The organism is Sphingomonas sp. Leaf208 (assembly GCF_001421415.1).
Taxonomy (GTDB): domain Bacteria; phylum Pseudomonadota; class Alphaproteobacteria; order Sphingomonadales; family Sphingomonadaceae; genus Sphingomonas.
The window spans coordinates 345,433-458,203 of sequence record NZ_LMKH01000001.1; the positions used below are offsets into that span (position 1 = coordinate 345,433).

The 112,771-nt window shown below is 65.6% G+C and carries 106 protein-coding genes, 1 tRNA gene, 1 riboswitch and 1 other annotated feature (2 of these 109 running past the window's edge); of the genes, 48 read left to right on the forward strand and 59 right to left on the reverse strand.

Annotation, left to right across the window (positions count from 1 at the left end; genetic code table 11):
- The 4 genes in view from ASE69_RS01360 to dusB are tightly spaced (at most 52 nt apart) and all read right to left on the reverse strand, a layout consistent with a single transcriptional unit that may run on beyond the window.
- Positions 1-2,057, reverse strand: partial view of an ATP-binding protein gene (locus ASE69_RS01360; RefSeq protein WP_156362082.1) — the 5' portion only. It extends 181 nt beyond the left edge of the window; only the first 2,057 of its 2,238 coding nucleotides appear in the window; the start codon lies at positions 2,055-2,057; the stop codon falls past the left edge of the window.
- Positions 2,058-2,109: 52 nt separating this feature from the next.
- Positions 2,110-3,567, reverse strand: coding sequence for a nitrogen regulation protein NR(I) (gene ntrC, locus ASE69_RS01365; RefSeq protein WP_056481865.1), 1,458 nt, complete (start codon positions 3,565-3,567; stop codon positions 2,110-2,112).
- A complete protein-coding gene (locus ASE69_RS01370) occupies positions 3,564-4,628 on the reverse strand; it encodes a two-component system sensor histidine kinase NtrB (RefSeq protein WP_056481869.1) in 1,065 nt (354 codons plus the stop codon). Before ASE69_RS01370 ends, ntrC begins: the two co-directional genes overlap by 4 nt.
- Positions 4,615-5,613, reverse strand: coding sequence for a tRNA dihydrouridine synthase DusB (gene dusB / locus ASE69_RS01375; protein ID WP_056481872.1), 999 nt, complete (start codon positions 5,611-5,613; stop codon positions 4,615-4,617). Before dusB ends, ASE69_RS01370 begins: the two co-directional genes overlap by 14 nt.
- A gap of 91 nt (positions 5,614-5,704) precedes the next feature.
- On the opposite strand from dusB, the gene ASE69_RS01380 reads away from it, so the two are divergent.
- Genes ASE69_RS01380 through ASE69_RS01390 form a run of 3 tightly spaced genes read left to right on the forward strand, consistent with a single transcriptional unit; the run spans position 5,705 to position 7,889 of the window.
- Positions 5,705-6,853: a bifunctional 2-C-methyl-D-erythritol 4-phosphate cytidylyltransferase/2-C-methyl-D-erythritol 2,4-cyclodiphosphate synthase gene (locus ASE69_RS01380; protein ID WP_056481875.1), complete on the forward strand. Its 1,149-nt coding sequence runs from the start codon at positions 5,705-5,707 to the stop codon at positions 6,851-6,853.
- Positions 6,850-7,374, forward strand: coding sequence for a hypothetical protein (locus ASE69_RS01385; RefSeq protein WP_200924086.1), 525 nt, complete (start codon positions 6,850-6,852; stop codon positions 7,372-7,374). The genes ASE69_RS01380 and ASE69_RS01385 overlap by 4 nt, the downstream gene beginning before the upstream one ends.
- On the forward strand, positions 7,374-7,889 hold the full coding sequence (locus ASE69_RS01390; RefSeq protein ID WP_056048893.1) for a CinA family protein: 516 nt from the start codon (positions 7,374-7,376) through the stop codon (positions 7,887-7,889). Before ASE69_RS01385 ends, ASE69_RS01390 begins: the two co-directional genes overlap by 1 nt.
- Here ASE69_RS01390 and ASE69_RS01395 read toward each other — a convergent pair.
- The gene (locus ASE69_RS01395; protein WP_056481878.1) at positions 7,835-8,308 is read right to left on the reverse strand and encodes a type II toxin-antitoxin system RatA family toxin; all 474 of its coding nucleotides are present in this window, start codon (positions 8,306-8,308) and stop codon (positions 7,835-7,837) included. The two genes, ASE69_RS01390 and ASE69_RS01395, sit on opposite strands and share 55 nt — an antisense overlap.
- The gene (gene lipA, locus ASE69_RS01400; RefSeq protein WP_056481881.1) at positions 8,308-9,234 is read right to left on the reverse strand and encodes a lipoyl synthase; all 927 of its coding nucleotides are present in this window, start codon (positions 9,232-9,234) and stop codon (positions 8,308-8,310) included. Before lipA ends, ASE69_RS01395 begins: the two co-directional genes overlap by 1 nt.
- Positions 9,235-9,408: 174 nt before the next feature.
- Here lipA and ASE69_RS01405 point away from each other — a divergent pair, with 174 nt between their 5' ends.
- Positions 9,409-10,050 (forward strand): carbonic anhydrase, encoded by a 642-nt coding sequence (locus tag ASE69_RS01405; RefSeq protein WP_056481883.1) that lies wholly within the window; start codon positions 9,409-9,411, stop codon positions 10,048-10,050.
- A gap of 4 nt (positions 10,051-10,054) precedes the next feature.
- Here ASE69_RS01405 and ASE69_RS01410 read toward each other — a convergent pair whose 3' ends face one another.
- The 3 genes from ASE69_RS01410 to aspS all read right to left on the reverse strand — a co-directional run bounded on the left by ASE69_RS01410 (position 10,055) and on the right by aspS (position 14,268).
- A complete protein-coding gene (locus ASE69_RS01410) occupies positions 10,055-10,831 on the reverse strand; it encodes a polyphosphate kinase 2 family protein (protein WP_056481886.1) in 777 nt (258 codons plus the stop codon).
- A complete protein-coding gene (locus ASE69_RS01415; protein WP_082452762.1) occupies positions 10,828-12,228 on the reverse strand; it encodes an APC family permease in 1,401 nt (466 codons plus the stop codon). The genes ASE69_RS01410 and ASE69_RS01415 overlap by 4 nt, the downstream gene beginning before the upstream one ends.
- A gap of 216 nt (positions 12,229-12,444) precedes the next feature.
- Positions 12,445-14,268 carry an aspartate--tRNA ligase gene (gene aspS / locus ASE69_RS01420; RefSeq protein WP_200924087.1) on the reverse strand — a complete coding sequence of 608 codons (1,824 nt, stop codon included), beginning with the start codon at positions 14,266-14,268 and terminating at the stop codon, positions 12,445-12,447.
- Between the two features lie 91 nt (positions 14,269-14,359).
- Here aspS and rnd point away from each other — a divergent pair, with 91 nt between their 5' ends.
- Together rnd and ASE69_RS01430 are read left to right on the forward strand one after the other, a co-directional pair.
- Positions 14,360-15,535 carry a ribonuclease D gene (gene rnd / locus ASE69_RS01425; RefSeq protein ID WP_056048878.1) on the forward strand — a complete coding sequence of 392 codons (1,176 nt, stop codon included), beginning with the start codon at positions 14,360-14,362 and terminating at the stop codon, positions 15,533-15,535.
- Positions 15,532-15,828: an I78 family peptidase inhibitor gene (locus tag ASE69_RS01430; RefSeq protein ID WP_082452763.1), complete on the forward strand. Its 297-nt coding sequence runs from the start codon at positions 15,532-15,534 to the stop codon at positions 15,826-15,828. Before rnd ends, ASE69_RS01430 begins: the two co-directional genes overlap by 4 nt.
- 31 nt (positions 15,829-15,859) lie before the next feature.
- Here ASE69_RS01430 and ASE69_RS01435 read toward each other — a convergent pair whose 3' ends face one another.
- The 4 genes from ASE69_RS01435 to ASE69_RS01450 are packed head-to-tail and all read right to left on the reverse strand — an operon-like array spanning position 15,860 to position 21,450.
- On the reverse strand, positions 15,860-17,371 hold the full coding sequence (locus tag ASE69_RS01435) for a Ppx/GppA family phosphatase (RefSeq protein WP_056481889.1): 1,512 nt from the start codon (positions 17,369-17,371) through the stop codon (positions 15,860-15,862).
- Positions 17,368-19,533 (reverse strand): RNA degradosome polyphosphate kinase, encoded by a 2,166-nt coding sequence (locus ASE69_RS01440; protein ID WP_056481892.1) that lies wholly within the window; start codon positions 19,531-19,533, stop codon positions 17,368-17,370. Before ASE69_RS01440 ends, ASE69_RS01435 begins: the two co-directional genes overlap by 4 nt.
- Before the next feature lie 16 nt (positions 19,534-19,549).
- Positions 19,550-20,194 carry an HdaA/DnaA family protein gene (locus ASE69_RS01445; RefSeq protein WP_056482954.1) on the reverse strand — a complete coding sequence of 215 codons (645 nt, stop codon included), beginning with the start codon at positions 20,192-20,194 and terminating at the stop codon, positions 19,550-19,552.
- Positions 20,195-20,205: 11 nt separating this feature from the next.
- Complete coding sequence (locus tag ASE69_RS01450; RefSeq protein ID WP_056481895.1) at positions 20,206-21,450, reverse strand: heavy-metal-associated domain-containing protein; 1,245 nt, start codon at positions 21,448-21,450, stop codon at positions 20,206-20,208.
- 64 nt (positions 21,451-21,514) lie between these two features.
- On the opposite strand from ASE69_RS01450, the gene purM reads away from it, so the two are divergent.
- From purM to ASE69_RS01470, 4 genes are read left to right on the forward strand one after another with little or no spacing between them, the layout of a single operon-like run.
- Positions 21,515-22,630, forward strand: a complete 1,116-nt coding sequence (gene purM / locus ASE69_RS01455; RefSeq protein ID WP_056482957.1) for a phosphoribosylformylglycinamidine cyclo-ligase — start codon at positions 21,515-21,517, stop codon at positions 22,628-22,630.
- Positions 22,623-23,195, forward strand: coding sequence for a phosphoribosylglycinamide formyltransferase (purN, locus tag ASE69_RS01460; protein ID WP_056481898.1), 573 nt, complete (start codon positions 22,623-22,625; stop codon positions 23,193-23,195). The genes purM and purN overlap by 8 nt, the downstream gene beginning before the upstream one ends.
- Entirely contained in the window at positions 23,192-23,557 is a 366-nt protein-coding gene (locus ASE69_RS01465; RefSeq protein ID WP_056481901.1) for an MmcQ/YjbR family DNA-binding protein, read from the forward strand. The genes purN and ASE69_RS01465 overlap by 4 nt, the downstream gene beginning before the upstream one ends.
- On the forward strand, positions 23,554-24,159 hold the full coding sequence (locus ASE69_RS01470; protein ID WP_056481904.1) for a hypothetical protein: 606 nt from the start codon (positions 23,554-23,556) through the stop codon (positions 24,157-24,159). Before ASE69_RS01465 ends, ASE69_RS01470 begins: the two co-directional genes overlap by 4 nt.
- 102 nt (positions 24,160-24,261) lie before the next feature.
- Here ASE69_RS01470 and ASE69_RS01475 read toward each other — a convergent pair whose 3' ends face one another.
- The 4 genes from ASE69_RS01475 to ASE69_RS01490 all read right to left on the reverse strand — a co-directional run bounded on the left by ASE69_RS01475 (position 24,262) and on the right by ASE69_RS01490 (position 27,313).
- Positions 24,262-24,780, reverse strand: coding sequence for a GNAT family N-acetyltransferase (locus ASE69_RS01475; RefSeq protein ID WP_056481907.1), 519 nt, complete (start codon positions 24,778-24,780; stop codon positions 24,262-24,264).
- Entirely contained in the window at positions 24,780-25,202 is a 423-nt protein-coding gene (gene ndk, locus ASE69_RS01480; RefSeq protein ID WP_056058698.1) for a nucleoside-diphosphate kinase, read from the reverse strand. The genes ASE69_RS01475 and ndk overlap by 1 nt, the downstream gene beginning before the upstream one ends.
- Before the next feature lie 72 nt (positions 25,203-25,274).
- Positions 25,275-25,721 (reverse strand): DNA polymerase III subunit chi, encoded by a 447-nt coding sequence (locus tag ASE69_RS01485; protein ID WP_056481910.1) that lies wholly within the window; start codon positions 25,719-25,721, stop codon positions 25,275-25,277.
- 116 nt (positions 25,722-25,837) lie between these two features.
- A complete protein-coding gene (locus tag ASE69_RS01490) occupies positions 25,838-27,313 on the reverse strand; it encodes a leucyl aminopeptidase (RefSeq protein ID WP_056481914.1) in 1,476 nt (491 codons plus the stop codon).
- 183 nt (positions 27,314-27,496) lie between these two features.
- Between ASE69_RS01490 and ASE69_RS01495 the strand changes: the two genes are divergently transcribed.
- The 4 genes from ASE69_RS01495 to rsmA all read left to right on the forward strand — a co-directional run bounded on the left by ASE69_RS01495 (position 27,497) and on the right by rsmA (position 33,176).
- Positions 27,497-29,764: an LPS-assembly protein LptD gene (locus ASE69_RS01495; RefSeq protein ID WP_056482960.1), complete on the forward strand. Its 2,268-nt coding sequence runs from the start codon at positions 27,497-27,499 to the stop codon at positions 29,762-29,764.
- Positions 29,765-29,843: 79 nt separating this feature from the next.
- The gene (locus ASE69_RS01500) at positions 29,844-31,334 is read left to right on the forward strand and encodes a peptidylprolyl isomerase (RefSeq protein ID WP_414882794.1); all 1,491 of its coding nucleotides are present in this window, start codon (positions 29,844-29,846) and stop codon (positions 31,332-31,334) included.
- 7 nt (positions 31,335-31,341) lie between these two features.
- Positions 31,342-32,349: a 4-hydroxythreonine-4-phosphate dehydrogenase PdxA gene (pdxA, locus tag ASE69_RS01505; RefSeq protein ID WP_082452804.1), complete on the forward strand. Its 1,008-nt coding sequence runs from the start codon at positions 31,342-31,344 to the stop codon at positions 32,347-32,349.
- Positions 32,350-32,360: 11 nt separating this feature from the next.
- Complete coding sequence (gene rsmA, locus ASE69_RS01510) at positions 32,361-33,176, forward strand: 16S rRNA (adenine(1518)-N(6)/adenine(1519)-N(6))-dimethyltransferase RsmA (RefSeq protein ID WP_056482966.1); 816 nt, start codon at positions 32,361-32,363, stop codon at positions 33,174-33,176.
- A gap of 118 nt (positions 33,177-33,294) precedes the next feature.
- On the opposite strand, the gene ASE69_RS01515 is transcribed toward rsmA, so the two are convergent.
- The 3 genes from ASE69_RS01515 to guaB all read right to left on the reverse strand — a co-directional run bounded on the left by ASE69_RS01515 (position 33,295) and on the right by guaB (position 36,992).
- Positions 33,295-33,795: a tetratricopeptide repeat protein gene (locus ASE69_RS01515; RefSeq protein ID WP_200924088.1), complete on the reverse strand. Its 501-nt coding sequence runs from the start codon at positions 33,793-33,795 to the stop codon at positions 33,295-33,297.
- Positions 33,796-33,851: 56 nt separating this feature from the next.
- Entirely contained in the window at positions 33,852-35,039 is a 1,188-nt protein-coding gene (locus ASE69_RS01520) for an RsmB/NOP family class I SAM-dependent RNA methyltransferase (protein WP_056481920.1), read from the reverse strand.
- Between the two features lie 495 nt (positions 35,040-35,534).
- Entirely contained in the window at positions 35,535-36,992 is a 1,458-nt protein-coding gene (gene guaB, locus ASE69_RS01525; RefSeq protein WP_056048837.1) for an IMP dehydrogenase, read from the reverse strand.
- 119 nt (positions 36,993-37,111) lie between these two features.
- Between guaB and ASE69_RS01530 the strand changes: the two genes are divergently transcribed.
- Positions 37,112-38,083: an SPFH domain-containing protein gene (locus tag ASE69_RS01530; protein WP_056048835.1), complete on the forward strand. Its 972-nt coding sequence runs from the start codon at positions 37,112-37,114 to the stop codon at positions 38,081-38,083.
- Entirely contained in the window at positions 38,083-38,520 is a 438-nt protein-coding gene (locus ASE69_RS01535) for an NfeD family protein (protein WP_056481923.1), read from the forward strand. Before ASE69_RS01530 ends, ASE69_RS01535 begins: the two co-directional genes overlap by 1 nt.
- Positions 38,521-38,648: 128 nt before the next feature.
- Here ASE69_RS01535 and ASE69_RS01540 read toward each other — a convergent pair whose 3' ends face one another.
- Positions 38,649-40,259, reverse strand: coding sequence for a phosphoenolpyruvate carboxykinase (locus ASE69_RS01540; protein WP_056481926.1), 1,611 nt, complete (start codon positions 40,257-40,259; stop codon positions 38,649-38,651).
- Between the two features lie 180 nt (positions 40,260-40,439).
- Here ASE69_RS01540 and ASE69_RS01545 point away from each other — a divergent pair, with 180 nt between their 5' ends.
- From ASE69_RS01545 to ASE69_RS01585, 9 genes are all read left to right on the forward strand, one after another.
- Positions 40,440-41,147, forward strand: coding sequence for a response regulator transcription factor (locus tag ASE69_RS01545; RefSeq protein ID WP_056058673.1), 708 nt, complete (start codon positions 40,440-40,442; stop codon positions 41,145-41,147).
- Positions 41,116-42,699: a sensor histidine kinase gene (locus ASE69_RS01550; protein WP_056481928.1), complete on the forward strand. Its 1,584-nt coding sequence runs from the start codon at positions 41,116-41,118 to the stop codon at positions 42,697-42,699. Before ASE69_RS01545 ends, ASE69_RS01550 begins: the two co-directional genes overlap by 32 nt.
- A 9-nt stretch (positions 42,700-42,708) precedes the next feature.
- Complete coding sequence (locus ASE69_RS01555) at positions 42,709-43,140, forward strand: HPr kinase/phosphorylase (protein WP_082452764.1); 432 nt, start codon at positions 42,709-42,711, stop codon at positions 43,138-43,140.
- Positions 43,137-44,051: an RNase adapter RapZ gene (rapZ, locus tag ASE69_RS01560; RefSeq protein WP_056481931.1), complete on the forward strand. Its 915-nt coding sequence runs from the start codon at positions 43,137-43,139 to the stop codon at positions 44,049-44,051. Before ASE69_RS01555 ends, rapZ begins: the two co-directional genes overlap by 4 nt.
- Positions 44,052-44,066: 15 nt before the next feature.
- Complete coding sequence (locus tag ASE69_RS01565; RefSeq protein ID WP_056058662.1) at positions 44,067-44,474, forward strand: PTS sugar transporter subunit IIA; 408 nt, start codon at positions 44,067-44,069, stop codon at positions 44,472-44,474.
- Positions 44,471-44,746, forward strand: a complete 276-nt coding sequence (locus ASE69_RS01570; protein ID WP_056481934.1) for an HPr family phosphocarrier protein — start codon at positions 44,471-44,473, stop codon at positions 44,744-44,746. Before ASE69_RS01565 ends, ASE69_RS01570 begins: the two co-directional genes overlap by 4 nt.
- Before the next feature lie 72 nt (positions 44,747-44,818).
- On the forward strand, positions 44,819-45,634 hold the full coding sequence (locus ASE69_RS01575) for a TrmH family RNA methyltransferase (RefSeq protein ID WP_056481937.1): 816 nt from the start codon (positions 44,819-44,821) through the stop codon (positions 45,632-45,634).
- Positions 45,635-45,762: 128 nt separating this feature from the next.
- Positions 45,763-47,226: a L,D-transpeptidase family protein gene (locus tag ASE69_RS01580; RefSeq protein ID WP_056481940.1), complete on the forward strand. Its 1,464-nt coding sequence runs from the start codon at positions 45,763-45,765 to the stop codon at positions 47,224-47,226.
- An 11-nt stretch (positions 47,227-47,237) separates the two neighbouring features.
- Positions 47,238-47,582, forward strand: a complete 345-nt coding sequence (locus ASE69_RS01585; RefSeq protein WP_056481945.1) for a hypothetical protein — start codon at positions 47,238-47,240, stop codon at positions 47,580-47,582.
- Positions 47,583-47,655: 73 nt separating this feature from the next.
- Here ASE69_RS01585 and ASE69_RS01590 read toward each other — a convergent pair whose 3' ends face one another.
- Positions 47,656-49,128, reverse strand: coding sequence for a SulP family inorganic anion transporter (locus ASE69_RS01590; RefSeq protein ID WP_056481948.1), 1,473 nt, complete (start codon positions 49,126-49,128; stop codon positions 47,656-47,658).
- Between the two features lie 71 nt (positions 49,129-49,199).
- Positions 49,200-49,255 (reverse strand) — a sequence feature (sul1 is cis-regulatory element that is thought to sense ions involved in sulfur or methionine metabolism; They are found in Alphaproteobacteria).
- Positions 49,256-49,357: 102 nt separating this feature from the next.
- Positions 49,358-49,801 (reverse strand): DUF488 family protein, encoded by a 444-nt coding sequence (locus ASE69_RS01595; RefSeq protein ID WP_056481951.1) that lies wholly within the window; start codon positions 49,799-49,801, stop codon positions 49,358-49,360.
- 58 nt (positions 49,802-49,859) lie between these two features.
- On the opposite strand from ASE69_RS01595, the gene trmFO reads away from it, so the two are divergent.
- A complete protein-coding gene (gene trmFO, locus ASE69_RS01600) occupies positions 49,860-51,227 on the forward strand; it encodes a methylenetetrahydrofolate--tRNA-(uracil(54)-C(5))-methyltransferase (FADH(2)-oxidizing) TrmFO (RefSeq protein WP_056482974.1) in 1,368 nt (455 codons plus the stop codon).
- Here trmFO and ASE69_RS01605 read toward each other — a convergent pair.
- Positions 51,163-51,633 carry an EF-hand domain-containing protein gene (locus ASE69_RS01605; RefSeq protein WP_056482977.1) on the reverse strand — a complete coding sequence of 157 codons (471 nt, stop codon included), beginning with the start codon at positions 51,631-51,633 and terminating at the stop codon, positions 51,163-51,165. The two genes, trmFO and ASE69_RS01605, sit on opposite strands and share 65 nt — an antisense overlap.
- Positions 51,634-51,698: 65 nt before the next feature.
- Positions 51,699-52,382, reverse strand: a complete 684-nt coding sequence (locus ASE69_RS01610) for a squalene/phytoene synthase family protein (protein ID WP_235517906.1) — start codon at positions 52,380-52,382, stop codon at positions 51,699-51,701.
- Between the two features lie 105 nt (positions 52,383-52,487).
- On the opposite strand from ASE69_RS01610, the gene ASE69_RS01615 reads away from it, so the two are divergent.
- The 3 genes from ASE69_RS01615 to ASE69_RS01625 are packed head-to-tail and all read left to right on the forward strand — an operon-like array spanning position 52,488 to position 55,650.
- Positions 52,488-54,350 carry a TadE/TadG family type IV pilus assembly protein gene (locus ASE69_RS01615; RefSeq protein WP_056481957.1) on the forward strand — a complete coding sequence of 621 codons (1,863 nt, stop codon included), beginning with the start codon at positions 52,488-52,490 and terminating at the stop codon, positions 54,348-54,350.
- Positions 54,347-54,940, forward strand: coding sequence for a TadE/TadG family type IV pilus assembly protein (locus ASE69_RS01620; protein WP_056481960.1), 594 nt, complete (start codon positions 54,347-54,349; stop codon positions 54,938-54,940). The genes ASE69_RS01615 and ASE69_RS01620 overlap by 4 nt, the downstream gene beginning before the upstream one ends.
- Complete coding sequence (locus tag ASE69_RS01625) at positions 54,937-55,650, forward strand: TadE/TadG family type IV pilus assembly protein (RefSeq protein ID WP_056481962.1); 714 nt, start codon at positions 54,937-54,939, stop codon at positions 55,648-55,650. The genes ASE69_RS01620 and ASE69_RS01625 overlap by 4 nt, the downstream gene beginning before the upstream one ends.
- A 45-nt stretch (positions 55,651-55,695) precedes the next feature.
- Here the strand turns inward: ASE69_RS01625 and ASE69_RS01630 are convergent, their stop codons facing one another.
- Together ASE69_RS01630 and pdhA are read right to left on the reverse strand one after the other, a co-directional pair.
- Positions 55,696-57,123, reverse strand: a complete 1,428-nt coding sequence (locus ASE69_RS01630; protein WP_056481965.1) for a pyruvate dehydrogenase complex E1 component subunit beta — start codon at positions 57,121-57,123, stop codon at positions 55,696-55,698.
- Entirely contained in the window at positions 57,123-58,175 is a 1,053-nt protein-coding gene (pdhA, locus tag ASE69_RS01635; RefSeq protein ID WP_056481968.1) for a pyruvate dehydrogenase (acetyl-transferring) E1 component subunit alpha, read from the reverse strand. Before pdhA ends, ASE69_RS01630 begins: the two co-directional genes overlap by 1 nt.
- Before the next feature lie 464 nt (positions 58,176-58,639).
- Between pdhA and ASE69_RS01640 the strand changes: the two genes are divergently transcribed.
- From ASE69_RS01640 to ASE69_RS01650, 3 genes are read left to right on the forward strand one after another with little or no spacing between them, the layout of a single operon-like run.
- Complete coding sequence (locus ASE69_RS01640; RefSeq protein WP_056481971.1) at positions 58,640-59,992, forward strand: MFS transporter; 1,353 nt, start codon at positions 58,640-58,642, stop codon at positions 59,990-59,992.
- Positions 59,989-60,909 (forward strand): cysteine synthase A, encoded by a 921-nt coding sequence (gene cysK, locus ASE69_RS01645; protein ID WP_056481974.1) that lies wholly within the window; start codon positions 59,989-59,991, stop codon positions 60,907-60,909. Before ASE69_RS01640 ends, cysK begins: the two co-directional genes overlap by 4 nt.
- Positions 60,906-62,219 carry a cell wall hydrolase gene (locus ASE69_RS01650; protein ID WP_156362084.1) on the forward strand — a complete coding sequence of 438 codons (1,314 nt, stop codon included), beginning with the start codon at positions 60,906-60,908 and terminating at the stop codon, positions 62,217-62,219. Before cysK ends, ASE69_RS01650 begins: the two co-directional genes overlap by 4 nt.
- A 141-nt stretch (positions 62,220-62,360) precedes the next feature.
- On the opposite strand, the gene ASE69_RS01655 is transcribed toward ASE69_RS01650, so the two are convergent.
- The 4 genes from ASE69_RS01655 to hisI are packed head-to-tail and all read right to left on the reverse strand — an operon-like array spanning position 62,361 to position 65,499.
- On the reverse strand, positions 62,361-64,163 hold the full coding sequence (locus tag ASE69_RS01655) for an acyl-CoA dehydrogenase C-terminal domain-containing protein (protein ID WP_056481977.1): 1,803 nt from the start codon (positions 64,161-64,163) through the stop codon (positions 62,361-62,363).
- A gap of 3 nt (positions 64,164-64,166) precedes the next feature.
- Positions 64,167-64,619 carry a MerR family transcriptional regulator gene (locus ASE69_RS01660; RefSeq protein ID WP_056049049.1) on the reverse strand — a complete coding sequence of 151 codons (453 nt, stop codon included), beginning with the start codon at positions 64,617-64,619 and terminating at the stop codon, positions 64,167-64,169.
- A 32-nt stretch (positions 64,620-64,651) separates the two neighbouring features.
- Positions 64,652-65,140 carry a hypothetical protein gene (locus ASE69_RS01665; protein ID WP_056481980.1) on the reverse strand — a complete coding sequence of 163 codons (489 nt, stop codon included), beginning with the start codon at positions 65,138-65,140 and terminating at the stop codon, positions 64,652-64,654.
- On the reverse strand, positions 65,137-65,499 hold the full coding sequence (hisI, locus tag ASE69_RS01670; protein ID WP_056058610.1) for a phosphoribosyl-AMP cyclohydrolase: 363 nt from the start codon (positions 65,497-65,499) through the stop codon (positions 65,137-65,139). Before hisI ends, ASE69_RS01665 begins: the two co-directional genes overlap by 4 nt.
- A 132-nt stretch (positions 65,500-65,631) precedes the next feature.
- Here hisI and purF point away from each other — a divergent pair, with 132 nt between their 5' ends.
- Entirely contained in the window at positions 65,632-67,089 is a 1,458-nt protein-coding gene (gene purF, locus ASE69_RS01675) for an amidophosphoribosyltransferase (protein WP_056058607.1), read from the forward strand.
- 16 nt (positions 67,090-67,105) lie between these two features.
- Positions 67,106-67,816: an SDR family NAD(P)-dependent oxidoreductase gene (locus ASE69_RS01680; RefSeq protein ID WP_056481982.1), complete on the forward strand. Its 711-nt coding sequence runs from the start codon at positions 67,106-67,108 to the stop codon at positions 67,814-67,816.
- An 81-nt stretch (positions 67,817-67,897) separates the two neighbouring features.
- Here the strand turns inward: ASE69_RS01680 and ASE69_RS01685 are convergent, their stop codons facing one another.
- The 3 genes from ASE69_RS01685 to ASE69_RS01695 all read right to left on the reverse strand — a co-directional run bounded on the left by ASE69_RS01685 (position 67,898) and on the right by ASE69_RS01695 (position 71,558).
- Complete coding sequence (locus ASE69_RS01685; protein ID WP_056481985.1) at positions 67,898-69,142, reverse strand: SAM-dependent methyltransferase; 1,245 nt, start codon at positions 69,140-69,142, stop codon at positions 67,898-67,900.
- 118 nt (positions 69,143-69,260) lie between these two features.
- Positions 69,261-70,622, reverse strand: a complete 1,362-nt coding sequence (locus tag ASE69_RS01690; RefSeq protein WP_056481988.1) for a cryptochrome/photolyase family protein — start codon at positions 70,620-70,622, stop codon at positions 69,261-69,263.
- Positions 70,623-70,655: 33 nt separating this feature from the next.
- Positions 70,656-71,558 carry a histone deacetylase gene (locus ASE69_RS01695; protein ID WP_056481991.1) on the reverse strand — a complete coding sequence of 301 codons (903 nt, stop codon included), beginning with the start codon at positions 71,556-71,558 and terminating at the stop codon, positions 70,656-70,658.
- Between the two features lie 74 nt (positions 71,559-71,632).
- Here ASE69_RS01695 and ASE69_RS01700 point away from each other — a divergent pair, with 74 nt between their 5' ends.
- The 5 genes from ASE69_RS01700 to ASE69_RS01720 all read left to right on the forward strand — a co-directional run bounded on the left by ASE69_RS01700 (position 71,633) and on the right by ASE69_RS01720 (position 75,656).
- Positions 71,633-72,127, forward strand: a complete 495-nt coding sequence (locus ASE69_RS01700; protein ID WP_056481993.1) for an RNA pyrophosphohydrolase — start codon at positions 71,633-71,635, stop codon at positions 72,125-72,127.
- A 39-nt stretch (positions 72,128-72,166) separates the two neighbouring features.
- Positions 72,167-73,069, forward strand: a complete 903-nt coding sequence (locus tag ASE69_RS01705; RefSeq protein ID WP_056481996.1) for a YdiY family protein — start codon at positions 72,167-72,169, stop codon at positions 73,067-73,069.
- 40 nt (positions 73,070-73,109) lie between these two features.
- Positions 73,110-74,315, forward strand: coding sequence for a hydrolase (locus ASE69_RS01710; RefSeq protein ID WP_056481999.1), 1,206 nt, complete (start codon positions 73,110-73,112; stop codon positions 74,313-74,315).
- On the forward strand, positions 74,312-75,328 hold the full coding sequence (locus tag ASE69_RS01715) for an arginine N-succinyltransferase (protein ID WP_056482002.1): 1,017 nt from the start codon (positions 74,312-74,314) through the stop codon (positions 75,326-75,328). The genes ASE69_RS01710 and ASE69_RS01715 overlap by 4 nt, the downstream gene beginning before the upstream one ends.
- 109 nt (positions 75,329-75,437) lie before the next feature.
- On the forward strand, positions 75,438-75,656 hold the full coding sequence (locus ASE69_RS01720; protein ID WP_056058579.1) for a hypothetical protein: 219 nt from the start codon (positions 75,438-75,440) through the stop codon (positions 75,654-75,656).
- 5 nt (positions 75,657-75,661) lie between these two features.
- On the opposite strand, the gene ASE69_RS01725 is transcribed toward ASE69_RS01720, so the two are convergent.
- Both ASE69_RS01725 and cobU read right to left on the reverse strand, forming a co-directional pair.
- On the reverse strand, positions 75,662-76,399 hold the full coding sequence (locus tag ASE69_RS01725) for a Crp/Fnr family transcriptional regulator (RefSeq protein WP_056482005.1): 738 nt from the start codon (positions 76,397-76,399) through the stop codon (positions 75,662-75,664).
- Between the two features lie 324 nt (positions 76,400-76,723).
- Complete coding sequence (cobU, locus tag ASE69_RS01730) at positions 76,724-77,281, reverse strand: bifunctional adenosylcobinamide kinase/adenosylcobinamide-phosphate guanylyltransferase (RefSeq protein ID WP_056482008.1); 558 nt, start codon at positions 77,279-77,281, stop codon at positions 76,724-76,726.
- Between the two features lie 94 nt (positions 77,282-77,375).
- On the opposite strand from cobU, the gene ASE69_RS01735 reads away from it, so the two are divergent.
- The 3 genes from ASE69_RS01735 to ASE69_RS01745 are packed head-to-tail and all read left to right on the forward strand — an operon-like array spanning position 77,376 to position 80,723.
- Positions 77,376-78,350, forward strand: coding sequence for an aminotransferase class I/II-fold pyridoxal phosphate-dependent enzyme (locus tag ASE69_RS01735; protein ID WP_056482011.1), 975 nt, complete (start codon positions 77,376-77,378; stop codon positions 78,348-78,350).
- Positions 78,343-79,281 carry an adenosylcobinamide-phosphate synthase CbiB gene (cbiB, locus tag ASE69_RS01740; RefSeq protein WP_056482014.1) on the forward strand — a complete coding sequence of 313 codons (939 nt, stop codon included), beginning with the start codon at positions 78,343-78,345 and terminating at the stop codon, positions 79,279-79,281. Before ASE69_RS01735 ends, cbiB begins: the two co-directional genes overlap by 8 nt.
- Positions 79,269-80,723 (forward strand): cobyric acid synthase, encoded by a 1,455-nt coding sequence (locus tag ASE69_RS01745; RefSeq protein ID WP_056482017.1) that lies wholly within the window; start codon positions 79,269-79,271, stop codon positions 80,721-80,723. Before cbiB ends, ASE69_RS01745 begins: the two co-directional genes overlap by 13 nt.
- Here the strand turns inward: ASE69_RS01745 and cobS are convergent.
- The 5 genes from cobS to cobO form a co-directional block, all read right to left on the reverse strand.
- Entirely contained in the window at positions 80,703-81,434 is a 732-nt protein-coding gene (gene cobS / locus ASE69_RS01750; RefSeq protein WP_056482020.1) for an adenosylcobinamide-GDP ribazoletransferase, read from the reverse strand. The two genes, ASE69_RS01745 and cobS, sit on opposite strands and share 21 nt — an antisense overlap.
- On the reverse strand, positions 81,431-81,988 hold the full coding sequence (locus ASE69_RS01755; protein ID WP_056482983.1) for a histidine phosphatase family protein: 558 nt from the start codon (positions 81,986-81,988) through the stop codon (positions 81,431-81,433). The genes cobS and ASE69_RS01755 overlap by 4 nt, the downstream gene beginning before the upstream one ends.
- Positions 81,989-81,999: 11 nt before the next feature.
- On the reverse strand, positions 82,000-83,013 hold the full coding sequence (gene cobT, locus ASE69_RS01760; protein WP_056482023.1) for a nicotinate-nucleotide--dimethylbenzimidazole phosphoribosyltransferase: 1,014 nt from the start codon (positions 83,011-83,013) through the stop codon (positions 82,000-82,002).
- Positions 83,010-83,417: a DUF1636 domain-containing protein gene (locus ASE69_RS01765; RefSeq protein ID WP_056482026.1), complete on the reverse strand. Its 408-nt coding sequence runs from the start codon at positions 83,415-83,417 to the stop codon at positions 83,010-83,012. The genes cobT and ASE69_RS01765 overlap by 4 nt, the downstream gene beginning before the upstream one ends.
- Positions 83,418-83,588: 171 nt before the next feature.
- A riboswitch (cobalamin riboswitch) is annotated at positions 83,589-83,782 on the reverse strand.
- Positions 83,783-83,973: 191 nt separating this feature from the next.
- The gene (gene cobO / locus ASE69_RS01770) at positions 83,974-84,579 is read right to left on the reverse strand and encodes a cob(I)yrinic acid a,c-diamide adenosyltransferase (RefSeq protein WP_056482029.1); all 606 of its coding nucleotides are present in this window, start codon (positions 84,577-84,579) and stop codon (positions 83,974-83,976) included.
- Positions 84,580-84,633: 54 nt separating this feature from the next.
- Between cobO and ASE69_RS01775 the strand changes: the two genes are divergently transcribed.
- Positions 84,634-86,250 (forward strand): NAD(P)/FAD-dependent oxidoreductase, encoded by a 1,617-nt coding sequence (locus tag ASE69_RS01775; protein WP_056482032.1) that lies wholly within the window; start codon positions 84,634-84,636, stop codon positions 86,248-86,250.
- A 353-nt stretch (positions 86,251-86,603) separates the two neighbouring features.
- Here the strand turns inward: ASE69_RS01775 and ASE69_RS01780 are convergent, their stop codons facing one another.
- The 7 genes from ASE69_RS01780 to ASE69_RS01810 form a co-directional block, all read right to left on the reverse strand.
- Positions 86,604-87,293: a peptidylprolyl isomerase gene (locus tag ASE69_RS01780; RefSeq protein WP_056482035.1), complete on the reverse strand. Its 690-nt coding sequence runs from the start codon at positions 87,291-87,293 to the stop codon at positions 86,604-86,606.
- Between the two features lie 376 nt (positions 87,294-87,669).
- Positions 87,670-87,975, reverse strand: coding sequence for a UBP-type zinc finger domain-containing protein (locus ASE69_RS01785; protein WP_056482038.1), 306 nt, complete (start codon positions 87,973-87,975; stop codon positions 87,670-87,672).
- The gene (locus ASE69_RS01790; RefSeq protein ID WP_056482041.1) at positions 87,972-89,630 is read right to left on the reverse strand and encodes an FAD-dependent oxidoreductase; all 1,659 of its coding nucleotides are present in this window, start codon (positions 89,628-89,630) and stop codon (positions 87,972-87,974) included. Before ASE69_RS01790 ends, ASE69_RS01785 begins: the two co-directional genes overlap by 4 nt.
- The gene (locus ASE69_RS01795; RefSeq protein WP_200924101.1) at positions 89,627-91,009 is read right to left on the reverse strand and encodes an FAD-containing oxidoreductase; all 1,383 of its coding nucleotides are present in this window, start codon (positions 91,007-91,009) and stop codon (positions 89,627-89,629) included. Before ASE69_RS01795 ends, ASE69_RS01790 begins: the two co-directional genes overlap by 4 nt.
- Positions 91,006-91,485 carry a hypothetical protein gene (locus ASE69_RS01800; RefSeq protein ID WP_056482047.1) on the reverse strand — a complete coding sequence of 160 codons (480 nt, stop codon included), beginning with the start codon at positions 91,483-91,485 and terminating at the stop codon, positions 91,006-91,008. Before ASE69_RS01800 ends, ASE69_RS01795 begins: the two co-directional genes overlap by 4 nt.
- Positions 91,486-91,655: 170 nt before the next feature.
- Entirely contained in the window at positions 91,656-92,183 is a 528-nt protein-coding gene (locus ASE69_RS01805) for a RidA family protein (RefSeq protein ID WP_056482050.1), read from the reverse strand.
- Between the two features lie 133 nt (positions 92,184-92,316).
- Positions 92,317-93,960 (reverse strand): flavin monoamine oxidase family protein, encoded by a 1,644-nt coding sequence (locus tag ASE69_RS01810; protein ID WP_082452809.1) that lies wholly within the window; start codon positions 93,958-93,960, stop codon positions 92,317-92,319.
- 365 nt (positions 93,961-94,325) lie between these two features.
- On the opposite strand from ASE69_RS01810, the gene htpG reads away from it, so the two are divergent.
- Together htpG and ASE69_RS01820 are read left to right on the forward strand one after the other, a co-directional pair.
- Entirely contained in the window at positions 94,326-96,230 is a 1,905-nt protein-coding gene (gene htpG / locus ASE69_RS01815) for a molecular chaperone HtpG (protein WP_056482056.1), read from the forward strand.
- A 78-nt stretch (positions 96,231-96,308) separates the two neighbouring features.
- The gene (locus tag ASE69_RS01820) at positions 96,309-98,540 is read left to right on the forward strand and encodes a glycoside hydrolase family 3 N-terminal domain-containing protein (protein WP_082452766.1); all 2,232 of its coding nucleotides are present in this window, start codon (positions 96,309-96,311) and stop codon (positions 98,538-98,540) included.
- 18 nt (positions 98,541-98,558) lie between these two features.
- On the opposite strand, the gene ASE69_RS01825 is transcribed toward ASE69_RS01820, so the two are convergent.
- The 5 genes from ASE69_RS01825 to ASE69_RS01845 all read right to left on the reverse strand — a co-directional run bounded on the left by ASE69_RS01825 (position 98,559) and on the right by ASE69_RS01845 (position 106,609).
- Complete coding sequence (locus tag ASE69_RS01825; protein ID WP_056482058.1) at positions 98,559-99,158, reverse strand: ATP-binding cassette domain-containing protein; 600 nt, start codon at positions 99,156-99,158, stop codon at positions 98,559-98,561.
- Positions 99,148-99,837 carry a molybdate ABC transporter permease subunit gene (modB, locus tag ASE69_RS01830; RefSeq protein WP_056482061.1) on the reverse strand — a complete coding sequence of 230 codons (690 nt, stop codon included), beginning with the start codon at positions 99,835-99,837 and terminating at the stop codon, positions 99,148-99,150. The genes ASE69_RS01825 and modB overlap by 11 nt, the downstream gene beginning before the upstream one ends.
- Positions 99,837-100,595, reverse strand: coding sequence for a molybdate ABC transporter substrate-binding protein (gene modA, locus ASE69_RS01835; protein WP_056482064.1), 759 nt, complete (start codon positions 100,593-100,595; stop codon positions 99,837-99,839). The genes modB and modA overlap by 1 nt, the downstream gene beginning before the upstream one ends.
- Before the next feature lie 79 nt (positions 100,596-100,674).
- Complete coding sequence (locus tag ASE69_RS01840; RefSeq protein ID WP_056482067.1) at positions 100,675-104,043, reverse strand: polysaccharide deacetylase family protein; 3,369 nt, start codon at positions 104,041-104,043, stop codon at positions 100,675-100,677.
- Between the two features lie 247 nt (positions 104,044-104,290).
- Positions 104,291-106,609 carry a TonB-dependent receptor gene (locus ASE69_RS01845; protein ID WP_156362117.1) on the reverse strand — a complete coding sequence of 773 codons (2,319 nt, stop codon included), beginning with the start codon at positions 106,607-106,609 and terminating at the stop codon, positions 104,291-104,293.
- Positions 106,610-106,903: 294 nt separating this feature from the next.
- Here ASE69_RS01845 and ASE69_RS01850 point away from each other — a divergent pair, with 294 nt between their 5' ends.
- Positions 106,904-107,134, forward strand: a complete 231-nt coding sequence (locus ASE69_RS01850; protein ID WP_056482070.1) for a hypothetical protein — start codon at positions 106,904-106,906, stop codon at positions 107,132-107,134.
- A 332-nt stretch (positions 107,135-107,466) separates the two neighbouring features.
- On the opposite strand, the gene lepA is transcribed toward ASE69_RS01850, so the two are convergent.
- Positions 107,467-109,287: a translation elongation factor 4 gene (gene lepA, locus ASE69_RS01855; protein WP_056049136.1), complete on the reverse strand. Its 1,821-nt coding sequence runs from the start codon at positions 109,285-109,287 to the stop codon at positions 107,467-107,469.
- 108 nt (positions 109,288-109,395) lie between these two features.
- On the opposite strand from lepA, the gene ASE69_RS01860 reads away from it, so the two are divergent.
- Positions 109,396-109,472, forward strand: a tRNA-Pro gene (locus ASE69_RS01860).
- Positions 109,473-109,584: 112 nt separating this feature from the next.
- Here ASE69_RS01860 and ASE69_RS01865 read toward each other — a convergent pair.
- Positions 109,585-110,046, reverse strand: coding sequence for a DUF1465 family protein (locus ASE69_RS01865; RefSeq protein WP_056482074.1), 462 nt, complete (start codon positions 110,044-110,046; stop codon positions 109,585-109,587).
- A 115-nt stretch (positions 110,047-110,161) separates the two neighbouring features.
- On the reverse strand, positions 110,162-110,359 hold the full coding sequence (locus ASE69_RS01870; RefSeq protein WP_056482077.1) for a DUF465 domain-containing protein: 198 nt from the start codon (positions 110,357-110,359) through the stop codon (positions 110,162-110,164).
- A 252-nt stretch (positions 110,360-110,611) separates the two neighbouring features.
- Between ASE69_RS01870 and ASE69_RS20950 the strand changes: the two genes are divergently transcribed.
- Complete coding sequence (locus tag ASE69_RS20950; protein WP_082441033.1) at positions 110,612-110,767, forward strand: YdcH family protein; 156 nt, start codon at positions 110,612-110,614, stop codon at positions 110,765-110,767.
- 50 nt (positions 110,768-110,817) lie between these two features.
- Here the strand turns inward: ASE69_RS20950 and ASE69_RS01875 are convergent, their stop codons facing one another.
- From ASE69_RS01875 to ASE69_RS01885, 3 genes are all read right to left on the reverse strand, one after another.
- Positions 110,818-111,207, reverse strand: a complete 390-nt coding sequence (locus ASE69_RS01875; protein ID WP_056482992.1) for a PilZ domain-containing protein — start codon at positions 111,205-111,207, stop codon at positions 110,818-110,820.
- Positions 111,208-111,266: 59 nt separating this feature from the next.
- A complete protein-coding gene (dksA, locus tag ASE69_RS01880; RefSeq protein ID WP_056058504.1) occupies positions 111,267-111,737 on the reverse strand; it encodes an RNA polymerase-binding protein DksA in 471 nt (156 codons plus the stop codon).
- A 671-nt stretch (positions 111,738-112,408) separates the two neighbouring features.
- On the reverse strand, positions 112,409-112,771 hold the final stretch of the coding sequence (locus tag ASE69_RS01885; protein ID WP_235517907.1) for a hypothetical protein. It continues 369 nt past the right edge of the window; only the last 363 of its 732 coding nucleotides appear in the window; its start codon lies off the right edge, out of view; its stop codon occupies positions 112,409-112,411.

Consider the following 112,771-nt stretch of genomic DNA (forward strand, 5'->3'; position numbering starts at 1 on the left):
ATGGCAAGGCCGAGGCCTGTGCCGCGGGCACGGGTCGTTACATAAGGTTCGACGATCCTGTCCCGCTCCGCGGGTAGCCCGATGCCGGTGTCTGCCACTGCGATGCCGAGCGTGTTGGCATCGCTCGTCAATGTCATCGTCACCGATCCGCCGGGTCCACCACGCGTTTCAATAGCTTCCACCGCGTTCTTGACGATGTTCGTGAGCGCCTGACCGATCTGGCGGCGGTCGCAAACCAGCGTGAGGCCCGGATCGTCCTGCACCAGTTGGAAGCTAATCGCGGGATGCGCAACCTCGTGCAGAAACAGCGCCTGGCGCGCGGCATCGACCAGCGATTCCTCGCGAAATACCGGCTTCGGCATCCGCGCGAACGAGGAGAACTCGTCGACCATGCGACGAAGATCGCCAACCTGGCGGATGATCGTGTCGGTTAATCGCGAGAACGTGCCGTCCTGCGCCTCGATCTTCCCACCATAGCGGCGTTGAAGCCGCTCGGCCGCAAGCTGGATCGGTGTCAGCGGGTTCTTGATCTCATGCGCGATCCGGCGAGCGACGTCCGACCATGCCGCGCGGCGCTGATCGAGCAGCTGCTGCGTGATGTCGTCGAACGTCAGGATCGGGCCAGTAGCTGGTCGGGCGATCCGCACGGCAAGCGTGCGGACCTCGCTCCCCTGGCCAACTTCGACGATCGCTTCCCGGTCGCCACCATCGAGCATCGCGTCGAGCTCGGGCGCGACATCGACCAGGCGCCGTCCGACCAGCCCGCCAGTATCGGTGCCCAGCAACGTCGTCGCCGAATCGTTCGCAATCGTGATCGTCCGCTCGCGTCCGGTTGCGACGACGCCTGCGGAGACCCCCGCCATCACCGCCTCGATCAACGCGCGACGGCTTTCGAGCTGGCCGTTGGCGGTGACGAGTTCGGTGTTTTGCGCCTCCAGCTGCCCGGTCATCTGGTTGAACGCGTTGGCGAGCGTGCCGACCTCATCGCGGCTGCGCGGATCGGGGACACGCGCGGTCAGGTCGCCGGCTGCCACCCGGCGTGCGGCGTCGACGAGCTCGCCAACCGGCCGGACGAGGCGATCCGCAACCGCCAGCGCGATCCACACCGCAATCCCCACGATCAGCAACGAGATCAACAACAGTGCCGCATTGAACTGCAACTGGAGACTGCGTGCCCTGGCCAGAAGTGATCGATAACTCTTGAGCACGTCGTTCGCACGCGTGGTCTGTTCGGAGAGTGATTTCGTATCCTCGACGCGCCCCGCATAGAGAAACAGCTCGTCAGATCCAGGCAGCATCGTGATCGTCTGGATACGATCGCCCGTCACCGCCACGACCGCGCTTTTGCCCGACCGCAACTCGGCGATCGCCGAGGGTGTGACACGGCGCGTAAAGTCGATCTCGTACGGGTTGACGATCGCCAGCGTCTGGATGCCCTGCTGAGGGGACAGCTTGAACAACGCCGCTTCCGAGAGGCTGCGAAAATAGACCTGTTGGAGAAACCAGCCGGAAAAATCTGGGCTCTGCAGCGAGCGCTCTCGGAGATAGGCAGACATGTCGCTCGCCATCGTCACGGTGGCTTCCTGCCATCGGTTGAGCTGGCGTGCGTAGGACGACTGGGCAAGCCCGGTTGCGTTCTCGAGCATCCCCCGCGCCTGATCGGAATACCAGAACTGGACGCCATATTGGAACAGCAGCGATGCGAAGATCGTCACCAGCAGCATCGGCACCGCGGCGACGATCGAGAACAAAGCGACGAGGCGAACGTGGAGGCGACCGCCACCGCCGACCGGCGAACGCGCTGCACGGCGCATGGCCACACGTCGCCCTAGCAACATGAGGAGTGCGATGCCGGGCACGAGGTTCGCGACCAGCAGCAGCGCTACCAGGGGTGGCGGGATCAGGCGCTGCGGTGCGTCGCTGCCGGTAATGATGAAGTAGCTCGTGACGGCGATCGCGATCGCCACGCCGAGCACGACCGCCTCTACCGCAGGCGTCACGGCAAACCGGTGTGCAGGCCCGTCATCGTCCATCGGTAGCGTCGCGGAAGCGATCATCGTTGCCCCGATACAACGTCAACCGTTGCCGTGAAACCACATAATGACAGAATTACCGCCGTTCCGGTTCGTCTACGCGAGGCGCGTCGCCGCCGATCGCACCGCCGATATCGATGCCGAGCGTATCGAGGCGTTTGCGAAGCGTATTGCGGTTGATCCCCATCGCGCGCGCGGCCCGAAGCTGGTTCTGACCATGCCGCGCCAGCATCGCCTCGATCAGCGGCCGTTCGACTTCGCCGATCACGCGGTCATAGAGCGTGCCGTCATCGAGTGCGGCTGGATCGTCATGAGCGATGCGCTCGATCATCGCGCGGACCGCTTGTCCGATATCGAGGTCGACCGGGTCGGTGAGCGTGGCGTGGCGGCCGATCATGATACGGATCGCGTCCGCGTCGATGACTTCGTCGCGCGACAAGACTGCCAGCCGCCGCATGAGATTTTCGAGTTCGCGAACGTTGCCCGGCCAGTCATGCCCGCCAAGCGCGACCAGGGCGTCACTGGCAAGCTTACGCCGCGGGAGGCCCTGTGCAGCCGCGTGATCTAGAAAATGCCGTGCGAGCAGCGCGATGTCCTGACGTCGTTCGCGCAGGGGCGGCAACGTGATCGGGACAACATTGAGCCGGTAGAACAGGTCTTCGCGGAACTGCCCCGTCGCGACCTGTGACGCGAGATCGCGGTTGGTAGCGGCGACGATGCGAACGTCGACGCGGATCGTCCGTGCGCCACCGACGCTGGTGAACTCGCCCGACTGGAGCACGCGGAGAAGGCGGGTCTGCGCTTCCATCGGCATGTCGCCGATCTCGTCGAGGAACAGCGTGCCGCCCGACGCCTGTTCGAACCGGCCGGCGTTGCGCGTCGCTGCACCGGTGAACGCGCCGCGTTCATGTCCGAACAGTTCGGCTTCGATCAATTCGCGCGGGATCGCAGCCATGTTGATCGCGACGAACGGTGCCGCGCTACGCGGGCCAAGATCATGGATCGCGCGCGCGACGAGTTCCTTGCCGGTCCCCGATTCGCCCGAGATCAGCACGGTCAGGTCGTTCGAGACGACGCGAGCGATGATCCGGTAGACGTCCTGCATCGCCGCCGAGCGCCCGATCAGGGGCAGCGCGCGGTCCGCGTCGTGGAGCGTATCCTCAGATACCATCCCGCCCCGCGCGAGCGCACCGGCGACCGCGCGAGTCAGCACGTCGAGGTCGAACGGCTTGGGTAGATATTCGTACGCGCCAACCTCGGCCGCGCGGACCGCCGTGGTCAGCGTGTTCTGCGCCGAGAGGACAATGATCGGGAGCAGCGGAAACCGCGCGGCAACACTGCGGACATGATCGATACCGTCGCCGTCGGGGAGGATGACGTCGGTGATGAGAACGTCCGGCAGCGACGCCGCGAGCGCGCGTTCGAGTTGCGCGAGGCTGTCCGCAACAGTGACCTCATGCCCGGCGCGACGAAGCGCCTGCGCGACGACGGTCCGGATCGCGGCATCGTCATCGACGACCAGGACTGTGCTCATGACGCGGCTCTCGGCAGCAGGAGGCGAAGGACGGTCATCTCGGGGTTTCCTTCGCGGCCGTATTGGACGATGCCGCCCATGTCTCTGGTCAGCTTGTCGACGAGCGCGAGACCAAGCCCCTGCCCTTCGCGCCGCCCCGATACGAACGGGTCGAACAGGTGATCGGCGATGTCGGCGGGGGCGCCGGGACCGTTGTCAAAGATACAGATCTCGATCGGCAGCGGCAGGCGCGGCTTGCCGGGTGCCGAACTCACGGTGATGCCGTGTCGGTACGCGGTGGTCATCACGATCCGCGGTTCGCGTACGTTGCGAACGGCTTCGCGCGCGTTCTTCAGCAGGTTTATGACGATCTGCAGCAGCGCGTCGCGGTTGATCTGGGCAGGCGGGAGCGAGGGATCGAAGCGTTCCTCGATCGTTATGCCGCGCGCGAAACCGGCGAGTGCGAGCCGGCGGGCGTGACCGAGCAGCGGATAGATGTTCTCGCTGGCGAGCGGCAAGGGGCGGGTGTCGCTGAAGTCCTGCATGCGGTCGATCAGCGCGGCGATGCGATCCACTTCGGTCACGATCAACGTGGTAAGTTCGCCCGCACCGAGCAGTTGCGCCGCGCCGCGGATACCAGATAGCGGATTCTTGATTTCGTGCGCGAGCATCGCCGCGGCACCGACCGCAGCCCTGGCTCCAGCGGCGCGATCCGCCGAGTGTCCAAGCCGCCGCGAGGTGGCGGATGCGTGCAAGGTGATCGCCCGCCAGCCCGGGTAGTCGGCGATCTGCGTCTCGGCGAAATCTGCACGGATCTTGACACCGCGCGCGGTCGAGATTTCGGTGTCGTAGACGGCGAGAGCGTGGCCGGCCCGATTTCGCGGATCGTCTGGCGGCGGGATGATAGCATCGAGCGGTTGTCCGATCATCAACCGTTCCGACAGGTTCAACAGTTGCTCGGCGAGTGCGTTGGCATGAGCGACCTTGTGGTCGGGATCGACGACGACCACGGCCACCGGCAGTGCGGCGAAGAGTTCTGCGAACCCCGGCCGATTGCGCGATGGCGTATCAGGCCGCTTCAAGGTCGCGCCAGGGAGCGTAGAACTCGGCCAGCATCGCCTTGACCTGCTTGGGATCGGGAACCTGGTTGACCTTGTTGCGGAACTCCGCAGAACCGGGGAGGCCCTTGGTGTACCAGCCGATGTGCTTCCGCGCCATGTTGACGCCGGTCTCGATCCCGTAATGTTCGAGCATCGCCTCGTAATGCCCTGCGATCGCGTCATATTGCTCGGTGATCGACGGGTCTTCGATGCGCCGTCCGGTGGCGAACCACTCCATCACCTGGCCGAGCACCCATGGGCGGCCGTAAGACCCGCGACCGATCATCAGGCCATCGGCGCCGGACTGGTCCATTGCGGCTTCGGCATCGGCGATCGTGCAGATGTCGCCGTTGACGATCACCGGCACGCTCACCGCGTCCTTGACCTTGCGAACGAAGCCCCAGTCGGCGCTGCCCTTGTACATCTGGTTGCGTGTGCGGCCGTGGACGGTGATCAGCTTGATGCCGAGGTCTTCCGCGATGCGCGCGAGATCGGGCGCGTTCAGGCTGTCGTGGCACCAGCCCATCCGCATCTTCAGCGTCACCGGGACGTCGACCGCCTTGACGGTTGCCTCGATGATCGCGCTGGCGAGCTTGGTGTCGCGCATCAGCGCCGAGCCTGCGTCGCCATTGACGACTTTGCGCACCGGGCAGCCCATGTTGATGTCGATGATCGCCGCGCCGCGATCCTGGCTGAGCTTGGCGGCCTCACCCATCTCGTAGGGGGTGCAACCGATCAGCTGCATCGACACCGGCTCTTCGAGCCGATCCCATGCCGCCTTCTGCAACGACTGCCGCGTCTCGCGGATCGCCGCCTGGCTGGCGACCATCTCGGTGACGTTGAGGCCCGAGCCATAGCGTCGCACCAGAGTGCGGAACGGCATGTCGGTGACGCCGGTCATCGGCGCGAGCACGACGGGGCTTTCGATCCGGACAGGACCGATCTGGATAGGAGCAAGGTTACGCATGGATGTGCCTGAAAAAGAGGCATCCCCCTACCTCAACCTGCCGTTTCAGGCAAGGCTGGCGAGGGCCGGAGCGAAGCGCTAGGTCGCGAGGATGACACAGGCACAGCGTATCGTCGCGATCATCGTCGCGGCCGGAACCGGCGTGCGCGCCGGGGGATCGGTTCCCAAGCAGTTCGCGCTGATCGCCGGCAGGCCGATGATCGCCTATTCCCATGAGGCGTTCGCGACGCATCCGGCGATCGCCGAAACGATCGTCGTCGTCGCCGAGGGCCAGCAAGGCTTGGCGACCGCAGCATTGGGGGACGTGTCGATCGTCGTTGGCGGGACGACGCGCCGCGAGTCGGTCACCAACGGCCTCGCGACGGTCGGCGAAGCGACGCACGTATTGATCCACGACGCCGCCCGCCCCTTCCTTTCGCATGCGGTCATCGATTCGCTCGCCGCCGCTTTGAAGACCAGGGACGCGGCCATTCCGGTGCTGCCGGTGACCGATACGCTGGCGCGCGGCAGTGTCCTGTTGGGCGATATCGTGCCACGCGCGGACCTCAACCGGGTGCAGACCCCGCAGGCGTTTGCCGTGGAGGCACTGCGTGCCGCCCATGCCGTCTGGCCGGCGGACGAGGAGGCGACCGACGACGCGCAGATGGTGCGACGGCTTGGCGTCGGCGTCGCGTTGGTGCAGGGCTCGGCGATGCTCGAGAAAGTCACGCACCCAGAAGATTTCGCGGCCGCCGAAGCGCGTGTTGCCTACGAGACCCGCACCGCGATGGGCTTCGACGTCCACCGCCTCGAAACCGGCGAGGAACTGTGGCTCGGCGGCGTGCTGATCCCGCATGACAAGGGCTTGTCGGGGCATAGCGACGCCGACGTCGCGCTCCACGCGCTGACCGATGCGCTGCTCGGGACGATCGCCGCGGGCGATATCGGCACGCATTTCCCGCCGAGCGACCCACAGTGGAAGGGTGCCGACTCCGCACAGTTCCTCCAGCATGCCGCCAAGCTGATCGCCGACAAGCGCGGTCGCATCGATTTCGTCGACCTGACGATCATGTGCGAGGCGCCGAAGATCGGGCCGCACCGTACGGCGATGACCGCGCGGATCGCCGACCTGCTCGGGCTTACGCTCGACCGGGTCAGCGTCAAGGCGACGACGACCGAACGCCTCGGCTTCACCGGGCGCGGTGAGGGTATCGCCGCGCAGGCCGTTGCGACCATTCGCTTGCCCGGATCTCCGCTGTGAAGATCGTCGGCGCACTTGCCGCGATCGCACTCCTTACCAGCCCGGCGGTCGCCCAACAGCGTTGCATCACCGGGCCCGAGGCCGAATCGCTGACGCTCGTCGCGATGCCCGACATTCTCCGCGAAACCGGTCGCGTCTGTGCGGCGCAGCTTCCCGCCAGAAGTCTCATCCGATCGCAGTCGAGTGCGTTGATCGACCGGTATCAGGTCGAGTCCGACCGGGCTTGGCCAGCGGCCCGCGCGGCGATCGTCAAGCTCAGCGATCCTGCCGTGGACGCGATGCTCGATTCGGAGTTTGCGCGACCGCTGCTGACGACGTTGCTGGTGCCGCAGATCGTCGGGCGGATCGCTACGCGCGATTGCGGGACGATCGACCGGATGGTGACGCTGCTCCAGCCCTTGCCACCGCGCAACACGGCGGGCATCGTCGTCGAGACGTTGCGGTACCTCAAATCCCAGAAGTCGCGCAGCGGTGATATCGCCGCGGTGGCGATGCTGCTCTGCCCGGTGGAGACTCGCTGATGGATACGATCCTTCCCGCCGAACTGGTCGACGCCGCCCGCAAGGTGGTCGAGCAGAACCGTGCGATTGGTCGCCGCGTCGCGGTCGCCGAGAGCTGCACCGGCGGGCTCGTCGCGGCTGCCCTGACCGAGATCCCCGGCTCGTCTGACGTATTCGAGGTCGGCTTCGTCACCTATTCGAACGCCGCCAAGCTCGGCGTGCTGAAGATCAGTTCGGACGTGCTCGAAACGTTCGGCGCGGTCTCGATCGCGGTGGCGTGGAGCATGGCGCAGGCCGCGCTCAAGCAGTCGGGCGCCGACATCGCGGTGGCGATAACAGGTGTGGCGGGCCCCGGTGGCGGATCGCTCAAGAAGCCAGTCGGTACCGTCGTGTTCGGTCGCGCCGAGAAGGGTCGCGACCCGTCCGACGTTCACGCCGATCGCAAGGACTTCGGTGATCTCGGTCGTGGCGGGATCCGGCTTCAGGCCGCGTTGTGCGCGCTCGAACTCTTGTTGCCGGACGCTTCGGCGCCATAAAGCTCGGCGGCGCGGGTCTCGAACGCGCCGATCATCTTCCGCAATGCCACGCCGAAGACCTGGCCGGCGATCATCTCGAACATCCGGTTCTTGAACGCGAAGTCGACGGTAAAATCGACTGCGCAGCCCTGCGGCTCTGGCCGGAAATGCCATTCGTTGCGCAGATACTTGAGCGGGCCATCGACGTAATCGACGTTGAGTTCGCTCGGCCGGACCTTCTGCACGCGCGACGTGAACGTCTCGCGCAGGCCCTTAAAGCCGACGATCATGTCGGCGAGCGTCTCCGTCTCGCTGTTCGAGCGCACGCGCATCGCGCTGACCCACGGCAGAAACTCGGCATAGCGACCGACATCGGCGACCAGGTCGAACATCTGCTCAGGCGTGTAGGGCAAGTGGCGCGTTTCCGAATGCTTCGGCATCAGATGCGCGCGACGCCCAGCTTGGCGTCACGGTTCGCGCGCAACCGCTCGAAGTCATCCCCCGCGTGATAGCTCGACCGCGTCAGCGGCGACGATGCGACCAACAGGAAGCCCTTCGCGCGGGCAATCGAGGCATAGGCATCGAACGCCTTAGGCGGCACGAACTCGGCGACCTTGGCATGGCGCGGCGTGGGCTGGAGATACTGCCCCATCGTCAGGAAATCGATGTCGGCGCAGCGCATGTCGTCCATCACCTGATGGATCTCTAGCCGCTCTTCGCCGAGCCCGAGCATAACGCCCGACTTGGTAAAGATCGACGGATCGTGCTTCTTGACGCTCTCCAGCAGCCGCAACGACGCGTAGTAGCGCGCACCTGGGCGGATCGTCGGATACAGCCGCGGCACCGTCTCGAGATTATGGTTGTAAACGTCGGGACGCGCCTCGACGATCGACTCGATCGCGGCTTGGGCCTTGTTACGGAAGTCTGGGGTCAGGATCTCGATCGTCGTCGTCGGGTTCGACGCACGGATCGCCTGGATCACCTTGACGAATTGCGACGCACCGCCATCGGGCAGATCATCACGATCAACCGAGGTGATGACGATGTGGTTCAGCCCCATCTGCGCGGCTGCATCGGCGACGTTCTGCGGCTCCATCCGATCGACCGCGCGCGGCATGCCGGTCTTGACGTTGCAGAAGGCGCACGCCCGCGTGCATGTGTCGCCGAGGATCATGACCGTCGCATGCTTCTTCGACCAGCATTCGCCAATGTTTGGACACGCCGCCTCTTCGCACACGGTGGTGAGGCTTTTCGAGCGCATGAGTTCGCGGGTTTTTGCGAAGCCAGCGGAGGTCGGCGCCTTGACGCGGATCCAGTCGGGCTTGCGCGCACGGACCGGTGCAACCATCGGGGTCATGTCGTTCATGCACGCCAGATAGCCCCGCCCTGCCGCTGAGACAATGGTGGCGGGCCATGTCGACGGGTTGGAACCATCGGACGAACCGGATAAAATCATGGAACCAGTTCCAACATGACAAGTTTGTCATGTTGCATCGCAAACTGATATGGAAGGCTAACCGTGCCAACTCACTTTCCGGAAATGATCGAAGGCTATCACCGCTTCAAGGACGGCCCCTGGGAGGAGCAGCGCGAGCGCTGGAAGGAATTGCAGGACGGCCAGAGCCCCAAGGTGATGATCATCGCGTGCTCCGACAGCCGCGTCGAACCCGCGCAGATTTTCGATACGCTCCCCGGCGAAGTGTTCGTCGTCCGCAACGTCGCCAACCTCGTACCGCCTTTCGAGACGGGTGGTGGTTATCACGGTGTCTCGGCTGCGATCGAGTTCGCGGTTACCCAGCTGAAGGTCGAAGAGATCGTTGTGATGGGCCACGAGAAGTGCGGCGGGTGCAAGGCTGCGCTGACGCAGGCGTTTGCCGATGCCGATCACGGTGCAGGCGGGTTTGTGTCCGACTGGGTCAGCCTGCTCGACGGTGCCCGCGAGAAGGTCATCGCAAAGTACGGTGAGGGCGCCGAGGCCGGCCGCGAGATGGAACTCGAATCCGTCCGCACCTCGATCGCCAATCTGCGGACGTTTCCGTTCGTGGCTGAGGCCGAAGCCGCCGGCAAGCTGGCCCTTCGCGGTGCCTATTTCGGCATCGACAAGGGCCAGATGCTGCTGCTCAACGAGGATGACGAGTTCATCCAGGCAGAGTCGACAGAAGCCAAATCCGCGAAAGCCTAACGGGTCAGCGAAGGCCTAACGCCTTCTCCGCCACCTTCTTGACCTTCGGGTCGAGTGGTGGCGGCACCATCGATACGCCGGCTTCGAGGCGGTCCGCGATCAGCGTCAGCGCTGCGATCCGGGCCGCCTTCTTTTCGTTGCCGTCGATGACGGTCCACGGCGCGGTCGCGGTGTCGGTGCGCGCGAACATCTCGGCCATCGCCTCCAGATAGTCTTCACGCCGCGATCGGTTGTGAAAATCGTCGAGCCCGGTCTTCCAATGCTTCCACGGATCGTCGAGCCGCGCTTCCAAGCGCCGGTCCTGCTCCTTCTGCGTGGTGTGGATGAACAGCTTGATCAGCGTCGTGCCGCTCTCGACCTGCTGCGCCTCGAACGCGTTGATCTCGTCGTAACCGTGGCGCCATTCGGTCTCGCTGGCGAACCCCTCGACGCGCTCGACGAGGACACGGCCGTACCAGCTGCGGTCGAACACCGCGATGTTGCCATCGGCTGGTAGTCGGTTCCAGAAGCGCCAGAGGAAATGATGCGCCTTCTCGTCCGCGGTCGGCGCCGAGATCGGCCAGACCTTGTAGTTGCGCGGGTCCCATTCGGCCGACAGGCGCTGGATGATGCCGCCCTTGCCCGCCGCGTCCCAGCCTTCGAACATCACGATCGCGCGCGTACCGCCGACGATGTGCGCGACCTGGATATGCTCGAGGCGCTTTTGCAGCGCGGCGAGGTCGTGCTTGTACTTGCCGTCGTATTCGTCGCCGTCTTCGTAGTCGGCCAGGTGTATCGTCATGCATCGCGCTCCGTCGCAAGGGTCGGGATCTGAACGTTCCAGGCGCCCCGTCGGCGCAGGACGAACCAATAATAGGCGATCGACAGCAGGATCTGCGCGGCCGTCATGATCATGCCGGGGCGGCCCTCCTCCAGATCGGACCAGCTCGTCCAGCAGACATAGCCGAGCGCGAGCAGCGTCACCACCGGTGCGAGTGGGTAGAACGGCATCTGGTAGGGGGCGTGGGCGGTCATGCCGGTACGCCTGCCGACCATCGCCGCGACGCAGATGCCCGCGTAGATCGCGACGAGGCCGGTGCCGCTGAGCACGAGCAGCAACTGGAGCGGCAGGAAGCACGCGACGATGCCGAACCCGCCGACCAGCAGCGTGCCGACCCAGGGCGAGCCGAACTTCGGGTGAACCTGTGTCATCCACCGGTCGAGCGGACGGCCCCAGCTTCCGTCGCGCGCGGTGCCGTAGAAGAAGCGTGCGCAGGCGAGGATGCAGGCGATCACCGCGTTGACGATCGCGACGACGACGCCGATCGAGATCCAGTTCGCCGTCGTGGTTCCGCTCCGGAGGGTGACGAGCAGGCCGAACGGATCGCTGGCGGTGAGCGTGGCGTGGAGATTGGGCGTTCCGACGAGGACCGCGACGATCGGGATGCCTTCGAACAGCAACGTCAGCGCGAGCGACGCCATGATCGCGCGCGCGATCAGCCGGGGGGCGTCGAGCATCTCCTCGCCGAAATACACTGCGGCGCCGTAGCCGTTGAGCGCGAAGATCGCGATCGAGGTGGCGAGGCCGATCGAGGCGGCGGACGCGGGGACGAGATTGGCTCCTTGCGGCATTACCGGGTGGAGCAACAGGTCGCCGATCGGGCGAACGGTATCGGCGAACCCGAGCCAGACGACCGCGCCGATCGCCAGCATCTCGACCAACAGGAAGAGCCCGGTGAGCCAGGCGTTGACGCGGATCTGGAGGATCGCGACGAGCGTCGACCCTGCGACCACGGCAATCGCGATGGGGATCTGCGGCAGGCCGGGGACGAGCGTGCCGAGCACCGCGCTGACGCCGAGCCCTGCGACTGGCGGGAAAAGCAGGTTGTTGAAGACGTTGACGCCGAGCATAACGAACCCCGCCATCGGCCCGAGCGTGTGCGCGACCGCAACGTACTCGCCACCCGCGACTGGCCATGCGGAGGATAGCTCGGCGTAGACGAACGCGGTCGCGACGCAGACGAGTCCGGCGATCAGCGTTGCCCACACCGCACCGGTGCCCGCGACCTGAAGCATGCCGGGGACGATGACGAACACCGACGATGCGGGGGTAGCGACGGAGAGGGTGAGGAACAGGACGCCTGTCACGCCGAGGCTGCGGACGAGGCTTGGCGCCGGTGTCATCTGATCGTCGCGCATGCCAACCCCTTATCTTGCAGGGGTATTTGCACGGTTGAGGGGGTTGAGGAAGCGTAGGTCGTCTTTCTCTCGCCCCTTAGGGGAGAGGGAGGGGCCCGCCCGCACTTGCGGGTGGGAGGGTGAGGGGAAGTTGGCGCGCACCAACCGCCCCTCACCCTCCCGTGGCCAAGCGGCTCCTCCTTCCCTCTCCCCGTAGGGGCGAGGGACAGAGAGAAGTTACCCAGCGCTCGGCGCGACCACCTTCGTCGCGTCCTTCGGGCCATCCACCGTCAGGCGGATGTTGAGTTCCTTCAGCTGCTTCGCGCTGACCGGGCTCGGTGCGCCCATCATCAAATCCTCGGCCTTCTGGTTCATCGGGAACAGCACGACCTCACGGATGTTCGGTTCGCCCGCGAGTAGCATCACCATCCGGTCGATCCCCGGCGCCGAGCCGCCATGCGGCGGTGCGCCGACCTTGAACGCGTTGATCATGCCCGCGAAGTTCGTGTCGACGTCGGCCTGCGTGTAGCCGGCGATCTCGAACGCCTTGTACATGATCTCGGGACGATGGTTACGGATCGCGCCCGACGACAGCTCGACGCCGTTGCAGACGATATCGTACTGATACGCCAGGATATCGAGCGGATCCTTGTTCTCCAGCGCGTCCATCTCGCCCTGCGGCATCGAGAATGGGTTGTGGCTGAAATCGACCTTCTTCGCGTCCTCGTCATATTCGAACATCGGGAAGTCGACGATCCAGCAGAACTCGAACCGGTTCTCATCGATGAACCCCAAGTCTGCGCCGATCCGCGCCCGGGCAGCGCCCGCGAGCTTCGATGCGGGCAGTTCCTTGCCGGCGGCGAAGAAGATGCCGTCGTTGGGACCGAGACCCATCTCGGCGATCAGCTTCCGCGTCGCTTCCTCGCCGTGGTTCTTGGCGATCGGGCCGCCGAGCTCACCGTTCTTCTGCGTGATGTAGCCGAGCCCGGCATGACCCTCGGCGCGCGCCCAGTCGTTCATGTCGGTGAAGAATTTGCGGCTCTTGTCGGCGGTGTTCGGCGCGGGGATCGCGCGGACCACGTCACCGCCGGCGACGATCCCCGCGAACAAGCCGAAGCCCGAGTCGACGAAGTGATGGCCGACGTCGTGGATCAGGATCGGGTTGCGCAGGTCGGGCTTGTCGCTGCCGTACTTCAGCATCGATTCGCGGTAGGGGATGCGCTTGAACGGCAATGCCGAGACCTGGCGTCCCTTGCCCTGCCAGTCGGCGAACTCCTCGAACACGCCGTGGAGGACGGGCTCAATCGCCGCGAACACGTCGTCCTGTGTGACGAAGCTCATCTCGAAATCGAGCTGGTAGAACTCGCCCGGCGAGCGATCGGCGCGTGCGTCCTCGTCGCGGAAGCAGGGCGCGATCTGGAAATAGCGATCGAAGCCGGCGACCATCAGCAGCTGCTTGAACATCTGCGGCGCCTGCGGCAGCGCGTAGAACTTGCCCGGATGGACGCGGCTCGGCACGAGGTAATCGCGCGCGCCTTCGGGCGACGACGCGGTCAGGATCGGCGTCTGGAACTCGGTGAACCCCTGCGAATTCATCCGGTTGCGCAGCGACGTGATCACCTGGCTGCGGAGCATGATGTTGGCGTGGAGCCGCTCGCGACGGAGGTCGAGATAGCGATAGCGGAGACGGATATCCTCGGGATACTCGGCCTCGCCCGCGACCGGCATCGGCAGTTCGCCGGCCATCGACTGGACGGTCGCGGCGGTCGCGCGGATCTCGATCCCGCCGGTCGGCAGGTTCGGGTTCACGGCTTCCGGCGCCCTTGCGGTGACCTTGCCGGTGATCGTGACGACGCTTTCGCTCTTCAGACCTTCGATGACCTTGAACACCGGGCCGCTGACGTCGGTGACGATCTGCGTGATGCCGTAGTGATCGCGCAGATCGATGAAGACGAGGTCGCCGTGATCGCGCTTCTTGTGGACCCAGCCGGAGACACGGACCTCTTCGCCGACCTGTTCGGGGCGGAGGGCGGCGCAGTTGTGGGTGCGATAGGCGTGCATGATGGGTCTTCTCGGACGATAAACAGGTGCCTCGCGCTTCCCTTCCCTACCGGGCTTTGTCAACCCGGACGAGGCTCGCTATGGACAGGCGATGCATATCCACCCGCTTATCTCCGACAGTGCCACGCTCGCCAATCTGTGCGCGCGCATGGCCGACGCCGACTATGTGTGCGTCGACACCGAATTCATGCGCGAGAGCACCTATTACCCGGAACTCTGCCTGATCCAGATCGCCGACGACAAGGAAGCCGCCGCGATCGATCCGATGGCACCGGGGATCGACCTGAAGCCGCTGCTCGACCTGCTGGTCGAGAATCACGACGTGCTGAAGGTTGTTCATGCCGGCGGGCAGGACATCGAGATCGTCTATAATCTGACGGGCAAGACGCCTTTCCCGCTGTTCGACACGCAGGTCGCGGCGATGGCGCTCGGCCAGGGCGAGCAGATCGGCTATTCGAACCTAGTCGACAGCTGGCTCGGGATCGCGGTCGACAAGGGCGCGCGGTTCACCGATTGGGCGCGCCGGCCGCTCGACGCGCGGCAGATCGAATACGCGATCGGCGACGTTACGCATCTCTCGAAGATCTTCCCGAAGATGCTGGAGCGGTTGCGCAAGACTGGGCGCGGGGTGTGGCTGGATCAGGAGATGGAGCGGCTCGGCGATACCGCGAATTATGCGAACGATCCCGATCTGGCTTGGAAGCGCGTGCGAATTTCGGGGCGCAAGCCTGATGTGCTGGGGCGGTTGAAGGCGCTCGCGCGCTGGCGGGAGCTGGAGGCGCAGGCGAAGGACCTACCGCGCGGGCGGATCGTCAAGGACGAGACGCTGGGCGACATGGCGGGGCATCCGCCGAAGAAGCAGGCGGACTTAGCGCGGGTGCGTGGGCTTTCGGCGACTTGGGCTGGGAACGACATCGGTGGCCGCTTGATGGCGGCGATCGAGGGCGCGCAACCGCTTGGCGACGATGAACTGCCGCCACGTGACGATCGCAAGCCTGGACTTGGCAAGGAGGGTTCGCTGGTGGCGGACCTCCTCAAGCTGCTGCTGAAGATTCGCTCGCGAGACATTGATGTCGCGTCGAAACTGCTCGCGCGCACCGATGAACTCGAGGCTCTGGCGGCGGGTGTTCGGACCGGGCTGCCTATGCTCGAAGGCTGGCGGTTCGATCAGTTCGGCCGCGATGCCCTTGATCTTGTCGAAGGGCGACTGGCGTTCGCGGTCATCGGCGGGAAGCTCAAGATGACGCGTACGGAGGATGCCGCATGAGGATCATTCTGGTTGCGGCGTTACTCGCCTCGGCGGCGTGTACGCCGGTCGAGATGCGTGGCGAGACGCCTGCCGCTGCTCCGATGGCTGCGGCGTGCAATGCAGACTCGCTGGGCAATCTGGTCGGCAAGCGGGCTAGCGATGCTCGGGCTGACGTGATGCAGACGCGGTCGGGCGCACGCACGCTCCGCTGGATCGCACCGAACACGGCCGTGACGATGGATTTTCGGCCCGATCGGCTGAATGTCTATGTGGACGCCAAGGGCCGGATCGAACGCGTCAGCTGCGCTTGAACCCATTGATCATCCCCTAGAAGGGGAGGATTCAGGAGAGACCCAGTACGGGCTTGCGTCCCAGGGCGGCGGCAAGCGCGTTATGGCGACGTTCCACCGCCTCGCCGTAGAGCCCACGATCATCAGGGCGCAGCGTCAGCGTAAGTGATACCCCGTCATCTGCGAGCCCTGATCGCTTCAAAGGTCCTGCTAAGCCACCACTCATTCGCTGGCCTAGTCGCATAGCGAGGCCCCAAGCAGTCGCGCTTTTCACCGCTGCCGGAGACGCGAGGAGACCCACTGTTTCACCGGCGGAGAGATCGCCACCAAGGCTCGTATAAAGAGCTTGCGCCAGCATCCCCCGGCCGGGCGCGTCAATCGCGACCCAGTTGCCGTGCAACGCGACCTCGACGCCGCGTTCGGCGCGGAACTCGGGGTTGGCGCGCCAGCCAACGTCCGCAAGCAAGCATGCCGTGTGGCGAATGCGCGCCATCGCGGGTGGCTCGGTGGTGAACAGCGGTGCGATCCAGCGGTCGAGGAGATCGCCGTGCTCGGGAAAGCGACCGAGGAGGCGACCCTCCTCGCGGGCGGCGACGATCAGTGGATCGAGCGTTCGGTCGGCCGGCTTCAGGTTTTCGTAGAGAAGGCCTTCGCGCAGGCCATACGCGGACACGATCGTCGTCCGGCTGCCGAGTTGTCGCATCAGTACGCCGAGCAACGCCGCAGCGTCCGCGAGCGTTGCCGTACGGCCCGACGACAGCCCCGGAATTGCTTTCAGGCGCGGCTTGGAAAGCTGCGGGATCGTCCGACTGAGCCGGGTAATCGTCGCCGCGGTCATCGAATATTGGTGGATGATCGGCAACGGATAGTCCGACAGCTCCATGTCGAGCCGTGCCAGCGCGCGCCACGATCCGCCGACCAGATAGAGCGGAAGCCCCTGCCCCTTTGCCGTCCAGCCGGCTTCACGCACCAGGCGTGCCACGTAACGGGCAAGCACCTTGCCGCGCTTGGCGCGGATCGGGCCGATGCGGAGGACGCCGAGCGGGAACGAGACGCGGTCCTCGATCTTGCCGCGACGAACGCGGACGAGTTCGAGACTGCCACCGCCGAGATCACCGACGATGCCATCCGCCTCGGGGATCGCGGACAGCACACCATAGCCTGCCGCGCTGGCTTCCTGTTCGCCCGACAAAGTCTCGACGGTCAGGCCGAGTTGTTCAGCCGCGGCAATAAGTTCGCCGCCGTTCTTCGCATCGCGTACCGCCGCGGTCGCGACCGTGCGGAGCGTCGAGCATTCCATTTCTTTCGCCACCGCCGCGAACCGTGCCAGCGCGACGCGTGCCGTCTTCAGCGCGGATTTCTCGATCGCGCCGGTGGCGGCGAGCCCGCGCCCGAGCCCCGCCAGGACCTTCTCGTTGAACCGGATCGCGGGGAGCCGCGGCGGCCCTTGATACACCACCAGACGGATCGAGTTCGAGCCGATGTCGATGATCCCGGTACGCGGGTGATCGTCGGTCTCGGCCTTGGGCGGGGAATTGCCGAACAGGATATTCGTGACGCTCATCGTTTTCGACGGAGCGACAGCGTCGGTACGGCATTGCTGGTCGCGAGCGAGGCGCCGCGGCCGGAGAGCGAAGGATTCGTCATGAAATACCGATGCAGGTTGAACGGGCGGTCGCCGGGATCGACGCGGCTATATTCGCCGTCGGGGCCTAGCTCCCAACTCTGCTCGTTGTCGATCAGGTTCGCGACCATCACCTGATCGAGGATCTGGTCGTGGACGGTCGGATTGAGGATCGGCAGCATATATTCGACGCGGCGATCGAAGTTACGCGGCATCCAGTCGGCCGACGAGATGAACAGCTTCGCACCGTCGTTGGGGAGCGCCTTGCCGTTGCCGAAGGCCCAGATCCGGCTGTGCTCGAGGAAGCGCCCAATCACCGACTTTACCCGGATCGTCTCGGACAACCCAGGCACGCCGGGTCGCAGGCAGCAGATGCCGCGAATGATGAGGTCGATCTCGACCCCCGCCCCGCTCGCTTCGTAGAGCTTCTCGATCACCGCAGGGTCGACCAGCGAGTTCATCTTTGCCCAGACGCCGGCTGGCTTGCCGGCGCGCGCGTTGGCGATCTCGACGTCGATCAGGTTCATCAGGTTCTGGCGAAGGTCACGCGGGCTTAGGCTGACACGCGCCATGTCGGTCGGTTCGACATAGCCGGTGATGTAGTTGAACATCTGCGCCGCATCGCGCCCGACCGCGGCGTCGGCAGTGAAGAAGCTGAGGTCGGTATATATCTTGGCGGTGACCGGGTGATAATTGCCCGTACCGAAGTGGCAGTAGGTGCGGAACGCCTGCCCTTCGCGGCGGACGACCAGCGAGACCTTCGCGTGCGTCTTCCAGTCGATGAAGCCGTAGACGACCTGCACGCCCGCGCGCTCCAGCGCAGACGCCCAGACCATGTTCTGCTCTTCATCGAACCGCGCCTTCAGCTCGACGACCGCGGTGACGGACTTGCCCGCCTCAGCCGCGGTGATGAGCGCGTTGATGACCGCAGGCTGCTTGCCGGCGCGGTAGAGCGTCTGCTTGATCGCCACCACATCCGGGTCGTTCGCCGCCTGCTTCAGGAAGGCGAGCACCACCTCGAACGTCTCGTACGGGTGGTGGACGACGATGTCCTTCGCCTTGATCGCCGCGAAGCAGTCGCCGCCGAATTCGCGGATTCGCTCGGGAAAGCGTGGCGTGAAGGGCGGAAATTTCAGGTCGGGACGATCCTCGTCGACCAGCCCGTCGAGGTCGACGATGCCAAGCAAATTGCCGCTCTCGGTGATGATCGCGTCGGCGCCGCCGAGCTCATCCTTAAGGACCGCGGCAAGCACGTCGGGGATACCGGTTTCGAGTTCCAGACGGATCACGCGGCCGCGGCGACGACGCTTGATCGCGTTGGCGAAGTAGCGGACGAGATCCTCGGCCTCTTCCTCGATCTCCATGTCGCTGTCGCGTAGGACGCGGAAGCTGGCGGCGGCGAGGACTTCGTAACCGGGGAACAGGACCGGCGCGAACCGCTTCAGGATCGATTCGATCGAGATGTAGCGCGCAGGCTCGCCGGGAAGGCGGACGAAGCGCGTCATCGTGTGTGGAAGCATGACCAGTTCGCGGACCGGCTCGTTATCCGAACGGCGGACGAGGTCGAAGATCACCGACAGCCCGCGGTTCGGGATGAACGGGAACGGGTGTGCGGGGTCAAGCGCCTGCGGGGTCAGGATCGGGAAAATCTGATCGCGGAAATGCGTTTCGAGCCACTCGTCGGCCTCACCCTCGACCGCCTCGCGCCGGAGGACGAACAGTCCGGCTTCGTCGAGCAGCACGCGGAGATCGCCCCACACCGCCTGCTGGCTCGCCATCAGTTCGTCGGCCTCGCGGACGATCGCGGTCAGCTGCTGGCCCGCGGTTAAGCCGTCGGCGGATCGCCGATCGACGTCCTGCGTCTGCTGTCCCTTCAGGCCGGCGACGCGGACCATGAAGAACTCGTCGAGGTTGGAGCCGGATATCGACAGGAAGCGGAGCCGCTCGAGCAGCGGATGCGCGGGGTTGCACGCCTCCTCCAACACCCGGCGGTTGAACGCGAGCCAGGAGAGCTCGCGGTTGAAAAACCGGTCGTTCGGCTCTGCGCCGATGGGATCGTCGTCGTCTTCCGATTGGCGGACGATATGGGCTGGACGGTTCATCGGGCCTCTTGGGGGCTTATGGTGGCGTGAAGAGCGGAAGGTCGAGAGCGAGTTGCGGCCGAAGGATCAGCCCGGCCTCGGTGAGTGTGGTTCGTGCAAGAGGAATGGACAAGCGCTTGCGACGTTCCATCGCCTCCTGATCGAGCGCATCGACGGTTCGCGTTACGGTAATATGACTGCGCTCGATTCTGGTCGCGAGCCAGTCGATCAGATCGGGCCGCGCATCGAGGCTGCGGCGCTCGAACAGATGCGCGAGCAACAGCCGCATGAGCTCGTCGTCGGGCGCGCCGATCGCCGCGATCGGGCTGGCGGCGAGGCGCGAGCGCAGGTCGGGAAGTTTCACCTTCCATTCGGGCGGCGCGGCGTCGGCGACGATCAGCAGCGGCTTGTGCTCCTCCTGCGCGCGGTTCCAGGCGTGGAAGAGCTGCGCTTCGGGCACGCGCTCGGCGTCGTCGATGATCGTCCCGCCGCTCTTCGCCGCGAAGATCCGCGCGAGCAGACTGCGGCCCGATTTGCGCGGGCCGGTGAGGATGGCGGTCATGACCGGCCACGTCGCGGTATGCTCCAGCGTGTGGACGGCCCGCGAGTTGGAGGGGGTAACGAGGAAGGCGTCGTCGCGAGGGTCCGCCGGCCACCCGAGTGGCAGCGCAATTTGAGTCATCTTGGTCGCGCTCACCCTGTCGTCGCATTGTCCGCGGGCAAGTCCGGCGGAAGAAGTTGGGCGACCCGGCGGATGCGGATCGTCTGGCCGGAGCCGAATACCTGATAGCCGCGGGCTTCGAGCGCGGTCTTCAGCGCAGCCGGGTCGCCATCGTACGCGACGCGCATCAGCGAGACGCCGCCGAGTGCTAGGCTGGTCGTTGCAGCCGAGCGGACACCGGGGATCGCGCGGAGTGCGGCTTCGGTCGACGAGACCGCGGTGGCGGCGGGCGTGTCGAACTGGACGATGATCGAGATGCCCGCGCCACCCGTCAGGACGGCGGTGTTGGCGTCCGCGGTCTCGTCGGCGGGCAGGTCGTCGATCACCGCGGCTTCGGGCGGCGGCGGTGGCGACAGGCTGTAGTCGACACGGAGCGAGCCGTTGCGACGCGCCTGCTGGTAGAGGTCGTCGATCCGCTTCACGCCGGTGTCGAGCAATTGAGCGATGCCGTCGGGCGTACCGACTCGCAGCGTGAAGCTGCCGATCAGCTCGTTGTCGGGGCCATGGCGCGCTTCGAACACGCCGATCACCGGGCCGCCGGGCCATTGGCGGTAGAGCTTCACGACCGGGGTGAGCACGTCGCTGGCGCCATATTGATCGAGGATCGTCCGCCACCAGCCGCGGCCGGGGCGCTGGGTCTGGCCGACGTTGAGCAGCAGCGCGTCGGGGCCGGAGCCGGACGGGCGGACATAGTCGATGCTGCTGTTGCCGGTGCGATAGCGCGCCCAGGCCTGCTGCCACTGCGTGCTCTGCTCGAACGCCTGGCCGACGCCTCCTGAATATTGGATTGGGATCGTCAGCATCGGCTGCGAACGATCGGCGTAGGTCGAAATGCCGAGGATCGATCCGGCGCGGCCGCGATCGAACAGCACGCCGAGCTTGGCGATGTAGCGCTGCGGGCCGATCTGTTCGTTCTCGACGACGATTCCCGAGACGAGCGAATCGAGCGTGCCATCGGACACGAGGCCGCCACCACCGCCGAGCCGGTTCGACAATTGGACCCAGGCCTTGCGCTGGGCGAGCCGCCAGCCGCTGTAGCGCGCGGCGTCCGCCGTCTTGCCGGCGACATCGACCGTGACGCCGCTCACCTCGTACGCGCTGCCGCTGTCGACCGGGGCTGCGCCTCGGCTGCCGCCTTCGATCTGCGCGAGCACGGCTCCACCGCTCAGCAGGAGAGCGGCGCCAGCAAGCGCGGTGGGAAGGGTACGGATACGCATCAAGCGGGCCTTTTGGCGAAGCAGACGTGGAAATCCAAGCGCGATGTGGCTAGCAGCACCGATCATGACCGATACGCCAGACTCCGCCGCTCCCGCTTCGGGCCCTTATACCTACGCTCAGGCGGGCGTTTCGATCGCCGCGGGCAATGCGCTGGTGCGGGCGATCGCCCCGCTCGCGCGCTCGACCCGTAGGCCGGGGGCGGATGCCGATCTCGGCGGGTTCGGCGGGATGTTCGACCTCAAGGCGGCAGGGTTCGTCGATCCGTTGCTGGTCGCGGCGAACGACGGCGTGGGCACCAAGCTGAAGCTGGCGATCGATTGGGATCGGCATGAGGGCGTCGGCGTCGACCTCGTCGCGATGTGCGTCAACGATCTGATCGTGCAGGGCGCCGAGCCGCTGTTTTTCCTCGATTATTATGCGAGCGGGAAGCTCGATGCGGCGGTCGCCGAGCGCGTCGTCGCGTCGATTGCGGAAGGCTGCAAGACCGCCGGCTGCGCGCTGATCGGCGGCGAGACCGCCGAGATGCCGGGCATGTATGCCGATGGCGATTACGATCTGGCGGGCTTCTGCGTCGGTGCGGTCGAACGGACCAACGTTCTCACCGGGCGCGAGATCGCAGCGGGCGACGTGATGCTCGGGCTGGCGTCTTCGGGCGTGCATTCGAACGGGTTCTCGCTGGTTCGGCGCCTTGCCGCCGATCGTGGGTGGAAGCTCGCTAGGCCTGCGTTGTTCGATCAGGACAAGTTGCTGATCGATCATCTGATGGCGCCGACTCGCATTTATGTGGCGAGCCTGCTGCCGTTGCTGCGTGAGCGGCGGATCAAGGGGCTGGCGCATATCACCGGTGGCGGCCTGCTCGAGAACATTCCGCGCGTGCTGCCCGAAGGCGTGCATGCGGTGGTTGACGCGGATGCTTGGGAGCAGTCGCGGTTGATGGCGTTCCTGCAGGCGCAAGGCGCGATCGAGCCGGAGGAGATGGCGCGGACGTTCAACTGCGGGATCGGCATGGTCGTGATCGTGAGTGCCCACGAGGCCGAGGCCGTGACCGCGGCGCTGGAGGCGGCGGACGAAACGGTGTGCACGATCGGGCGGATCGAGACTGGCGCGCATGGCTGCACGGTGCGTGGGTCGGCGGGTACGTGGAGCGCGCGCGAGGACTGGACCGCGACGCATGGCTGAGAAAACGCGCGTCGGCGTGCTGATCTCCGGGCGCGGATCGAACATGATGGCGCTGGTCCGTGCGTCGCGCGCTGCGGAGTGTCCGTACGAGATCGCTCTGGTCGCGTCGGACAAGCCGGACGCGGCGGGGCTCGAATGGGCGCGGTCGGAGGGGGTGGCGACGTTCGCGCTCTCGCCAAAGGGTTTGGGGAAGCCGGCCTATGAGGCGGCGATCGATGCAGCGTTGCGCGAGGCTGGTGTCGAGGTCGTTGCACTCGCCGGGTATATGCGACTGTTGTCCGACGGGTTCGTCGCGGCGTGGCGGGATCGGATCGTCAACATCCACCCGTCGCTGCTGCCAAAGTACAAGGGCCTCGACACGCACGCCCGAGCGATTGCGGCGGGTGATGCGGTCGGAGGCTGTTCGGTGCATGTCGTGACCGAGGAACTCGATGGCGGCGTGGTGCTGGGCCAAGCCGAGGTGCCGATCCTTGCCGGCGACGATGCGGATGCGCTTGCGGATCGCGTGCTGGCGGCGGAACATGCTTTGTACCCGAAGACTTTGGCGGAGTTCGTGACGCGATGACCGATCTGTCCCCCCTCGACCGCGTTCGCGCGGCGGCTTTGGCGCTGCCGGAGACCGAGGAGAAGGTGTCACACGGTCAGCCGACGTTCTTCGTGGCCGACAGGCAGTTCGCGCAGTTCCGGGCGGATCATCACGGCGATGGATTGACCATGGTGTGCGTGAAGACCAGCGGCACCGATGAACAGACGACGCTGATCGAGGCTAACCCGGCAATGTATTCGCGGCCAGCGTATCTTGGCGCGACTGGTTGGGTCGGGATGAATGTCGCCGGCGATCCGGACTGGGCGCTGGTCGAGGACCGCATTGCGCGGAGTTGGGAACTGGCGGCGCCTGCCCGCTTGCTGGAAGCTGGCGGACGATGAGCACCGAGACTCCGACCGAACGCCGCGAGGCTGCGGCTACGCGGCGGCGTTGGGTGACGCTAGCCGAGGTCGTGGCGGTCGCGGGCGTGCTGATCGCGGCGCTGACGCTGTGGACCAACTGGTCGGATCACCGTGCGAACGAGGCCGACAAGATCGCCGTGCAGTCGAGTGCGGCGCGCGAGCGGACGAAGATCGATCTGTCGGCGATCGTGCAGGATGGCGGCAACACGCTGTTGCTGAAGGATGCGCGGCATGACCTTCAGGACGTGACGATCATCTTCCCCCGCGCGCTGGGCGTCTCGCCGCAGCGGCCACCGGCGGAACCGATTATTGATGGGGCGTGGTTTTCGGCACCGTTGCTGAAGCTTACCGACGGTGGCTCGGACGATCGTGCGGGGCGGTTGCCGGTGCTGGTCAGCGTGCAGTATTTCGATGGGGATACGACGCGGTCGGCTAGCGGGATCTACGATGTGATCTGGAAGACCGAGGGGCGGATGCTGCGCGGTCGCGCGCTTAAGCTTGAGGGCTTACGGGTTCGTCAGCGCGGTGGCGATCAGGCGAAGCTTGATGCGATCTGGGCGAAAGAGAAGCCGGCGGCGTAAGCTGCACTGCCTGAAAAGTAAGCGTGTTCCCCCGCGAAGGCGGGGGCCCAGTCTGGGCTCCCGCCTTCGCGGGAGAACAAGGAGGTGTGGGCTCCGGCTTCCTCAGACCGCTCGCGCGTAGACCGGGTCGTTGTGGAGGGTGGCGCCGACCGTGAATTGGCGGGCGCCGATTACTTTGAAGCCCTGGCGTTCGTAGAAGGCTCGGGCGCGGGTGTTCTGGTCCCATACGCCTAGCAGGACGCGGGTTCGGCCTGCCGCCGTGGCGTCTTCAAGGGCGCGCGCCATCAGGGCGGCGCCTAGGCCTGTGCCTTGAGCTTGCTTCATTAGGTAGATGCGGCGGAGTTCGATGTCCGCGGGGCCGGGCTCGATCGGGAAGTCCGGCGCGGTCAGCACCGTGTAGCCGATCGGTGCGTGGCCGGGCTCGTATTCGGCGAGCGTCACGATCGTCGTCGGATCGGCCAGCCACGTCTCGAACGTGGCGATGCTGTTCTTCATCGTACAGTGGGCGACGATGTCGACGCCTGACAGCACGGTCGCATAGGTATCGAGGAACGTGGCGGATGCGACGAGCGATAGCGCGGGCGCATCGCCCGGCCCGGCCCGTCGCAGCCGCCAAATCATCAGCCGACGATTTCTTCGGGCTTGAAGAAGTACGCGATCTCGATCTCGGCGTTCTCGTCCGAATCCGAACCGTGGACCGAGTTGGCTTCGATCGACTCGGCGAGTTCCTTGCGGATCGTGCCGGCGTCGGCGTTGGCGGGGTTGGTGGCGCCCATGATGTCGCGGTTGCGCTGCATCGCGTTCTCGCCTTCGAGAACCTGGACGACGACCGGGCCGGAGATCATGAACGAGACGAGCTCGCCGAAGAACGGACGCTCCTTGTGGACCGCGTAGAAGCCTTCGGCCTGCTCGCGGGTCATCTGGATGCGCTTCGAGGCGACGACGCGCAGGCCGGCTTCCTCGAGCATCTTGGTGACCGCACCGGTCAGGTTGCGGCGGGTTGCGTCGGGCTTGATGATCGAAAAGGTACGGTTCGCGGCCATGATGGTCACGGGCTCCTGTGTTGACGGTAATCGGATGCGCGGCGCTTAGGCGGGGCGCGGCGCTAAAGCAACCTATGCGGCCTGTTCCCAGCGGCCGGAGTCGTTCTGTTTCCAGTAGCGGCGCTCGACGTCGTCGCGGTCGGCTAGTGCCTTCCAGGCGAGGCGCGCTTCCTGGATCGCTTCGTCGTCGAAGAGGTGGAAGCCGCGGTCAAAGGTTAGGATAAGGTCACGCCAACGTCCGTCTACCACCGCGACGTTGCGGGCGGCATTTGCCGGGGCGGTTTCTTGTATATCTTGAGCAATTAGAATGGGTTGGGCGGTGTCGTCGTTGCTGCCGGCCTGGGCGTGGGGGAGGAAGCTCTCGGGGGCGTAGGACCAGAGGAGGCGGTCGAGCGCGACGCGTTGTTCTTCGGGTTCGGCTACGATCAGGAGGCGGCCGCCGGTTGCGACTACGCGTTCGGCGATGCGTGGGAGGACGCGGTCGAGGGGGCTGGTTAGGTGGTAGAAATCGACCTGCATGCTTACTCCCCTTCCGCTTGCGGGAGGGGTCGGGGGAGGGCTTTGCCTCGCTCGACGCCGCTCGCGGTTGGCCCCTCCCCTAACCCCTCCCGCAAGCGGGAGGGGAATTCATGGCCTCAGACCTCGAAGTTGTCCGCTACGAACTGGTCGAGCAGGCGGACGCCGTAGCCGGTTGCGCCCTTGTCGTGGTTGGTGCCCGGCTTGTCCGACCAGACCATGCCGGCGATGTCGAGATGCGCCCACTTCACGCCCTCGTCGACGAAGCGCTTGATGAACTGCGCGGCGGTGATCGAGCCGGCGCCGCGCGGGCCGACGTTCTTCATGTCGGCGATCGGCGTGTCGATCAGCTTGTCGTAGGCGGGCGACAGCGGGAAGCGCCACAGCGTGTCGCCGGTCGTCTTGCCGGCCGCGATCAGCTGGTCGGCGAGCGCGTCGTCGTTGGCGAAGATGCCGCCATTCTCGGTGCCGAGCGCGACGATCATCGCACCCGTGAGCGTGGCGAGATCGACGATCGTGGTCGGCTTGTGCGCCTGCTGTACCCAGGTGACGCAATCGCAGAGCACGAGGCGACCCTCGGCGTCGGTGTTGAGCACTTCGATGGTCTGGCCCGACATCGAGGTGATGACGTCGCTCGGACGCAGCGCGGCGCCGTCGGGCATGTTCTCGACCAGGCCCATCACGCCGACGACGTTTGCCTTCGCCTTGCGGCTGGCCAGCGCCTTCATCGCGCCGGCGACGGCGCCTGCGCCGCCCATGTCCCACTTCATGTCTTCCATGCCCGCGCCGGGCTTGATCGAGATGCCGCCCGAATCGAACGTCACGCCCTTGCCGACGAACGCGAGCGTCGGCGCATCAGCCCCTGCCCCGTTCCACTTGAGCGCGAGAATGCGTGCTTCACGGCGTGAACCCTGGCTGACGCCGAGCAGCGAGCCCATGCCAAGCTCGGTCATCTGCGCCTCGTCGAGCACGGTGATCTCGAGCCCGAGACCCTCGACGTCCTTCGTCACCTTCTCTACGAAGCTCTCGGGATAGACGACGTTCGGCGGCGAGGTGACCAGCCAGCGCGTCAGGTCGAGACCGCCGGTGACGGCGGACGCTTCGGCCCAAGCCGCATCGGTGCCGTCGGGCGCGCCGGCGATGGTGATCTCGGTCAGCGTCGGCTTCGATTTCTCGGCGAGCTTGGTGCGGTACGTGTCGTAGCGCCATGCGCGCTGGGCGGCGGCAGCGGCGAAGTGTGCGGCGGCCTTGGCGGTCGGCGTAGTACCAGCCGAGAGGTCGGCGACGACCGAGGTTGCGCCGGAAGTCAGCAGGCGTGCGGTGATCGCACCGCCGGCCTTCTCCCAATCGGCAGTCTCGCCCGCGCCCACTCCGACGAGCAGCACTTGGCGAACCGCACCGTCGACGGGCACGAACAGCTCGACGACCGAACCTGCTTCGCCCGCAAAGCGTGTCGCAGTCGCTGCGCTGGTCGCCACCGCCTCGCCATCACCGCCGATCGCGCTCCACGTGATCTTCGCTAAGCCGTCCTTTGCAACGGGGACGGCGAGGATCGGGGCGTTGGCGGGAACGGTCGGGGCGAAGACGATCTGCATGAAGAAACCTCGGGGAGCTTTTGAACGATAGGATGGGCTTGGCCCTAAGTTGATGCCGCGGGCTTGGCAAAGCAAGGTGGCGGCCTGTCATCTCACGGCGATTGCAGCGAAGCGCCGGTGATGCGATAGGCGGGCGCTATGGCGGCAAACGGCTGCCCAGTGCCAAAGGGGTTGGTTCGGATCGTGTTGCGTATCGACCTTTTGACGGGTTGCGCCCTTTCGCTCGCGTTGGCGACCGGACTAGCGGCTGCTCCTGCCCAGGCCCAGGACTTCCAGAACCGCCCGGTCGCGCCTCCGGTGCAGGACCCGCCCGTCGCCAACGCGTCGACCGCAACGCCGGCCGAAGACCAGGTGCAGTTCAGCTCCACCGCGCTGGAATACAACACCAACACCGATATCGTCACCGCGACGGGCGAAGTCCGCATGTTCAGGCAAGGCAGCCGCCTGCGCGCCGACAAGGTCGTCTGGAACCGCAAGACTGGCAAGGTCGTCGCGACCGGCAACATCGCGGTCACGAATCCCGAAGGCGACATCGCGTACGGGGACGAGATCAACCTGACCGATTCGCTGAAGGACGGCGTGGTCGACAACATGCTCGTCGTGCTCGAACAGGGCGGACGGCTTGCGGCGAAGCAGGGCACGCGCGACGCCGACGGCACGGTCAATTTGAAGACCGCCGCCTACACGCCCTGCAGCGTCACCAACACCGCCGGGTGCCCCAAGGAACCGACGTGGAAGATCACCGCGGTCCGCGTCACCTATCGCCCCGAGCGCAAGCGCATCTTCTACAAGGGCGCGCGGCTGCACTTGTTCGGCTTGCCGAGTCTGCCGCTACCCGAGTTCTCGAACCCGGTCGGTGGCGGCAGCGACAGTGGCCTGCTGTCGCCGAATGGCGGGTATAGCCGCGTCAACGGCGTCGAAGTCAGCGTCCCCTATTACTGGAAGCTCGCCCCGAACCAGGGGCTGGTCATCACGCCGCACATCTACAGCAGCGTGCTGCCGATGGCGCAGGTCGATTATTCCGCGCTCAATTCGAAGGGCGCGTTCAAGGTACGTGCCTACGCGACCGAAAGCCGGCGCAGCGACGACCTGACGACCGCCACCCCGACCGACACCAGCATGGCGTTCCGCGGCTATATCGACGGGATGGCGCGCTATCAGCTAACGCCGAACTGGACCGCGAGCGGGTCGCTCCGCCTGACGACCGACCGCACGTTCCTGCGCCGCTACGACATTTCGCGCGACGACCGGTTGCGCACCACCGCGAGCCTGGAGCGGATCGACGACAGCAGCTATTTCTCGCTGAGCGGCTGGTACGCACAGACGCTGCGCGTCGCGGACAGCCAGGGGCAGCAGCCGATCGCGCTGCCCGAGATCGATTATCGCAAGCGATTCAACGATGGCCTCGTCGGTGGCCGGTTCCAGCTCCAGCTGAACACGGTCGCGCTGACTCGCACCGATGGGCAGGACACGCAGCGCGCGTTCGCGAGCCTGCAATGGGATTTGCGCCGCTTCACGAACTGGGGCCAGGAAGTCACCTTCACCGCGTTCGCGCGGGGCGACCTGTACAACAGCAACGAGATCGATGCGACGATCAACCCGACCTATCGCGGGTTCGGCGGCTTCCGCCAGCGTGCCATCGGTGCGGCCGCAGTGGACGTGAAATGGCCGTTCATCGGCACGTTCCTAGGGGGTACGCAGCGCTTTACGCCGCAGGTGCAGTTCGTCGCAGCACCGAAGGTCGCCAATCTTTCGTTGCCGAACGAGGATTCGCGCGCCGTCGACCTGGACGACACCAACCTGTTCTCGCTCAACCGGTTCGCCGGCTATGATCGGTTCGAGGATTCGTCGCGCGTCACCTATGGTGGCGAATGGGCACTCGACCTGCCGGGGATCGCGTTCACGACCAATGTCGGCCAGAGCTATCGTGTCGACAAGCGGCCGACGATCCTGCCGGACGGTACCGGCCTCAGCGACCGGTTCTCCGACATCGTCGGGCGCAGCGAGCTTCGATTCCGTGACTTCGTCTCGATCGTCCACCGCTACCGGCTCGACAAGGATGGCTTCGCGATCCGCCGCAACGAGCTCGACGCCACGATCGGCTCGCGCGCGACCTATGTGCTGGTCGGGTATCTCAAGCTCAACCGCAACATCGATGCCTCGATCGAGGATCTGCGCGACCGCGAGGAAGTCCGCGTTGCCGGCCGGGTGCAGTTTGCGCGGTTCTGGTCAGCGTTCGGTTCGGGCGTGGTCGATCTGACCAACGCGTCGGAAGATCCTCTGTCCCGCAGCGATGGCTTCACGCCGATCCGCCACCGGCTGGGCGTCCAGTATGAGGACGACTGCCTGCGTCTCGGCGGAACGTGGCGGCGGACGTACAACGACACCGGCGACGCGCGGAAGGGCAACAGCTTCCTGTTGACGCTGGCCTTCACCAACCTCGGCCGCTAAGCCCGCGTTCAGCTAGTTTGAGGCAAACGTCGCCGGATATGCGCCGCCATGGCAATGACGGTGCGGATTACGGCGTGCGATGATGGGATACCGACACTTGAAGCATGATGTTCGACTGGCGGCGCGTGGCGGCCGTGTGATCGGTTCTGTGGTTCTGGCTGCGCTGGCGGCGGGCGCGATCGCTCAGGCGGTGCCTCCCAAGGCCGTGCAGGGCAAACGCGGCGCGCGACCTGCGCCGACCCAGCCGGCTCAGGCCCAGCCGGCCCAGGCCCAGCCGGCGCCCTCGGCTCCGGGGCAGACCGTCCAGGACCAGAGCGTGCCGGACAATACCGGTCTCGACATCCCGACCAACCTCCAGATCTTCGGCAAGGTCGATCCCAACGTCCGCAAGCCGACCGCGATCGTCAACGATACCGTCATTACCGGTACCGACGTCGACCAGCGCGTCGCCCTAGTGGCAATGGCGAACGAGGCGAAGCTATCGCCCGAAGATCGCGAGCGGCTGAAGCTGCAGGTCCTGCGCCAGTTGATCGACGAGACGCTCCAGATCCAGGAAGCGAAGACCGCCGACATCACGATTACCCCTGCCGAGCTGACGCAGAGCTATGACGGCGTATCGAAGCGCTTCAATCGTACGCCGGTCGCGATGCGCGCCTATCTGCGCGAATCGGGATCGTCCGAGCGGTCGCTGAAGCGCCAGATCGAGGGTGAGCTCGCCTGGCAGCGTTATCTGCGTCGCCGCGTCGAGCCGTTCGTCAACGTCGGCGACGAAGAGGTGAAGTCGATCATCGATCGTCTCCAGGCGGCCAAGGGCACCGACGAGTTCAACCTCAAGGAAATCTATCTCGCGGCGACCCCGGCGAACAGCCAGCAGGTCTATGCGAACGCCAAGCAGATCCTGCAGGAGATCCAGAAGGGCGCGCAGCCGTTCGAATATTACGCGCGGCAGTTCTCCGAGGCGTCGACGCGCGCGGTCGGTGGCGATCTTGGCTGGATCCGAGCGGCGACTTTGCCGGGGCAGTTGGCTGAGGCGGCTACGACGATGCAGGTCGGCCAGGTGGCTGGACCTATCGAGGTCTCCGGCGGCTATTCGATCCTGTACCTGACCGACAAACGGCAGGTGCTGACGGCCGATCCGCGTGATGCGAAACTCAGCCTGAAGCAGCTGACGTTGCGTTTCCCGCCGAACACCAACCAGGCACAGGCTTCTGCGCGTGCGCAGGCGTTTGCCAAGGCCACGCAGGAATTGCGTGGCTGTGGTACCGTCGAGAAGGTCGCGGCCGGGATCGGTGCTGACGTGGTCGACAACGACACGGTGCGGATCCGCGATTTGCCGCCGCAGCTTCAGGAAGTGATGCTGAAGCTCCAGGTCGGCGAGTCGAGCCCGCCGTTCGGGTCGGCCGAACAGGGCGTTCGCGCGCTGGTGCTCTGCGGTCGCGACGAGGCGGCTGGCGGTTCGGTGCCGAACTCCGAGCAGATCCAGGGGCAGCTCGAACAGCAGCGCGTCAATTTGCGCGCCCAACAGAAGCTGCGCGATCTGCGGCGTGACGCCGTGGTCGAATATCGGTGATCGGATCGTGAGCCGCACCCCGCCGCTGGCGGTGTCGATGGGCGATCCTGCCGGGATCGGGCCCGAGATCATCGCCAAGGCGTGGGATGCGCGCGAGACTCATGGCCTTCCGCCGTTCGTCGCGGTGGGCGATGCGCGGGCGATCGAGCGGGTCTGGGCCGGGCCGATCGCGAGGATTGCGGATATGGGCGCGGCAGCAGCCGTTTTTAGCGAGGCGTTGCCCGTCCTGACCGTAGGCGACGCGGGCGCGATCGTGCCGGGTGAGCCTGATGCGGACGGCGCGCGGTGTGCGCTGCATTCGCTGGAGTTGGCGGTGGGTCTCGTTCGCACCGGTGCCGCGCGGGCGCTGGTCACCGGACCCGTGTCGAAGTCGCAGCTGTACGCCATCGGCTTCACGCATCCGGGGCAGACCGAGTTCGTCGCCGAGCGCTACGGGGTTGCGGGCGATAATGCTGTGATGATGCTGGCGGGACCGTCGCTGAAGGTGGTGCCGATCACGACCCACGTGCCGTTGAAGGACGTTTCGGCTTTGCTGACGGTCGAACTGATCGTCGCCAAGGCGCGCGCGACTGCTCGGGGATTACTGCGAAACTTCGGGATCGAGAACCCGCGGCTGGCCTTTGCCGGCTTTAATCCGCATGCGGGTGAACAGGGTGCGCTCGGGCGCGAGGAGATCGAGATCATCGCGCCGGCGATTGCGATCCTTCGCGAAGAAGGCATCGATGCGACCGGGCCGTTTGCCGCGGACACGATGTTCCATCCGCGGGCGCGGGCGACCTATGATGTCGTGATGTGCTGCTATCATGATCAAGCGCTGGTGCCGCTCAAGACGATCCATTTCGACGAGGGCGTGAACATGACGCTGGGCCTGCCGATCGTGCGGACCTCGCCCGATCATGGCACGGCGTTCGCGATCGCGGGCAAGAATCTGGCCGAGCCCGGTGCGATGATCGCGGCGATCGCGATGGCGGGTGAAGCGGCGGACCGGCGCGCGCAGACCGCTGCCCAGTGGTGAGCGAGGCTGCATTGACGGAGCTTCCTCCGCTACGCGAGGTGATCGCGCGATATGGACTGAACGCGAGCAAGGCGCTTGGGCAGAATTTTCTGTTCAACGGGCAGTTGTTGAAGCGGATCGCGGCGGTGCCGGGCGACCTTCGGGATGCCGAGGTGCTCGAAGTTGGCCCCGGTCCTGGAGGCCTGACGCGCGCATTGCTCGCGGCGGGAGCGCGGGTGACGGCGATCGAGCGTGACCGGCGGTGCATTCCTGCGCTGGCGGAGCTTGGCGAGGCGTATCCGGGGCGGCTGCGGGTCATCGAGGGCGACGCGATGGAAGTAGACGCGCCGGCGTTGTTCGAGGGCAAGCCGCATATCGTGTCGAACCTGCCGTACAACATCGGCACGGCGTTGCTGGTCGGGTGGCTGTCGACGTCGTGGCTGCCGTGGTGGCAGTCTTGCACGCTGATGTTCCAGAAGGAAGTCGCCGAGCGGATCGTCGCGAAGACCAACGACGACCATTACGGGCGGCTGGCGGTACTGGCGCAGTGGCGCTCGACTGCGCGGATCGCGATGCCGGTTCATCGGTCGGCGTTCACACCGCCGCCGAAGGTTATGTCCGCGGTGGTGCATTTGACGCCGGTGGAGGCACCGGAAGGTGTGAATTTTGCGGTGTTGGAGCGGCTGACGGGCGCGGCCTTTGGGCAGCGGCGGAAGATGTTGCGGCAGAGTTTGAAGGGTGTGCCGGGCGCGCTCGATGCGCTGGAGCGGATCGGGGTGGAGGCTACGCGCCGGGCGGAGACGCTGTCGGTTGCCGACTTCACGGCGCTGGCGAAGGCGGTCGGCTGATCTTCCCCCTCCCTGGAAGGGAGGGGCCGGGGGTGGGTCGGCTTCCGTATGAGGTGACGTCGGCGACACGAGCGGGCCTACCCACCCCCTGCCCCTCCCTTTCAGGGAGGGGAGCGCTTTAGTCCTTGGCGGCGACCGGGGTCTTCTCGACCTGTGCGGTCGCGATCGGCGGGCCCTTGGCGATCACCGCCGCGAGTTGCGTCGCTTCGGGGCAGACACCCTTGCAGAGCGTGCGGATCTTCACGAGGTTGTCCTTCGCGCGGACCACGGCGCCCTTGGCGACTAGCGCCTCGCCCTGCCCCTTGAGCGCCACGACGTCGTTCGGCTCTAGCAGCAAGGCCTCGCGGTACAGGCGGATCGCCTTGCCTGGCAGGTCACGCGTTTCCGCGACGCGGGCGAGCAGCAGGAACGCGGCTCGGTTGCGCGGATCGACTGCGACCGACGTTTCGAGCACATCCGTGGCACCGTCTAGATTGCCAGCGGCGACCAGCGAACGACCCTGCGCCAACAACTGCATCGAGCGCGCGTCGATTTGGGCGTCGGGGCGCTGCCCGCTGAGCGACGTCGACACGCATACGACGGTCAGCGCGGCGGCAAGGGCAACGGACGAAAAACGCATCATCGTCTCCAGGCGGGATACAGGTTTGGCCGTGAGTTGAGCCATAGATCGGCTGGCTAGCACGCAGCCCGGAGGCGCGCGACAAAAAAGCCGTCGGTGCCGTCGCGGCCCGGTTCGAGGCGAACGCCGTGGCCGTGCTTCGCGCCGGCGGGAAGCGACAGGGCTTCCGTGGTCCAGCCGGGGTGTGCGTTCAGGAACCAAGTGACCTGTTCCGTCCCCTCGGCGTCGAGAAGGGAGCAGACGATGTAGACAAGCGCGCCGCCGGGCTTGACCAGCGTGGCGGCGACGGAAAGCACCTGCTGCTGCGTCGATTGCAGCCGCGAGACGCGGTCGGGGGTAAGCCGCCAGCGCGCTTCGGGGTTGCGCCGCCAGGTGCCGGTGCCCGAGCAGGGAGCGTCGACCAGCACGCCGTCGGCGCGACCGGCCCATTCGCTGAGCGCCTCGATCTCGCGCGTCGGGTTGAGCAGGCGGCTTTCGACGATCGTCGCTCCCGCTCGTGTAGCTCTCGGCGCGAGGCGAGAGAGGCGGTTGCGGTCGGTGTCGCAGGCGAGGATCACGCCTTCGTTCTTCATCGTTGCGGCCAACGCGAGCGTCTTGCCGCCGGCACCTGCGCAGAGATCGACGATCCGCTCGCCGGGCTCCGCCTGCATCGCGAGGCCGACGAGCTGGCTGCCTTCGTCCTGCACTTCGAGCGCGCCTTCGTTGAAGAGCGGTAGCGCTTCGACGTTGGTGCCTGTGGGGAGGCGGATGCCGTCTGGGGCGTGGGGGGTGGCTTCTGCTTCGGGGAGCGCGGCGAGGACGGTCGCGCGGTCGGAGATCAACGTGTTGACGCGCAGATCGAGCGTGGCGCGACCGGCTAGGTCGGTGAGTGCGGCGCCGTCTAGGCCGGAGGCGCGGAGGGCCTTGCTGAGCCACTGCGGGGCGACGCCGGCGCGGGCGCGGGGTTCATCCTTAGCGATCGGGGCGGGCGCGTGGGTGGAGCCGTCGAAGGTTGCGGCGACTTCCGGATCGGCGTCGGCGACTAGCAGCATGGCGGTGCGGCCGTTTTCGGGGCGGTCGCCGGCTTTGCGGATCGCGGCGTAGACGAGTTCGCGGACCGCGCGGCGGTCCTTGGAGCCGGCGTAACGGCGGGTTGCGAAGTAGCGGGCGATCAGCGTGTCGGCGGCGGCGCCGGACTCGCGGGCGGCGGCGATGATCTGGTCGAGGAGCTCGATCGCGGCTTGCGTGCGTGCGGGGGGAGTCACTTGTTGGCTCCCGACTTGGCTTGGGTTCGGGGGGAAGCTTGGTAAGGAGTGTTCGTCATCATCCCCTCCCCTAGCCCCTCCCGCGCGCGGGAGGGGAATAATTTCGGGGTTTGGGGCGAGTCGGGTGGTTAGCACCCTCTCCCTCCGTCATCCCGGCGGACGCCGGGACCCATGGACACGGCGTACCCGGCGATAGCGTGCAACCACCACCCAAACCGCAACCATGGGTCCCGGCGTTCGCCGGGATGACGAAAAATGAAATGAGAGCGTTGGATAAGAGGAGCGAGCGCGGATAGCGGAGATCCCCGCGAATAGTCGTGGGCTCTGGCCACGACGGCGATTATGGCGCCACGTAGCGACGGGAACGACGATCTCCCCTCCCTGAAAGGGAGGGGTTGGGGGTGGGTTGGTCCACTTTAGCCACCGACCGAGGAGCTTGCGGAAACCGACCCACCCCCGGCCCCTCCCTTTCAGGGAGGGGGGAAGTTTCGGCCTTTACCGCGTCGGGTAGTTCGGCGCTTCCCGCGTAATCGTCACGTCGTGGACATGGCTCTCCATCAAGCCTGCACCCGTAATCTGCACGAACTCCGCCCGCGCCTGGAGATCCGGGATCGTCGCCGAGCCCGTATACCCCATCGCCGCCTTGATGCCGCCGACCAGCTGGTGAACGACATCCCTCGCCGGGCCCTTGTACGCGACCTGCCCCTCGATGCCTTCGGGAACGAGCTTCAACTGGTCCTTGATGTCGCCCTGGAAATAGCGGTCCGCCGAGCCGCGGCCCATCGCGCCGACCGAGCCCATGCCGCGGTACGATTTGTAGGCGCGACCCTGGTACAGGAACGTCTCGCCCGGCGCCTCGTCGGTGCCGGCCAGCAGCGAGCCGATCATTACGGTCGACGCGCCCGCCGCGAGCGCTTTCGCCATGTCGCCCGAGGTACGAATGCCGCCATCGGCGATCACGGGGACGCCAGCCTTATGGCCCGCCTCGGCGCAATCCATCACGGCGGTCAACTGCGGCACACCGACGCCAGCGACGACGCGGGTGGTGCAGATCGAGCCGGGGCCGATGCCGACCTTGATGCCATCCGCGCCCGCACCGATCAGCGCGCGCGTCGCTTCGCCGGTTGCGACGTTGCCTGCCACCACCTGCACCGAGTTCGACAGCTTCTTCACGCGCTCCACCGCGCGACCGACGTCGCGGTTGTGGCCGTGCGCGGTGTCGATCACGATCAGGTCGCAGCCGGCGTCGACCAGCTGCTCGGTCCGGTCGAAGCCCTTGTCACCGACCGTCGTCGCCGCGGCCACGCGCAGGCGGCCCGCCTCGTCCTTGGTCGCATCCGGGAACATCACCGCCTTCTCGATGTCCTTGACGGTGATCAGGCCGACGCAGCGATACTGCGCATCGACCACCAGCAGTTTCTCGATGCGGCGGGCGTGGAGCAGGCGACGTGCCTCTTCCTTGCCGACTTCGGTCGAGACGGTGGCGAGGTTCTCGTGCGTCATAAGCTCGCTGACGGGTTGTTTCGGATCGCCCGCGAACCGCACGTCGCGGTTGGTTAGGATGCCGACGAGCTTGCCGTCCGCCTCGACCACCGGGATCCCGCTGATCCGGTGGCCCGACATGAGCGCTTGCGCCTCGCCGAGCGTGGCGGTCGGCTTGATCGTGATCGGGTTGACCACCATGCCCGACTCGAACCGCTTGACCTGGCGGACCGCGATGACCTGCTCCTCGACCGTCAGGTTGCGGTGGAGCACGCCGATGCCGCCGAGCTGCGCCATGACGATGGCCATGTCGGCCTCGGTGACGGTGTCCATCGCCGAGGACAGGATCGGGATGTTGAGCGCGATGCCGCGCGTCAGCTGAGTCCGGGTATCGGCCTGGCTTGGCAGCACGTCCGATTCCCCCGGATACAGGAGGACGTCGTCGAAAGTGAGGCCGAGGCGGATATCCATGAGAGCTGCCGTTCCTGGGTGTGAGGTGGCGCGCCATGTAACCAAAGGCGCGGCGTACGGCTAGGCCTGTCCTTCGCGCACGTGCTATAGCGGTGCGATACACGGATGGGGATTGTTCGATGGGCCTGATCGTTGCCGCGCTCCTGCTGGCGCTGGTGCTGCTGTACCTCTTCACCAGCATCAAGATCGTCCACCAGGGCTATCAATACACGATCGAGCATTTCGGCCGCTTCACCACGGTCGCGCGGCCCGGCTTCAATTTCTATCCCGCGTTCTTCTACCGCGTCGGGCGGAAGGTGAACATGATGGAGCAGGTGATCGACATACCCGGCCAGGAGATCATCACCAAGGACAATGCGATGATCTCGACCGACGGGGTCGTGTTCTTCCAGGTGCTCGACTCGGCGAAGGCGGCGTACGAGGTGTCGGACCTGTACCAGGCGCTGTTGCAGCTCACGACGACCAATCTGCGTACGGTGATGGGGTCGATGGACCTCGACGAAACGCTGTCGAAGCGCGACGAGATCAATGCGCGGCTGCTCAACGTGGTCGATCATGCGACGACGCCGTGGGGGGTGAAGATCACGCGGGTCGAGATCAAGGACATCCGTCCGCCGGCCGACATCGTGAATGCGATGGGGCGGCAGATGAAGGCGGAGCGCGAGAAGCGGGCTAACATTCTCGATGCGGAAGGTTCGCGGGCGTCCGAGATTTTGCGCGCCGAGGGGCAGAAGCAGGCGCGCATCCTCGAGTCTGAGGGGCGCAAGGAATCGGCCTTCCGCGATGCCGAGGCGCGCGAAAGGGCGGCTGTGGCGGAGGCTTCGGCGACGCGCGCGGTGTCTCAGGCGATCGAGGAGGGTGGCGCGCAGGCGATCAATTACTTCATCGCGCAGAAATATGTCGAGGCGATCGGCAAGTTCGCGACCTCGCCCAATGCGAAGACGATCCTGTTCCCGGTGGAGGCTACGCAGTTGATGGGGACGCTTGGGGGGATTGGCGAGCTGGCTAAGGATGCGTTGCGCGATGCGGTCGCGTCGCCGCCGGCCAAGCCTGAACCGCGGAAGGGTCCGTTCGAGTTGCCGAAAAGCTGATGGACGCAATCGGGGCGGCCGGCGCGTGGCTGATCGCGGCGCTGGTGCTGGGGATCACCGAGCTGGCGGGGCCGGGGGTGTTCCTGGTGTTCCTCGCCATCGCTGCGGCGGTGACAGGGGTAGCGGTGTACGTGTTGCCGGATCTGCCGGTGGCGGCGCAGTTGGCCGCATTTGCGGTGTGGAGCGCGGTGACGGTGCTGATTGGTAAGCGCTGGTATCGGGATTATCCGGTCGAGGGCGGGGATCCGATGTTGAATGATCGGTCTGCTCGGCTGGTGGGTCAGGTTGTGGTGGTGGAGACTGCGCTGGTTGGCGGGCGTGGTCGAGTGCTGGTGGGCGACGGAAGTTGGCCGGCTCGGGGTGAAGATGCCGCGGTTGGAGTGCGGGTTCGCGTTGCTGCGGTTGTCGATGGCGAGGTGGTGGTGGAGTCTCTCTAAACCCTCTCCCTTCAGGGGAGAGGGAAGCCGCATAGCGGCGAGGGTGAGGGCACGCCGTATCACGTGCCCTCACCTTCCCACCCGACTTCGTCGTGCGGGCCCCTTCCTCTCCCCGAGGGGAGAGGAGTTTAGGCCGTCTCTCTCACCTTTGGCGCCGCTTGCCGGACACCCTCGTCGACATGCTCCGCGAACTGCGCGAAGTTCTCGACGAACAGGTCGACCAGTTTCGCCGCGGTGGAGTCGTAGGCGTCCTTATCCGCCCAGGTCGTGCGGGGATCGAGGATCGCGCTGTCGACGCCTGGCACGCTCACTGGCACCTGGAACCCGAAGTTCGGGTCCGTACGGAACTCGGCATCGTTAAGGCTGCCGTCCAGCGCCGCGTTCAACAATGCCCGCGTGGCCTTGATCGGCATGCGGTTGCCGACGCCGTATTTGCCCCCGGTCCAGCCGGTGTTGACCAGCCAGCAGTCGACGCCGCCCTTCGCGATCCGCTCCTTGAGCAGATTGCCGTACACCGACGGATGCCGCGGCATGAACGGTGCGCCGAAGCAGGTCGAGAAGGTCGCGTCGGGCTCGGTGACGCCGATCTCGGTCCCGGCGACGCGCGCGGTATAGCCCGAGAGGAAATGGTACATCGCCTGGTCGGGCGTAAGCTTCGCGATCGGCGGCAGCACGCCGTACGCGTCCGCAGTCAGCATCACGATGTTGCGCGGCACTGGGCCCATGTTCTCGGCCGACGCATTCGGGATGAAGTCGATCGGGTACGCGCCGCGGCTATTCTCGGCGAGCGTGTGATCGTCGAGATCGAGCAGTCGCGTCGCCGGGTCCATCACGACGTTCTCCAGCACCGTGCCAAAGCGCTTCGTCGTCGCGAAGATCTCCGGCTCGGCATCGGCCGAGAGGCGAATCATCTTGGCGTAGCATCCGCCCTCGAAATTGAAGACGGCCGTGTCCGACCAGCCATGCTCGTCGTCGCCGATCAGCGTGCGGCTGGCATCGGCCGACAGCGTCGTCTTGCCGGTACCCGACAAGCCGAAGAACACCGCGGTGTCGCCGTTCGCGCCCATGTTCGCCGAGCAGTGCATCGGCATCACCCCGGTCGGTGGCAGCAGGTAGTTGAGCAGGCCGAACACCGACTTCTTCATCTCGCCGGCATACTTCGTGCCGCCGATCAGGATCAGCTTGTCCGTGAAGTTCACCGCGATCACCGTCTCGCTGCGGCAGCCATGACGCGCGGGATCGGCACGGAAGCTCGGCAGGTCGACGATCGTATAGTCGGCGACAAAATCCTTCAACGCCGCCTGCTCGGGTCGTACCAACATCGTCCGGATGAAGAGGTTATGCCACGCGAGTTCGGTGACGACGCGGACGTTCACGCGGTGGTCGGGCTGCGACCCACCGTACAGATCCTGGACGAACAGCTCATCCTTGGCGGCGAGCGCGGCGAAGAAATCTTCCTTCAGCGCGGCAAAATGCGCGGGCTCCATCGCCTTGTTGCTCTTGCCCCACCACACGGTCGCGTCGGTCTCGGCATCGCGGACGATGAACTTGTCCTGCGCCGATCGGCCGGTATGCGCGCCGGTCTCGACCACCAGCGGGCCGTCCGCGGACAGCGTCCCCTCGTTCCGCTCCAACGCCGCCTCGACGAGCTGCGCAGTGACCAGGTTCCAATGCAGATTGGCGCGGGTTTCGATCCCCTGCGCGGATAGGCCGACGGCCGGAATACGCTCGCTCGACACGGGCTCTCTCTCCTAAGTTTTATCGCATACGTATGTATGTCGTTGCGGCCGGCTGTACGGGGCAGTTTTCCGCCGGTCAAATCCACTAATCTGCAGCGCCGGCCCGATACGGCTCTAGTTGAGTGCGGCGGCGGTTTGCCCTACGCCGACACGCCAACGACCGAGGCTAACCAACCCAACATGACGGCAACGATCGCGCTGGTCGACGACGACCGCAACATCCTGACCTCCGTGTCGATCGCGCTGCAGACCGAGGGCTTCGTCACGCGCGTCTATTCGGACGGCGAGACCGCGCTGAAGGCGCTGACCGACAACCCTCCGGACCTCGCGGTATTCGACATCAAGATGCCGCGGATGGATGGGCTCGAACTGCTCCGTCGACTGCGCGAGAAGAGCCAGATCCCCGTGATCTTCCTGACCAGCAAGGACGACGAGCTCGACGAGGCGCTCGGGCTCGCGATGGGCGCGGACGATTACATCGCCAAGCCGTTCTCGCAGCGACTGCTGATCGCCCGCATCCGCGCGATCCTGCGGCGTACCGAGCTGACGCAATCGCCGGGGACGGAGACCGAGGCTGAGGCTGCCGGGCCGCTCGATCGCGGTCGTCTGAGCATGGACCCGGCACGGCACCGGACTTTGTGGGGCGGCGAGCCTGTTACACTGACCGTTACCGAGTTCATGATCCTCGAAACGCTCGCCCAGCGCCCTGGCATCGTCAAGACGCGCAACCAGCTGATGGATGCGGCGTACCAGGACGACATCTATGTCGACGACCGGACCATCGACAGCCACATAAAACGACTCCGCCGCAAATTCAGGCAGGTCGATCCCGCGTTCGACGCTATCGAGACATTATATGGTGCCGGGTATCGATTTTCTGAGGAATGAGCTGGGGGTCGACGGGCGCGATCTCACGCTGCGCTGGTCGGGACAGATCTCGCTCACCCGGCGCATCCTGGCCGTCAACATCTTCGCGCTGTTGCTGCTCGCGGGCGGGTTCTTCTATCTCGACTCGTATCGCAGCCGGGTGGTCGACAACCGGGTTGCGCAGACGGCGCGCGAAGCGCGGCTGATCGGCGAGGCAATCGCCGCGGTCGATCCGGCGTTGCGCGATCCGCTGGTGTTGCGGCTTGCACGCGATACGGGGTCGCGGATTCGACTGTTCGATGCGGCAGGGCGGACGGTCGCCGACAGCCGCGCGCTTGGCTTGCGCAACTTCGTGCTGATGGATCCGGACAAGGAAGACTGGGACCAGACGATCGCCCGCTTTCTCGACGCATCGATCGACGTGATCGTGATGGCTCCCCGCCCGCCGCTGTACCGCGAGCGCAGCGGTCCGCAACAATGGCCCGACGTGACGGCAGTCCGCGGCCGCAGCGCCGTCTCCACAACAGTCTGGCGCGCGCCCGACCGGACGCCCGTGCTGACTGCCGCCGCGCCGCTCAGCGCCGGCGGGGTCGTGATGACGACGGTCAATGCGCGGGACATCACGAAGACGGTGCGGATCGAGCGGTTCCGGCTCAGCATGGTGCTGCTAGGCGTGTCGATCGTCTCGATCCTGCTGTCTTTGTTCCTCGCCCGCACGATCGTCCGCCCGCTTCGTCGTCTCGCCCGGGCGGCGGTGCGAGTCAGGTTAGGTCGTGCACGTGAAGTCGTCGTGCCGCGCCTCCCCTCGCGCCGTGACGAACTCGGCATGCTCGCGCGCGCGCTTTCGGACATGAGTCTCGCACTCCGCGCTCGCATCGACGCGACCGAGGCGTTCGCCGCCGACGTCACGCACGAGATGAAGAACCCGCTCGCCTCGCTTCGGTCCGCGGTGGAGGGATTGTCGCGCGTGAAAGACCCGGCGCTTCAGGCGCAGTTGCTTGCGATCGTCCGCGACGACGTCCACCGGCTCGACCGGCTACTCTCGGATATCTCCGAAGCCTCGCGACTCGATGCCCAGCTCAGCCGTGCGAAGTTCGAGCCGGTCGATATCGCCGCGATGATAGACGGGCTGGTCGCGCAACGCGATGCGCGTGGTGTAGAGCGCGGTATCCGCCTCCGGTTCGATCGCAACCCCGACGATCGAACGATCATACTCGGCGAAGGCGCGCGGCTCGAACGCGTATTCGAGAACCTGATCGACAACGCGCTGTCCTTCTCTCCCGACGCCGGCCTGATCGCGATCTCCGCAATCCGCGAGGGCGAAGACCTCGTCATCCGGGTCGAGGACGAGGGTCCGGGCGTTCCTGAGGACGCGCGCGAGGACGTGTTCAAGCGCTTCCACTCGGTCCGCCCCGACAGCGAGACGTTCGGCCAGCATTCCGGGCTAGGCCTCGCGATCGCCCGCACGATTGTCGACGGCCACCAAGGGGCGATCTTCGTCGAATCGCGCGAGGACCGGCTCGATGGCGCGCGCTTCGTCGTAAGGCTACCGCTCGCCGAATTGCCGGAGTAAGGACGCCTCGTGGTCGTCCCCTCCTCCGACAGGCTCCACGCCACCACGGTCGCGATCGACGGCATGGCCGTGATGATCGAAGGCGCATCGGGATCGGGCAAGTCCGACCTCGCGTTGCGCCTGATCGATCGTGGCGCGATCCTCGTCAGTGACGACCAGACGCTCGTCGTGCGCGACGGCGATACCTTGCTCGCGCGTGCACCGATGACGATCGCAGGACGGATCGAAGTCCGCGGGATCGGCATCGTCGCCATGCCGTACGTCGAGGACGTTCCCGTCGGGCTCCTCGTCCGCGTCGATGGCGCGGTCGAACGGATGCCCGAACGCCGCGTATGTAACATTGCCGGGATCGACGTCCGCCAGTTCGCGGTCGATCCCTTCGAAGCCTCCGCCCCAATCAAGGTCGAACTCGCATTGCGCAATCCGGAGCCCATAGAATGACGCGTCCCAAGGACATCCTGCTCGTCACCGGCATGTCCGGGGCGGGGAAGTCCACCGTCCTCAAGACGCTGGAGGATCTCGGCTGGGAAGTGGTAGACAACCTTCCGCTGTTGCTGCTCGACCGCCTGCTCGACGCACCGCTTCCCGAAGGATCGACCAACGACTCGCAGCCGCTGGCGATCGGCATCGGCGCCCGCACGCGCGACTTCGACCCCGAACGGATCGTCGGCCGCATCCGTGATCTCCGCGACCGTCATGGGCTCGAGATCGGAATGCTGTTCCTCGACTGCTCGGGCGCCGAACTCGAACGTCGCTATTCCGAGACCCGTCGTCGCCACCCGCTCGCGCTGGACCGTCCCGCAAACGACGGGATCAGCCGCGAGCGCGAGTTGCTCGCGCCACTTCGCGACTGGGCGAACCGCCTGATCGATACGACCGACATGGCCGCCAACGAACTCGCGCAACAGATCCGCGCGAGCTTTGCGGGCGGGGAACTCGGCGCGCCGACGCTGTCGATCCGCTCGTTCGGTTTCGCCCGCGGCCTGCCCCGTAACGCCGACCTGGTGTTCGACATGCGCTTCCTGCGCAATCCGCACTGGGACCCGGAGTTGCGCCCCGGCACCGGGCTCGACGCCGACGTCTCCGCCTACATCATGGACGACCCCGCCTACGAGGCGGCCGTAAGTCGGATCGAGGAGCTGCTGATGCTGTTGCTTCCGCGGTACAGGGCGGAAGGCAAGTCGTATGTCACCGTCGCGTTCGGGTGTACCGGAGGGAGACACCGGTCGGTCCACGTCGCCGACCGCGTGGCGCGACGGTTGCGCGACGCGGGATTTTCGCCCAGTATCGCACACCGCGACCTGGGGGCCGCTCCACAAGATGCGCTCGAAGGATCACCGGTCGTCTTATGAGTATGAAACGCTGACATGATCGGCCTTGTTCTGGTAACACACGGTCGACTGGCCGAGGAATTCGTTCGCGCGATGATCCACGTCGTCGGCCCGCAGGAGCGCGTCGCGCCGATCGCGATCGGTCCCGACGACGACATGGAGGAGCGCCGCGCGGATATCGCCGCCGCCATCCAGGCGGTCGATGTCGGTCGCGGCGTGATCGTGCTGACCGACCTATTCGGTGGCACGCCCTCCAATCTCGCTATCTCCTTGATGGAGCGCGGCCGGATCGAGGTGATCGCGGGCATGAACCTGCCGATGCTGATCCGGCTCGGCTCGGCGCGCAAGTCGATGACCGTCGTTGCGGCGGTCGCTGCGGCGCGTGAGGCCGGGCGCAAATACATTTCGGTAGCCTCCGAGGTTCTCGGCGAGGCTGCGGCGTGAGCGAGGTCTCGCGCACCGTCCAGATCACCAACCGTCGTGGGCTCCACGCGCGCGCGAGTGCGAAGTTCGTGACGCTCGCGTCTTCGCATCCGGTCGAGGTCAGCGTGACCAAGGATGGGTCGGATCACGTCACCGGCACCTCGATCATGGGGCTGATGATGCTGGGCGCGGCGATGGGCGACGCGATCACGATCAGCGCGAGTGGCGATGGCGCGGAGCATACGGTCGCGGCGCTCGCCGAACTGGTCGAAGCGAAGTTCGGCGAGGATTGACCGTCTTTCTCCCCTCCCGCTACACGGCCTTCCGACGGCGAACCGCTGTTCTTGGTACCAGAAGATTCCTAAATGCCCCGCGAGATAACCGCCTTTTCGAACCCGCTGATCAAGTACGTCCGCGACCTGCGCGACAAGCGGCATCGGCGTGCGGCCAAGCAGTTCCTCGCCGAGGGCCTGCGCATCCTCACCGAAGCGCGCGAGACCGGTCGCCTGCCGCGTACGCTGTTCTACGCCGCGGCCAGCGCGAACCATCCGCTCGTCCACGCGCTGTCGATGGACGTTGAGGATGCAGGCGGCGATTCGATCCAGACCACGCCGGACATTCTCTCGAAGCTGTCGGGCAAGGACAACCCGCAGGCTGTCGTCGGCGTATTCGACGAGTTCGACGCGACGCTCGAAGACCTCGATCGCAACTCGTCGGGCATCTGGCTGGTCGCGGAGCGGCTGCGCGATCCGGGCAATCTCGGCACGATCCTGCGCACCGGCGACGCTGTTGGCGCGGGCGGGCTGATCCTGATCGGCGAGTCGGTCGATCCGTTCTCGGTCGAGGCGGTCCGCGCAAGCATGGGCGCGCTGTTCACGATCCCCGTCGTGAAGACCGAGTGGGAGCCGTTCCAGGCCTGGCTGCGCACCGGCCCCGGCCAGCTCGTCGGGCTCAGCCTCGACACCGACACCGACTACAGGGCAGCGACCTACACCGGCCCGACCTTCCTGCTGACGGGTAACGAAGCGCAGGGCATGCCGCCCGAGATGGCCGAGGCGTGCGACGTGCTGGTGAAGATCCCGATGCTCGGCAAGGCGGACAGCCTCAACGCCGCCGTCGCGACGGCCGTGATGGCCTACGAAGTGCTGGCCCGGCAGGAAAAACCCGCCCCCCTGGCCTGAACCGTTAATTTTGCCCGATTGGCGATGCTTAGCGAGTCCGGTTCAGCTAAGGGAGAGCTACGTCGTGCGAAAGCATCGACCGGATACAAGACAGGACGATTATGGCTCGCGGTTTCGATGATGGACGAATGAAGACTGGCGTGATCCGGTCGGTGCTCGCGGCAACACCGCTGTTAATGGCGACCGCGTCGTTCGCGCAGGTTACGCCGCCGCCGGTCGTCCCGACCGCGCCTGCTGCAATGCCGACGCCGACGCTGGCGCCGCCGGTGATCACCGTGCCGCCGCTCAGCGACGCGCAGGCCGTGTTGCTCGACAGACTGCTTAATGGCGACATCGTCGCGCAGGGCCTGAAGTCGGCCGCAACCGCGTCGACCACCGCGCCGAGCAAGGACGAACTCGTCCGCGCGGCACTCGATCATGCGCGCGCGGTGCATGCGGGGCGGCTGAGCGAAGCCGACTTCCAGCGGGATTGGGGCCTGCGTCCACCGGCCTATGATCCGACACCTGCCTTTGCCGATGCCGTGCGGCTCGACCGGATCGCAGCATGGTTCGCATCATTGCCACCGCCCTATGCGGGGTATGACGGCCTGCGGAAGGGCCTCCAGAACTATCGTTCGATCGCGTCTGCGGGCGGCTGGGCACCACTAGCCTCCGGTCCCGATTTCACGATCGGCGCGACCGGTCCTCGCGTCATCGCTCTACGCAAGCGTCTCGCGGCCGAGGACAAGGACGTTGCGACCAGCGGCGACCGTTTCGACTCGCCGCTGGTGGAAGCGGTACGCCGCGCGCAGCGTCGCTATGGCCTCAATCCTAGCGGGATCGTCTCGACGCAGACTCTTGCCGCACTCAATGTCTCCGCCGGCGACCGCGTGCGTCAGATCATGGCGAACATGGAGCGCTGGCGCTGGCTGCCGCAGGACCTGCCGCGCGATCGTATCCAGGTGAACATCGCCGCCGCCGTGCTGACGGTGTTCGACGGCGATACGCCCGTACAGTCGATGCGCGCGGTGACGGGGCGTCCAGGCGACGAGACGCCGATGCTCTCCTCGACGATCCACAGCATCGTGATCAATCCGCCGTGGAACGTGCCGACATCGATCGCGACCAAGGAGCTTTGGCCGAAGGAGAAGGCCAACCCGGGCTATTTCAAGCGCAACGGCATCAAGGTGATCGACGGCACGCGGCTTCAGCAGCAGGCCGGCGACCAGAGCGCGCTGGGCCGGTTCAAGTTCGATTTCGCCAACGACTATTCGGTCTATCTCCACGATACGCCCAGCCGTGCGAAGTTCGCGAGCTTCAGCCGGCTTGCGAGCCATGGCTGCGTTCGCCTTGAAAAGCCTGCGGAACTCGCGGACCTGCTGCTCAAGGGTGATCCGTCCTGGACGCCCGAGATGGTCGACGCCGCGGTCGCCAAGGGTGACACGGTCCGTGCTCGCCTGACCAAGCCTGTGTCGGTGTACCTGCTGTATTGGACCGCGTTTGCCAGCGGCAACGGCCAGATGAACTTCCGCGCCGATCCCTATAACTGGGACGGCACCCTCGCTTCCAAGATCGAGGCGCGCACCGCTCGCCAGACGATCGCCGCTCGTTGAGAGGACCAGACATGACGATGTCCACCCGCACCCGTACCGCCATCGCCGGCGGCCTGCTCGCCGCGATGGCACTGGCCGGTTGCTCGCGCTCGGAGCCCGACCAGCCGCCGACCGATACCAACATGGTCGAGGATACCGGCGTCACCGAGTCCGAAGCCGCGCCGACGCCTGCGCCCGCACCGGTCGAGACTGCACCGGTCGAGGCTCCCCCGACGGGGAACGCGGTAGAGCCTGAACGCGAACCGCCGGTCGCACCCGACGAGCAGATGCGCGACGATGCCGATGCGACAGGCATGACCGCACGCGTGACGCGCGACGAAGCGCCAGTCGAGAACGATACGGTTCCGCAGCAGTAAGCAAAACTACAGTACGACAGCGGCTTGGCAGCGTTACCTCGGTAAAGCTGCCAAGCCTCTACGTTGCTCAACGTTAGTCGAGCAGCAAGGGCGCGTGGCGATCGACCAGCGTCTCGCTCGCCGTGTTCAGCCCGACGACTTCGACGGTCGTGCCGTGACGCCGCAGCTTGGCCACCACGTCCTCCAGCGCCGCGACGGCAGTGACATCCCAAAGATGCGCGCTCGTTAGGTCGATCCGCACTGCACGCGCGGTCTCGCGAAGATCGAAGCGGTCCGCGAAGATATCGGCGCTGGCGAAGAACACCTGTCCGCCGACACGGTAGATCCGCGTGTCGCTCGCCCCGTCGTGCTCGACCGTGACGTCCATCAGCCGCGTGACCTTCCATGCGAAGAACACGCCGCTGAGCAGTACGCCGACACCGACGCCGAGTGACAGGTCGTGCGTCGCGACGGTGACAACCACGGTCGCGACCATCACCACGCTCGACATCTTGGGATGCCGCGCAAGGTCGCGGATCGAGCCCCAGGAGAAGGTGCTGATCGACACCATGATCATGATCGCGACCAGCGCCGCGACCGGCACCTGCGCGACCCAAGGCCTGAGCGGTACCATGACAACCAGCAGGAACACGCCTGCGACCAGCGTCGACAGCCGTCCTCGCCCGCCATAGCGGACGTTGCCGACGGTCTGGCCGATCATGCCGCAACCGGCGATACCACCGAATGCGCCCGCGGCGATGTTGGCGAGGCCCAGCCCGGTGCACTCGCGCGCCTTCGAACTCGTCGTCTCGGTCAGATCGTCGACCACGCTGGCGGTCATCATCGATTCGAGCAACCCGACCGCGGCCATCGCCAGCGCATAGGGGGCGACGATCCGCAACGTGTCCCAGGTGAATGGCACGTCGGGGATCCCGAACGACGGCAGCGTGGAGGGCAGCTTGCCGAGATCGCCGACCGTCTTGAGGGGCATCGGCACCCACATCGCGATCGCGGTCAGCACGACGATGCAGATCAGCGGCGACGGGATGGCGTTCGAGATGCGCGGCATGAGGTAGATGATCGCGAGACCACCGGCGATCATCGCATAGGCCGGCCAACTGACGCCGACCATCTGCGGCACCTGCGCGGAGAAGATCAGGATTGCGAGTGCGTTGACGAACCCGGTGCGGACCGACTTCGAGACGAACCGCATCAGCACGTCGAGCTTGGCGAGCCCGAACGCGATCTGGAGCAGCCCTGCGAGCATCGTCGCGACCAGCAGGTATTGCAGGCCGTGGGCGTGGACCAGCGCGGCGGCCACCAGCGCAACAGAGCCGGCCGCGCCGGAGATCATAGCTGGGCGCCCGCCGGCAAAGGCGATGACGATGCCGATCACGAACGACGCGAACAGGCCGACTTCGGGATCGATGCCCGCGACGAACGAGAACGCGATGACTTCGGGGATAAGCGCGAACGTGCCCACCATGCCGGCGAGGATGTCGCGGCGTGCGGCGGTCGGGCCGCTGAACCATTCGGCTCGGTAACGAGAAAGATATAAGGATGTCATGGATGTATCCGCATAGGACGCACGAACCGCGGCGCTGTCTTGGCAGGCGGTTCACTTCAGAGGCGTCGTTGCGTTGTCCGGCGGATCGGCGGCCGGAATAGCCACCCGGAATTGCACCGGGTCCAGGGCGAATGGGTGCTCGTTAGCGGCGACTGGGGCTCGATGCAACTTTCGGCCATGAACCCTGCACGTCATCCTGACGAAGCGTTTGACGCGAGTTCGACCTTTCCTAGGTAAACAGATCCACCACTTCAGCCCCCTCACCCACCGCCTGCAGCAGCAAGGTGCGGTGGCAGTGGCAAGGGTCGCGCTCGTAGCAGAGCAGCGCGCTCGGCTTCTCGGCTGCCAGCCCGAGCATGATCGCTGCCGCCGCCTGAGCCTCGGGAAGCTTGAGCTGTTCGTCATAGACCGCGGTCAGCGTCGCGACGTCGCCCTTCTTGGCCGCATCGCGCCCACGCTTCGGCGTTCCCAGAGCCTTCAGGTGCACGTAATCAATCTCGACCTCGCGTAACGACGCGGCGAGCGAGGTCTTCGAAAATCCTGGTCGGCGCGACAACGGGAGCGCCCGGACGTCGATCACACGCTCCACCCCCGCCGCCTTCAATGCCGCGAGGAAATCGGCCATCGTCGTCGCTTCATAGCCGATCGTGAAGATCTTCGTCGGGTCTGTCATGCAGTCGAAGTGGTATTGCGGACCTGACACGGCAAGCGTCCGACGCTATCTGAGCCGAATGACCCACGATATTCACGTCATCGGCGGCGGGCTCGCCGGTTCCGAAGCCGCCTGGCAACTCGCCGAAGCCGGCCTTAAGGTCCGCCTGTCCGAAATGCGCGGCAGCGGTGAAGAGACGCCTGCGCACCAGACCGACGGCCTCGCCGAACTCGTCTGCTCGAACAGCTTCCGGTCGGATGATGCCGAAGCCAACGCGGTCGGGCTGCTCCATCAGGAACTGCGTACGCTCGGATCGCTGATCATGCGCCAGGCGGACATCCACCGCGTCCCCGCCGGCTCCGCGCTCGCCGTCGATCGCGACAATTTCTCGGCCAGCGTGACGGAGGCGATCGACCAGCACCCGAACATTACGCTCGTCCGCGAACGCATCGATGCACTGCCCGACAGCCCGACGATCATCGCCACGGGTCCGCTCACCGCCGCCTCGCTTGCCGCGGGGATCGGCGCCGAGACCGGCCGCGAGGCGCTGGCGTTCTTCGACGCGCTCGCGCCGATCGTCCACCGCGACTCGATCGACATGGACACGGCCTGGTTCGCATCGCGCTGGGACAAGGGCGAGGGCAAGGACTACATCAACTGCCCGATGGACAAGGACCAGTATCTGGCCTTCCACCAGGGCCTGATCGATGGCGAGAAGACCCCGTTCAAGGAATGGGAGAAGGACACGCCCTATTTCGACGGCTGCATGCCGATCGAGGTGATGGCAGAGCGCGGTGTCGACACGCTGCGCTATGGTCCGATGAAGCCAGTCGGGCTCGATAACCCGAAGACCGGGCGCTGGCCGCACGCCGTCGTCCAGCTTCGCCAGGACAATGCGCAGGGCACGCTGTGGAACATCGTCGGCTTTCAGACCAAGATGAAGCACGCCGACCAGGTCCGCTTGTTCCGCACGATCCCCGGTCTTGAGAACGCCGAGTTCGCGCGGTTGGGCGGTCTGCACCGCAACACGTTCATCCGATCGCCGGAACTGCTCGATGAGACGCTGCGGTTGAAGTCGCGCCCGAACATCCGCTTCGCCGGCCAAATCACCGGGTGTGAGGGATATATCGAGAGCTGCGGGATCGGCATGCTCGCGGGGTTGTTCGCGGCGGCCGAACTCACCGGCAAGGCGCTGACGCCGCCGCCCTACGCGACCGCGCTCGGCGCGCTGCTCGGGCACATCACGGGTGGCGCAGAGGTCGAGACGTATCAGCCGATGAACGTGAACTTCGGGCTGTTCCCGCCGATCACGGGCCGCACGAAGAAGGCGGATCGCAAGCGGATGTACACCGATCGCGGTCGAGCGGCGCTTGCAGAGTGGCTCAACTCTCCTCGGCAACAGGCTGAACTGGCGGACAATTCACCCGAGCTGGCCCCTTCCGCTTGACCGCCGTCGTAGCAAACTCCGGGGCGGTCATCGCGCCGGATTTGTCACGATCGGCGTCCGCGAACTTGGTCGTCGCCTTCACCGCCCATTCGTCGAACGACAGCTTGCCGTCGCCGTCCACGTCCAGCCGCGCGTAGGCCTTGCGCCGCTGGACCAGATATTCCTCGCGCGTGATCTTGGCATCGCGGTCCTTGTCGTAGCGATCGAACCGCTTCTGCTCGCGAGTCTTGTCGGTCGCCTCGGGCGCGGTATCGGGTAGCGGATCGGACGCGCTCGCGGCGCCGCTCACCTGCGCCATCGGCTGAGGCGGCAGCAGCGGACCCGGCCGCGCCTTCCCGCTAAAAAACATGAACCCCGCAGCAATCAACGCGATCACGGCCGCCCCACCCGCCAAATATCGCCACATCGCCGCCGCCCCCATTGCCCAGCGCACACGCTAGGCCTCGCCGCAGACGATCCCCATCCGATTGGTCAGTATCCGGTCAATCTGTGCCACGCCAACCGCGCGACGCGCTTCGGGCTGCCGGATCCAGTGGCTCCGGACGTCATGTCGAACCGGGCTGACACGGCAAGCGCCCCCAGAGCGCGCGCCGATGAAGGCCATCGTCCCTGCAAAGCTTGATCGAGTGCCGCTCTCGCCCGAACACGGGCCACCTCACGGCCGGCGGTCTCCGTCAGCTTTTGCGCGAGATCGGCCAGCGCCCACCCCTCTCCCGCAAGGCCGATCCGGTCGTCGGTCACCGAAACGATCGTCGCCGCGAGATCGAACAGACGCCGTCCACGATCGCGTGCGAAACGCTCGATCGCGCCTGCATCGAGATCGGGCTCAAGCAGCGCTTCCCAACCATCGGTCAACTTGCCCAGCATCGCGCCCGATACCCCGAATGGCAGTACCTCGTTCTGAAGTGCCGCCAGCACGGGTTCGGCGGGCGCCGGAACCGTATCGAGACGGCCGAGCGCTTCGTACCACCATGTCAGGCGCATCTGGCCGATGATCGGCTCGCGCGTCGTTCGGACGATTGCCCCCAGGGTTTCATCGAGCAAAAACAGCGTTTTGAGCGCCTGACGTGTTTCTTGCGGGGCGTAGCTGAGTGCAAGCTTTTGCTCGGGATTGGGCGATATCATCCCGACGCAATAGCGAAGCGTAAGGCGCACCGCATCTATTCCTGGGTTTGTTAACCATGTTCCTTGAGCCGGGCTTACCGGATCGTCGCGCAAGGAGGCAGCGTGGTCGATACCGATCGACGTCAGGGACTTAGCATGCGCATCAATCACAGCAAACGGGCGGATACGCCGACCACCGTGCTGGGCCGGCTGAGAACGGACGTCCGCGGCAATACGCTTGCGATCATGGCGGCGTCGCTGATCCCGTTGGCGGCGCTGGCGGGATCGGCGATCGACGTGGCGCGCATGTATGTGGTCAAGGTAAGATTGCAGCAGGCGTGCGATGCCGGCGCACTTGCCGGTCGCAAGTTCATGACGAGCAGCAACGCCACCACGCTCGACTCAACTGCAACAGCGCAGGCCAACGCGTTCTTCAAGAACAACTTTCGGTTGGGCTGGCTGGGTACGAAGACTGCGGATTTTACCCCGTCCAAGACGTCTGATCAGCAGGTTGCCGGTATCGCCAAGTCGGTCGTTCCGATGACGATCATGAAGATGTTCGCGGCGCCGGACGTGACGCTCACCGTGACGTGCGAAGCGCGGTACGACGTGGCCGACACCGACGTCATGTTCATCCTCGACACGACCGGGTCGATGACCTGCGCGCCCTCCGAGACGGGTGGGTGCACGATGACCAACGAGACCTATACGCGTCCCGACGGGACTCCGGGTTATTCCTACACGGAAAAACCGACGTCACGGATCGTCGCGCTCCGCAACGCCGTCATGGTCTTCTACGACACGCTCGCCGCCAACGCCGATCCGTCGACGCATATTCGCTATGGCTTCGTGCCCTATACTTCGACGGTGAACGTCGGCGCGGCGATCACGGCGATCGACCCCAATTACCTCGTCAAGAACTGGTCCTATCAGTCGCGGCGGATCGTCGGGGATGACGCGGTCGGGAATCCGCGGTCGTCGACTACCACGAGGACGTCACAGGCCAACTGTACGGCAGCGGGAGGCCGGTACCCACCGACCGGATATAACAGCGCGGGCGAAGCGCTGGTTCGCAGATCCAGTTGGGGATCCTCCAATGGCGGCACGTGCACCGTATCGGAACAGACGGTCGTTCCGCTGTGGCGCTATGCCAAGACGCCATTGATGGACGTATCGCGATATGTTGCCGGGGACTACGTCGCCGATCCCAGCAAGCTGAACGGCCCCAACGACAATCGGTGGCAGGGATGCATCGAGGAACGCGATACGACGCCGAGTACGTCGTTCGATCCCGCAAACTTGCCTGACGATTTGGACCCCGACTACGTGCCCGATAGCGACGCCACGCGCTGGAAGCCATTATGGCCCCAGCAATACTATTACCGGTATGATTACGACAGCATCGATGTCGGCGACCGTGATTACCCTGGATCGTTTCAGAATTACGGTGGTGATCCCGCATATCTGAAGTCAGGTTACGTGTCGTGCGGCAAGCCGGCGCGGAGGCTCGCGCCGATGAGCCGTAACGATGTCAGCGGTTACGTGAACGCCGCGGACTTTCGGGCCATTGGGGGCACGTATCACGATACCGGCATGATCTGGGGGATGCGGTTCATATCCCCGACGGGTATATTCAAGGACGATACCGCGGCCTGGCCCGGCCGCAACGCGCCCAACCGGTATATCGTGTTCATGACCGATGGCGCGATGTTACCGAACGCCAGTATTTACGGGATGTACGGCGTCGAGCGGTATGACGAACGAGTAACCGGCGGCAACTATCCCGACATGGACGATTATACTGCACGGCATAACGCCCGGTTCCTCGCAGAGTGCGACGCCGCGCGGGCTCGAAACATCCGAGTCTATGTCGTCGCGCTGGGCGATGCCATCACTAACGAGGAAAGGGCTTGCGCGACCACGACGGCGATGGCGTTCGCGCCAAAATCCGACAAGGATTTGCGGGATGTCTTCCAGAATATCGCGACGCAGGTTGCGATGCTGCGGGTGTCCAAGTGACCCGGCGCCGCAAGGTCTCTTCGCTTGCACCCGATCGGACCGGTGCGACGATCATCGAGTTCGCGATCGTCCTTCCCGTCATGCTGGCGATGATCATGGGCCTGGGTGAGCTGATCTATCAGACCTATGTCCAATCCATTCTCGACGGTGCGCTGCAAAAGGCTGGACGGGATTCCGCTATCCAGGGTGGTTCGGAGAACACTGCGGTCATCGATTCCAAGGTGGCGACGATGGTGCAGAGTATCGCCGCGCAAGCGACCTTCTCCGCGACCCGCAAAAGCTACGCCAGCTTCAGTTCGGTCAATCCGGAACCGTTTACGGATACCAACGGCAACGGCGTTCGCGATCCGAAGGAATGTTTCGACGATATCAACGGGAACAATACCTATGATCTCGATCCGGGCAAGACTGGTCAAGGCGGTGCCGACGACGTCACCCTGTATACCGTCACCGTCGTCTATCCCCGCCTGTTTCCGGTCATGAGTTTCTTCGGGGTCGCGCCAACCCAAACGATCCGCGCCAAGACCCTGCTCAAGAACCAGCCCTATGCGACGCAAACCACGATTACGGTAAAGTCGGTATGCACATGACCAGGATCGCACGTGTTTGCCAATCGGCGCGCAGATTGTCGGGCGACCGCTCGGGGCTAGCGCTGCTCGAGTTCGCTCTGTCGATGCCGATCGTTCTCGCGCTCGGTCTGTACGGCGTCGAGACGGCAAATCTTGCGCTGGCAAATCTGCGCATCAGCCAGATGGCGCTGAACCTCGCCGACAACGCATCTCGCGTCGGCGTGCAGAGTTCGCTTGCGACGGAGCAACTCCGCGAGGTCGATATCAACGACGTTCTGGCAGCGTTGCGCAACCAAGGCGCGGCGATGAAGCTATCGACCCGGGGGCGCGTGACGCTATCGAGCCTGGAGGAACAGAACGGCAATCAGGTGATCCACTGGCAGCGCTGTCTAGGACTGAAGTCAGGGGTTGGCTATGCATCGAGCTATGGCGCCACGTCGGCGACCGACGGCACCGATACCAATGCCGCCAACGATGGCATCATATCGGCGGGGGGCATGGGCGACGCAGGTGCCAAGGTCATCGCGCCGCCGAATTCGGGGCTGATGTTCGTCGAGATAAACTACGACTATATGCCGGTCGTGGGTACCGCCTGGCTGCCGAGCGGCGCCACCAAGCTCCACTATATCGCTTCGTTCATCGTCAGGGACAGACGGGATTTCTCCCAGATCTTTAATCCCGCGCCCGCAACCGCCGCAATCCGGTCGACCTGCGACAAGTTCACGACATGACGGCGGTATAAGCCGGGGTTCCTCGCAGAACCCCGGCCCATCTTCTTACTTGTACGTAACCTTCTTCACCGCCGTCACGACCTTTGCGACATCGACCAGCATCAGCTTTTCGAGGTTCGCCGCGTAGGGCATCGGCACGTCCTCGTTGGTCACGCGGAGCACCGGTGCGTCGAGGTCGTCGAAGCCGTGCTCCATCACCACCGACACGATCTCAGAGGCGATCGAGCAGGTCGCCCAATTTTCCTCGACGATGATCATGCGGTTGGTCTTGGCGAGGCTCTTCAGGACCGTCTCGGTGTCGAGCGGGCGCAGCGTGCGCAGGTCGATGACCTCCGCGTCGATGCCCTCTTCGGCAAGCTTCTCGGCGGCTTCGAGGCTGATGCCGACGCCGATCGAGTAGCTGACGATCGTCACGTCCTTGCCCTCGCGGACGATCCGCGCCTTGCCGATCGGCAGGACGTGGTTGTCGAGCTTGGGGACGTCGAAGCTGCGGCCGTACATCAGCTCGTTCTCGAGGAACACGACCGGATCCTCGGTGCGGATCGCGGCCTTGAGCAGGCCCTTCGCGTCCGCCGCGTCATACGGCGCGATCACGATCAGGCCGGGGACGCTCGCATACCACGCCGCGAAGTTGTGCGAATGCTGCGCACCCACGCGCGACGCGGCGCCGTTGGGACCGCGGAACACGATCGGGCAGCGCATCTGGCCGCCCGACATGTAGTTGGTCTTGGCGGCCGAGTTGATGATGTGGTCGATCGCCTGCAACGCGAAGTTGAAGGTCATGAACTCGACGATAGGGCGAAGGCCGCCCATCGCCGCGCCCGCACCGATGCCGGCAAAGCCGTATTCGGTTATCGGCGTGTCGATCACGCGACGGTCGCCGAACTCGTCGAGCAACCCCTGCGTGACCTTGTACGCGCCCTGATACTGCGCAACCTCCTCGCCCATCACGAAGACGCGGTCGTCCTCGCGCATTTCCTCGGCCATCGCATCGCGCAGCGCTTCGCGGACAGTCGTCTTGACCATCTCGGTGCCCTCGGGAATCGCGGGGTCGGAGATACCGACCTTCTCGGCCGATGCGACGAGCTGCTGCGTGCCGCTCTCGGCCTTGGCAGGCGAAGCGCCTTCGGGAACCGGTGGTGCCTTGTCGTCCGACGGCGTCTCCTTCGGCGCGGCGTTGGCCGCATCGCCGGAGCGCGCCTCGGTTGGCTTGGCGTCGCTCGCGCTCTCGCCCTCTTCGAGGATCGTCGCGATGACGGTGCCGACCTTCACGTTGTCGGTGCCCTCAGGCACGCTGATCGACCCGATCGTGCCTTCGTCGATCGCCTCGAACTCCATCGTCGCCTTGTCGGTCTCGATCTCGGCGAGGATGTCGCCCGACTTGACGCTGTCGCCTTCCTTGACGAGCCACTTGGCCAGCGTGCCCTCTTCCATCGTCGGGGAGAGCGCGGGCATCTTGATCTCGATCGCCATCAGTACTTCTCCACCAGAACGTCGGTGTAGAGCTCGGCGGGATCCGGCTCGGGCGTCTGTTCGGCGAAATCGGCGGCTTCGTTCACGATTTTCCTGATTTCCTGTTCAAGGGACTTGAGGTCCGCCTCGGTCACGCCCTGCGCGTCGAGCAGCTTCTTCATGTGATCGATCGGATCCGACTTGTCGCGGACCGCCTGGACCTCGTCACGCGTACGGTACTTGGCCGGATCGGACATCGAGTGGCCACGATAGCGATACGTCTTCATCTCGAGGATGACGGGCCCCTTGCCCGCACGGACCCACGCCAACGCTTCCTCGGCGGCACCGCGGCAGGCGAGCACGTCCATGCCGTCGACCTGGATGCCGGGAATCCGGAAGCTCTCGCCGCGGCGATACAGCTGGTCCTCGGCGGAAGCGCGATTGACGCTCGTGCCCATCGCGTACTGGTTGTTCTCGATCACGAAGATGATCGGGAGCTTCCACAGCTCGGCCATGTTGAAGCTCTCGTACACCTGGCCTTGGTTCGCGGCGCCGTCGCCGAAATAGGCCATGCAGATGCCGCCGTCGTTCGAGTATTTGTGCTTGAACGCGAGGCCGGTGCCGAGCGACACCTGCGCCCCGACGATGCCGTGGCCGCCGTAGAATTTATGCTCGGTCGAGAACATGTGCATCGACCCGCCCTTGCCCTTCGAGATACCCGAATTGCGCCCGGTCAGCTCGGCCATGATCACCTTCGGATCGATCCCGTAGGCAAGCATGTGGCCGTGATCGCGGTAGCCGGTGATCACCGAATCGGTCTCGCCGTTGAGCGCGGACTGCAAGCCGACAGCGACGGCTTCCTGGCCGATATACAGATGGCAGAAGCCACCGATCAGGCCCAAGCCATAGAGCTGGCCCGCTTTTTCCTCGAAACGGCGGATCAGCAGCATCTGCCGATACATTTCGAGCAGTTCGTCCTTCGACGCTTCGTACGGCTTCGGTTCGGCCGGTCGTTCGCGGTTCGTAATCGGCGGTTCGGCGATTGCGCGTGCTGGTGGGGGGGTCTTGGCCACGATGTGGGAAACCTCGTTTTCCGTAGGGGAGTTGAGGGAGCCTATAGGCGCGGACGGGGCGGAACATCAATTCCCGTCTGGGGTATGTTAGTTTGCGGGGTGTGGGATGGGGTCTTGTCCCACCTGTTGCGGTTCGAAAGGCTACCACCCCGGCGAAGGCCGGGGCCCAGTTGGGAGGTCGTAGTAACGACGCGCTGTTCTCAGTTAGCAACGTCCCCCAACTGGGCCCCGGCCTTCGCCGGGGTGGTCCTGAGGGGACGGAGGAGATGATCGCACGCACACGCGCGGCAACGTAGCCCCCCGCCCCCTTGTTCTCCCGCGAAGGCGGGAGCCCAGACTGGGCTCCCGCCTTCGCGGGGAAACAAGCTTTCTTCGGTAGGACATCTTCGGCCAGGCTACTATCCCCAACCCCAAGCAAAGCTCCGGTTGCCCTCGCCGCGCACCCCAGCCTAAAGCCAACAGCAATGGACTCCACCGCAGCCCCCCACCAGCATCCCTTACGGATCGCCAATTTCCGCGCCTATTGGCTGTCCCGCTTCACCGGCACCATCGCGGTCAGCGCGATGTCGATCGTGATCGGGTGGCAGGTCTACAACATCGCCCGCGAGACGATGGACATCCGCCAGGCGGCCTTCATGCTCGGCATGATCGGGTTCGCGCAGTTCGTGCCGCTGTTCCTGCTCACCCCAATCACTGGGCTCGTCTCGGACAGCTTCGACCGCCGCTGGATCGTCCGCGGCACGACCGCGCTGCTGGTGCTCACCGCCGCGACGTTGTGGCTGCTGACCTGGACCGGCCACCTCACGCTCGGCGTGCTGTTCGTGGCTGCGGTAGCGTTCGGCGTCGCCCGAGCGTTCTCTGGCCCGGCCTATTCCGCGCTCGCTCCCAACCTGGTCCCCCGCGCCGTCCTCCCAACCGCGATCGCGATCAGTTCGATCGCCTGGCAGGTCGGCACCATCGCGGGCCCCAGCGTCGGTGGCCTCCTCTACGCGATCCACCCGGAGGTCGCCTACGGCGTCGCGACGATCCTGTTCGTCGTCGCGCTGCTCTTCATGTTCCTGATCGGCCCGGTGCCGCAGCCCGCCGCGCAGACCGATCACCGCCCCCTCGCCCGGATCATCGAGGGCTTCACCTATGTCCGCCGTAACCGCCTCGTGCTGGCGACGATCACGCTCGACCTGTTCGCGGTGCTGCTGGCCGGCGCGACGTCGCTGCTCCCGGTCTATTCGCGCGACATCCTCCACGTCGGCTCGCAGGGGTTGGGCGTTCTCGCGGCGGGCATGGGCATTGGCGCGGCGGTGACGGCGATCTGGTTCTCGGTCCGCCCGATGAGCACCAATGTCGGCGTGAAGATGCTGATCGCCGTCGTCGTGTTCGGCCTCGCGATCCTGACCTTCGGCGTCGCCACGCCGATCGTGAACCTGCTCGGCATTGCGCCCGGTACGATCGGCGGCATCCCCGTCCAGCCCGCCTTCGTCCTCAGCCTCGTCGCGCTGATCGTCGCGGGCGGCGCGGACATGATCTCGGTCTATGTCCGCCAGTCGCTGATCCAGCTCCACACGCCCGATGCGATGCGCGGCCGCGTCAGCGCGGTGTCTCAGCTCACCATTTCTGCGTCGAACGAACTGGGCGAATTCGAGAGCGGCGTGATGGCCTCGTTGCTCGGCCCCGTAGGCGCAGTGGTGTTCGGCGGGGTCGGTGCTATTGCGATCACGATCGGCTGGGCGCGACTGTTCCCGGAACTAGGCCGCGCGAAAACCTTTGATCCCCCAGAGATCCTAGAGACCGAACCCAAACACGGAGAAGCCAAGCCATGAAGGCCAACTCGATCCTCGATACGATCGGCAACACGCCGCACGTCCGCCTGTCGAAGCTGTTCCCCGAATCCGAAGTCTGGGTGAAGTCCGAGCGCTCGAACCCCGGCGGTTCGATCAAGGACCGCATCGCGCTCGCCATGATCGAGGCGGCCGAGAAGGACGGCCATCTCCAGCCCGGCGGCACGATCATCGAGCCGACAAGCGGCAACACGGGCATCGGCCTGGCACTCGTCGCCGCGGTTAAGGGCTACAAGATCGTCCTCGTCATGCCCGAGAGCATGTCGATCGAACGCCGCCGCCTGATGCTCGCATACGGCGCTACGTTCGACCTGACCCCGCGCGAGAAGGGCATGAAGGGCGCGATTGAGCGTGCGAAGGAACTGGTCGAGCAGACACCCGGCTCCTGGATGCCGCAGCAGTTCGAAAATCCTGCGAACATCGCCGTGCATGTCGCTACGACCGCGCAGGAAATTCTCGCCGACTTCCGCGATACGCCGATCGACGTGATCATCACCGGCGTCGGCACCGGCGGTCACATCACCGGCGTTGCGGAGGCGCTGAAGAAGGAATGGCCGTCGCTCAAGGTCTACGCGGTCGAGCCGGCCGCCTCGCCGGTGATCGCCGGTGGTCAGCCGGGACCTCACCCGATCCAGGGCATCGGCGCGGGCTTCATTCCGGTTAATCTGCACACGCAGGCGCTCGACGGCGTGATCGAGGTCGATGCCGCAGTGGCCAAGGACATGGCGCGCCGTTCGGCGACCGAAGAGGGCATGCTGGTCGGCATCAGCTCGGGCGCGACGCTCGCAGCGATCCTTCAGAAGCTGCCCGATCTGCCTGACAACGTTCGGGTTCTCGGGTTCAACTACGACACCGGCGAGCGCTATCTGTCGGTCCCGGACTTCCTGCCCGAAAAGTGACAGCAGAGCTTTCCGCGCGCGGCACGAAGGTGCTGCGCGCCACTCTCGTCGGCATCTCCGCGCTGGCGATCGTCGGGCCTGCGCTGGTCGTCGCCGACCCGCCCACGATCGTCCACGCCTCGAAGCGGGTGAAGCTGCCCGCGGGCCGGGTCGTGCCGCAAGCCGAAGTGCCCGAGGTCGAGCCGGTGAAGTTCGTCGATCTCAGCCCCGAGGACGCGCGTGCGTTCAACGCGACCGTGCCGTTCTCGACCGATCCCAACCCGGCGGCACGGCCGTTCCGCTTCGCCGGCGGCCCGGATGATCTGGCGCGCGCGACGGACTGCATGGCGGCGGGCATCCTCTACGAGGCCGGCGACGACACGCTCGGCGAGCGCGCCGTCGCGCAGGTCGTCCTCAACCGACTGCACCACCCGGCCTTTCCGAAGACCGTGTGCGGCGTGGTGTTCGAGGGGCAGGACCGTTCGACGGGATGCCAGTTCAGCTTCAGCTGCGACGGCGCGCTCACCCGCTGGCATCCGACGGAGGACGCTTGGCGTCGCGCGCGCGAAGTGGCGGCGGCGTCGCTATCCGGGGCGGTGTTCAAGCAGGTCGGCTATGCGACGCATTACCATACCGACTGGGTCGTGCCGTACTGGCAGTCGAGCCTCGACAAGATCACCGCGGTGAACACGCATCTGTTCTTCCGTTGGTCGGGCTGGTGGGGCACGCCACCTGCGTTCGGCCGTCATCCGGAGACGGTCGAGCCGGTCATTGCGCAGATTGCCGAGCTGTCGGACGCGCACAAAACCGGCGCGGCGTTGGCTGAGGCGGATGCCGCGCTGGCGGAGGCTTCGATCGCGATGGGGTTTGGACCCGTTACCGAGACGACACCTGCTCCCGCGGTGCCAGTCGATGGCGATACGATCCTCGTAGCCCTGCCCCGTGGCCAGACCGCGGACGGGCTCACCACGCTTGCGGCACAGGCGTGCGGGGACAAGCCGTTCTGCCGCTACATGGCGTGGACGGACGGTAGCAAGGCGGCGACATCGCTCCCGCTGGCACCCGCCCAGACCGCCGTGCTGGGCTTCAGCTACCTGCGCGACCGGTCGAGCAATTACGAAAAGTCGTTGTGGAACTGCCGCCAGTTCAAGCGCGCCGATCCGACGCAGTGCATGAAGGTTCAGGCGACGCTGACGGCTGTGCCGGTGCCTGCTGGGGTTATGCCGACTGCACCAGCGGCCGCCGAATTAAATGGGGTGCGGCGGAAGACGGTGGTGGCCACGCCGCCGCAGCCGGCGAACACGCCAGCCACTGCCGCCGCTCCTAAGTAGGGAAGCGCAACCTGCCCCCCTCCCTGAAAGGGAGGGGTTGGGGGTGGGTCGGCCCGCTTGAGCCACAACGGTTCGGATCCGCGGAAACCGACCCGCCCCCTGCCCCTCCCTTCCAGGGAGGGGAGCAGAAGGCAGATCCGATCAGGCGGCCATGAACATCTCGGGCGGCAGCGCCATCAGCGACTCCGCCCCACCCTCGATCTTCCGACGCAGCGCGCCTGCATCCGGCAGGATCCGCTCGGCGTAGAAGCGCGCCGTCACCAGCTTGGCGTCGAGAAACGCGGTCTCGCCCTCACCCGCCGCCTTCAGCTTGGTCGCAGCGACCGCCATCCGCAGCCACATCGTACCGACCGCGACGATCCCCATCAGGTGCATATAGCTGACCGCGCCCGCGCCGACGTTCTCGGGGTTCTTCATGCCGTTCGCCATGAACCACATCGTCGCCGCCTGAAGCTGGCCGTTCGCCTTCTCCAGCGCCTCGGCGAACGATGCCGTTGCCGGGTCGCCCTTCGCCGCAGCGACGTCGTCCGCGACCAGCTTGAAGAACGCCTGGATCCCGCGCCCGCCATTCTGCGCGAGCTTGCGGCCGACAAGATCCATCGCCTGGACGCCGTTGGTGCCCTCGTAGATCATCGCGATCCGGGCATCGCGGACATATTGCTCCATGCCCCATTCGGCGATGTAGCCGTGACCGCCGTAAACCTGCTGCGCGTTGGTCGCGATCGCATAGCCCATGTCGGTGCCATAGCCCTTGATGACCGGGGTCAGCAGGCTGATGATGTCGCCGGCAAGCTGGCGCTCCTCCTCGGTCTCGGCATGATGCTCAAGATCGGCCTGGAGCGCGGTCCACAGGATCAGCGCGCGCAGGCCTTCTGTCAGCGACTTGCCCTCCATCAGCATGCGGCGGATGTCGGGATGGACGAACAGCGTGTCCGCCTTCTCCTGCGGCTCCTTCGGCCCGGTCAGCGCGCGACCCTGGCGACGATCATGCGCGTACTGGACGGCATTCTGGTACGCGACTTCCGCCACGCCGAGACCCTGGAGACCGACGCCGAGACGCGCGGCGTTCATCATGATGAACATGGCGGCGAGGCCCTTCATCTCCTCGCCGACGAGCCAGCCGGTCGCCGAATCATAATTCATCACGCAGGTCGAGTTCGCGTGGATGCCCATCTTGTGCTCGATCGACCCGCAGGTGACGCCGTTGCGCGCACCGAGCGAACCGTCCTCGTTAACCAGGAACTTCGGCACCACGAACAGCGAGATGCCCTTCGAGCTGTCCGGCGCGCCCGGCGTCTTGGCCAGCACGAGGTGGATGATGTTCTCGGTCAGGTCATGCTCGCCAGACGAGATAAAGATCTTCGTGCCGGTGATCGCGTACGAGCCATCCGCCTGCGGCTCGGCCTTGGTACGGATCAGGCCGAGATCGGTGCCGCACTGCGCCTCGGTCAGGTTCATCGTCCCGCCCCATTCGCCCGACACCATCTTCGGCACGTACATCGCCTTCTGCGCGTCCGAGCCCTTGGCGATCAGCGCGGCGATCGCGCCGTGCGTGAGGCCGGGATACATCGCGAACGCCATGTTCGACGAGATCATGTATTCCTGGAACGCGGTCGACACGACGTGCGGCATGCCCTGCCCGCCATATTCGGGCTGGTTGCCGAGCGTCGCCCAGCCGCTCTCGACATACTGCTTGTAGGCTTCCTTGAAGCCGTCCGGCGTCGTCACCGAGCCGTCCTCGTGCCGCGTACAACCCTGCTGGTCGCCCGACAGGTTGAGCGGGAACAGCACTTCGGCGACGAACTTGCCGCCTTCCTCCAGCACCGCGTCGACGACGTCGGGCGAGGCCGCATCGAAGCCGGGGAGGTTATTGTAGCGATCGAGCCCGACGACATGCTCGAGGACGAAACGCGTGTCGCGGACGGGGGGCGTATACTGGGGCATGGTTTATCCTTGGTTGTCCTGGGCGCGGCTCACTTCGAGGAGGGCCACGAAACTGGTGAGTTCGTCGATGGCGAGATCGATGTCGCGCTTCTGCGCGGTCAGCAGCGCGATCCGCGCCTGGCTGCGCTCGATCACGACCTGGCGCTGCGCACGCCGACCATCGCCGAGATCGTAGAGGTCGATCATCTCGCGGATCTCGCCGAGGCTGAACCCGACGCGCTTGCCGCGCAGGATCCAGGCAAGACGCGCGCGATCACGGTGCGAATAGATGCGCTGCGTGCCACGACGCTCGGGCGCGATCAGGCCCTCGTCCTCGTAGAAACGGAGCGCCCGCGCGGTGACGTCGAATTCGGCCGACAGGTCGGAGATCGTGAAGCTCTCGCGATCATGCCGCGGCTCGATCACCGCGTAGGATTGCGGGGTCGCCTGCAATCGAGGGGATGCTTGTGTCGCCATCCCCGGAGAAATAACTCTCGTTTACGTCAACGTCAATTGTCGCAAAGCAACTTTCCCTTCGTCGACCGTAGCGTCGCGGCCTCCGATCGCGATTCGCTCATCCGGTCGACGGCCAGTGCCGCGAGCGAGGTGCGGCCGGTGCAAAGGGACTCGCAGGCTTCGGGTACTTCGGCCGGAAACACGATGCGATCGCCGTCGAAACGCGCGTCGAACTTGCAGGTGCCGAACGCGAGCTTGAGCGCTTCGCCCGACCGTTCGACGGTTCCCGACGCTGCGCACGCCTGATCCTCGCCATAGTCGACGCTCACGCCGATCCGTGCGGTCTTCTCAGTGCCGACGACGCAGACCCGGTCCGTATCGCGCGCCCATGATCCTTGCAGCGGCGCGTTCAAGTCGGGCACGATCCCCGCCGTCTCCGCCGCAGCTTCGAGCCGAGCGCCCGCGCTGTCCGCCGCCGCAGTCTTCGGCTCGCGCCCACACCCGCCGATTACGAGCGCAAACAACAGCAACGCCCGCTTCATTCGGCCGGCACCAGTCTGCCCCCTTCGATCCGCCGGAAGAAGCACGTCCGCTCGCCGGTATGGCACGCTGGCCCCGCCGCATCGACGATCACCCACACCGCATCCTGATCGCAATCGATCCGAAGTTCGGCGACGCGCAACACGTTCCCCGACGTCTCGCCCTTCTTCCAGAGCTTTTCGCGGCTTCGCGACCAGAAATGCGCCTCGCCGGTCGCCTGCGTTTCCGCGAGCGCCTCTGCGTTCATATGCGCGACCATCAGCACGTCGCCCGATACGCGGTCGGTGACGACCGCGGTCAGGAGCCCGGCGGAATCGAATTTCGGATCGAGCGTCAGGCCCGTGTCGCGGCTGTGTGTCATGCTCCGGATATACTCGAAACCTGCCCCGATGCGACCGCCCCCTCAAAACGATCCGCGCAATGTTATTACAAACAGGCGACAAGCCGGCGATCCGCTCGTATAGGGCAGCTTCCGCACGACGTGAGAACCGGCATGCTGACGACAAACCCTTATGATGACGACAAACTCCGCGAAGAATGCGGGGTGTTTGGCGTTTCGGCCACCGATGGCGCGGCCGCACTCGTAGCCTTGGGGCTGCACGCGTTGCAGCACCGCGGGCAGGAAGCCGCCGGCATCACGACCTTCGACGGCGCGCATTTCCACACGCATCGCGCGATGGGCCATGTCGCCGGCAACTTCGACCGCGACGACGTGATCCGCTCGCTCCCGGGCACCGTCGCCTGCGGGCACGTCCGCTATTCGACGACCGGCGAGACCGCGTTGCGCAACGTCCAGCCGCTCTATGCCGAGCTGTCGACCGGTGGCTTCGCGATCGCGCATAACGGCAACATCTCGAACGCGATGCGGCTGCGTCGCGAGCTCGTTCGCCGCGGCTCGATCTTCCAGTCGACCAGCGATACCGAGACAATTATCCATCTCGTCGCGACGTCCAATTACCGCACGCTGCTCGATCGCTTCATCGATGCGCTCAAGCAGATTGAAGGCGCCTATTCGCTGATCGTGATGACGCCGGAGGGCATGATCGCCTGCCGTGATCCGCTCGGCATCCGCCCGTTGGTGATGGGCAAGCTCGGCGACGCGGTGATCTTCGCGTCCGAGACGGTCGCGCTCGACGTGGTCGGCGCCACCTTCGTCCGCGCGATCGAGCCGGGCGAGCTGGTCATCGTCCAGGGCTCGGAAATCCGCTCGATCCGGCCGTTCGCGCCGATGGCGGCACGGCCGTGCATCTTCGAATGGGTGTATTTCTCGCGCCCCGATTCGATCGTCGACGATCACTCGATCTATTCGGTCCGGAAGGCGATCGGCGCACAGCTCGCGATCGAATCGCCGGTCGATGCCGATCTCGTCATCCCGGTCCCCGACTCGGGCACGCCGGCGGCGATCGGCTATGCCCAGCAGTCGGGTATCCCGTTCGAGCTCGGCATCATCCGCTCGCATTATGTCGGCCGCACGTTCATCTCGCCGGGCGACAAGGTCCGCCATCTCGGCGTGAAGCTGAAGCACAACGCCAACCGCGCGCTGATCAAGGGCAAGCGCGTCATCCTCGTCGACGACTCGATCGTCCGCGGCACCACCTCGCTCAAAATCGTCGAGATGATGCGCGAAGCCGGCGCCGCCGAAGTCCATATGCGGATAGCCAGCCCGCCAACGCGGCACTCGTGCTTCTACGGCGTCGACACGCCCGAGCGCGAGAAGCTGCTCGCGGCCAAGCTCGATCTCGGCGGCATGACCGGTTTCATCCATGCCGACAGCCTCAACTTCATCTCGATCGACGGGCTCTACAAGGCGCTCGGTGAGGCGAAGCGCGCGGATGTCCGCCCGAAATATTGCGACGCGTGCTTCACCGGGGATTACCCGACGACGCTGACCGACCATGACGAAGGCTCGGAAGTCGACCAGTTCGCGATGCTCGCCGAACGCGTCATCTGATACTGGCGGAGCTGATATGACGGACAAGCCTCTCGAAGGCCGGCTGGCCTTGGTCACCGGTGCCAGCCGCGGAATTGGTGCCGCAACCGCGATCGCGCTGGCGGCAAAGGGTGCGCACGTCGTCCTGACCGCGCGTACGCCGGGTGGTCTCGAAGAGGTCGAGGCGACAATCCATGCCGCGGGTGGTTCGGCGACGATCGCGCCGCTCGATCTGGCCGAGAGCGAAGCCATCGGGCGGTTGGCGACAGCGATCGGCGATCGTTGGGATGCCCTCGACATCCTCGTGCTGAACGCGGGCATGCTGGGCTCGTTGTCGTCGGTCCCGGCGATCGATCCGAAGGAAATGGCGCAGGTCCTGACGCTCAACGTCAGCGCGCAGGCGGCGTTGATCGCAGCGTTCGATCCGATGCTGAAGAAGGCCAAGTCCGCGCGGGTGATCGGCGTGACCTCCAGCGTCGGCCGCAAGCCTCGCGCGTATTGGGGCCTCTACGGTGCTTCGAAGGCTGCGTTCGAGACGCTGCTCGGCGCGTATGGCGACGAAATGGCCGAGATCAGCGCAATCCGCACTGCGATCGTCGATCCCGGCGCAACGCGGACGAAGATGCGCGCGCGAGCGTATCCGGGCGAGGATCCAAACTCGGTCAAGGAACCGACTGTCGTGGCCGACCGCATCGTCGCGCTGGCGATCGAGGGCTTCGAAGCTGGGCACTTCGAGCGCGTCGCGTAACCGTTCTCCTGCGCACGCAGGAGTCCAGGATACCAAACGTAGCGCTCCGTGACCCTGGATTCCTGCGTACGCAGGAAAGCCCTACCGCTTGACCAGCGTAACCTGCGCTACGTCGATCCCGCCGCCGAGAAACCCGCCTTCGCAGTACATCAGATAGTAGCGCCATAACGCGACGAACCGCGCATCGAACCGCGCCGGCAACCGCCCTTCCGCAACCGCGGCATCGAACGCAACGCGCCACCGCCGCAACGTCTCGGCATAATGCAGCCCGAACCCACGCCGGTCCTCCCACGCGAGCCCCCGCGCCTCCGCCAGCGCGCGAAACCGTGGTTCGGACAACAGCATCCCGCCCGGAAACACGTAACGCTGGATGAAGTCGACACTCCGCGAATATGAGTCGAAGATCGCATCGTCGATCGAGATATACTGCAACGCCGCACGCCCACCTGGCTTCAAGGCGCGCGCGATCGCGTCGAGATACACCGGCCAGTATTCCTCGCCGACCGCCTCCACCATCTCGATGCTCGCCACCGCATCATAGGTACCGGTGACGTCACGGTAATCGGTCAGCGCCACCTGCACCCCGTCGAGCCCCGCCGCCGCGATCCGCTCGTCGACCTGCCGCTTCTGCTCGGTCGACAGCGTCAGCGCGTGCACGCCGACCCCCGCGCGCGCAGCCATCTCGGCGAACGATCCCCAGCCACAGCCGATCTCTAGGATCGTATCACCAGCCCGCGCCCCGGTCCGGTCGAGGATCGCACGCAGCTTGGTCCCCTGCGCAGCCTCATGCGGTTCGGCATCGTTGAACGGCTCGGCGAATATGGCGCTCGAATAGGTCAGGCTCTGGTCGAGCCACGTCTCGTAGAAGTCGTTCCCGAGGTCATAATGCGCGGCAATGTTCTTGCGCGATCCGGTGAGGTCGTTCCGCCGCATCCGGTGCCAAGCCCGCGCCGCCAGCCGCACTACGCCCCCCGACCGTGCCGCGCCGCCGAGCGAGCGCCGGTTGCGCATGAACAGGTCGAACAGCGGCACCGGGTCTGGGCTCGACCAGTCGCCTGCCGCCCAGCCTTCATACCAGCCAACCGACCCGGCCGTCGCGAGCCTCACCAGCGCGCGCCAGCGATGTACGACGACGACCGGCAAAGGCCCGGGCGCGCGTCCGCCGATCAGCCGCCGCGTGCCGTCGGGCAGTCGCGCATCGATCCCGCCGCTCTCAAGCCCTGCGTCGATCCGGTCGAGCAGGTGGTGAAACACCGGCGCGACGACGCGCGCGACCGGGGAAACCTGCGCGGTGGGCACATCATCGAAAGCGGGAACGGCAGTCATCGCGGCGCTCCATGCAACACGGGCGGCGGCTAGGAAAGAGTTGTCCGCGCGGAAACGGCTGGAACGTAATCAAGGCTACAACGTCCTCCCCTTCCTGGAAGGGAGGGGAGACGCGACCCTATCGCGCGTGCCGCCCGGCTTCGAGCGCTCGCTCGCGCCCTTCGCGGTGGCCGACGATCTTCGCCGGATACGCCTTCGGCCGACATCCGGACTCGTCCGGATCATGGATCGCCTCGCCGGTCACCTTCGCCAGTTCCGGCACCCACTCGCGGATATAGTCGCCCGCATCGAACTTCTCCGACTGCGTCAGCGGCGCCATGATCCGCCCGAACATGTTCGAATCCACCCCGGTCCCGGCGACCCATTGCCAGTTCACCGAATTATTCCCGTAATCCGCATCGACCAGGCAGTCCCAGAACCACCGCTCCCCCTCGCGCCAATCGATCAGCAGATGCTTCACCAGGAAGCTCGCCGTGATCATCCGGACACGGTTGTGCATCCAGCCGGTCGCCCAGAGCTGCCGCATTCCGGCATCCACGATGGGATAGCCGGTCTTGCCCTCCTGCCACGCCTTCAGGTCGGCCTCGGCCGCCTCGCCCGACCGCCATGGGAGCTTGTCGAACTTGGGTCGCCCGTTCGTATCGCCGTAATCCGGCATCGTCAGCACGACGCCATCGGTGAAATCGCGCCAAGCCAGTTCCTTGCGAAACGTCGTCGCGTCGCCGTGGCCATCGACCGCATGCCACACCGCACGCGGCGAAATCTCGCCGAAATGCAGATGAGGCGACAGGCGCGAGGTGCCCTCGATCGACGGCATGTTGCGATCGACGTCATACGCCTCGACGATCGGCGCCATCGCCTTCGCGTTCTTCAACGCCTGCGCCTCGCCCGGCGTCCAGTCGCCGAATCCCGTCGACCAGTCCGGCTTGGTCGGCAGCAGATCCCAGTCCGCCAGCGTCTCGCTCTTTGGCCATTTCGATGGCGCCGGGATCGTCTGCGGCGCCGGCTCGGGATCGCCGGGCGGCATCATCTGGTTCAGCGCCTTCCAGAACGACGAATACACCTTGAACTGCCCGCCCGATCCCGTCCTCACGTCCTCGATGCGCGCAAGATGGTTGCCATCATGAAGGCACAGCCGATCGCCAAGCGCCGCCTCGGCCTTCCGCCACCACGGCTCGTAATGCCGGATCGCGTGCACCTGCTCGGCACCGGTTTCCTCCATCAGCGCCGTCAGTACCTCGACCGCACCGCCGCGTCGCAGGATCAGCTTCGACCCCTTGTCCGCCAACGATTTGCCGAACGAGTCGAGCGTGTGGTGCAGCCACCAGCGCTGGGCGCCGCCCATTTTCCATTTCCCCGGCGCGTCGTCATCGAGCACGTAGACCGGGATCACCGGCCCGGCATGCGCGGCGACGATCAGCGCGGGTTGGTCATGAAGGCGGAGGTCCTGGCGCAGCCAGAGAAGCGTGGGAGTCGTCATCGCATCCCCAACGCAGCAAGCCGCGATCCAGCATCACGCCACTGCGAAAGTTTCCCCCAGCGTCATGATCGCCGCCACATGCCGCTCGGCGATCGCCAGCGCGTCCTCGCCGTAACCACCACCCACCGTGCTCGCGAGCGGCACGCCGCGTGCAATCGCAAGGCTAGCGACCAGCCGTTCCCGCCGCGCCAGACCGTCCAAGGTCAGCGCCAACCGCCCGAGCCGGTCGCCCTCGAACGGATCCACGCCGGCTTGGTAGAGGATCAGCTCCGGCCGGAACTCGTCGAGCAAAGGCACTAGGGTCGTCTCCAGCGTTGCCAAATACGCCTCGTCGCCGACCTTGTCCGGCAACGGCACGTCGACCGTCGAACGCGCCTTCCGCACCGGAAAATTCTTCTCCGCATGGATCGAGTAGGTTGCGATCTCCGGCCGCCCAGCGAGCAACGCGGCAGTCCCGTCGCCCTGATGCACATCGCAATCGACGACGAGCACGCGCGCCACGCGCCCCTCGTCGATCAACCGCGCCGCCGCTACCGCGAGATCGTTGAACACGCAGAACCCCGCGCCAGTGTTCGCCAGCGCATGATGGCTCCCGCCCGCGGTGTTCGCCGCGAACCCGTGCTCCAGCGCAAGACACGCCGCAAGCCACGTCCCATGCGGCACGATCGCCGCGCGCGACGCCACCGCCGCGGTGACCGGAAAGCCGATCCGCCGCTCCTTCTCCTTCGGCACGTCCGCGCGGAGCACCTCGGCGACGTAGTCCTCGTCATGCACCGCCTCCAGCCACGCGGTCGGCGTCGTCTCGGCGCGGTGCCACGCCACCGCATCGCCCTTTTCGAGCAACAGATCGCGGATCAGCCCGTTCTTGTTCCAGCGATAGGTCGAGCGCGCCGGCGCTGGGGTGACATAGTCGGGATGGTGGACGACATGGATCATGCTCCGTAGGTAGGAGCGCGCCTGCCAACCCCCAAGTTGCCCGAGCCCCAAGCCCCTGCGTTGCGGAGACTATTTTGACCGACGTTTCGACCCTGCCCTACCGCCCCTGCGCCGGCATCATGCTCATGAACGCGGAGGGGAAGATCTTCGTCGGCCAGCGCAACGATTCACCGCTGGAGGCATGGCAGATGCCGCAGGGCGGGATCGATCCCGGCGAGGACGCCGAAGCCGCCGCACTGCGCGAGCTCGGCGAGGAAACCGGCGTCATGCCGGACAAGGTCGAGCTGATCGCGGAAGCGCCCGGCGAATTCGTCTACGACCTTCCCCCCGAACTGCTGGGAAAAGTCTGGAAGGGCAAATGGCGCGGCCAGACGCAGCGCTGGTTCCTGTACCGCTTCCTCGGCACCGACGCGGACGTCAACATCGCCACCGACCACGAGGAATTCCGCGCGTGGCGCTGGAGCGATCCCGCCGACCTTCCGCGGCTGATCGTGCCGTTCAAGAAGGCGCTCTACGAACAGGTACTCGCCGCCTTCGCGCCACATCTCGGCGCAACCTCGACACGCTGAGCAGTTCCCATTCCGTCACGCTGCCGTTACGGAACGGCTGTGCGCCGCTTAGCCCCTCTTCTGCTCGCCCCGCTGCTGCTGGCGAACGCGCCCGATCCGCAGTCGGTGATGATCCCCGAGACGATCCGCGCGATGCTCGACGCGGCGCTGGAGGCGGGGAACGAAGCGGACGTCAACACGATCGCCAAATACGCGCGCGCCGCCGATCCGCTCAGCGGCGACGCGGTGCTGGCGATCGCCGAGAAGTGGAAGGCCGACCGCGCGGCACAACGTACGCAGGTGATCCGTCAGGCCAGCTTCCTCGACCTGTGGAGCGGCAAGGCGGAGGTCGGGGGCTATCTGACGACGGGCAATTCCGACACGGCGGGCGGTACCGCGGTGCTCGACCTCAACCGCGAAGGTCTTCGCTGGCGCCAGAAATTCCATGCGCAGGCGGACTATCAGTCGAACCAGAACATCACGACGCGCGAACATTACCTCGCCTCGTACGAACCCAACTACAAGATCGACGACCGCGCCTACATCTACGGCGTCGCGCAATATGAAGGCGATCGGTTCCTCGGCTATTTCAACCGATATTCGACCTCGGTCGGTGCTGGCTACAGCGTGATCAAGACCGCGGGCACCAAGCTCGATCTGGAACTCGGGCCGGCGTATCGCTATACCGAATTCACCGACGATACCGAGCAGAGCAGCATCGCCGCACGTGGCACCGCGAATTTCAGCGTGCGGATCCTGAGCGGCCTGTCGGTCAGCCAGGTCGCCTCCGCCTATGTCCAGCGCTACAACAGCACGCTCAGCGGCACGACCTCGCTCAACGCCAAGCTGATCGGGCCTCTGTCGGCCGCGCTATCGTACAGCGTCCAGTATGAAAGCGAGCCGCCGGTCGGGTCGGTCTCGACCGACACCACCAGCCGCGCGTCGTTGGTCTACAGCTTCTGACGCTGTTCCCACGCGTGTCCAGCCTCGCTAGGGTCGCGTGATGAGGGGACTTACACCGATAGAGCGCGATGCCGTCGACACGGCGGGCGCTGCACCGATGCTGGCGCAGGTCGAGGCCTGGGCGGCCGTCAACAGCGGTACGCGCAACCTTGCCGGGCTGGCGGCGATGGCCGGATTGCTGGGCGACGCGTTCGCGGCCCTGCCGGGCGAGATTAAGCTGGTCGAGCCGACACCCGTCGACAATGTCGGCTCGGACGGCGTGGTCTCCGCGATCGAGCACGGCAAGCACCTGCACCTCGTCGTGCGTCCCGACGCACCCGTCCGCATGCTGTTCACCGGCCACATGGACACGGTCTATCCTGTCGGTCACGCGTTCCAATCGCTGCAATGGCTCGACGACGGCCGGCTGAACGGCCCCGGCGTCGCGGACATGAAAGGCGGGCTGGCGGTGATGCTTGCCGCACTTCAAGCGGTCGAGGCCAGCCCCCTCGCCGCGCGGATCGGCTATGACGTCGTCATCAACTCGGACGAGGAAACCGGCTCCTTCTCCTCTGCCGCCCTGCTCGCCCGCGCCGCGCACGGAAAGATCGCCGCGCTTACCTACGAACCCGCGCTCGCCGACGGCACGCTGGCGGGAGCACGCGGCGGTACGGGAAACTTCTCGATCATCGTCCACGGTCGCAGCGCGCACGCCGGTCGCAACCCCGAGGACGGCCGCAACGCGCTCGTCGCAGCCGCCGACATCGCGGTGCGCTTGTCGAAGGTCCGCGGCCCCCGTCTCGCGGTGAACCCGGCGCGGATCGAGGGCGGTGGCCCGAACAACGTCGTCCCCGATCTCGCCATCCTCCGCATCAACTTCCGCCCCGCGACGCTCGACGAGATCACGCGCGCGCAATCGCATATCGACTCCGCGGTCGCGATGGTCGCTGCCGAGCACGACGTCCGCATCGAGGTGCATGGCAGCTTCAACCGCCCGCCGAAGCCGATCGACGACGGCGCCGCGCGGCTGTTCGATCTGGTCAGGGCATCCGGCACCGACCTCGGTCTCGACATTGCTTGGAAAGCCACCGGCGGCGTCTGCGACGGCAACAACATCGCAGCCGCAGGCGTGCCGGTCGTCGACACGATGGGTGTCCGCGGCGGCGCGATCCATTCGACCGACGAATTCATGATCCCCGACAGCCTCGCCGAACGTGCGGCGCTGTCGGCGGTCACCATATTGCGTATCGCGGAGGGCCGGTTGTGAGCTTCAGGATCCGGGCCGCGGTCGACGACGACCTCCAGCACCTCTACGAGATGGCCAAGCTGACCGGCGGTGGCTTCACCAATTTGCCGCCCGATCGTCGTGCGCTCACCGCCAAGCTCGAACGCAGCCACACCGCCTTCGCGCGCACCGACGGCCCGGTCCAGGACGAGCTATTCGTCCTCATCCTCGAGAACATCGAGACGAAGGAAGTCCGCGGCACCTGCCAGATCTTCACGCAGGTGGGCCAGAGCTACCCGTTCTACAGCTACCGGATCGGCCAGCTCACGCAGCACAGCCGCGAGCTAAACCGCACCTTCCGCGCCGACATGCTGACGCTCGCGACCGATCTCGAAGGCGCGAGCGAAGTCGGCGGGCTGTTCCTTCATCCCGGCGAACGCGCCGGCGGCCTCGGCTTGCTGCTCGCGCGCAGCCGTTATCTCTTCATCAAGATGCACCGTGCCCGCTTTGCCGACCGGATCCTCGCCGAACTGCGCGGCGTCATCGATGAGGCCGGCGGCTCGCCGTTCTGGGACGGTCTTGCTGGCCGCTTCTTCGGAATGAATTTTCAGGACGCGGACCAGTTCAATGCCATCAACGGTCACCAGTTCATTGCCGACCTGATGCCCAAGCACCCGATCTACACCGCGATGCTGACCGAGACCGCACGCGCCGCGATCGGACTGCCGCATCCCTCGGGCCGCGCGGCGATGCGGATGTTGGAGAACGAGGGGTTCGCGTTCGAGAACTATGTCGACATCTTCGACGGCGGCCCGACGATGACCGCGCGCACCGATCAGGTCCGCTCGATCGCCGACGCTCGCGAGAGTGATGTCGTCGGGATCGGTGGCGACGACGGCAAGGACGCCCTGGTCGCGACGGGCAACTTTGCAGACTTCCGCGCGGCCTTCGGGAAAGTCCGCGAGACCGAGGACGGCGTCGTGCTGGCCGAGGATTGCGCGCGCTCGTTGAGCGTTGGAGAAGCGGACCGGGTCACGCACGTCGCTCGCATCTGACCGCCGTAATCCAACGTAAAACGTCGAGTTAATTTACAGGTAACCATATTTTCAGACGTCAGAACCGCGCATATTAGCCATTGGCACGCACCTTGCTGCTACGCTCGCCATGTGGACTCGCTTTGCTCGCCTCTTCATCATCAAGACCAAGTTCGAGGCCTTTCTCGTCATCTACGGCCTCGGCGTTGGCGCGGTCGAACGCGGGATGCACTACCTCCAGCAATATCCCGGATACGGCGGCTGGCTGCTATTCGCCGCCTGCCCGATCGCCGTCTTCATGGCTGGGGGGCGGATCATCGATTCGGTCGATCACGCGCACCAACGATAGGAGCGTCAGCTGGTCTGCTGGGCGAGATGCAGGTAGCGGCTCGAAAAATCCGCGAGTTCGCGTAGCGCATCCCATTGCGGAAAGCTGATCCGGCGACGATTGCGCCCGATCAGACCATCCGCTTCAAGCGACTTTATCGTGCGGTTCACATGTACCGCCGTCAGTCCGAGTGCATCGCCAAGCTGCTCCTGGCTCATCGGCAACTCATAGCCATCGGCGCCGGTCAGCCCCTGCATGTCGAGCCGGATCGCGAATTCGCACAGGAAATGCGCCAGCCGTGACCGCGCATCGCGGCGACCGATGTTGAGAATCCATTCGCGGAAGATCGATCCCTCGACCAGCGTATTGACGAAGATCGCGTTGCTGATAGCCGCACGGTTCCGCGCCAGTTCGCGTAGCGCCGACCGCGGGATCGTCGCGATCTCCGCGCGCGTAAGCGTCTGAACGTTGTGGTCCGCGACGTCGAGGAACAAATGCTGGAAGTCGAGCGGCTCACCCGGAATGTGCAGCGACACGATCTGTCTCATGCCGGCGCCGGTCAGCTTCTGGCGATACGCGAACCCCGACAACAGTACCGCGCATTGATCCGGCGCATCGCCTTCGCGCACGAGGTAGGAGGACGGCTCGAACGTGCGAAGGGTATATGGCAGCGCGAGCAGCGCCTTGCGGTCGCCGTCGTCCAGCACAGCGTGCGTTTCCAACTTCCGAACCATCAGCGCCAAGGGGCTGAGCGTCGTAGCCATGAGAGTAATCCCGCAAAATTCGGGGCGGGAGCACATGCATCTCTCGGTCGTCAGGGCCCAAAAATCGGCTGGCGATAAGCTCTTTTAACATAGCTCGAACGGAAATGTTTTAATTAATGTTTGAGCGGACCGATCTGCTCCAATTAATTTTGGGGTCGCACAAATAAAATTAAAAATATCGGTTTCGCGATCTGCCGATCATATTGCCGAAATTCGAGATGCTAAAAACCAGATCAGTTTTTTGTATCGCACAAATGATCGCTTCCGGTCACCGCGAATACTTGACCATCGTGAGAAATGTGATCGCTAGTCATTCATAGATCTCTAATCCATGTTCGGCGTCTTCCAGCGCCGAACCAGCCCGGCCATGACCATGTCGACGGAATCGACCTCCGCGGCGATCCGCTGATGCAGCAACCCTGCCGCATCCCGGAAACGCCGGGCCAACACATTGTCCGGGACGATACCCAACCCGACTTCGTTCGACACGAGGATGACGCGGCCTTGCAACCGCGCGATCGTCTCGACCAGATCGTCCACGCGCGCGGCTACAGCCTCGTCGGCTAGCAACAGGTTCGACACCCACAGGGTCAGGCAATCGACCAGCATCACGACGTCAGTACCATCCTCGCTGCTCAGTGCCTCGCCAAGCGCCAGCGGAGCCTCGACGGTCCGCCACCGATCGTCGCGATCGGCACGATGGCGCGCGATCCGATCCTCCATCTCGCCGTCGAATGCCTGCGCGGTTGCGATATAGACGAGCCGCGTCGCGTGGTCCGTCGCCGCGGCTTCGGCCAAAGCTTGAGCGTGGCGGCTTTTCCCAGAACGCGCGCCGCCCAGCACGAACAGGCTTTTTCCGAACGGCGTCCAGACCGATTGCATCCTACCGTTTCCTTCGCGCTTGCTCGACGGGCCCGGAATGACGATGACGCCCGGAAGATCAAGCGAAAGACCGCGGGTCCGAGTGAAAGACAGTATGAACGCCCTGCGCATCCACGGTGGACGGATCGATCTCGCCGCCGTCCAATATCCGGATGCGCCGAGACCCTGGCTCGACCTGTCGACCGGCATCAACCCCTGCGCGTGGCCTACCGATAGTGTCCCGACGGTCGATATGCTTAGCCTCCCCTCGCCCGCAGCGATCGCCGATCTGGAAGCCGCCGCTGCTGCCGTATTCGGTACGACCGCGGACCGGGTCGTCGCGTTGCCCGGCAGTGAACTCGGTCTGCGAATGCTGGCGGCGCTGGACCTGCCTAGCCCCGCCCGGTTCGTCGTGCCGAGTTACGCCACGCATGCCGAAGCGATCGTCGGTGCCGTTCCGATAGCCCGGGATGCGATCGGAACGGTCGCGGACGGCACGCTGCTGCTGGCCAACCCCAACAATCCGGACGGCCAGTGCGACCCGCCGCAACGCCTGCTGACGATCGCCTGTAGCGGTGCCTTCCTGATCGTGGACGAGGCGTTTGCCGACGTCGCGCCCGGATCTAGCCTCATCCCCCTGCTCCGCCCCGACGACCGCGCGATCGTGTTTCGGTCGTTCGGCAAATTCTTCGGCCTGCCCGGCGTGCGGCTCGGGTTCATGATTGGGCCGCTGGAGCACGTCGCCGAGATACGACGGCGGCTCGGCAGCTGGCCGATATCGGCGCACGCCGTGGCCTATGGCATCGCGGCCTACCGAGACGCCGAATGGATCGCTGCCGCGCGGGTCTCGATCGTCGAACGCGCAGAGAGGCTCGACACGATGTTGGCACGTCATGGCCTCCAAGCCCGCGGCGATTGCGCGTTGTTCCGACTAATCGAAACCGACACGGCATCCGCGCTGTTCGAACGGCTTGCGCGGGGCGGCATCCTGACTCGATCGTTCGATCATTCGCCCCGCTGGCTTCGTATGGGCGTCCCGGGCAGCGACGAAGCCTTTGCACGGCTCGACGAGGCGCTTGGCAGTGGTTGAGCCGGTCGCCGTGCTGGCGATCATCATCGACGCCGCGATCGGCTGGCCGGCGCCGCTCTATGCGCGGATCGGTCATCCGGTTGGTGGCTTCGCGCGGATGATCGGCTGGGCTGAGACGCGCTGGAACCGCCCTGCGCTATCGGACACGATCCGCCGTTCCGCCGGTGTCTTTACGATCGTTGCTCTCATCGCAGTGGCGGTCGGCGTAGCGCTCGCTGCGACTTCCCTCGTGCGGCTCGTGTTCGGTCCCATGGCCTGGATCGCGATCGGCGTAATGGCGGCGCCCGGTCTCGCGATCCGTAGCCTGTACGACCATGTGGTGCCGGTCGCGCGCGCCCTCGAAACCGGCGACCTCGAAGCCGCACGCACACGCGTCGCGATGATCGTCGGTCGGGACGTCGCGACACTCGACGAGGCGGGCGTCGCGCGCGCCGCGATCGAGAGCCTCGCGGAAAGCGTCTGCGACGGCGTCGTTGCACCGCTGTTCTGGCTGCTGGTCGCCGGCCTGCCGGGCCTGTGGGCGTACAAGGCGATCAACACCGCGGACAGCCTGATCGGACACCGCGAGGCCCGATGGCGCGCATTTGGCTGGGCGGCAGCGCGGACCGACGACGTCGCCAACCTGATCCCGGCGCGCATCAGCGGCATGCTGCTCTGCCTTGCCGGATTGGGTGGTTGGCGGACGATGGTACGCGATGCCCGGAACCATGCCTCGCCCAACGCAGGATGGCCCGAGGCGGCAATGGCCGGCGCACTCGGCCTTCGTCTCGCCGGACCGATCGCCTATGACGGCATCGTCAACGCCAAGCCCTATATCGGTGACGGTCGCACCGACGTAACCGCCACAGACCTCCGCGCGGCGCTCGGCATCTATCGCCGGGCCTGCATCCTTCTCCTCGTCATTGCCGGAGTACTCGCATGGCGGCTCTGATGCTGCAGGGCACCGGCTCCGACGTCGGCAAGTCGGTACTCGTCGCGGGATTGTGCCGCGCGTTCGCCAACCGGGGACTGTCGGTCCGCCCGTTCAAGCCGCAGAACATGTCGAACAACGCCGCCGTAACCGCCGATGGCGGCGAGATCGGGCGTGCACAGGCGACGCAGGCGATCGCGTGTCGGGTCGAGCCGAGCGTCGACATGAACCCGGTGCTGCTCAAGCCACAGGGCGATCGCACGTCGCAACTGATCGTCCGCGGGCAGGTCCGCGGTACGCTCGCCGCCGCACGGTGGCGCGAGGGACGCGAGGGGTTGCTGGTCGACGTGCTCGACAGTTTCGAGCGGCTGTCGGCCAGCTGCGATCTCGTCGTCGTCGAGGGTGCGGGGAGCCCAGCTGAGGTCAACCTGCGCGCAAGCGACATCGCCAACATGGGCTTCGCCCGCGCCGCCAATGTCCCCGTGATCCTGGTCGGCGATATCGACCGCGGCGGTGTCATCGCCTCGATCGTCGGCACGCGCGCGGTGATCGACCCTGCCGACGCGGCAATGATCCACGGCTTCCTCGTCAACAAGTTCCGCGGCGATCCTGTGCTGTTCGACGATGGCTATCGGGCGATCGAGGCGCGCAGCGGATGGCGCGGCTATGGCGTCGTGCCGTGGCTCGGCGACGCGGTACGGTTGCCGAGCGAGGATGCGGTGATCCTCGAACGCCCCGTCGCAAGTGCGAAACGGCGCGTGACGATCGCCTGCCCGATCACGCCAAGGATCGCCAATTTCGACGATCTTGACCCGCTTCGCCTCGAATCTGGCGTCGCACTCGTGATGGTCCCGCCCGGCACGCCGATCCCCGAGGCGGACATGATCGTGCTTGCGGGCTCGAAAGCCACGATCCCCGATCTCGCCTTCCTGCGCACGCAAGGCTGGGACATCGATATCCTTGCGCATCACCGTCGGGGAAAGCCGGTGTTGGGGCTCTGCGGCGGCTACCAGATGCTCGGTCGTAGCATCGCCGATCCGCACGGTATCGAAGGCGCGGCGACGACGGTCGCGGGGCTGGGGCTGCTCGATGTCGACACGGTTCTCACGGCGACGAAGACGCTCGAGCGGATCGAGGGGATCGCCAACGGCGCGCGCTTCGAAGGGTATGAGATGCACATGGGCGCGACGACCGGCGGTGACCTGAACCGCCCCGTCGGTCATCGCTCCGACGGCAGCGCGGAAGGTGCGACGAGCGCCGACGGACTGGTCCATGGGAGTTACGTCCACGGCCTGTTCGGCCTCGCCGACCAACGCGCGGCGTGGCTGGCCCGGCTCGGCGTCGACGCGGTCGGACCTGACCATGCGGCCTCGATCGATGCCGCGCTCGACGCGATCGCGGCGACGCTCGAACGTCACGTCGACCTCGATGCGATGCTCGACCTAGCCCAGCGCGCCGGCTGACGCACCGGCGATGGCAAAAGCAAGCAGGACGCCGGTCTCGACAAGCTCGATTCCCGCCCCGTACGCGTCTCCGGTCACGCCCCCCAATTTACGCCGCAACCACGCAGCGACGGCCAGGATCAAGAGCGGAACCGTCAACAGCGCGGGAGCAGCGACGGCAGCCAGCGCCAGAAGCAGCGCCCAGCCGATCAGGTCGCGCAATCGGACTGCACCGGCGACCGCAGCGCCCAATCCGCCGGCCCGTAACGGCGGCAACAGCACTGCCCAGGCAAGCGGCCCCACGCGTGCCGCAAACGGTACCAGGATAACCAGCCACCATGCCGTCAGCCCGACCGCGTGCAGCAGAACCAGCTTGGCGGTCATCTGGGCGACGATCGCGACGACACCGAAGCTGCCGATATGCGGATCGGCCATCACCGCGAGCAACCGCGTCCGATCGCCATGCGCCGCGCCCAGCCCGTCGGCGAGATCGGCCAGCCCGTCGAGATGCAACGCGCCCGTGACTGCGATCCACGTAAGCAATGCGGTGCATGCCCCAGTCCAGGGGTCGATCGATGCACCTGCCCATCCCGCCGCGGCGACGAGCACGCCGATCGTCAGTCCGACCAGCGGATAGCACCGGATCGCCGCGGCAAAGTCGTGAGCCCCGGCCTCGACGCGCGGCATCGGCAGGCGCGTCAGGAAACCGAATGCAACGACCAGCCGCTTCACGTCGCCAGCCCGACGATCTGCACCGTCCGATCCGGCCCCGGCCAGATCCGCAACGACACAAGCGCGGCATAAGGCAGGTCGAACGCCCATGTCTGACGACGATCGAATTCGCACAGGTCCGCAAGCGCCGCCCGGATAGCGCCACCATGCGTGACGACCAACGTCGGCACCGGCGGAAGTACCGCCAAAGCATTGCCGACCCGGTCCAGCAACGACGACCATCGCTCACCGTCCGGCGGCGGGGCGGAGTCCGGATCGTCGTGGAACCGCGCGAAGGCGGCCGGATCGATATCGGCTGGACGTAACCCGTCCCACGCGCCGAAGTCGAGTTCACGCCACCGTCGATCGACGTTGTAGACGATGCCCCGCGCGTTGCCGATCGCCCTCGCGCAATCGCGTGTACGCATAAGGTCGGACGACACGATCACGGCGGCCTCCAATCCTGCGGCGCGCTGGACGCATGCCGCAACGCCGGCCTCCGTCACCGGATCGTCCGTTCGCCCCAGCAACAGGCCTTCGCGGACGGGAGCACCATGCCGCATCAGGTACAGCATGTGCGAACCGGTCACGCGACCGAGACCCCCGCCTCGGCAAAGGTCGCCATCTCGTCATGCGCCGCCAGCGCCGCGCGAACGAGCAACGTCGCAGTCGCCGCGCCGCTTCCCTCGCCGAGCCGCATGCCCAGCGACAACAGGGGATCGAGGCCCAATGCCCGCAACAGGCGCATATGACCCGGCTCGGCCGACACGTGGCCGGCAAGACAATGCGCGAGGATATCCGGGCACGCAGCGGCGATCGGCGCGACCGCGGCACAGCATATGAAGCCATCGAGCATGACGGGCACGCCTGCGAGACGCGCAGCTATGACCGCGCCTGCGATCGCCGCGAGCTCACGTCCGCCCAGCCTACGTAGCGTCTCTAACGGGGTGGTCAGTGCGTCCCGGTGCAGCGCCAGCCCGGCCTCCACGGTCGCGATCTTGCGGGCCATGCCGTCGTCGTCGACTCCGGTACCGGGCCCGACCCAGTCGCGTGCCGATCCATCGAAGCTGGCAAGGCACAGCGCCGCGGCGGAGGTCGAGTTGCCGATCCCCATCTCGCCGAGCACGATCAGATCGGGCGCGTCAGCAACGACGGCGGCGCCCGCGTTGATCGTCGCGAGGCATTCCTCCTCCGACATCGCCGGGGCGACGGTGAAATCGATGGTCGGCCGGTCGAGATCGAGCGGGACGACTCTGAGATCGAGCCCCGCCGCGCGCGACAGCGCGTTGATCGCCGCGCCGCCATGTTCGAAATTGGCCACCATCTGCGCGGTGACGGAGGCCGGAAACGCACTGACGCCGCGATCGACGATGCCGTGATTACCCGCGAAGATCACCACCCGGCCGCGATCGAGCCGCGGGCGTTCATGGCCCTGCCAGCCGGCCATGAAGACGGCAATCTCTTCCAACCGCCCGAGCGAACCCGGCGGCTTGGTCAGTTGCCCCTGCCGCGCCACCGCTGCCGATCGAGCGGCTTCGTCCGGCTGCGGCAACGCGCTCAAGGATGATAGAAATGCCCCGGCCGTCGGAAAAGAGGTCATTCCACGACGAACCCAGCGGGCGGCGTGCGGGTGATGAAGTGGCCCTTCACCCCCTGCGGCCATTGCTTGAACGGCACCTGCCCGAACGCACTTTCGCCGTAGAGCTTCGCGTAATCGAGGATCGCGCGCGCGGCGTCTTCGGTCGGCTCGAACCGGCCGAGCACATAGCCGACCTTGGCGGGTGCGCGCAGGTGGATCGTGCAGAAATCCTGGCACGCGAACAGGCACGGCATTTCCTGCACCGCGACGTCGGCATAGGCGGGATCGCTCGCCTGCACCGCCTTCAGCGCACTGACCAGCCGCGCGCCGCCACGCTGGCCCTGCTCGTCATCGCGCGAGTCCGTGGAATGGCGACACGTATTGCACGCGACCACCGCGACGCCGTCCTCGACCGGCTTCAGCATGTCCGTACCCGGACGATCTTAGAATCACGTGAAATTGGCATAGGAACCCCTTCGGACAGTCGGTCCCGCACCGCGCAAAGGGCGAGAAGCGGACGCCTCCTGCCTTCGCGCGACGCGAAGCGATGTCGTCGCTCGGGGTGTTACCCGTCCGTTCGGCGCACCCTGGCCGGACGAAAGACGACCGCGACGGGCAGGTCTCCTGGCTCGCGGGTCAACGCCGTCCGCGCCGCCTTCTCGGGAACATCCCAATGGCATGAGGCACGATGGCTCGCCGCGTACAGTTGCAGGGGCAGCCGGGTGTTGCCCGTTCCCATTTCATCCCCCTCCGCGCGAGCGTCGGGGGAACCTGTCGCGGAGGGAGCGATACGCGGGGGGCGGAGACGACGCAAGACACGGCTACGTCCGTTAGAAGTCCGCCAGCCGTCCCCACGCCCTCCCGTCATCCTGACGAACGTCAGGATCCAGGGTAACGGGTGGTGGTCTTCGTGGCTCTGGGTCCTGACTTTCGTCAGGATGACGGACGGTGGTTGTAACGGATCGTAGAGTACGAAGCCCCCTAGAACTCCACACCCGCCTGCGCCTTGACCCCCGACCGGAACGGATGCTTCACCTGCGTCATCTCGGTCACGAGGTCCGCCACCTCGATCAACGCATCGGGCGCGTTCCGCCCGGTCACCACGACATGCGTCATCTCCGGCTTCGCCGCCAACACGGCGAGAACCTCGTCGACCGGCAGATACTCATACCGCAAAACGATGTTCAGCTCGTCCGCGACCACCATCGCATAGGACGGATCCGCGATCATCCGCTTCACCTCGTCCCAAGCCTCGCGCGCCACCGCGATGTCGCGCGCGCGATCTTGCGTGTCCCAGGTGAACCCCTCCCCCATCGGCTTGAACTCGCAAAGCTCCGGGAACGCATCGAAGATCGCCTTCTCGCCGGTCGCCATCGCGCCCTTTACGAACTGCACCACGCCGACTTTCCGCCCATGCCCGATCATCCGCACCGCCAAGCCGAACGCGGCGGTCGACTTGCCCTTGCCCTTGCCGGTGTGGACGATGATCAGGCCCTTCTCGATCGTCTTGCTCGCGACGATCCGGTCGTGGACCTCCTTGCGCTTGGCGCTCTTGGCATTCTGCTCGTCGTCGGTCCGCATGATCATGTCCTCTCGCGCACCCGATGGCGGATCGCGCCGCGCGGCGCTAGAGCGACCGACATGCTCCGCATTACCGACCTCAAGCTGCCGCTCAACCACGCCGACGAAGCGCTCCCCGCCGCGATCCGCGACCGCCTGCGCGTCACCCCGCGCGACCTGATCCGCTACACCGTCGCAAGGCGCGCGCACGATGCGCGCGACAAGATGGACATCCAGCTCGTCTATTCGGTCGACGTCACGCTGAAGAACGAGGACACAATCCTCACGCGCTTCCGCAAAGATCGCCACGTCCAGCGCACGCCGGATACCGGCTATCGCTTCGTCACAAAGGGCGGCCCGAGCTATACCGGCCCCCGCCCGGTAGTGGTCGGCGCAGGCCCCTGCGGGCTGTTCGCCGGGCTGATCCTCGCGCAGATGGGGTTCCGCCCGATCATTCTCGACCGCGGGAAAGTCGTCCGCGAGCGCACCAAGGACACCTGGGGTCTGTGGCGCAAGAGCGTGCTCAACCCCGAATCGAACGTCCAGTTCGGCGAGGGCGGCGCCGGCACCTTCTCCGACGGCAAGCTCTGGAGCCAGATCAAGGACCCGCGCCACTTAGGCCGGAAGGTCCTGACCGAGTTCGTCAAAGCCGGCGCGCCGCCCGAAATCCTCACCGAAGCGCACCCGCATATCGGCACCTTTCGCCTCGTCACGATGGTCGAAAGCATGCGCGAGACGATCGAGGCGCTCGGCGGCGAATACCGCTTCTCGACGCGCGTCGACGGTCTCGACGTCGTCGAGGAAGCCGGCATGCGCCAACTCCGCGGTCTCCATCTCAGCACCGGCGACTATCTCGAAGCCAACCACGTCGTCTTCGCGGTGGGCCACAGCGCGCGCGACACGTTCGAGATGCTGCATGCCAAGGGCGTCCACGTCGAGGCCAAGCCGTTCTCGATCGGCGTGCGCATCGAACATCCGCAGTCCTGGATCGACGAAGCGCGGTTCGGCCCGTGCGCGGGCCACCCCGACCTCGGAGCCGCGGCATACAGCCTGTCGCACCACTGCAAGAACGGGCGGACCGTCTACAGCTTCTGCATGTGCCCGGGCGGCACCGTCGTCGCCGCGACCTCCGAGGAGGGCTGCGTCGCGACCAATGGCATGAGCCAATATTCGCGAAACGAACGCAACGCGAACTCGGGGATCGTGATCGGCATAGACCCGGAGCGCGACTATCCCGGCCACCCCCTCGCCGGGATCGAACTGCAACGCCATTGGGAATCGCGTGCGTATGTCGCGGGCGGCTCGAACTACAAGGCACCCGCGCAACGCATCGGCGACCTGCTCGCGGGCCGCGCGTCGACTGCGCTCGGATCGGTAATTCCGTCGTACAAGCCGGGCGTGCACATGACCGACCTGTCGCAGTGCCTGCCGGAGTTCGCGATCACTGCGTTGCGCGAGGCACTGCCGGCGTTCGGGCGCGAGATCCCCGGCTACGATCATCCTGATGCGGTGCTCACGGGGGTCGAGACGCGGACCTCGTCGCCGGTCAGGATCACGCGCGGCGATGATTTCGTCAGCCTCAACACGGCTGGCCTGTTCCCGGCGGGTGAAGGCGCAGGCTATGCTGGCGGGATCCTGTCCGCGGCGGTTGACGGGATCAAGGTCGCGGAAGCGGTTGCGCTTAGCCTGGTGGCTTAACTCGGACATTCCTTGTTCCCCCGCGAAGGCGGGGGTCCAGGAACCACAAACGCCGACGTCCGTAACCCTGGGCTCCCGCCTTCGCGGGAGATCAGATAAGGCTGCGACACTGAGGTTTCAGGCCTGATTGTCAGGACGACTTCAGGGCACCTCCCCGGCGGAGGCTGGGGTCCAGTTGGGGGACAGCCGTGACTGCGCGAAGCGTTCGCTTACTAAGGTTTCCCAACTGGGCCCCGGCCTTCGCCGGGGAGGTGCGTGGGCGGGACGACGATTGTATTCGAAGGCTGCTAAGTCGTTCGCGGGCAAGAACCGTGGTGCTCCCGGTGCGCTCAAAATAAAAGCCCGCCCACCCCTCACCTCCGCCGCTGCGGCCCAGTCTCGATCAACCACGCCCGCGGCAGCCCCGTCGGCTTCGCCATCCCATCCAGCCGCCGCGCGCTCACCAGAGCAACCCGCTTCAGGATCATCTGGTCCTTGAACGCATCCATCCCGCCGCCGGTCGGCTTGGCGAGGATGCGCTTCACCACATCCATGCCCGCGACGACATGCCCGAACGCCGCGTAACCCGGATAGCCGGCGCGTGCGTCCATCGCTGGCGCCGGGCCGATCGTGATAAAGAAATTCCCGCCCGCCGATGCCGGCGTCATCCCGCGTGCCATCGAGATCGTCGCGTCGAGATGCTTGATACCCGTCATCGCGGTGGTCTCGAGCGGAAACGGCGGTAGTATCCGCCGCGCGTCGGTGCGTATGCCCGCCTGGATGAAGCCAAGCTTCGGCGCGGATTTCTGGCGGCTCGCGCGGTAGAAGTCGGTGCCGTCGAACCGACCGTCATCGACATAGGCGAGGAAATTCGCGGTCGTCTTCGGCGCGTGGCGGGCGTCGAGTGCCAGCAGGATCGGGCCCTCCGACGTGACGATGCGCACGCGGACAAGGCCGGGCTTCGGTCCCGGTTCGGCGCGCTGTACCGACCGCCTTGCCGGCTGCGCCGTTCCCGCAGTCGCCAAGGCCACAATGGCTACGAAGCCCATCATCAAACGCCGCATTTCGATCACCCACGCCTTTACCGATTGGCGGCGGCTACCTGTCCGTTTGCGGCGAGGCAAGCGCGGGGGGATATCTAGTGACGTGGAGTAAACCGGTTATCACCGTTGGTACCAACGTCAGTTTTGCACCGCTCAGCATGCACCAGCGAGCGCTTCGGCTTAGTTCCATTCGTCCGAGTAGGCTCCTCCCCGGCGGAGGCCGGGGCCCAGTGGGAAACGTCGGTGATGTAGGTTTGCGCTTTGTCACTCAGGCCATGCCAACTGGGCCCCGACCTTCGCCGGGGTGGTGTACCTGTGGGCAGTTCGTCTTAAACTTTCTTGTGCGCAGGGTCGCTCGTAATGCCGAATCACACCGCTACGACCGCACTCCTACCCCTCAAACATAGCGCGGAATCGGCCCCACCTGCGGCGTCTGGTCCGGGAGGTTCACCATCGTCTCGTCCACGAAGCACCAGCCCCAGCCCTCCGGCGGGTCATACCCCTCGATGATCGGATGCCGCGTCGCGTGGAAATGCGCGGTCGCGTGGCGGTGCGGGGAGTCGTCGCAACAGCCGACATGGCCGCATTCCCGGCACAGCCGCAGATGCACCCATTCGCTGCCGATCCGGAGACATTCCTCGCACCCCTTGGCGCTCGGCGTCACGTCGCGGATCGTATCCGTATGCGTGCAGCCGTAGCTCATTTCGCGTGCCTTTCCGCCATGTCGGCCAAAACCGTGTGGATCTGCGCGACCACGGCCGCGCCTTCGCCGACCGCCGCCGCGACGCGCTTGGTCGATCCGGCGCGGACGTCACCGATCGCGAACACGCCCGCGCGGCTCGTCTGCAACGGCAGCGCGGCGGCGCCGGTGACGATGAACCCTTTCTCATCGGTGTCGACGCAGCCCTTCAGCCAACCCGCATTGGGGTCCGCGCCGATGAACAGGAACAGGTGTCGCATCGCGCACCGCGTCTCGGCGCCGTCGCTGCGTTGGCGGAAGATTGCCCCGGTCAGCCCGGTCGCACGCTCGCCCTCCAGACCGACGATCTCGGTGCCGACGCGGATCGTCACGTTGGGCAGCGCGGCGATCCGGTCGATCAGATATTTCGACATCGTCGCGGCCAGCGGGCGGCGGACGATCAGGTGCAGGTGTTTCACGCGGGGCGCTAGGAACACCCCCGCCTGCCCGGCCGAGTTGCCGCCGCCGACCAGCGCGACCTCCTCGCCCTCGCACAACCGCGCCTCGATCGGCGATGCCCAATAGGACACGCCCGCGCCCTCGAACTCCGCCAGGTCGGGGATGTCCGGCCGCCGATACCGCGCGCCAGATGCGACGATAACGGTCCGCGACTGGACGCGTCGATCGCCCGGCAGTTCGAGCGCTAGCGGGTCGCCTGCGGGCCGATCCTCGTCGCAATCGAGATGTTCGACGGTCAGCGGGATCGCGATCTCCGCGCCGAACTTCAGCGCCTGGCTGAACGCGCGCCCGGCCAACGCTTGCCCCGATATACCGGTCGGGAAGCCCAGGTAATTCTCGATCCTAGCCGACGCCCCCGCCTGCCCGCCGATCGCGCGCTCGTCGAGCACGATCACCGACAACCCCTCGGACGCCGCATACACCGCCGCCGCCAGCCCCGCCGGCCCCGCGCCGACGATCGCGACGTCGTACACGGTGTCGGGATCGAGTTCTGGCGTGATCCCGAGGCACGCGGCGACCTCGATATCCGACGGCCGTTTCAGCACCGTACCGTTCGGACAAACGACCAGTGGCAGATCGCTCGATGCAACACCCGTCCGCTCGACCAATGCTCGCCCCTCGTCATCGGATGCCGCATCGAGGACGATGTTCGGATAGCCCGACCGCGTCAGAAATCCCTGCAGCCGGACGACGTCGGGACTGTCCGGCAGGCCGACGATCACCGTCCCCCCGCTGCCCTGCTCGATCAGGCCGACGCGGCGCAAGATCAGCGCGCGCATCACGATCTCGCCGACGTCCGCGGAGCCGACCATCAGCGCGCGCAGATGCGCTGGATCGAACGGCAGCGCGGTACAGCCTTGGGGGCCAGCGGTGCCGCCCGCGATCGTCGGGCGTCCGGCAAGCTGGTTGACCTCGCCCGTCAACTGCCCGGGGCCGTGCGTAGTGATCGGCGCCTCGTGGCTGAGCCCGTCGCGACGGACGACGTCGATCGTTCCTTCGAGCACCAGCCATGCCGCAACGCCGTGCTCGCCGATCGCATAGACTTGCTCGCCCGCGGCAAACACGCGCGCCGGACCGCTCGCAAAGCGCTTGGCCGTCTGAAGCTGTTCCGCGTTGAGCACCGGGAACATCTGGTGGTCGCGCGCGCCGGGATCGCTCATGCCTGCACCACCGGTTCGAGCCCGAGCAACAGCGTCGGGATCAATTCGGACACGGTCGGATGGATCGGCACCGCCCAACGCAACGCGGACACCGGCTGGTCGGCGTTCATCATGTCGAGGATCCCGTGGATCGCCTCGCCGCCGCCGGTGCCGAGGATCGCCGCTCCCAAAATCCGTTGTGTATCCGCATCCGCCACGATCTTCATGAACCCCTTCGTCTCGCCCTTCTCGACCGCGCGCCCGACGCGGGTCATGGGCCGCTTCGATACGAGGATCGGCCGCCCCGTCTTCTCCGCCTGCGCCTGCGTCATCCCCACCCGGCCGAGCGGCGGATCGGTGTAGAGCGCATAGCCGACCAGCCGCTCGCTCAGCGTCCGGTCGTCATGATCGAGCAGGTTCGCCGCGACGATCTCGAAATCGTTATACGCGGTATGCGTGAACGCGCCGCGCCCGTTGCAATCGCCCAGCGCCCAAACGCCCGGCACGTTGGTCTGCAGCATGTCGTCGACGGTGACATAGCCCTTCGCATCGGTCGCGATCCCGGCAAAATCGAGCCCGAGATCATCGGTATTCGGGCGGCGGCCGACCGCCAGCAGTACATGGCTGCCGATCACCTTCGGATCGCCCGCCTGGCAATCGACCGATACCGCGACGCCGTCCGCATGGCGCGCGAACGCGATGCAGTTCGCGCCGGTGCGCACCGTGATCCCCTCGTCTTCCAATATGCCGCGCACGGCGTCCGACACGTCGGCATCCTCGTGCGCGATCAGCCGTTCGCCACGCTCCACCACCGTCACCGCGGCGCCGAACCGACGATACATCTGCGCGAACTCGAGCCCGACATAGCTTCCGCCGACGACGACAAGATGCCCGGGAATCTGTTCCAGCGCGACCATGTCGGTGTTGTCGAGATGCGGCACGTCGCCGACACCGGGCATGTCCGGCACGCTCGCGCGCCCACCGACGTTGAGGAAGATGCGCGCCGCGGACATCTCTTCGCCGTCGACCGCGATCGTCCGCGGTCCGGTAAAGCGGGCGTGGCCGCGCAGGAAGGTGAGGCCCGCCATCCCCTCCAGCCAGCGCTCGTTGCCCGATCGCGCATCCATCACGACTTTCCGCGCACGCGCAGCGACCGCAGGCATGTCGACCGTGACGTCGCCGGTCGCGATCCCGAAATCCGCCGCACGCCTCGCGAGGTGCGCGGCATAGGCGCTCGCCACCAGCGTCTTGGTCGGCATGCAGCCGGTGTTGACGCAGGTTCCGCCGACCAGCTTCCGCTCGATCAGCGCGACCGTCATGCCCGCAGCAGTCAAGCGGCCCGCCAGCGGTGGTCCGGCCTGTCCGGCACCGACGATGATCGCATCGAAATTCCGCATCAGATCGACAGCACCACCAGCACCGCCAAGAGGATCGCGACGGCATCCTCGATCAGCGCGGCCGGTCGATCGCTGCCGAACGTTGCCGCCAGTCGCGCGCGCAAAGCCGCGCCGCCATAAATTCCGAAGACCGCACCGACGATCCCGAGAACGATCCCCGGCAACGGCACACCGATGCCGTAGCCGACGGCCGCACCCGATACCCCGCCCGTGAGCAGCCGCGCGACGAACTGCGGCGGCACCTTGCGGCTGGGCGTCGACGGCAACTGATCCGTGACGAGTTCGGTGGCCGCGAGCAGCGTGAAGATCCACGGCGTGAACCGGTAGCCGAGGAACGCCAACCACGTGCCCTGCAACGGCAGCATACCCTTGCTCGCAACCCAGGCTACCGCAGCCGGCGCCAGCATCGCGCGCAACCCGGCGACGATGCCGATGACGAAGGCGAGGATCAGTCCGTGAACGATCTGGGGGACGAGCATGGCGGTCTCCGATCCGGTGTGTCCAACATCGTCCCACGCACCGCCCCGAGCGTCAATTCGTTACGCATCCGATCTGGCCTCGATCCAGTCGCGGGTTACCGTTCGCCAACCACCCGACCGGACCAAGCACCTGATATCGAAAGCGAACACGAGGCCATTTTCGCTCGAAATTATTTCGCCGCCGTCGCCTCGATCTCGACCAGGAACGCCGGCCCCGCCAACGCTGCCACCTGAACGGTCGATCGCGCGACGGTGTTGGGGTTCTCTGCCGTCCCGAAATACATCTTGAACGCGTCGTTCATGCCCGCAAAGTCCATCTTTCCGCCGAGCTTCGGATCGCCCGCGACGAACACGGTGAGCTTGATGATGTCGCCCATCGCATAGCCCTGCGCCGCGAGTATCGCCTTGATCTTGCTGAAGACGCTGATCGTCTGCGTCTTGGTATCGCCGAAATCGGCGGTCGTCATTTGTGCCGGCGGTGTCTTGCTGGCCGGATCGATGGGAGCCGCCAGCTGCCCGCTAAGATACAGCATCTTCGCCCCCGCCGGCACGGTGACGCCCTGAAGGATCAGCCCGGGCGGCGTGTTGGCGTGCCGAACGATCGCCGGCTTGGAATCGGCGGCCATCGCCAAGCCAGGCAAGGCGAGCACCGTGCAGATCGCCACGGCCAGCGCGATGGAGTTCGTCTTGATCGTCATATGTTTCTCTCCCCGTTGCGGATGCGAATGGTTCGGGCGCGGCACGGTTTGGCACCGCGCCCGATCTCTTCGAAGCTGACCGTCTCGCGGGCGGAATACTTACCCTTCGATCCTGTCGAGCCGAACGTCCACGTCATGCCGCGCGTCGCGAGCGGTCCGCCCCCAATGCGGCCCGGTTAGCGCCTTGCGCCGCAACCCGCCTGGCCAGCGCCATGACTTGGCCCTGGGCGGACTGGATGCCGCCCTCCTGCCAGCCCGGAGTCTGGCTGAGTGCGGCGGAGGCGAAATAGACGCGGCCGTCGGGCTTCTGCAGCAGGCGGAACTCGGGCGTGTCGATATGCCCCTCCTGCCGCCCGTTCGCGCTGCCCGCATTCCAGTCGGGCCACGGCCCCAGGCTGTACGGGATCTTGTGCCAGTTCACCGCGATGCCGTTGACCAGATCGCCGCCATGCCCCGGATGCAGCCGGTCGATCACCCCGCGCGAGAACGCGATCTGCTCCGCGATCGGCCGCTTGGCGAACTCGGCGGCGTTGGGGCCCGACGAATAACAGCCGAGAATCATGCCGCGCGCGGAATGCAGGCCGGCGGACGGATACCAGATCAGCGTGGTAGGGCCGCCGACGAACGAGATGCCGCCATAGATCTGTTCGCGTTCCCAGAAGCGCGGGCTTTCGAACGCGACCTTGTTCGAATGATCGTAGACCACCCCGGCGATCGTCTTCTTCAGCGCGGGCGAGAAGTCGGCATCGATCGTCGCGAGCACCGGGAACGGGATCGTGCAGATGATGTAATCCGCCTTCACGGTGTCGACCACGCCGCTCGCCTTGTCGCGGTAGATCACATCGACGCCGCGCGCGGTGTGACGAATTTTCGTGACCTCGGCGCCGCGGATCGCCGGGCGGCGCAGGTTGCGATCGAACCCGGCATGGATCCGGTCCATGCCCCCGACGGGCTCGAACATCGTCGCCTGCATGTAGAGATTGTCCTCGAACAGCGTCATCGGCAGCCGTTCGTTCGCCAGCAACTGGTCCATCGGCACCGCGCTGCCTGCCGACGAGAAGGTGACGCCTGCCCCCGGTGCAGTCCCGAACCCCGATCGTTCGGTGCCCGCGAACGCATAATCGGTGCCGAGATCGCCGTATGCCTTGAGGAACGGCAAGAGTTTCTGCTTGTCCGCCGCCGTCACCGACTGGTCGAGCGCACCCTGGTTGATTGCCTTCGCCAACAGTTCAGCGATGTGGCCGCGCATGTCGTTGATCGCGGTCCGCATACGGATCTTGCTGCCGTTCTCGCCCATGACATAGGCAGAACGGCTCGAATTGACCTCGACCTCCAGCGGCACGTCGAACTTCTTCGCGTACCCGATCAGTCCCTGGTGAAAGCTCGGGATACGCGCCGGCCCCGCGTTGAAGTAGATTCCGTCGGAGAACTTGGCAGTCTGCGTCTGCTCCCCGATCATCTCGATCTTGTCGCCGTCCCGCACCGTCCAGGCGCGCCCACCGACCCGGTCTCGCGCTTCGAGCAAGGTGACCCGGAAGCCAGTCTGCTCCAGCTCGTAGGCGGCGGTCAGCCCGGCGATCCCGGCCCCAAGCACGACTACGTGCGTTCCCTTGCCCAAATTCGGCGTCAGCGTGGCGAGCGCTTCGGCATGCGACGTGCCGATCAATCCTTCGGTTAGTCCCAGCGCCTGCATCGCACCGAGTGTCGCGCTCAGCCCTCCCATCAGGCCAAGTCGTCGCAATATCGTCCTGCGTGTAATCGCGGCGTGTGTAGTCATCGAGGCCCCCCGAGGCGACAAGCCTTCCCAGCGCTTGCCGGACGTCAGCAACACCGCCGGGTCGAACCCTTCAGCGGCCTCGCAGGATCATCATCCCCCGATCAATCCCGATGGACGTCAGACCAGGAACGGAAAAGAACACATCGTTCCTTTCCGCGCGGTAATCCGACACGTTGCATCTTTTGACTGAACGAATCGGATTGAAAATTGCTTCAGCATGTAACGCAAATGAAATCTTTCTTGCCGGGGAACTCAACCGTCGTTGCCGATCCACGACTTGTCCGGCGGACCTACAGGTCTTGAATTCCGCTCGACCTCCGGCCAATTCTCGGACTGATCCTTTCACCAAGAGACCGTCACATCCTATGACCACTGAAACCGCCCCAGCACCTGAAACCTCCGCCCCCAAAACCCATGCCTTCGAGGCGGACGTCGCGCGGTTGCTCCACATGATGGTGCATTCGGTCTATTCGGATAAGACCGTATTCCTGCGCGAACTGATCTCGAACGCCGCCGATGCGTGTGAAAAGCTGCGGTATGAGTCGTTGAGCGCGTCCGAGTTGCTTGGCGACGAGACCCGGCTGGCGATCGCGATCACGCTCGATCCCGACGCCAAGACGCTGACGATCGAGGACAACGGCATCGGCATGACCGCCGATGACATGGGCGAGGCGCTCGGCACGATCGCGCGCTCGGGAACCAAGGCGTTCATGGATCGGATCGCGGCGTCGAGCGGTTCGGATGGCGCGCAGTTGATCGGCCAGTTCGGCGTCGGCTTCTATTCCGCGTTCATGGTCGCATCGAAGGTCGACGTGATCTCGCGGCGCGCTGGCGCGGACATTGCCTCGCTCTGGTCGTCGGACGGCCTCGGCACCTACACGATCGCCGACATGCCGACCGCCAACGCCCCTGCCCGCGGCACCCGCGTCGTGCTGCACCTGCTCGAAGACGCGACCACCTACACCGACCGGTTCACGGTCGAGCGCCTGATCAAGGACCAGTCGGGCCACGTACCCGTGCCGATCACGCTGCGCGAAAAGCCCGATGCCGAGCCGGTCGACATCGCCGACGGCGCCGCGCTCTGGACCAAGCCGAAGGCGGATATCTCGGTCGAGGACTATGCCGATTTCTACCGCAGCGTCTCCGGCCAGTATGACGAGCCCGCGCTGACGCTCCACTACCGTGCCGAGGGGCTGCACGAATATTCGGTGCTCGCCTATGTGCCGGGCGCCAAGCCGTTCGACCTGTTCGACCCCGACCGCAACGGCCGCATGAAGTTATACGTCAAACGCGTCTTCATCACCGACGATGCAGAAGTCTTGCCCCGCTATCTCCGCTTCATGCGCGGGCTGGTGGATTCATCCGACCTGCCGCTCAATGTCTCGCGTGAGATGATCCAGGAAAGCCCGATGCTCTCGGCGATCCGCAAGGGCGTGACCGGCCGCGTACTGTCCGAACTCGAGAAGCTCACGACCCGCGATCCTGACGCGTATGCAAAAATTTGGGAGAATTTCGGCGCGGTCCTGAAGGAGGGGCTGTACGAGGATTTCGAACGGCGCGAGGCGCTGCTGAAGCTCGCCCGGTTCAAGACCACGACGTCCGGCGGTGCTTGGCGTTCGGTTGCTGACTATGTCGCGGCGATGAAGGACAACCAGACCGCGATCTATTACGCGGTCGGTACCGATCTCGACCGCCTCGAAGCCTCGCCACAGCTCGAGGGGTTCCGCGCGCGTGGGATCGAAGTGCTGTTGCTGCCGGACTCGGTCGACGGCTTCTGGGTGACGGCGGGCATCGATCATGACGGCAAGCCGTTCAAGTCGGTCACACAGGGCGCTGCCGATCTCGGCCTGATTCCGCTCGTCGACGGTGCCGAGCAACCGACCGCCGATGCTACGCCGGCGGTCGCCGACTTCATTGCATTCGTGAAGACGACGCTCGCAGATGCCGTTTCGGAAGTCCGCGCGTCCGAGCGCCTAACCGACAGCGCGGTCTGCCTCGTTGCAGCGGACAGCGGCATGGACCGCCAGCTCGAACGCATCCTCGCGGCGAGCGGTCAGGCGATGCCGGCGGCCAAGCCGGTGCTGGAGATCAACCCGCGCTCGGCATTGATCGCCAAGTTGGCAGCGCTCGGCGAGGACGAGACGGCCCTGCGGGAGGACGCGGCGCATCTGTTGTTCGACGAGGCGCAGATCGCCGACGGGGAGCGCCCGATCGATGCCCGGGCATTCTCCGCTCGCCTGACGCGGCTTTTCACGCGCGCGCTGGGCTAACCGCCCCGACCGCGGTTTCGCAAGTTTGCGGAACCGCGGTCCAGCGACTACCCCGCTCCAAAGACTGAGGAGCAGGATATGTCGCCCATTCTAGACCGTCGCCAGATGCTGACCGGCGGCGCGGCCATCGCTGGCCTGTCGCTCGGCTCTACCGCCGTGTTTGCGCAAAGCGACCGGATCGAGAGCCTGATCGCCAAGATGACGCCCGCCGAAAAAGCGGGCCAGCTCAGTTGCTTCTCGGATCAGATCCGCCCGATCGGCGTCCCCTTCAATCCTGGCCTTGCGACGGGTGGCGCAGCGGAGCAGCTTGCTCGGATCAAGACCGGGCAGATCGGCATGCTCTTCAACGGTGTCGGCTATGCCGGTGCCAAGGCGGCGCAGGACGCCGCGCTCGCGACCCGCTTGAAGATTCCCCTGATATTCGCTGGCGACGTGATCCACGGCTTGCGCACCGCCTACCCGCTGCCGATCGCGGAGGCCTGCGCGTTCGACCCCGACTTGGCAATGCGCACCGCACGCGCGGCCGCGCTTGAGACCACGGCGCTCGGCATCCACTGGACCTTTGCACCGATGGTCGACGTTGCGCGCGATCAACGCTGGGGTCGTGTCGCGGAAGGCTCAGGCGAGGATCCGTATCTCGGCATGGAACTGGCTAAAGCACGCGTCCGCGGTTTTCAGGGCAACGATCTTCGCGACCCTACGCGCGTCGCTGCCTGTGCCAAGCATTTCGCCGCATACGGAGCGGTTTCCGGGGGCCAGGATTACAACTTCACCGAAATATCGCCCGCAACGCTGCACGAAGTCCATCTGGCGCCGTTCAAGGCTGCGGTCGATGCTGGCGTGGCGACTTTGATGAGCGCGTTCAACGACATCGATGGCGTTCCTTCCAGCGGCAATCACTGGCTGATGACCGACCTGCTGCGCGGCGAATGGCGGTTCCGCGGGATGGTGGTCGGCGACTATACCGCGGACGAGGAACTGATCGCGCACGGCTATGCCGCCGATGGCCGCGACGCCGCGAAGAAAGCGTTCATGGCGGGGATGGACATGGCCATGCAGTCCAACCTGTTCAATCTGTGGCTACCCGACCTCGTCGAGAAGGGCGAGGTCCCGCTCGCGCGGCTCGACGAAGGCGTTCGACGCGTGTTGCACCTGAAGGATGCGATCGGCCTGTTCGACAACCCCTATCGCTCGGTCAGCCAGAAGGCGGAACGCACCAGCGTCTCGACGCCCGCCATGCTGAAGCTTAGCCGCGAGGCCGGGGCGCGTTCGATCGTATTGCTAAAGAACGACGGTAACCTGCTGCCCTTGAAGAAGAACCCGGGCCGCATCGCCTTGATTGGCCCGTTCGGGGAGGATCGCAAGAACGTCGTCGGCACCTGGGCGTTTATGGCCGACGAAAAGCTCAACGTCTCGATCGCGCAGGGGCTCCGCGCGCGCGGACTGACGGTCACGACGGAGCCGGGGTCCGAAATCGAAGCCCCCCTGCCCGGCGGAATTGCCGCCGCCGTCGCCGCTGCGCAAAACGCGGACATCGTCCTGCTCGCGGTCGGTGAATCGCAACTTATGTCGGGCGAAGCGCAATCGCGTACCGAAATTACTATCCCCGCACCACAGATGGCGCTCGCCGAAGCCCTCACGAAGACCGGCAAGCCCATGATCGTCCTCCTCCGCCACGGCCGTGCTCTTGCTCTCCACGGCGCAGTGAAGGCCGCACCAGCGATCCTTGCGACATGGTTTCTTGGATCCGAAAGCGGCAACGCGACCGCCGACGTTCTGTTCGGTGACGTCAACCCTTCCGCCAAGCTTTCCACCAGCTTTCCCAACGAGAGCGGGCAGGAACCCTATTTCTACAATCACAAGAACACTGGTCGCCCGGCGCCGGATACGGGTAGCCAGGAATACAAATCGCGCTACCGCGAGACCAAGAACGAAGCGCTTTATCCGTTCGGTCACGGCCTGAGCTACACCAGCTTTTCGGTCTCGAACGTAGTCGTGCCAGCGCGGATGACCAGTGCGCTCACGGTGACCGCCATCGTGACGAATACCGGTGCCCAAGCCGGCGACGAAGTGGTGCAGCTCTACATCCACGACCGGGTCGCCAGCCGCACCCGACCGGTCCGCGAACTCAAGGGGTTCACGCGCGTCTCACTGGCGCCGGGCGCATCGAAGCGCGTGACACTGACCTTGAAGCGCGAAGACCTGCACTTCTGGGGTGACGGCGATTGGGTGATCGAGCCGGGCCTGTTCGACCTGTGGGTTGCGACGAGTTCGGTCGATGGCGAGAAACAGAGCTTCGAACTCGTATAACCTTGCTCGTCCGCGAAGCTACATCCGCACGACCCTGTTTCCGATCCGCTCGGCCTCTTCAGGGTCGTGCGTGACCATCAGGATCGGAAGCTTGAGAACGTCGCGGACATGCTCGATCGCCAGCATGATCTCCTCGCGGCGCGCACGGTCGAGCGACGACAGCGGTTCGTCGAGCAACAGGAAGCGCGGTTGGCTGAGCAGCGCCCGGCCAATCGCCACCCGCTGTGCCTCGCCGCCGGAGAGTGTGCGCGGCCAGCGATCGAGCAGATGGCCGATACCGAGAAAGCCGATGATGTCCTCGAACCGCTCTGCCTCGCCACGGACGCCGTACAGCAGGTTCGCGCGCACGCGCATATGCGGGAATAATCGCGCTTCCTGAAAGACATATCCGGCCTTCCTGCGCTCGGGTGGTACGTCCAAGCCGTCACCGAACAGTGTTTCGCCATCGACCGCGATCCGGCCGCGATCAGGGCGGAGTAGCCCGGCGACCATGTTAAGAACGCTCGACTTGCCGACGCCCGACGGACCGAACAGCACCGTCGCCCCCGCGCCTGCCTCTAGCTTCAACGACACCTGCGTGTCCCCGAGGCGCTTCTCGATATCGATCTCAAAGGACATGGAGACCCCGCCCCGCACGGCGCGTCAACAGCTCCGACGCGATCAGAGCGATCAACGACAAGCCTACGGATACGCACGATAATCGCCACACAAGCGCGTCGGCGCCGGGTTGTTGGAGCGCGGAATAGATCGCCAGCGGCAACGTCTGCGTCTCGCCGGGCACGTTGGAAACGAAGGTGATCGTCGCGCCGAACTCACCGATCGACCGCGCGAACCCGAGCACCGCGCCGGCCAGTACGCCGGGGATACTGAGGGGCAACGTCAGCGTCCAGAACACGCGCCACGGACCCGCACCCAGCGTTCGCGCCGCATTCTCGAGCCGCCTGTCGACCGCCTCGATCGAGATCCGCATCGCACGCACCATCAATGGCAGCGCCATGACGCCCGCCGCGATCGCCGCCCCGGTCCAGCGGAACAGGACCGTCACGCCGAACAAGTCCTGCAGCCAAGCGCCGATCGGGCCATTGGGTCCGAACGCGAGCAGCAACAGCCAACCGGTGACGACCGGCGGCACGACCAACGGCAGATGGATTGCCGCGTCTACGACGACTTTGCCCGGAAAACGGACGCGCGCGAGCAGCCAAGCGAGCGCAAATGCGATCGGCAAGGTCACCGCCATCGCGACGCCGCCGACCTTCAACGACAGCGTGACGATCCCCCATTCGGTCGCGTCGAGCACTAGCGCGTGGAGAACCCGTAGCGGACGAAGATTGCCTTGCCCGCAGGCGAGACGAGGAAGCGGCGGAAGCCCTCCGCCTCCGGGTTTGTGGACGTCTTCAGCCGCGCGATCGGGTAAGTGATCGCGGGATGCGTCGCCTCGGGGAAGACGCCGGCAATACGAACCTTGGCCGACGCCTTGGCATCGGTCGCGTAGACGATCGCGAGCGGCGCCGCGCCACGCTCGACCAGCGCCAGCGTCGCGCGGACATTTTCCGCGCGCACCACCTTCGGCGACACCTGTGCCCAGACGCCGAGCTTCTCGAGCGACGCCTGCCCGTATTTTCCGGCGGGCACGGCGGTATCCGCCATAGCCAACGGTCCGGCGGTCAGTACGCGAACGAGCGCAGCGGGTGGGCGCACCGGGATTCTTACCTTGCTACCCGCCGGCGCCGCGACCACGAGGCGGTTCCCGAGGAACGTGACACGGGTGCTGGCGATGATCAGGTTCTTCGCGGCAAGTGCGTTCATCCAGTCCTCGTCCGCCGACACGAACAAATCCGCCGGTGCACCGGACTCGACCTGCCGCGCGAGCGCCGACGATGCCGCGAACGAGATCGTCGGCTTCACATGCCCCTTCTTTGCCCATGCGTCCGCGGCCGCGGTTAGCGATTCCTGCAACGAAGCTGCGGCGAGCACCAACGGAGGGCGCTGTTGTGCGTGGGCACCCGACGCCCCAAGACTGACCGCCATCACCACCGCCGACGTCAGATACCGCATACTGCTTGCCCCTCGAACTCTGCGCGTACCGATATATAGCGCCGGGCCATAACGCCAGCCGGTTCGATATGTTGCGTGCTTAGTTCGCCGTGACCCGCCCGGTCCGCGCCAGCTTACCCCAGCCGACCAGCGGTCCGCGCAACGCCTGCGCGATCGCCTTCAGCACTACGTAGTACATCACCTGACGGTAGCCGATCCGCTGCGGGATCAGCAGCCAGAGCAGCCGCCAGCGCTCCTTGCGCTCCAAGGCGAACGCGATCGTCGCGGCGAGCAGGTCGATCGCGGTGAAGATCAGCCAATAGGCCAGCATCGTATAGACGTCGTGGCTGGTCTGCTCCCAGCCATGCGCCTGCACTGCAAGATACGTTGACGCGAAGCTGACGAGCAGCGCGAGATCGATGATCGGCGAGATCGAGGCGAGGATGATCTGGAACACGATCGCCTGCGGCAATCCGACCCAGCCGAGCCCACGCGGGTGCGACCGGCCGATCGCTGAGCGGTGCTTGTAGAGGCACTGCAACGTGCCGAACGCCCAGCGGAATCGCTGTTTGGCGAGCGCACGTATCGTCTCGGGCGCCTCGGTCCAGGCGATCGCGAACTGGTCGTACTGCACCTTCCAGCCGTGACGCTGGATCGCGATCGTGAGGTCCTGGTCCTCGGCGAGCGTATCGTCGGGATAGCCGCCAACGCTGCGGATCGCCTCCAGCCGCCATGCGCCGACCGCGCCTGGCACGACGGTCATCGCGTTCAGCCAAGCGAGCGCGCGGCGTTCGAGATTCTGTGCGGTGATGTATTCGAGCGCCTGCCATTTGGTGATCAGGTTGACGCGATTTCCGACCTTCGCGTTACCCGCGACCGCGCCGAGCTTCGGATCGTCGAACCAGCGCGCGAGGCGGGCGATCGTCATCGGTTCGAACTGCGTATCGGCGTCGAGCGCGATCACGATCTCGCCGCGTGCAAGTTCGAGTCCGCGGTTGAGCGCGCGTGCCTTGCCGCCATTCTCCAACGTCAGCAGGCGGACGCGGTCGTCGCCGGCGAACGCCTCGGCGACGACGCGGCTGGTGCCGTCGCTGGAACCGTCGTCGATCACGATCACTTCGATCGCGACTTCCGCCGAGGCGAGCACCCCCTGCACAGCCCGGACGATCACGCGCTCCTCGTTGAACGCGGGGATCATCACCGTGACGAAACGCGACGGATCAATCGCCGGGAACACCGTCTTCAACTCGCGCCGCGCCTGGATCAGCGCGAGCGCCGACAGGGCCAGCGCGCGGATGATGCCAATCGTGATCGCGATCCCGAAGATCCAGCGAAGCGCGACGACGATGCCGCCGAGCGTGCTGAACAGCGCGAGATCGGCGACCGCGGCGACGCGGTCGCTCGACGAGATCACCGGCATCGACTGGTTGCGTGACAGCCCGGCGAGTGTCGAGACGGGAACGAAGCTGTAGCCCATCGCCCGCAACCGCTCGATGATGATCGGGAGTGCGGCGACGGTCTCGGCGCGGTTGCCGCCAGCATCGTGCAGCAGGATGACGTTGCCGCTGCGTTCCGGGTTGCCGGCCTCGACGCCGGCGATGGTGCGGTCGATGATCGCCTGCACGCCGGGGCGCTTCCAGTCGTCGGGATCGACGTGGAGACCGACCGAGATATAGCCGCGCTGCTGCGCCTCTAGCGCGGGCAGGATCTCGTCCGCGGTGCTCGGCTCGGCATCGCCGAAATAGGGGGCGCGGAAAAGGCGGAGCGAACGCCCGGTGAACGCCTGGAACAGGCGCTGCGTCGTGTTCAGTTCGTACTTCACCTGCCGCTGCGAGACGTTGGCGAGATTCGGATGCGTATAGGTGTGGCTGCCGATCTCATGGCCTTCATCGACCATTCGTTGGAGCAAAGGCCGCTCGGTCAGCGCATTCTCGCCGATCACGAAGAACGTCGCGGGCGCATGCTCGCGCTTGAGGATGTCGAGGATCTGCGGCGTCCATTCGGGATCCGGCCCGTCGTCGAACGTTAGCGCCAGTTGCTTCGGACGATAGCCGGTCCGCACCACGACATAAGGCGACGGCATCCGCGTGAAGTTGACGTCGGCGATCGTGCCGTCCTTCGCCGGCACCGCGTCGCGAATGCCGGTGACGGGCTCGGCGGCGATCTTGAGGATTTCGCCGCTGCCCTCGATATCGACATTGGTGCCGGCCGGCATGTTATCGATGGCGTCGGGGATCGGTAGTTTGCGATGATCGCGGCCCCAGATCGACCAGAGCCCGGGATCTTCCGAGCCGAGACGCCAGAGCGCCACGCTGCCGAGACCCGCCTTTTGCAGGAACGCGATCTGGTTATAGGCAGACGCCGCGTCGAGCAGCCAGACCTGGTGCTGCACGCCGCCCTCGGAATAGGCGAAGCTGCTGTTGCCGCTGGTCTTGTCGAAGGTCGGCATCGTGCCCGAGTCCGCTGCGGCCTGCCAAGCTTCCTCGACGTCGAGCGCATCGCCGTTGCCACTGTCCGCACCGGCATGCCAGTCGTACGCGTAGGAGCCGATCGCCACCACCAGCTTCGACGGGGGAATGCCGCGCGCGGCGTCGGCGACCATGCGCGCGAACCAGCGTTGCGACGCGATCGGGCCGGGTGCGCCGCTCGTCTCGTGCTCGTCATAGGCCATCAGGAAGACCTTGTCGGTCACCTTGGCATACGCGGGCAGGTTCCAGTCGGGGTTGGCGACCGGCGCCGCGATCGCGACGACCCAACCGCGCGGCGCAAAGCGCGCGCGCGTTTCGGCGAGAAAGGTGCGGTAATTGGGCTGCGCCGATGCGGGCAGGTCCTCGAAATCGTAGAACACGCCGCCGGCATGGTTTGCGCTGAGGAACGGCACCAGCTTGTCGAGGAAAGCCGCGCGCGCCTTCGGATCGGCGAACAGCGCGGCACTGCCGGCGCCATCCCAGTTGCCGTCGACGGCGTTCTGCACCATCGGCAGGATCATCGGCCGGTGGACCGCCTTGTTGAGGATGTCGCGTCCGGCCTGGTCGCGGAACACCGTGATGTGGTGATCCTTGCCCGTGATCGAGACCCAGCCGGGGATCAGCCAGTCGAGTTGTTCGACGTGCCGCGCAAGGCTAGCCGTGCTGGCTTCGTCCCACGGCGCGTGGAAGGCGATCGCGAGCGGCGGGTTGGCGCCGTTGCCGACACCGGGCTTGGCCGCGCTCGTCCCGAACAGCTGCTTGGCGTAGTAATTGAGGTCGCGCCGGGTCTCGCGGAAGATGCCGCCGCGCGGTGCGGGCAGCTTGTGGAGCGCGGGATGCTCTGGCTCGATCGGGAGCAGCGGCGCAGTCGGCACCGCACCGATCGAGACGGCGAACATCGCGATCGACAGCAGAAGCAGGGCGATGAACGCCGCGACGCCAAAGGTGAACCGCCGACGACGACGGCCGCTTGCATCATAGAATACGGGATTGAGCGACATGGAGCGAGTATCAACCGGCCGAAGGAAAACGGCAACTCGCCGTGACGTTTGCGCTACAATGCCGTTTGCGCCCGCGCTGCTGAAAAATGCGTCACGCTTGGTTTAGGTAGCGACGTCAAACTCACTGCATCCCCTCCCGCGTGCGGGAGGGGACCGAGGGGTGGGCGCCCGGCCCGAACACATGCTGCGCTTGACGATAGCGCGAGCCCACCCCCGACCCCTCCCGCATGCGGGAGGGGGGAAGAGATCAGCGGAACTTGCCGCTGAGCGAAACGCCGATGATCCGCGGTTCGTTGAAGACCGCCGCCATGTAGTTCTCGATCACGCCCTTGAGGTTCTTCTCGCCGGTGATGTTGCGGGCGAACACAGCCAGTTCGTACGCATCGTCCGGGGCCGCGTAACCGATCTTCAGGCCGCCCTCGAAGTTGCCGTTCGCGGTGAACTCCTTGGTCTTGTACAGCACGAACTGCGTGTAGCCCTGGATGTTGAAGTCACCCGCGATGAACGCGCGACCGCCATTGCCGAGCGGCTGGTCGTAGCGCGCAGTGAGGTCGACGTTATACTCCGGCGCGTTGGGCAGCGGCTCGCCGTCGATCTTGACCAGGTACGTCGTACCGAACGCGCCGACGATCGCGCGCGGCGTTCGCGAGGGCGTGCAGACCACGATGTTGTTGAGCGCGCAGATCTGCACTTCGGTCGTCTTGTCGCGGATCGCGCTGTGCAGCAGGCTCAGACCTGCACCCAACGTGAGGTTCGGGACCGGCCGCCAATTGGCTTCGGCTTCCATGCCGTATGCCTCGGCCTTGTTGCCGTTGAACAGGATGCCGTTGCCGTTCACATCGTTGCCGTTGAGCTGGATGTCGTTGACGCGGTAGCCGAACACCGTCGCATTGAGGCTCAGCGTGTTGTCGAGCAGGCGCGTCTTGATCCCCGTCTCCCATGACAGGATCGTCTCCGAGTTCGCGGTCGAGAAGTCGGAGTTGAACACCGCCGAACGACCCTGGATCGTCGGTCCGCGGAAGCCCTGGGCGACGCGCGAATACAGGCTAATGTCGGGGCTCGCCTGGTACAGGATGCTCGCATCCCAGCTCGGCTTGGTCGACTTCAGCGTGACGTCGCGGCGGAAGTTGGTCGGATACTGATTGACGCCAGCCGCATTCTGAACGGTCTTCAGCAGCTGCGTACGCTTCTTGTCCTCGGTGATGCGGCCGCCAAGCGTTACCGTCAACTTGTCCATCAGCTCGTAGCTGACCTGGCCGAAGCCCGCCCACGAGGTGTTGACGTCATGCAACCGCACCCAGTTGTTGGGATTGCGCGCCGCCGTGGTCAGGAAGAACGTCCGCTGGTAGAAATCGGTGATGTCGCGGTTGTCGAAGTACAAGCCGCCAAGCTGCCAGTTGAGGCGGCCACCAGGGGTGCCGGCAACGCGCACTTCCTGCGACCATTGATCGAGATCGCGGATCTGGCCCTGCGACTGGCCGAAGCCGTTGGCGACGCCGCGGATCGGGAAGTTCGCACCCGCACCACCATCGGTATCGCCGCGGCTGAACCCGGACGTGGTCTCGTATGCCGTGATCGAGGTCAGCGTGGCTGGACCAAAGTCGTAGGACGCACGCGCCGAGCCGCCATAGGTATTGTAGCTCTGCGGGTTGTCGTTCCCCTCGTCGAGCGACACGGTGTTGCGCGGCTCGGCGGAGACGTCGTTCGAACCCTTCTTGAGCGCGCCGCGGTGGAACAGCGTCGAGGTGCCGTCATACCAGCGCGCGTGGCCAGACAGGTCGAGGGTGAAGCGCTCGCCCGGTGTCAGCGCAAGCTGCACGCGGACGTTGCGATCGTCGAAGCCACCCATGGCGTCCTTGCGCGGCGTCGCGGTGCTGTCCTGGCTTACACCGGCATAGGCGTTGTCGATGTAATCCGAGCGGTGCTGAAGCAGCGTCGACAGGCGGATCGAGAGGAGGTCCTTGATCAGCGGACCGCCGACGCCCGCGTCGAGGCTGACGCTGCCGTAGCTGCCGACCGAGGCCGATGCACGGCTCTCGAAGTCGTTGGTCGGCTTGTTCGTGTCGAACTTGATGATGCCGGCGGTGGTGTTGCGCCCGAACAGCGAGCCCTGCGGACCGCGCAAGACTTCGACCTGGCGTACGTCGAACACCGGGTTCGACTTCAGGACGACATGCTCGAGGATCACGTCGTCCTGGATGATCGTGACCGGCTGCGACGCGCCGAGGTAGAAATCGATGTTGCCGAGGCCGCGGATGTAAAAGCGCGGGAAGATACGGCCGGTGGTCGATTCGACGTACAGGCCGGGGACGCGACCCGACAGCGCGAGCAGCGTGTCGTCGCCGCCTGCGGTATAGGCGCGCAGTGCGTCACCCGATGCGACGCCGACCGAGAGCGGGACCTTCTGGAGGTTTTCCGACCGGCGCTCGGCGGTGACGACGATGTCGTCCAAGCCTTCCTCGGGGGCAGCCTGCCCAGCCTGAGTCTGGGCCTGATCCTGGACCGGCGCGGCCTGTGCGAACGCAGCCGATCCACCCACAACCGAACCAAACGCGACGCCGAGCATCAACGCCGACTTAACGACCGAAATCTTCACGATGATATTCCCCAATAGTGCAGCGGCGTCCCTGACGACCGGCCGCACATCCCAATACGCAACGTCGCTACGCGCCATCGACCGCCCTCCCCGGACGGCCCGACGACGCCTCGCGACGCTCACTCCCCGGCTCGGTGGTTAGGCGGGGATTGTGTTGGTATGATGACAGTTGGTTACGGCGTTTTGGGGCGAGTGCAGGTTTGCGACACAGTGCGATAATTTTGCCGATGGCAGCGAGCGGAAATGCCGTGCTAGCTTCGCCCTATGGACTTCGTAACGCGATTTTGGCTGACCATTCGGCGTTCGGGTTGGTTCGAGCCCAGTGCGCTGGGCGACATCTTCCCGTTCCCGTTCGCCTGGCAGGCTTGGTCGATCATGGCGGCATTTATCGCCGCGATTGCAGCGAGCGTAGTACTGCACGGCGAAGCGGCGTGGCTGACGCGGATTATCCTGTGCGTCGGCTACATCGCGTTTGGGGTCGCGACGTACGAGTGACGGCGACGGGCGGTGATGCGCCGTTCCAGCGCGGGTAGGCATTCGGGGTTTGGGTTGACGAGTGTTTCAACGTCGCTCCTCCACTCCGGACAGGTTCGGCGTCGATGCCCACGGGCTAGGGTAGCATGTTTCCCCGCGAAGGCGGGGACCCAGACTGGGCTCCCGCCTTCGCGGGAGAACAAGGAAGAGCGAACTGGCTTTCGAACTCAACCTAAGCCGCGCCACGGCAAAGCCGCGTCGTCGGACGACACGACCGAGGACAAGCTCGGCCGGTCGCCGTCCGGCTTGGCGCAAGCCTCACCTAAGCTGCTGCGCCGCTTAGCCTCGGACGCCTACGCGTCGTCGCCCATCCTCAGCGCTGCGATGAAGGCCTCCTGCGGGATGCTGACCGAGCCGTATTCGCGCATCTTCAGCTTGCCCTTCTTCTGCTTCTCCAGCAGCTTCTTCTTACGGCTGGCGTCGCCACCATAGCATTTGGCGGTCACGTCCTTGCGCATCGCGCTGATCGTCTCGCGCGCGATCACCTTGCCGCCGATCGCCGCCTGGATCGGGATCTTGAACAGATGGCGCGGGATCAGTTCCTTCAGGCGCTCGACCATGCCGCGGCCGCGCACCTCGGCGGTGCCGCGGTGGACGATCATGCTGAGCGCGTCGACCGGCTCCTCGTTGACCAGGATGCCCATCTTGACGAGATCGCCCTCGCGATAGCCGATCTGGTGGTAATCGAAGCTGGCATAGCCCTTCGACATCGATTTCAGCCGATCGTAGAAGTCGAAAACCACTTCGTTCAGCGGCAGTTCGTAGGTCGCCTGCGCACGACCGCCGACATAAGTGAGGTTCTTCTGGATGCCGCGACGGTCCTGACAGAGCTTCAGGACGCTACCGAGATACTCGTCGGGAACGTAGATCGTCGCCTCGATCCACGGCTCGCTGATCGTCGCGATCTTGTTCGGCTCGGGCATGTCGGCGGGGTTGTGCAGCTCGATATGCGTCGTGCCGGACGGATCGGGGTGGGTCAGCTCGATCTCATAGACGACGGACGGCGCGGTGGTGATCAGGTCCAGATCATATTCGCGCGTCAGCCGCTCCTGGATGATCTCCAGATGCAGCAGCCCGAGGAAGCCGCAGCGGAAGCCGAAGCCCAGTGCGGCCGAAGTCTCCATCTCGAACGAGAAGCTCGCATCGTTGAGGCGCAGCTTCGAGATGCTCTCGCGCAGCTTCTCGAACTCGGCGGCATCGACCGGGAACATCCCGCAGAACACGACCGGCTGGACTTCCTTGAAACCCGCGAGCGCTTCGAGCGCAGGCCGCTTCGCATCGGTGATCGTGTCGCCGACGCGCGTTTGCGCAACCTCTTTGATCTGCGCGGTGATGAAGCCCATCTCGCCGGTGCCGAGTTCGGTCAGCTGTTCGATCTTCGGACGGAAACAGCCGACCCGGTCGACCAGGTGCATCGTCCCGGTCTGCATGAACTTGATCTGCTGGCCCTTTTTCAGGACGCCGTCGATCACGCGTACCAGGATGACGACGCCGAGATACGGATCGTACCAGCTGTCGACCAGCATCGCCTTCAGCGGCGCCTCCGGGTCGCCGCTGGGCGGCGGGATCTTGGTGACGATCGCCTCGAGGATCTCGACGATGCCGATCCCGGACTTCGCCGACGCGAGTACCGCCTCGGATGCATCGATGCCGATCACGTCCTCGATTTCCTTGCGGACCTTCTCGGGTTCCGCGGCGGGCAGATCGATCTTGTTGATCACCGGCACGATCTCGTGGTCGTGCTCAATCGACTGGTAGACGTTGGCGAGCGTCTGCGCCTCGACACCCTGCGCGGCATCGACCACCAGCAGCGCGCCTTCGCACGCGGCCAGGCTGCGGCTCACCTCATAGGCGAAGTCGACATGCCCCGGCGTGTCCATCAGGTTGAGGACGTAATCGAGACCGTCCTTGGCGTGATAGGCAAGGCGCACGGTCTGCGCCTTGATCGTGATCCCGCGCTCCTTCTCGATGTCCATGTTGTCGAGCACCTGCTCGGACATTTCGCGCGCGGTGAGGCCGCCAGTTTCCTGGATCAGCCGGTCGGCGAGCGTCGACTTACCATGGTCGATATGGGCGATGATGGAAAAATTGCGGATGCGGTCGAGCGGAGTCATGGCGCGCTCCTAGCAGCGACACCGCGTGCGCGATAGATCGCGGACACACTCCATAATTGTCTTGAACGTTCGGGATGTCGCGGCTAGGGCGCTCACCGGCAATGTTGTCGGGGCGTGGCGCAGTCTGGTAGCGCACTGGTCTCGGGGTCCAGGGGTCGTAGGTTCGAATCCTATCGCCCCGACCATTGCCGATTTTACGGGGTGAGTTTGCCCCCTCCCCGAACCCAAACTCTCCGTGATGATGTAAGCGCGCACCGCCCGGCGGGCCGCCCTGCTGCCGAGTCAAAACTCAGCGCTCTAGAACGCGTTGGCGATCCGCTTCTGCATCGACCGAACCGGGCTCGCGATCACCTCCGGCATATCCTGCGCCTCATCCATCAGGGCCACGCGTCGATGCAGGTCGGTGCTGGACCCGATCATCTCGCGCGCACGCGTCGGCAGCATCGCGAGCAGCGCCGCATCGGTAATCGGCGCATCGCCCAGCCGCCGCGAGGGATCGAGCGCGTCGCGGGGGCGCAACTCCCCGGCCTGGACCGCGCGCTGCGTCAGCAGCCACGCGATGACGTGCATCAGCCGCGTCGTTACCTTGAGCGATTCGCAACTGAAGCTGACCCGGATCAGCGGATCGAGCGCCTCGCGTTCGACCCGCCCGGCTTCGTCGAAATAGGTCCGCGCCTCGTCGGCCAGCAGCATCGCTTCGCTATACAGAGCGTCGATCAGGCGGCGCTGCATCCGCGATTCATAGCCGGCGTGGGTCATCGATTGGACAAATGGCACACCGGCCAGACGTCATCCAGAGAGGTTAACGACGCGCTAACCATTACCTGTCCCAAAATGCGCCAGTACGTGCGCGTTCCAGTTTAGGACGTTGCAATCACGCGATAATATCCGGGATCAGCAGGTCTTCCAGCAAGGCAATTTCGTCGCGAAGCCGCAATTTGCGCTTCTTGAGCCGCGCCATCTGCAACTGGTCGGGCGTCGACGCTAGCGCGAGGGCAGCGATCGCGTCGTCGAGATCGCGATGCTCGATCCGCAATGAATCAAGTCGAACTCTTGTCTGCGCGTCGTCCACTCGCCCCCCGATGGCTGCCGTCGTGTTCGGTGCCCTTAGCAAACGCAGCGCAGTGCGCGAGTGCGAAACCGTCCCTGCAAGGCGGACCGGGGTCGAAAACGTACTTCACGACGAAGCGCGACCTCTCCGCGCATAATCGGTCCGTCGCGCCAAATCGTTCGCCCAATCGATTTGGTCCGTTTCCGATGAAGACATTTCGATGACGGAGTGGTTTACTCCGTTCCCCAACCCGAATGCAGGAGGCAACCCACCGTGCAGACGACTCATCAGACAGCCCTGGAAACCAAGCATGCCGTGCTGGAGCAGCGGATCGCCGACGAAACGCACCGTCCGCTACCCGACGCGAACCTGTTGGCGAGCCTGAAGAAGCAGAAGCTGCGACTGAAGGAAGAGATCGTCAGCGTATAACGGTCGCCGAAACTGCTCCCCGGGTCGATCCGGGGAGCCACTTGCCGGAGTTACAGTGGCTTCGGATTGCGCAAGGCGTACGCGCTGTCCGACGCCTTGACAGTATAGGACGGCGACGAGGGTTTGGTCCCACCGGGAGATTTGCGCACGAGCAGCGGATCGATCGGCGAGTCGAGCGATATGCCCATCCGCCCCTCGGTACACCACGCAACCGTGCCGGCGACCTCGCCGATTCCGCGCAACGTCACCGTGACCGGCGTCCCGACATCGACGACCTTGGCAAGCTCGGCCATCAAACCCGTCTCGGATAGATTACGAACCCTAGCCTCGCGCGCGATCGTCTCGTCGCCGATCCGCACCTGCGCGACCAGCAGCAAGCTGTCCCGCTCGCGCTGTCGCCGGTTCTCGTTGCCGCCGGGCGACCCGGTGTCGATGCTCATGCCGCGACCGATTTTACCATGATCGAACACAGCTTTCTCTTCCCCGTCGGTGGGCGCAATCAATCCTCGCGCGACACCTTCTCGTTACGCTCGTGCCGTTCCTGCGCCTCGACCGTCATCGTCGCGATCGGTCGTGCCTCAAGTCGCGCCAAGCTGATAGGCTCGCCGGTGACTTCGCAATAGCCATATTCGCCTTCGTCGATCCGCCGGATCGCGGCTTCGATCTTGGAGACGAGTTTGCGTTGACGGTCGCGCGTGCGCAGTTCGATCGACCAGTCGGTCTCGCTCGACGCACGATCGGTGAGATCCGCCTCACGCAGCGAATCGACCTGCAACTGCGAAAGCGTTTCCTGCGACTCCCGCAGGATCGATTCCTTCCATTCCTGAAGCTTGCGGCGGAAATACGCCTGCTGCTTCAAGCTCATGAACGGCTCGTCCGCGTCTGGACGATAACCATCCTCGCCGCTGTCGTTGGCGGCCTCTCGACTGGAATTCCCGGTATCGTCCACACGATTCATTACGGTCGCCATACCACTCTCCCTCTGGCCCCGTCGCATCAGCCTCGCTGATTTCCAAGGACCGCCCCCAAATGGTGAAAGCGCCTATAGTCTCACGGGCATGCGACCACAAGCGACAGCGCTTGCGCATTCTGCCCCGAAACCGACATTATTGCGGCGCCCGGATAACGCATGTCGCGTCAGCGTTTTTCGGCACGGGACGGATTCGTGGGATGCCTGGGCTATACTTTGTCCCAGCCCGGCACGTTAACGATGACGCACTGGTTTCCGCATAAGTAAATCCTCGTTTAACCATCCGGAATGTGGTTAAGCCACTTGCGCTTAACGCTTTGTTTTGCAGTTAGTCGGATAGCAGTTCCGAATACTGCGTACGGGGATCCGGCAACACGAGGGTGCCGGCAACGAAAGAGTGACGATATGTCGGTGAGGATGGCCCTGGCGAAATTGTGCGCGTGCGCGTGCGGTGGCGCTTTGATCGGCGGCGGCGCGGTGCATATTGCCGAGCGCCCGCAGCGAACCGCCAATACCAAGCGAGTCTTGGTCAAGCGAGTCGCGCGGCCACAGATCGCCGCCGTGACTCGGCCGCGCGTCCGCCGCGTGGTCACCACGACTCGCCAGACGTGCGCGCCGACCGTTGTAACTGTCGCGAACGCAGCGCCCGTCCCGGTTCCGGTCGGCACCGGTTACATTGGCGGCGGCGGCGCGGGTCCGGACCCGATCGCGGTCGGCGGCAGTGGCGGGTTCTTCGGTACGCCCGGCGGATTCGGCGGCGGGTTCGGTGGTGGCTTTGGCGGCGGGTTCGGTGGCAGCGGCGGATCGAGCGGGAGCATCGTCATCTCCTCGACGTCGAGCGGCGGATCGACCTCGACCGGTGGATCGTCGACCAGCAGCGGCGGGTCTTCGACATCGAGCGGCGGATCGTCGACCAGTACGGGTGGCGCGACCATTTCCAGCACATCGTCGACCGGTGGCTCGAGCGGCAACGTATCGTCCGCATCGGGTGGCTCAAGCGGCAACGTCTCTTCGGCCTCGGGCGGATCGAGTGG

Bases quoted from the DNA above. Each gene is read 5' to 3' on its own strand.
- ntrC (WP_056481865.1), bottom strand. From the start codon at position 3,567: ATGAGCACAGTCCTGGTCGTCGATGACGATGCCGCGATCCGGACCGTC.
- dusB (WP_056481872.1), bottom strand. From the start codon at position 5,613: ATGCGTAACCTTGCTCCTATCCAGATCGGTCCTGTCCGGATCGAAAGC.
- ASE69_RS01380 (WP_056481875.1), top strand. From the start codon at position 5,705: ATGACACAGGCACAGCGTATCGTCGCGATCATCGTCGCGGCCGGAACC.
- ASE69_RS01390 (WP_056048893.1), top strand. From the start codon at position 7,374: ATGGATACGATCCTTCCCGCCGAACTGGTCGACGCCGCCCGCAAGGTG.
- ASE69_RS01395 (WP_056481878.1), bottom strand. From the start codon at position 8,308: ATGCCGAAGCATTCGGAAACGCGCCACTTGCCCTACACGCCTGAGCAG.
- lipA (WP_056481881.1), bottom strand. From the start codon at position 9,234: ATGAACGACATGACCCCGATGGTTGCACCGGTCCGTGCGCGCAAGCCC.
- ASE69_RS01405 (WP_056481883.1), top strand. From the start codon at position 9,409: ATGATCGAAGGCTATCACCGCTTCAAGGACGGCCCCTGGGAGGAGCAG.
- ASE69_RS01410 (WP_056481886.1), bottom strand. From the start codon at position 10,831: ATGACGATACACCTGGCCGACTACGAAGACGGCGACGAATACGACGGC.
- ASE69_RS01415 (WP_082452762.1), bottom strand. From the start codon at position 12,228: ATGCGCGACGATCAGATGACACCGGCGCCAAGCCTCGTCCGCAGCCTC.
- aspS (WP_200924087.1), bottom strand. From the start codon at position 14,268: ATGCACGCCTATCGCACCCACAACTGCGCCGCCCTCCGCCCCGAACAG.
- rnd (WP_056048878.1), top strand. From the start codon at position 14,360: ATGCATATCCACCCGCTTATCTCCGACAGTGCCACGCTCGCCAATCTG.
- ASE69_RS01430 (WP_082452763.1), top strand. From the start codon at position 15,532: ATGAGGATCATTCTGGTTGCGGCGTTACTCGCCTCGGCGGCGTGTACG.
- ASE69_RS01435 (WP_056481889.1), bottom strand. From the start codon at position 17,371: ATGAGCGTCACGAATATCCTGTTCGGCAATTCCCCGCCCAAGGCCGAG.
- ASE69_RS01440 (WP_056481892.1), bottom strand. From the start codon at position 19,533: ATGAACCGTCCAGCCCATATCGTCCGCCAATCGGAAGACGACGACGAT.
- ASE69_RS01445 (WP_056482954.1), bottom strand. From the start codon at position 20,194: ATGACTCAAATTGCGCTGCCACTCGGGTGGCCGGCGGACCCTCGCGAC.
- ASE69_RS01450 (WP_056481895.1), bottom strand. From the start codon at position 21,450: ATGCGTATCCGTACCCTTCCCACCGCGCTTGCTGGCGCCGCTCTCCTG.
- purM (WP_056482957.1), top strand. From the start codon at position 21,515: ATGACCGATACGCCAGACTCCGCCGCTCCCGCTTCGGGCCCTTATACC.
- purN (WP_056481898.1), top strand. From the start codon at position 22,623: ATGGCTGAGAAAACGCGCGTCGGCGTGCTGATCTCCGGGCGCGGATCG.
- ASE69_RS01465 (WP_056481901.1), top strand. From the start codon at position 23,192: ATGACCGATCTGTCCCCCCTCGACCGCGTTCGCGCGGCGGCTTTGGCG.
- ASE69_RS01470 (WP_056481904.1), top strand. From the start codon at position 23,554: ATGAGCACCGAGACTCCGACCGAACGCCGCGAGGCTGCGGCTACGCGG.
- ASE69_RS01475 (WP_056481907.1), bottom strand. From the start codon at position 24,780: ATGATTTGGCGGCTGCGACGGGCCGGGCCGGGCGATGCGCCCGCGCTA.
- ndk (WP_056058698.1), bottom strand. From the start codon at position 25,202: ATGGCCGCGAACCGTACCTTTTCGATCATCAAGCCCGACGCAACCCGC.
- ASE69_RS01485 (WP_056481910.1), bottom strand. From the start codon at position 25,721: ATGCAGGTCGATTTCTACCACCTAACCAGCCCCCTCGACCGCGTCCTC.
- ASE69_RS01490 (WP_056481914.1), bottom strand. From the start codon at position 27,313: ATGCAGATCGTCTTCGCCCCGACCGTTCCCGCCAACGCCCCGATCCTC.
- ASE69_RS01500 (WP_414882794.1), top strand. From the start codon at position 29,844: ATGATGGGATACCGACACTTGAAGCATGATGTTCGACTGGCGGCGCGT.
- ASE69_RS01515 (WP_200924088.1), bottom strand. From the start codon at position 33,795: ATGCGTTTTTCGTCCGTTGCCCTTGCCGCCGCGCTGACCGTCGTATGC.
- guaB (WP_056048837.1), bottom strand. From the start codon at position 36,992: ATGGATATCCGCCTCGGCCTCACTTTCGACGACGTCCTCCTGTATCCG.
- ASE69_RS01530 (WP_056048835.1), top strand. From the start codon at position 37,112: ATGGGCCTGATCGTTGCCGCGCTCCTGCTGGCGCTGGTGCTGCTGTAC.
- ASE69_RS01535 (WP_056481923.1), top strand. From the start codon at position 38,083: ATGGACGCAATCGGGGCGGCCGGCGCGTGGCTGATCGCGGCGCTGGTG.
- ASE69_RS01545 (WP_056058673.1), top strand. From the start codon at position 40,440: ATGACGGCAACGATCGCGCTGGTCGACGACGACCGCAACATCCTGACC.
- ASE69_RS01550 (WP_056481928.1), top strand. From the start codon at position 41,116: ATGGTGCCGGGTATCGATTTTCTGAGGAATGAGCTGGGGGTCGACGGG.
- rapZ (WP_056481931.1), top strand. From the start codon at position 43,137: ATGACGCGTCCCAAGGACATCCTGCTCGTCACCGGCATGTCCGGGGCG.
- ASE69_RS01565 (WP_056058662.1), top strand. From the start codon at position 44,067: ATGATCGGCCTTGTTCTGGTAACACACGGTCGACTGGCCGAGGAATTC.
- ASE69_RS01575 (WP_056481937.1), top strand. From the start codon at position 44,819: ATGCCCCGCGAGATAACCGCCTTTTCGAACCCGCTGATCAAGTACGTC.
- ASE69_RS01580 (WP_056481940.1), top strand. From the start codon at position 45,763: ATGAAGACTGGCGTGATCCGGTCGGTGCTCGCGGCAACACCGCTGTTA.
- ASE69_RS01585 (WP_056481945.1), top strand. From the start codon at position 47,238: ATGACGATGTCCACCCGCACCCGTACCGCCATCGCCGGCGGCCTGCTC.
- ASE69_RS01590 (WP_056481948.1), bottom strand. From the start codon at position 49,128: ATGACATCCTTATATCTTTCTCGTTACCGAGCCGAATGGTTCAGCGGC.
- ASE69_RS01595 (WP_056481951.1), bottom strand. From the start codon at position 49,801: ATGACAGACCCGACGAAGATCTTCACGATCGGCTATGAAGCGACGACG.
- trmFO (WP_056482974.1), top strand. From the start codon at position 49,860: ATGACCCACGATATTCACGTCATCGGCGGCGGGCTCGCCGGTTCCGAA.
- ASE69_RS01605 (WP_056482977.1), bottom strand. From the start codon at position 51,633: ATGTGGCGATATTTGGCGGGTGGGGCGGCCGTGATCGCGTTGATTGCT.
- ASE69_RS01615 (WP_056481957.1), top strand. From the start codon at position 52,488: ATGCGCATCAATCACAGCAAACGGGCGGATACGCCGACCACCGTGCTG.
- ASE69_RS01625 (WP_056481962.1), top strand. From the start codon at position 54,937: ATGACCAGGATCGCACGTGTTTGCCAATCGGCGCGCAGATTGTCGGGC.
- ASE69_RS01630 (WP_056481965.1), bottom strand. From the start codon at position 57,123: ATGGCGATCGAGATCAAGATGCCCGCGCTCTCCCCGACGATGGAAGAG.
- ASE69_RS01640 (WP_056481971.1), top strand. From the start codon at position 58,640: ATGGACTCCACCGCAGCCCCCCACCAGCATCCCTTACGGATCGCCAAT.
- cysK (WP_056481974.1), top strand. From the start codon at position 59,989: ATGAAGGCCAACTCGATCCTCGATACGATCGGCAACACGCCGCACGTC.
- ASE69_RS01655 (WP_056481977.1), bottom strand. From the start codon at position 64,163: ATGCCCCAGTATACGCCCCCCGTCCGCGACACGCGTTTCGTCCTCGAG.
- ASE69_RS01660 (WP_056049049.1), bottom strand. From the start codon at position 64,619: ATGGCGACACAAGCATCCCCTCGATTGCAGGCGACCCCGCAATCCTAC.
- ASE69_RS01665 (WP_056481980.1), bottom strand. From the start codon at position 65,140: ATGAAGCGGGCGTTGCTGTTGTTTGCGCTCGTAATCGGCGGGTGTGGG.
- hisI (WP_056058610.1), bottom strand. From the start codon at position 65,499: ATGACACACAGCCGCGACACGGGCCTGACGCTCGATCCGAAATTCGAT.
- purF (WP_056058607.1), top strand. From the start codon at position 65,632: ATGCTGACGACAAACCCTTATGATGACGACAAACTCCGCGAAGAATGC.
- ASE69_RS01680 (WP_056481982.1), top strand. From the start codon at position 67,106: ATGACGGACAAGCCTCTCGAAGGCCGGCTGGCCTTGGTCACCGGTGCC.
- ASE69_RS01685 (WP_056481985.1), bottom strand. From the start codon at position 69,142: ATGACTGCCGTTCCCGCTTTCGATGATGTGCCCACCGCGCAGGTTTCC.
- ASE69_RS01690 (WP_056481988.1), bottom strand. From the start codon at position 70,622: ATGACGACTCCCACGCTTCTCTGGCTGCGCCAGGACCTCCGCCTTCAT.
- ASE69_RS01695 (WP_056481991.1), bottom strand. From the start codon at position 71,558: ATGATCCATGTCGTCCACCATCCCGACTATGTCACCCCAGCGCCGGCG.
- ASE69_RS01710 (WP_056481999.1), top strand. From the start codon at position 73,110: ATGAGGGGACTTACACCGATAGAGCGCGATGCCGTCGACACGGCGGGC.
- ASE69_RS01720 (WP_056058579.1), top strand. From the start codon at position 75,438: ATGTGGACTCGCTTTGCTCGCCTCTTCATCATCAAGACCAAGTTCGAG.
- ASE69_RS01725 (WP_056482005.1), bottom strand. From the start codon at position 76,399: ATGGCTACGACGCTCAGCCCCTTGGCGCTGATGGTTCGGAAGTTGGAA.
- cobU (WP_056482008.1), bottom strand. From the start codon at position 77,281: ATGCAATCGGTCTGGACGCCGTTCGGAAAAAGCCTGTTCGTGCTGGGC.
- ASE69_RS01735 (WP_056482011.1), top strand. From the start codon at position 77,376: ATGAACGCCCTGCGCATCCACGGTGGACGGATCGATCTCGCCGCCGTC.
- ASE69_RS01745 (WP_056482017.1), top strand. From the start codon at position 79,269: ATGGCGGCTCTGATGCTGCAGGGCACCGGCTCCGACGTCGGCAAGTCG.
- ASE69_RS01755 (WP_056482983.1), bottom strand. From the start codon at position 81,988: ATGCTGTACCTGATGCGGCATGGTGCTCCCGTCCGCGAAGGCCTGTTG.
- cobT (WP_056482023.1), bottom strand. From the start codon at position 83,013: ATGACCTCTTTTCCGACGGCCGGGGCATTTCTATCATCCTTGAGCGCG.
- ASE69_RS01765 (WP_056482026.1), bottom strand. From the start codon at position 83,417: ATGCTGAAGCCGGTCGAGGACGGCGTCGCGGTGGTCGCGTGCAATACG.
- cobO (WP_056482029.1), bottom strand. From the start codon at position 84,579: ATGATCATGCGGACCGACGACGAGCAGAATGCCAAGAGCGCCAAGCGC.
- ASE69_RS01775 (WP_056482032.1), top strand. From the start codon at position 84,634: ATGCTCCGCATTACCGACCTCAAGCTGCCGCTCAACCACGCCGACGAA.
- ASE69_RS01780 (WP_056482035.1), bottom strand. From the start codon at position 87,293: ATGCGGCGTTTGATGATGGGCTTCGTAGCCATTGTGGCCTTGGCGACT.
- ASE69_RS01785 (WP_056482038.1), bottom strand. From the start codon at position 87,975: ATGAGCTACGGCTGCACGCATACGGATACGATCCGCGACGTGACGCCG.
- ASE69_RS01790 (WP_056482041.1), bottom strand. From the start codon at position 89,630: ATGAGCGATCCCGGCGCGCGCGACCACCAGATGTTCCCGGTGCTCAAC.
- ASE69_RS01800 (WP_056482047.1), bottom strand. From the start codon at position 91,485: ATGCTCGTCCCCCAGATCGTTCACGGACTGATCCTCGCCTTCGTCATC.
- ASE69_RS01805 (WP_056482050.1), bottom strand. From the start codon at position 92,183: ATGACGATCAAGACGAACTCCATCGCGCTGGCCGTGGCGATCTGCACG.
- ASE69_RS01810 (WP_082452809.1), bottom strand. From the start codon at position 93,960: ATGACTACACACGCCGCGATTACACGCAGGACGATATTGCGACGACTT.
- htpG (WP_056482056.1), top strand. From the start codon at position 94,326: ATGACCACTGAAACCGCCCCAGCACCTGAAACCTCCGCCCCCAAAACC.
- ASE69_RS01820 (WP_082452766.1), top strand. From the start codon at position 96,309: ATGTCGCCCATTCTAGACCGTCGCCAGATGCTGACCGGCGGCGCGGCC.
- ASE69_RS01825 (WP_056482058.1), bottom strand. From the start codon at position 99,158: ATGTCCTTTGAGATCGATATCGAGAAGCGCCTCGGGGACACGCAGGTG.
- modA (WP_056482064.1), bottom strand. From the start codon at position 100,595: ATGCGGTATCTGACGTCGGCGGTGGTGATGGCGGTCAGTCTTGGGGCG.
- ASE69_RS01840 (WP_056482067.1), bottom strand. From the start codon at position 104,043: ATGTCGCTCAATCCCGTATTCTATGATGCAAGCGGCCGTCGTCGTCGG.
- ASE69_RS01845 (WP_156362117.1), bottom strand. From the start codon at position 106,609: ATGCTCGGCGTCGCGTTTGGTTCGGTTGTGGGTGGATCGGCTGCGTTC.
- ASE69_RS01850 (WP_056482070.1), top strand. From the start codon at position 106,904: ATGGACTTCGTAACGCGATTTTGGCTGACCATTCGGCGTTCGGGTTGG.
- lepA (WP_056049136.1), bottom strand. From the start codon at position 109,287: ATGACTCCGCTCGACCGCATCCGCAATTTTTCCATCATCGCCCATATC.
- ASE69_RS01865 (WP_056482074.1), bottom strand. From the start codon at position 110,046: ATGACCCACGCCGGCTATGAATCGCGGATGCAGCGCCGCCTGATCGAC.
- ASE69_RS01875 (WP_056482992.1), bottom strand. From the start codon at position 111,207: ATGAGCATCGACACCGGGTCGCCCGGCGGCAACGAGAACCGGCGACAG.
- dksA (WP_056058504.1), bottom strand. From the start codon at position 111,737: ATGGCGACCGTAATGAATCGTGTGGACGATACCGGGAATTCCAGTCGA.